This window comes from Roseateles sp. GW823-FHT07B05 (genome assembly GCF_058794515.1).
The window spans coordinates 334,734-442,593 of record NZ_JBXAGX010000004.1 but is presented as its reverse complement, the minus strand read 5'-3'; the positions used below and the strand labels follow the sequence as shown (position 1 = coordinate 442,593).

General features: G+C 69.6%; 114 protein-coding genes (1 of these 114 running past the window's edge). 54 read left to right on the top strand and 60 right to left on the bottom strand.

The window, feature by feature from the left end; translation table 11 throughout:
- Positions 1-10: 10 nt before the first annotated feature.
- The 10 genes from AC1Q7O_RS12345 to ybiA (AC1Q7O_RS12300) all read right to left on the bottom strand — a co-directional run bounded on the left by AC1Q7O_RS12345 (position 11) and on the right by ybiA (AC1Q7O_RS12300) (position 4,219).
- A complete protein-coding gene (locus AC1Q7O_RS12345) occupies positions 11-379 on the bottom strand; it encodes a hypothetical protein (RefSeq protein WP_492659861.1) in 369 nt (122 codons plus the stop codon).
- Positions 380-409: 30 nt separating this feature from the next.
- Positions 410-724, bottom strand: coding sequence for a hypothetical protein (locus AC1Q7O_RS12340; RefSeq protein WP_492659862.1), 315 nt, complete (start codon positions 722-724; stop codon positions 410-412).
- A gap of 22 nt (positions 725-746) precedes the next feature.
- Entirely contained in the window at positions 747-1,088 is a 342-nt protein-coding gene (locus AC1Q7O_RS12335) for a hypothetical protein (protein ID WP_492659863.1), read from the bottom strand.
- 45 nt (positions 1,089-1,133) lie between these two features.
- Positions 1,134-1,481: an immunity protein Imm33 domain-containing protein gene (locus AC1Q7O_RS12330; RefSeq protein ID WP_492659864.1), complete on the bottom strand. Its 348-nt coding sequence runs from the start codon at positions 1,479-1,481 to the stop codon at positions 1,134-1,136.
- 66 nt (positions 1,482-1,547) lie between these two features.
- Positions 1,548-1,856 carry a hypothetical protein gene (locus AC1Q7O_RS12325; RefSeq protein ID WP_492659865.1) on the bottom strand — a complete coding sequence of 103 codons (309 nt, stop codon included), beginning with the start codon at positions 1,854-1,856 and terminating at the stop codon, positions 1,548-1,550.
- A 59-nt stretch (positions 1,857-1,915) separates the two neighbouring features.
- The gene (gene ybiA, locus AC1Q7O_RS12320; RefSeq protein ID WP_492659866.1) at positions 1,916-2,362 is read right to left on the bottom strand and encodes a riboflavin biosynthesis intermediates N-glycosidase; all 447 of its coding nucleotides are present in this window, start codon (positions 2,360-2,362) and stop codon (positions 1,916-1,918) included.
- Between the two features lie 79 nt (positions 2,363-2,441).
- Positions 2,442-2,756: a hypothetical protein gene (locus tag AC1Q7O_RS12315; RefSeq protein ID WP_492659867.1), complete on the bottom strand. Its 315-nt coding sequence runs from the start codon at positions 2,754-2,756 to the stop codon at positions 2,442-2,444.
- Between the two features lie 66 nt (positions 2,757-2,822).
- Positions 2,823-3,194 (bottom strand): MafI2 family immunity protein, encoded by a 372-nt coding sequence (locus tag AC1Q7O_RS12310; protein ID WP_492659868.1) that lies wholly within the window; start codon positions 3,192-3,194, stop codon positions 2,823-2,825.
- Between the two features lie 83 nt (positions 3,195-3,277).
- The gene (locus AC1Q7O_RS12305; protein WP_492659869.1) at positions 3,278-3,718 is read right to left on the bottom strand and encodes a hypothetical protein; all 441 of its coding nucleotides are present in this window, start codon (positions 3,716-3,718) and stop codon (positions 3,278-3,280) included.
- A gap of 54 nt (positions 3,719-3,772) precedes the next feature.
- Positions 3,773-4,219, bottom strand: a complete 447-nt coding sequence (gene ybiA, locus AC1Q7O_RS12300) for a riboflavin biosynthesis intermediates N-glycosidase (RefSeq protein ID WP_492659866.1) — start codon at positions 4,217-4,219, stop codon at positions 3,773-3,775.
- Between the two features lie 252 nt (positions 4,220-4,471).
- Here ybiA (AC1Q7O_RS12300) and AC1Q7O_RS12295 point away from each other — a divergent pair, with 252 nt between their 5' ends.
- Positions 4,472-5,512, top strand: coding sequence for an integron integrase (locus AC1Q7O_RS12295; protein ID WP_492660034.1), 1,041 nt, complete (start codon positions 4,472-4,474; stop codon positions 5,510-5,512).
- A 241-nt stretch (positions 5,513-5,753) separates the two neighbouring features.
- Here the strand turns inward: AC1Q7O_RS12295 and AC1Q7O_RS12290 are convergent, their stop codons facing one another.
- On the bottom strand, positions 5,754-6,176 hold the full coding sequence (locus AC1Q7O_RS12290) for a hypothetical protein (protein ID WP_492659870.1): 423 nt from the start codon (positions 6,174-6,176) through the stop codon (positions 5,754-5,756).
- A 113-nt stretch (positions 6,177-6,289) separates the two neighbouring features.
- Here AC1Q7O_RS12290 and AC1Q7O_RS12285 point away from each other — a divergent pair, with 113 nt between their 5' ends.
- Entirely contained in the window at positions 6,290-7,660 is a 1,371-nt protein-coding gene (locus AC1Q7O_RS12285) for an AAA family ATPase (protein ID WP_492659871.1), read from the top strand.
- 82 nt (positions 7,661-7,742) lie between these two features.
- Here the strand turns inward: AC1Q7O_RS12285 and AC1Q7O_RS12280 are convergent, their stop codons facing one another.
- On the bottom strand, positions 7,743-8,474 hold the full coding sequence (locus tag AC1Q7O_RS12280; protein ID WP_492659872.1) for a type 1 glutamine amidotransferase: 732 nt from the start codon (positions 8,472-8,474) through the stop codon (positions 7,743-7,745).
- 124 nt (positions 8,475-8,598) lie between these two features.
- Positions 8,599-9,264 carry a hypothetical protein gene (locus AC1Q7O_RS12275; protein ID WP_492659873.1) on the bottom strand — a complete coding sequence of 222 codons (666 nt, stop codon included), beginning with the start codon at positions 9,262-9,264 and terminating at the stop codon, positions 8,599-8,601.
- Between the two features lie 124 nt (positions 9,265-9,388).
- Here AC1Q7O_RS12275 and AC1Q7O_RS12270 point away from each other — a divergent pair, with 124 nt between their 5' ends.
- The 5 genes from AC1Q7O_RS12270 to AC1Q7O_RS12250 all read left to right on the top strand — a co-directional run bounded on the left by AC1Q7O_RS12270 (position 9,389) and on the right by AC1Q7O_RS12250 (position 15,283).
- Positions 9,389-9,949: a DUF2242 domain-containing protein gene (locus AC1Q7O_RS12270; protein ID WP_492659874.1), complete on the top strand. Its 561-nt coding sequence runs from the start codon at positions 9,389-9,391 to the stop codon at positions 9,947-9,949.
- On the top strand, positions 9,949-11,682 hold the full coding sequence (locus AC1Q7O_RS12265) for a M14 family metallopeptidase (RefSeq protein ID WP_492659875.1): 1,734 nt from the start codon (positions 9,949-9,951) through the stop codon (positions 11,680-11,682). Before AC1Q7O_RS12270 ends, AC1Q7O_RS12265 begins: the two co-directional genes overlap by 1 nt.
- 243 nt (positions 11,683-11,925) lie before the next feature.
- A complete protein-coding gene (locus AC1Q7O_RS12260) occupies positions 11,926-13,902 on the top strand; it encodes a methyl-accepting chemotaxis protein (protein ID WP_492659876.1) in 1,977 nt (658 codons plus the stop codon).
- Positions 13,903-13,944: 42 nt separating this feature from the next.
- Positions 13,945-14,607 carry a hypothetical protein gene (locus AC1Q7O_RS12255; protein ID WP_492659877.1) on the top strand — a complete coding sequence of 221 codons (663 nt, stop codon included), beginning with the start codon at positions 13,945-13,947 and terminating at the stop codon, positions 14,605-14,607.
- A 7-nt stretch (positions 14,608-14,614) separates the two neighbouring features.
- Entirely contained in the window at positions 14,615-15,283 is a 669-nt protein-coding gene (locus AC1Q7O_RS12250) for a phosphatase PAP2 family protein (RefSeq protein ID WP_492659878.1), read from the top strand.
- A gap of 139 nt (positions 15,284-15,422) precedes the next feature.
- On the opposite strand, the gene AC1Q7O_RS12245 is transcribed toward AC1Q7O_RS12250, so the two are convergent.
- The 9 genes from AC1Q7O_RS12245 to AC1Q7O_RS12205 all read right to left on the bottom strand — a co-directional run bounded on the left by AC1Q7O_RS12245 (position 15,423) and on the right by AC1Q7O_RS12205 (position 20,497).
- Entirely contained in the window at positions 15,423-15,815 is a 393-nt protein-coding gene (locus AC1Q7O_RS12245; protein ID WP_492659879.1) for a YybH family protein, read from the bottom strand.
- Between the two features lie 16 nt (positions 15,816-15,831).
- Positions 15,832-17,100: an RNA polymerase sigma factor gene (locus AC1Q7O_RS12240; RefSeq protein ID WP_492660035.1), complete on the bottom strand. Its 1,269-nt coding sequence runs from the start codon at positions 17,098-17,100 to the stop codon at positions 15,832-15,834.
- Positions 17,097-17,582 carry a VOC family protein gene (locus AC1Q7O_RS12235; RefSeq protein WP_492659880.1) on the bottom strand — a complete coding sequence of 162 codons (486 nt, stop codon included), beginning with the start codon at positions 17,580-17,582 and terminating at the stop codon, positions 17,097-17,099. Before AC1Q7O_RS12235 ends, AC1Q7O_RS12240 begins: the two co-directional genes overlap by 4 nt.
- 6 nt (positions 17,583-17,588) lie before the next feature.
- Positions 17,589-17,996, bottom strand: coding sequence for a VOC family protein (locus tag AC1Q7O_RS12230; RefSeq protein ID WP_492659881.1), 408 nt, complete (start codon positions 17,994-17,996; stop codon positions 17,589-17,591).
- A 5-nt stretch (positions 17,997-18,001) separates the two neighbouring features.
- On the bottom strand, positions 18,002-18,403 hold the full coding sequence (locus AC1Q7O_RS12225; protein WP_492659882.1) for a VOC family protein: 402 nt from the start codon (positions 18,401-18,403) through the stop codon (positions 18,002-18,004).
- An 11-nt stretch (positions 18,404-18,414) separates the two neighbouring features.
- The gene (locus AC1Q7O_RS12220; RefSeq protein ID WP_492659883.1) at positions 18,415-18,858 is read right to left on the bottom strand and encodes an SRPBCC domain-containing protein; all 444 of its coding nucleotides are present in this window, start codon (positions 18,856-18,858) and stop codon (positions 18,415-18,417) included.
- A complete protein-coding gene (locus tag AC1Q7O_RS12215; RefSeq protein WP_492659884.1) occupies positions 18,855-19,394 on the bottom strand; it encodes an SRPBCC family protein in 540 nt (179 codons plus the stop codon). The genes AC1Q7O_RS12220 and AC1Q7O_RS12215 overlap by 4 nt, the downstream gene beginning before the upstream one ends.
- 11 nt (positions 19,395-19,405) lie before the next feature.
- Positions 19,406-19,810 carry a YciI family protein gene (locus tag AC1Q7O_RS12210; RefSeq protein WP_492659885.1) on the bottom strand — a complete coding sequence of 135 codons (405 nt, stop codon included), beginning with the start codon at positions 19,808-19,810 and terminating at the stop codon, positions 19,406-19,408.
- Between the two features lie 339 nt (positions 19,811-20,149).
- The gene (locus AC1Q7O_RS12205) at positions 20,150-20,497 is read right to left on the bottom strand and encodes a YciI family protein (RefSeq protein WP_492659886.1); all 348 of its coding nucleotides are present in this window, start codon (positions 20,495-20,497) and stop codon (positions 20,150-20,152) included.
- 154 nt (positions 20,498-20,651) lie between these two features.
- Here AC1Q7O_RS12205 and AC1Q7O_RS12200 point away from each other — a divergent pair, with 154 nt between their 5' ends.
- Positions 20,652-22,355: a sensor histidine kinase gene (locus AC1Q7O_RS12200; RefSeq protein ID WP_492659887.1), complete on the top strand. Its 1,704-nt coding sequence runs from the start codon at positions 20,652-20,654 to the stop codon at positions 22,353-22,355.
- 150 nt (positions 22,356-22,505) lie between these two features.
- Here AC1Q7O_RS12200 and AC1Q7O_RS12195 read toward each other — a convergent pair whose 3' ends face one another.
- Complete coding sequence (locus AC1Q7O_RS12195; protein ID WP_492659888.1) at positions 22,506-23,969, bottom strand: hypothetical protein; 1,464 nt, start codon at positions 23,967-23,969, stop codon at positions 22,506-22,508.
- Between the two features lie 6 nt (positions 23,970-23,975).
- Positions 23,976-25,226, bottom strand: a complete 1,251-nt coding sequence (locus AC1Q7O_RS12190; RefSeq protein ID WP_492660036.1) for an SPFH domain-containing protein — start codon at positions 25,224-25,226, stop codon at positions 23,976-23,978.
- A gap of 282 nt (positions 25,227-25,508) precedes the next feature.
- Between AC1Q7O_RS12190 and sodC the strand changes: the two genes are divergently transcribed.
- From sodC to AC1Q7O_RS12150, 8 genes are all read left to right on the top strand, one after another.
- Positions 25,509-26,030, top strand: a complete 522-nt coding sequence (sodC, locus tag AC1Q7O_RS12185; RefSeq protein ID WP_492659889.1) for a superoxide dismutase [Cu-Zn] SodC — start codon at positions 25,509-25,511, stop codon at positions 26,028-26,030.
- A 55-nt stretch (positions 26,031-26,085) separates the two neighbouring features.
- On the top strand, positions 26,086-26,496 hold the full coding sequence (locus tag AC1Q7O_RS12180) for a DUF1801 domain-containing protein (protein ID WP_492659890.1): 411 nt from the start codon (positions 26,086-26,088) through the stop codon (positions 26,494-26,496).
- Positions 26,489-27,220 carry a hypothetical protein gene (locus AC1Q7O_RS12175; protein WP_492659891.1) on the top strand — a complete coding sequence of 244 codons (732 nt, stop codon included), beginning with the start codon at positions 26,489-26,491 and terminating at the stop codon, positions 27,218-27,220. Before AC1Q7O_RS12180 ends, AC1Q7O_RS12175 begins: the two co-directional genes overlap by 8 nt.
- 90 nt (positions 27,221-27,310) lie before the next feature.
- Positions 27,311-28,012 carry a response regulator transcription factor gene (locus AC1Q7O_RS12170; protein WP_394512223.1) on the top strand — a complete coding sequence of 234 codons (702 nt, stop codon included), beginning with the start codon at positions 27,311-27,313 and terminating at the stop codon, positions 28,010-28,012.
- Positions 28,009-30,090 carry a sensor histidine kinase gene (locus tag AC1Q7O_RS12165; RefSeq protein WP_492659892.1) on the top strand — a complete coding sequence of 694 codons (2,082 nt, stop codon included), beginning with the start codon at positions 28,009-28,011 and terminating at the stop codon, positions 30,088-30,090. Before AC1Q7O_RS12170 ends, AC1Q7O_RS12165 begins: the two co-directional genes overlap by 4 nt.
- On the top strand, positions 30,087-30,569 hold the full coding sequence (locus AC1Q7O_RS12160; protein ID WP_492659893.1) for a YqhG/Tai3 family protein: 483 nt from the start codon (positions 30,087-30,089) through the stop codon (positions 30,567-30,569). The genes AC1Q7O_RS12165 and AC1Q7O_RS12160 overlap by 4 nt, the downstream gene beginning before the upstream one ends.
- A gap of 293 nt (positions 30,570-30,862) precedes the next feature.
- Positions 30,863-31,339, top strand: coding sequence for a hypothetical protein (locus AC1Q7O_RS12155; protein ID WP_492659894.1), 477 nt, complete (start codon positions 30,863-30,865; stop codon positions 31,337-31,339).
- A 73-nt stretch (positions 31,340-31,412) separates the two neighbouring features.
- The gene (locus tag AC1Q7O_RS12150; RefSeq protein ID WP_492659895.1) at positions 31,413-32,069 is read left to right on the top strand and encodes a pilus assembly protein PilP; all 657 of its coding nucleotides are present in this window, start codon (positions 31,413-31,415) and stop codon (positions 32,067-32,069) included.
- A 201-nt stretch (positions 32,070-32,270) separates the two neighbouring features.
- Here AC1Q7O_RS12150 and AC1Q7O_RS12145 read toward each other — a convergent pair whose 3' ends face one another.
- Complete coding sequence (locus AC1Q7O_RS12145; RefSeq protein WP_492659896.1) at positions 32,271-32,594, bottom strand: hypothetical protein; 324 nt, start codon at positions 32,592-32,594, stop codon at positions 32,271-32,273.
- A gap of 63 nt (positions 32,595-32,657) precedes the next feature.
- On the opposite strand from AC1Q7O_RS12145, the gene AC1Q7O_RS12140 reads away from it, so the two are divergent.
- The 3 genes from AC1Q7O_RS12140 to AC1Q7O_RS12130 are packed head-to-tail and all read left to right on the top strand — an operon-like array spanning position 32,658 to position 34,539.
- A complete protein-coding gene (locus AC1Q7O_RS12140) occupies positions 32,658-33,038 on the top strand; it encodes a cupin domain-containing protein (protein WP_492659897.1) in 381 nt (126 codons plus the stop codon).
- Positions 33,035-33,400, top strand: a complete 366-nt coding sequence (locus AC1Q7O_RS12135) for a YkgJ family cysteine cluster protein (RefSeq protein ID WP_492659898.1) — start codon at positions 33,035-33,037, stop codon at positions 33,398-33,400. The genes AC1Q7O_RS12140 and AC1Q7O_RS12135 overlap by 4 nt, the downstream gene beginning before the upstream one ends.
- Positions 33,397-34,539 carry an MBL fold metallo-hydrolase gene (locus AC1Q7O_RS12130; RefSeq protein WP_492659899.1) on the top strand — a complete coding sequence of 381 codons (1,143 nt, stop codon included), beginning with the start codon at positions 33,397-33,399 and terminating at the stop codon, positions 34,537-34,539. The genes AC1Q7O_RS12135 and AC1Q7O_RS12130 overlap by 4 nt, the downstream gene beginning before the upstream one ends.
- Before the next feature lie 13 nt (positions 34,540-34,552).
- On the opposite strand, the gene AC1Q7O_RS12125 is transcribed toward AC1Q7O_RS12130, so the two are convergent.
- Complete coding sequence (locus AC1Q7O_RS12125) at positions 34,553-35,497, bottom strand: LysR family transcriptional regulator (RefSeq protein WP_492659900.1); 945 nt, start codon at positions 35,495-35,497, stop codon at positions 34,553-34,555.
- Between the two features lie 115 nt (positions 35,498-35,612).
- On the opposite strand from AC1Q7O_RS12125, the gene AC1Q7O_RS12120 reads away from it, so the two are divergent.
- The gene (locus AC1Q7O_RS12120) at positions 35,613-36,479 is read left to right on the top strand and encodes an oxidoreductase (protein ID WP_492659901.1); all 867 of its coding nucleotides are present in this window, start codon (positions 35,613-35,615) and stop codon (positions 36,477-36,479) included.
- 3 nt (positions 36,480-36,482) lie between these two features.
- Here the strand turns inward: AC1Q7O_RS12120 and arsC are convergent, their stop codons facing one another.
- Genes arsC through AC1Q7O_RS12095 form a run of 5 tightly spaced genes read right to left on the bottom strand, consistent with a single transcriptional unit; the run spans position 36,483 to position 38,876 of the window.
- Positions 36,483-36,905: an arsenate reductase (glutaredoxin) gene (gene arsC / locus AC1Q7O_RS12115; protein ID WP_492659902.1), complete on the bottom strand. Its 423-nt coding sequence runs from the start codon at positions 36,903-36,905 to the stop codon at positions 36,483-36,485.
- Positions 36,898-37,551: an aquaporin gene (locus tag AC1Q7O_RS12110; RefSeq protein WP_492659903.1), complete on the bottom strand. Its 654-nt coding sequence runs from the start codon at positions 37,549-37,551 to the stop codon at positions 36,898-36,900. The genes arsC and AC1Q7O_RS12110 overlap by 8 nt, the downstream gene beginning before the upstream one ends.
- Position 37,552: 1 nt before the next feature.
- Positions 37,553-38,056, bottom strand: coding sequence for an arsenate reductase ArsC (locus AC1Q7O_RS12105; protein ID WP_492659904.1), 504 nt, complete (start codon positions 38,054-38,056; stop codon positions 37,553-37,555).
- 3 nt (positions 38,057-38,059) lie between these two features.
- Positions 38,060-38,536, bottom strand: coding sequence for an ArsI/CadI family heavy metal resistance metalloenzyme (locus AC1Q7O_RS12100; protein WP_492659905.1), 477 nt, complete (start codon positions 38,534-38,536; stop codon positions 38,060-38,062).
- A gap of 22 nt (positions 38,537-38,558) precedes the next feature.
- Entirely contained in the window at positions 38,559-38,876 is a 318-nt protein-coding gene (locus AC1Q7O_RS12095) for an ArsR/SmtB family transcription factor (RefSeq protein ID WP_492659906.1), read from the bottom strand.
- Positions 38,877-39,002: 126 nt separating this feature from the next.
- Between AC1Q7O_RS12095 and AC1Q7O_RS12090 the strand changes: the two genes are divergently transcribed.
- The 5 genes from AC1Q7O_RS12090 (at position 39,003) to AC1Q7O_RS12070 (ending at position 45,507) form a co-directional block, all read left to right on the top strand.
- Positions 39,003-41,768: a polysaccharide deacetylase family protein gene (locus AC1Q7O_RS12090; RefSeq protein ID WP_492659907.1), complete on the top strand. Its 2,766-nt coding sequence runs from the start codon at positions 39,003-39,005 to the stop codon at positions 41,766-41,768.
- Positions 41,769-41,779: 11 nt separating this feature from the next.
- Positions 41,780-42,358, top strand: coding sequence for an ankyrin repeat domain-containing protein (locus AC1Q7O_RS12085; protein WP_492659908.1), 579 nt, complete (start codon positions 41,780-41,782; stop codon positions 42,356-42,358).
- Positions 42,359-42,477: 119 nt separating this feature from the next.
- The gene (locus AC1Q7O_RS12080; RefSeq protein ID WP_492659909.1) at positions 42,478-42,726 is read left to right on the top strand and encodes a hypothetical protein; all 249 of its coding nucleotides are present in this window, start codon (positions 42,478-42,480) and stop codon (positions 42,724-42,726) included.
- 52 nt (positions 42,727-42,778) lie between these two features.
- Positions 42,779-45,019 carry a helicase-related protein gene (locus tag AC1Q7O_RS12075; RefSeq protein WP_492659910.1) on the top strand — a complete coding sequence of 747 codons (2,241 nt, stop codon included), beginning with the start codon at positions 42,779-42,781 and terminating at the stop codon, positions 45,017-45,019.
- 20 nt (positions 45,020-45,039) lie between these two features.
- On the top strand, positions 45,040-45,507 hold the full coding sequence (locus AC1Q7O_RS12070) for a hypothetical protein (RefSeq protein WP_492659911.1): 468 nt from the start codon (positions 45,040-45,042) through the stop codon (positions 45,505-45,507).
- 16 nt (positions 45,508-45,523) lie between these two features.
- Here the strand turns inward: AC1Q7O_RS12070 and AC1Q7O_RS12065 are convergent, their stop codons facing one another.
- Positions 45,524-46,558, bottom strand: coding sequence for an NAD-dependent epimerase/dehydratase family protein (locus tag AC1Q7O_RS12065; RefSeq protein WP_492659912.1), 1,035 nt, complete (start codon positions 46,556-46,558; stop codon positions 45,524-45,526).
- Positions 46,559-46,607: 49 nt separating this feature from the next.
- On the bottom strand, positions 46,608-47,699 hold the full coding sequence (locus tag AC1Q7O_RS12060; RefSeq protein WP_492659913.1) for a serine hydrolase domain-containing protein: 1,092 nt from the start codon (positions 47,697-47,699) through the stop codon (positions 46,608-46,610).
- A 150-nt stretch (positions 47,700-47,849) separates the two neighbouring features.
- Here AC1Q7O_RS12060 and AC1Q7O_RS12055 point away from each other — a divergent pair, with 150 nt between their 5' ends.
- From AC1Q7O_RS12055 to AC1Q7O_RS12045, 3 genes are read left to right on the top strand one after another with little or no spacing between them, the layout of a single operon-like run.
- Positions 47,850-49,277 (top strand): peptide MFS transporter, encoded by a 1,428-nt coding sequence (locus AC1Q7O_RS12055; RefSeq protein WP_492659914.1) that lies wholly within the window; start codon positions 47,850-47,852, stop codon positions 49,275-49,277.
- A gap of 9 nt (positions 49,278-49,286) precedes the next feature.
- Positions 49,287-49,955, top strand: a complete 669-nt coding sequence (locus tag AC1Q7O_RS12050; protein WP_492659915.1) for a glutathione S-transferase family protein — start codon at positions 49,287-49,289, stop codon at positions 49,953-49,955.
- Positions 49,956-50,003: 48 nt separating this feature from the next.
- Complete coding sequence (locus tag AC1Q7O_RS12045) at positions 50,004-50,375, top strand: hypothetical protein (protein WP_492659916.1); 372 nt, start codon at positions 50,004-50,006, stop codon at positions 50,373-50,375.
- A 15-nt stretch (positions 50,376-50,390) separates the two neighbouring features.
- Here the strand turns inward: AC1Q7O_RS12045 and AC1Q7O_RS12040 are convergent, their stop codons facing one another.
- The 9 genes from AC1Q7O_RS12040 to AC1Q7O_RS12000 all read right to left on the bottom strand — a co-directional run bounded on the left by AC1Q7O_RS12040 (position 50,391) and on the right by AC1Q7O_RS12000 (position 65,758).
- A complete protein-coding gene (locus AC1Q7O_RS12040) occupies positions 50,391-51,407 on the bottom strand; it encodes a hypothetical protein (protein WP_492659917.1) in 1,017 nt (338 codons plus the stop codon).
- The gene (locus tag AC1Q7O_RS12035; RefSeq protein ID WP_492659918.1) at positions 51,404-51,931 is read right to left on the bottom strand and encodes a (2Fe-2S)-binding protein; all 528 of its coding nucleotides are present in this window, start codon (positions 51,929-51,931) and stop codon (positions 51,404-51,406) included. Before AC1Q7O_RS12035 ends, AC1Q7O_RS12040 begins: the two co-directional genes overlap by 4 nt.
- Positions 51,928-54,762 carry a xanthine dehydrogenase family protein molybdopterin-binding subunit gene (locus AC1Q7O_RS12030; RefSeq protein ID WP_492659919.1) on the bottom strand — a complete coding sequence of 945 codons (2,835 nt, stop codon included), beginning with the start codon at positions 54,760-54,762 and terminating at the stop codon, positions 51,928-51,930. Before AC1Q7O_RS12030 ends, AC1Q7O_RS12035 begins: the two co-directional genes overlap by 4 nt.
- Positions 54,763-54,871: 109 nt before the next feature.
- Positions 54,872-55,453 carry a cold shock domain-containing protein gene (locus AC1Q7O_RS12025; protein WP_492659920.1) on the bottom strand — a complete coding sequence of 194 codons (582 nt, stop codon included), beginning with the start codon at positions 55,451-55,453 and terminating at the stop codon, positions 54,872-54,874.
- 57 nt (positions 55,454-55,510) lie between these two features.
- Positions 55,511-57,490 carry a peptidase U32 family protein gene (locus tag AC1Q7O_RS12020; protein WP_492659921.1) on the bottom strand — a complete coding sequence of 660 codons (1,980 nt, stop codon included), beginning with the start codon at positions 57,488-57,490 and terminating at the stop codon, positions 55,511-55,513.
- A gap of 38 nt (positions 57,491-57,528) precedes the next feature.
- Positions 57,529-60,594: a ligand-binding sensor domain-containing diguanylate cyclase gene (locus AC1Q7O_RS12015; protein WP_492659922.1), complete on the bottom strand. Its 3,066-nt coding sequence runs from the start codon at positions 60,592-60,594 to the stop codon at positions 57,529-57,531.
- Positions 60,595-61,329: 735 nt separating this feature from the next.
- Complete coding sequence (locus AC1Q7O_RS12010; RefSeq protein ID WP_492659923.1) at positions 61,330-62,013, bottom strand: ABC transporter ATP-binding protein; 684 nt, start codon at positions 62,011-62,013, stop codon at positions 61,330-61,332.
- A gap of 3 nt (positions 62,014-62,016) precedes the next feature.
- Positions 62,017-63,279, bottom strand: coding sequence for an efflux RND transporter periplasmic adaptor subunit (locus AC1Q7O_RS12005; protein WP_492659924.1), 1,263 nt, complete (start codon positions 63,277-63,279; stop codon positions 62,017-62,019).
- Between the two features lie 7 nt (positions 63,280-63,286).
- Entirely contained in the window at positions 63,287-65,758 is a 2,472-nt protein-coding gene (locus AC1Q7O_RS12000) for an FtsX-like permease family protein (RefSeq protein ID WP_492659925.1), read from the bottom strand.
- 155 nt (positions 65,759-65,913) lie between these two features.
- On the opposite strand from AC1Q7O_RS12000, the gene AC1Q7O_RS11995 reads away from it, so the two are divergent.
- Both AC1Q7O_RS11995 and AC1Q7O_RS11990 read left to right on the top strand, forming a co-directional pair.
- Positions 65,914-67,221 carry a sigma-54-dependent transcriptional regulator gene (locus AC1Q7O_RS11995; RefSeq protein ID WP_492659926.1) on the top strand — a complete coding sequence of 436 codons (1,308 nt, stop codon included), beginning with the start codon at positions 65,914-65,916 and terminating at the stop codon, positions 67,219-67,221.
- Complete coding sequence (locus AC1Q7O_RS11990; protein WP_492659927.1) at positions 67,211-68,371, top strand: sensor histidine kinase; 1,161 nt, start codon at positions 67,211-67,213, stop codon at positions 68,369-68,371. The genes AC1Q7O_RS11995 and AC1Q7O_RS11990 overlap by 11 nt, the downstream gene beginning before the upstream one ends.
- 58 nt (positions 68,372-68,429) lie before the next feature.
- Here the strand turns inward: AC1Q7O_RS11990 and AC1Q7O_RS11985 are convergent, their stop codons facing one another.
- From AC1Q7O_RS11985 to AC1Q7O_RS11970, 4 genes are all read right to left on the bottom strand, one after another.
- Positions 68,430-69,803, bottom strand: a complete 1,374-nt coding sequence (locus tag AC1Q7O_RS11985; protein ID WP_492659928.1) for an IS5 family transposase — start codon at positions 69,801-69,803, stop codon at positions 68,430-68,432.
- Positions 69,804-69,944: 141 nt separating this feature from the next.
- Entirely contained in the window at positions 69,945-70,373 is a 429-nt protein-coding gene (locus AC1Q7O_RS11980; RefSeq protein WP_492659929.1) for an STY0301 family protein, read from the bottom strand.
- Positions 70,374-70,517: 144 nt separating this feature from the next.
- Positions 70,518-71,492 (bottom strand): DUF4062 domain-containing protein, encoded by a 975-nt coding sequence (locus AC1Q7O_RS11975; RefSeq protein WP_492659930.1) that lies wholly within the window; start codon positions 71,490-71,492, stop codon positions 70,518-70,520.
- A 343-nt stretch (positions 71,493-71,835) separates the two neighbouring features.
- Positions 71,836-73,221 (bottom strand): TAXI family TRAP transporter solute-binding subunit, encoded by a 1,386-nt coding sequence (locus AC1Q7O_RS11970; RefSeq protein ID WP_492659931.1) that lies wholly within the window; start codon positions 73,219-73,221, stop codon positions 71,836-71,838.
- Between the two features lie 215 nt (positions 73,222-73,436).
- Here AC1Q7O_RS11970 and AC1Q7O_RS11965 point away from each other — a divergent pair, with 215 nt between their 5' ends.
- Together AC1Q7O_RS11965 and AC1Q7O_RS11960 are read left to right on the top strand one after the other, a co-directional pair.
- Positions 73,437-74,678 carry a glycerophosphodiester phosphodiesterase gene (locus tag AC1Q7O_RS11965; protein ID WP_492659932.1) on the top strand — a complete coding sequence of 414 codons (1,242 nt, stop codon included), beginning with the start codon at positions 73,437-73,439 and terminating at the stop codon, positions 74,676-74,678.
- Positions 74,679-74,794: 116 nt separating this feature from the next.
- The gene (locus tag AC1Q7O_RS11960) at positions 74,795-75,514 is read left to right on the top strand and encodes a response regulator (protein WP_492659933.1); all 720 of its coding nucleotides are present in this window, start codon (positions 74,795-74,797) and stop codon (positions 75,512-75,514) included.
- Positions 75,515-75,538: 24 nt separating this feature from the next.
- On the opposite strand, the gene AC1Q7O_RS11955 is transcribed toward AC1Q7O_RS11960, so the two are convergent.
- On the bottom strand, positions 75,539-76,897 hold the full coding sequence (locus AC1Q7O_RS11955) for an MFS transporter (protein ID WP_492659934.1): 1,359 nt from the start codon (positions 76,895-76,897) through the stop codon (positions 75,539-75,541).
- A 71-nt stretch (positions 76,898-76,968) separates the two neighbouring features.
- Between AC1Q7O_RS11955 and AC1Q7O_RS11950 the strand changes: the two genes are divergently transcribed.
- Entirely contained in the window at positions 76,969-78,069 is a 1,101-nt protein-coding gene (locus AC1Q7O_RS11950; RefSeq protein WP_492659935.1) for a 6-carboxytetrahydropterin synthase, read from the top strand.
- Entirely contained in the window at positions 78,066-78,695 is a 630-nt protein-coding gene (gene queE, locus AC1Q7O_RS11945; RefSeq protein WP_492659936.1) for a 7-carboxy-7-deazaguanine synthase, read from the top strand. The genes AC1Q7O_RS11950 and queE overlap by 4 nt, the downstream gene beginning before the upstream one ends.
- A gap of 64 nt (positions 78,696-78,759) precedes the next feature.
- Here queE and AC1Q7O_RS11940 read toward each other — a convergent pair whose 3' ends face one another.
- The 3 genes from AC1Q7O_RS11940 to AC1Q7O_RS11930 form a co-directional block, all read right to left on the bottom strand.
- Complete coding sequence (locus tag AC1Q7O_RS11940) at positions 78,760-79,341, bottom strand: PEP-CTERM sorting domain-containing protein (protein WP_492659937.1); 582 nt, start codon at positions 79,339-79,341, stop codon at positions 78,760-78,762.
- A gap of 163 nt (positions 79,342-79,504) precedes the next feature.
- Positions 79,505-80,173, bottom strand: coding sequence for an OmpW/AlkL family protein (locus AC1Q7O_RS11935; RefSeq protein WP_492659938.1), 669 nt, complete (start codon positions 80,171-80,173; stop codon positions 79,505-79,507).
- A 28-nt stretch (positions 80,174-80,201) separates the two neighbouring features.
- Positions 80,202-81,374, bottom strand: coding sequence for an SGNH/GDSL hydrolase family protein (locus AC1Q7O_RS11930; protein WP_492659939.1), 1,173 nt, complete (start codon positions 81,372-81,374; stop codon positions 80,202-80,204).
- A gap of 392 nt (positions 81,375-81,766) precedes the next feature.
- Between AC1Q7O_RS11930 and AC1Q7O_RS11925 the strand changes: the two genes are divergently transcribed.
- The 3 genes from AC1Q7O_RS11925 to AC1Q7O_RS11915 all read left to right on the top strand — a co-directional run bounded on the left by AC1Q7O_RS11925 (position 81,767) and on the right by AC1Q7O_RS11915 (position 83,342).
- Positions 81,767-82,084, top strand: a complete 318-nt coding sequence (locus AC1Q7O_RS11925) for a nucleotide pyrophosphohydrolase (RefSeq protein WP_492659940.1) — start codon at positions 81,767-81,769, stop codon at positions 82,082-82,084.
- Positions 82,084-82,728: a 3'-5' exonuclease gene (locus AC1Q7O_RS11920; protein ID WP_492659941.1), complete on the top strand. Its 645-nt coding sequence runs from the start codon at positions 82,084-82,086 to the stop codon at positions 82,726-82,728. Before AC1Q7O_RS11925 ends, AC1Q7O_RS11920 begins: the two co-directional genes overlap by 1 nt.
- Positions 82,729-82,823: 95 nt before the next feature.
- Positions 82,824-83,342, top strand: a complete 519-nt coding sequence (locus AC1Q7O_RS11915) for a GNAT family N-acetyltransferase (RefSeq protein WP_394512315.1) — start codon at positions 82,824-82,826, stop codon at positions 83,340-83,342.
- 75 nt (positions 83,343-83,417) lie between these two features.
- On the opposite strand, the gene AC1Q7O_RS11910 is transcribed toward AC1Q7O_RS11915, so the two are convergent.
- Together AC1Q7O_RS11910 and AC1Q7O_RS11905 are read right to left on the bottom strand one after the other, a co-directional pair.
- A complete protein-coding gene (locus AC1Q7O_RS11910; protein WP_492659942.1) occupies positions 83,418-84,176 on the bottom strand; it encodes a PEP-CTERM sorting domain-containing protein in 759 nt (252 codons plus the stop codon).
- A 108-nt stretch (positions 84,177-84,284) separates the two neighbouring features.
- The gene (locus tag AC1Q7O_RS11905; protein WP_492659943.1) at positions 84,285-85,328 is read right to left on the bottom strand and encodes a hypothetical protein; all 1,044 of its coding nucleotides are present in this window, start codon (positions 85,326-85,328) and stop codon (positions 84,285-84,287) included.
- A 202-nt stretch (positions 85,329-85,530) separates the two neighbouring features.
- Between AC1Q7O_RS11905 and AC1Q7O_RS11900 the strand changes: the two genes are divergently transcribed.
- From AC1Q7O_RS11900 to AC1Q7O_RS11885, 4 genes are all read left to right on the top strand, one after another.
- Positions 85,531-86,502, top strand: coding sequence for a helix-turn-helix transcriptional regulator (locus AC1Q7O_RS11900; protein ID WP_492659944.1), 972 nt, complete (start codon positions 85,531-85,533; stop codon positions 86,500-86,502).
- A gap of 91 nt (positions 86,503-86,593) precedes the next feature.
- Positions 86,594-86,902 carry an ElaB/YgaM/YqjD family protein gene (locus AC1Q7O_RS11895; RefSeq protein ID WP_492659945.1) on the top strand — a complete coding sequence of 103 codons (309 nt, stop codon included), beginning with the start codon at positions 86,594-86,596 and terminating at the stop codon, positions 86,900-86,902.
- A 13-nt stretch (positions 86,903-86,915) separates the two neighbouring features.
- On the top strand, positions 86,916-87,299 hold the full coding sequence (locus AC1Q7O_RS11890) for a phage holin family protein (protein ID WP_492659946.1): 384 nt from the start codon (positions 86,916-86,918) through the stop codon (positions 87,297-87,299).
- On the top strand, positions 87,296-87,610 hold the full coding sequence (locus tag AC1Q7O_RS11885; protein WP_492659947.1) for a hypothetical protein: 315 nt from the start codon (positions 87,296-87,298) through the stop codon (positions 87,608-87,610). Before AC1Q7O_RS11890 ends, AC1Q7O_RS11885 begins: the two co-directional genes overlap by 4 nt.
- On the opposite strand, the gene AC1Q7O_RS11880 is transcribed toward AC1Q7O_RS11885, so the two are convergent.
- From AC1Q7O_RS11880 to AC1Q7O_RS11870, 3 genes are all read right to left on the bottom strand, one after another.
- Positions 87,597-88,022 (bottom strand): GFA family protein, encoded by a 426-nt coding sequence (locus tag AC1Q7O_RS11880; RefSeq protein WP_492659948.1) that lies wholly within the window; start codon positions 88,020-88,022, stop codon positions 87,597-87,599. The genes AC1Q7O_RS11885 and AC1Q7O_RS11880 overlap by 14 nt on opposite strands.
- A gap of 163 nt (positions 88,023-88,185) precedes the next feature.
- Positions 88,186-88,770: a cob(I)yrinic acid a,c-diamide adenosyltransferase gene (locus tag AC1Q7O_RS11875; protein WP_492659949.1), complete on the bottom strand. Its 585-nt coding sequence runs from the start codon at positions 88,768-88,770 to the stop codon at positions 88,186-88,188.
- Positions 88,771-88,817: 47 nt separating this feature from the next.
- A complete protein-coding gene (locus AC1Q7O_RS11870; protein WP_492659950.1) occupies positions 88,818-89,045 on the bottom strand; it encodes a hypothetical protein in 228 nt (75 codons plus the stop codon).
- A gap of 90 nt (positions 89,046-89,135) precedes the next feature.
- Between AC1Q7O_RS11870 and AC1Q7O_RS11865 the strand changes: the two genes are divergently transcribed.
- The 3 genes from AC1Q7O_RS11865 (at position 89,136) to bla (ending at position 91,944) form a co-directional block, all read left to right on the top strand.
- Entirely contained in the window at positions 89,136-90,542 is a 1,407-nt protein-coding gene (locus AC1Q7O_RS11865) for an FAD-binding oxidoreductase (RefSeq protein ID WP_492659951.1), read from the top strand.
- A gap of 67 nt (positions 90,543-90,609) precedes the next feature.
- Positions 90,610-91,002, top strand: coding sequence for a VOC family protein (locus AC1Q7O_RS11860; RefSeq protein ID WP_492659952.1), 393 nt, complete (start codon positions 90,610-90,612; stop codon positions 91,000-91,002).
- A gap of 78 nt (positions 91,003-91,080) precedes the next feature.
- On the top strand, positions 91,081-91,944 hold the full coding sequence (gene bla, locus AC1Q7O_RS11855; protein WP_492659953.1) for a class A beta-lactamase: 864 nt from the start codon (positions 91,081-91,083) through the stop codon (positions 91,942-91,944).
- A gap of 50 nt (positions 91,945-91,994) precedes the next feature.
- Here the strand turns inward: bla and AC1Q7O_RS11850 are convergent, their stop codons facing one another.
- Complete coding sequence (locus AC1Q7O_RS11850) at positions 91,995-94,199, bottom strand: TonB-dependent receptor (protein ID WP_492659954.1); 2,205 nt, start codon at positions 94,197-94,199, stop codon at positions 91,995-91,997.
- 218 nt (positions 94,200-94,417) lie between these two features.
- Here AC1Q7O_RS11850 and AC1Q7O_RS11845 point away from each other — a divergent pair, with 218 nt between their 5' ends.
- The 9 genes from AC1Q7O_RS11845 (at position 94,418) to sugE (ending at position 99,758) form a co-directional block, all read left to right on the top strand.
- On the top strand, positions 94,418-95,314 hold the full coding sequence (locus tag AC1Q7O_RS11845) for an AraC family transcriptional regulator (RefSeq protein ID WP_492659955.1): 897 nt from the start codon (positions 94,418-94,420) through the stop codon (positions 95,312-95,314).
- Between the two features lie 74 nt (positions 95,315-95,388).
- Entirely contained in the window at positions 95,389-95,700 is a 312-nt protein-coding gene (locus tag AC1Q7O_RS11840) for an NIPSNAP family protein (protein ID WP_492659956.1), read from the top strand.
- Entirely contained in the window at positions 95,697-96,020 is a 324-nt protein-coding gene (locus AC1Q7O_RS11835) for an antibiotic biosynthesis monooxygenase family protein (RefSeq protein ID WP_492659957.1), read from the top strand. Before AC1Q7O_RS11840 ends, AC1Q7O_RS11835 begins: the two co-directional genes overlap by 4 nt.
- A 73-nt stretch (positions 96,021-96,093) precedes the next feature.
- A complete protein-coding gene (locus AC1Q7O_RS11830) occupies positions 96,094-96,795 on the top strand; it encodes an ArsR/SmtB family transcription factor (protein WP_492659958.1) in 702 nt (233 codons plus the stop codon).
- A gap of 65 nt (positions 96,796-96,860) precedes the next feature.
- Positions 96,861-98,171 carry an ammonium transporter gene (locus AC1Q7O_RS11825; protein WP_492659959.1) on the top strand — a complete coding sequence of 437 codons (1,311 nt, stop codon included), beginning with the start codon at positions 96,861-96,863 and terminating at the stop codon, positions 98,169-98,171.
- Positions 98,171-98,464 carry a hypothetical protein gene (locus tag AC1Q7O_RS11820; protein ID WP_492659960.1) on the top strand — a complete coding sequence of 98 codons (294 nt, stop codon included), beginning with the start codon at positions 98,171-98,173 and terminating at the stop codon, positions 98,462-98,464. Before AC1Q7O_RS11825 ends, AC1Q7O_RS11820 begins: the two co-directional genes overlap by 1 nt.
- Before the next feature lie 43 nt (positions 98,465-98,507).
- Entirely contained in the window at positions 98,508-98,966 is a 459-nt protein-coding gene (locus AC1Q7O_RS11815) for a GNAT family N-acetyltransferase (RefSeq protein ID WP_492659961.1), read from the top strand.
- A gap of 1 nt (position 98,967) precedes the next feature.
- Positions 98,968-99,348 (top strand): hypothetical protein, encoded by a 381-nt coding sequence (locus tag AC1Q7O_RS11810; protein ID WP_492659962.1) that lies wholly within the window; start codon positions 98,968-98,970, stop codon positions 99,346-99,348.
- Between the two features lie 95 nt (positions 99,349-99,443).
- Positions 99,444-99,758 carry a quaternary ammonium compound efflux SMR transporter SugE gene (gene sugE / locus AC1Q7O_RS11805; protein WP_492659963.1) on the top strand — a complete coding sequence of 105 codons (315 nt, stop codon included), beginning with the start codon at positions 99,444-99,446 and terminating at the stop codon, positions 99,756-99,758.
- Positions 99,759-99,877: 119 nt separating this feature from the next.
- Here sugE and AC1Q7O_RS11800 read toward each other — a convergent pair whose 3' ends face one another.
- The 3 genes from AC1Q7O_RS11800 to AC1Q7O_RS11790 all read right to left on the bottom strand — a co-directional run bounded on the left by AC1Q7O_RS11800 (position 99,878) and on the right by AC1Q7O_RS11790 (position 105,044).
- Entirely contained in the window at positions 99,878-101,386 is a 1,509-nt protein-coding gene (locus AC1Q7O_RS11800) for a SpoVR family protein (RefSeq protein ID WP_492660037.1), read from the bottom strand.
- A gap of 256 nt (positions 101,387-101,642) precedes the next feature.
- Positions 101,643-102,923 (bottom strand): YeaH/YhbH family protein, encoded by a 1,281-nt coding sequence (locus tag AC1Q7O_RS11795; RefSeq protein ID WP_492659964.1) that lies wholly within the window; start codon positions 102,921-102,923, stop codon positions 101,643-101,645.
- Between the two features lie 198 nt (positions 102,924-103,121).
- Positions 103,122-105,044: a PrkA family serine protein kinase gene (locus tag AC1Q7O_RS11790; RefSeq protein WP_492659965.1), complete on the bottom strand. Its 1,923-nt coding sequence runs from the start codon at positions 105,042-105,044 to the stop codon at positions 103,122-103,124.
- A gap of 423 nt (positions 105,045-105,467) precedes the next feature.
- On the opposite strand from AC1Q7O_RS11790, the gene AC1Q7O_RS11785 reads away from it, so the two are divergent.
- Entirely contained in the window at positions 105,468-107,693 is a 2,226-nt protein-coding gene (locus tag AC1Q7O_RS11785) for an SUMF1/EgtB/PvdO family nonheme iron enzyme (RefSeq protein ID WP_492659966.1), read from the top strand.
- A 13-nt stretch (positions 107,694-107,706) separates the two neighbouring features.
- On the opposite strand, the gene AC1Q7O_RS11780 is transcribed toward AC1Q7O_RS11785, so the two are convergent.
- Positions 107,707-107,860: the final stretch of a ParB/RepB/Spo0J family partition protein gene (locus AC1Q7O_RS11780; protein WP_492659967.1), read on the bottom strand. Its footprint extends 755 nt past the window's final position; the window shows 154 of its 909 coding nt (coding positions 756-909); the start codon falls outside the window, past its right edge; the stop codon is at positions 107,707-107,709.

Below are 107,860 nucleotides of genomic sequence, written 5' to 3'. Positions count from 1 at the left end.
AAGTTGTGCGTCACAGCCAGGACTCCACCTTGCGTGCATCGCGGAAGCTTGCACCGAATCGAGGCAGTTCCGGCAACGCCAGAACTTCCGCTTGAAGCTTTGCATTGGGTCTGGCGGCTGGTGATTCGCGCCTTTCGTAAGGCCCTCCTGGGAGCACCCAATCGAACACATAGAGGCCGGCATCTGCGTAGTCTTGCCACACCTGGGGCGTTCCAACCCGTGGGGCAGGCAGCGAGTCCGAAAGTGCTGAGTGATCCACGTGGTGCTCGGCGGCAGATTCAGGAACGAACCCTTCTCCAGCGGTGGCGAAAAGCGCGAGATTGCCGTCTGTATCAACAGCAAACCAGTCGAACTCGAATCCTGTCAGGTCGGGATGCATGGCGCAGCAAGTGATGCACAACGTCAAAGGTCAGCGGGCGGCGAAGCCGTCCGCTGCAGCGAGAGGTTGGGCATCAGGCTGGTACCAAACCTCAGTGCCCACGGGAACATCCGCTTTTGAAAGCCCATGGAAGACACAACCCCACCGCAGTTCCTTGGGCGGCGGGGTTTGCGAGATCCACTGCACCGTAAGCATTGCTTGCACAGCAGAACCGTTGGGCGTTCGCAGTTGGACTTGGAGTTTTGATGGGCCGCCGTAGTCCCGCGCGAGCGGGCCAGGCACCACGACGAGCCCACCGAAAGCCGGGATGTCGAAGGTGTCCTCGACTTTCAAGAGTAGCTTCATGCCTGCTGCTCAACGTGCGAGGTCAGCGGGCGGCGAAGCCGTCCGCTGGAGTGACCAGTTGGACGTCAACCGGATACCAACCAATATCGAGCGTTCGGATGTTTGCCCGCGTGCTTGAAACGACTTCTAAGTCGTAGCACTCTTCCCCGTGAATTGCAGGCCGCGGCCAGTCCTCGGACTCTTCCTGCATCAGGCAGGGATAGAGCTTCTTCGCCTCAGCGATCACAAGCTTGATTGCGGCGTCTAGGCTCTCGGCTTCGACGATTGCAAAGATGTCGCAGTTCTGGGTGACGCCATCCTTAAGGAAAGCAATCCCAGCTAGTCCGATCTGATAGGACATCATGACCATGCGCTTGACGTTCAACGTCTGCGCTCAGCGGGCGGCGAAGCCGTCCGCTGGAGCAATGGGTTATCCACGCACATCACTGATTCCCTCGTCGAACCAAACATCCTCATGCCCGGGCGCCAACTGCACACGCCACCCTCGCGGAAGCGCTAGGTAGGGCATGAACTCAGGCACGTGCGCATGCAGGTGCGCAACGTGAAGAGGAGAGAAGAACTCAGGGTCGCTGGAGAACTCCCCAGCCCAGATGTACCAGCCGCAAGTTCCGTCGCCAGGTGCATGTCGTAACGCATTCAGCGGCCGCAAATGGAGCGACTCAAGCGCGATGCCGACCTTGTCGCCGCCGGCAGGCACGTTCGGCGCAACTCCAAACCGGTTGCAGACATCGACTGGCATCAGGCGGGTGGTCGTCATGCTGGATAACGTTGGAGTTCAGCCGACCAGCCAGCGAAGCTGGCGCAGGTCGGCTGCAATGACCAGTTAGAGATTTTTCCGCACCGCACCTTTGCGCGCGGGCTCCCAATACCCACCACTGCCGTGATAGGTTTCAGCGTGAAGAGAGAACTCCTCTCCACATTGTTGGCACCTAAATTTCCACGCGACGATGTCATCCCAGGATTGGTTTGCTGCCATTTCGGTGAAGCTAGCTGAATGCGTTCCCGGCTCTGTAATGTCGACCAGCGTGCCGTCACTGATGTTGTCCATGGCGATAGACATTGCTTTACGCAACTCATTCGGCAAGCGAACTTTGTAGCGCACGCACAGCTCATCGCACTTCTCGCAAGACATTCGGTGCTCTCTAACGTTCGCGCTCAGCGGGCGGCGAAGCCGTCCGCTGGAGCAAAGGGTTAAACAGCATGTTGCATCAACTCCGCTCGAACCTGCATGAGCAAATGACCGAGCCGGTTCTGGCCGGTCCCATCTTGGCCTGCGGCCCAGTAGTAGTCGTACGGCGAGTTCTCTACAAGCGGACGATCATTGGTTGAAATGAGCAAGTCCCTTGCGGCTGGAGCCTTGAACTTAAGGCGCAGCGCATACAGCATCACAGACTCACGCGCGTCGTCCCAGTCTGGTCGAATTGGGAAGCTCCGACTCTGGCCCAGAGCGCGGGCCTCCTTAGGGGTTAGTGCTCGCCGGATGCGATCGCGAATCTCAAGAGACTCGAACTTCTGAGCCTGGAAAAAATGCTCCACAGTCGGCCAGAAGACTCCGTCGCTCTCGAATCCAGGGGGCGCGAAATTGGAGAGCCCCCAGAAAGGCATGGTCTTTGTATAGAAATAGAGGGTCTCAGCCATAGCACTGCTGGTGCTGTTTAACGTGAAGGTGAGCGGACGCCGCAGGCGGTCCGCTCCAATGGCAGGTTATCCATCATTTTCAGCACTCGATATGTGAACCTGTTTCCGTCGCGCATGTCGGTCGAGGAAGAAGCAAAACGACACCCGCGAGCAAGGCCATGCCGACAACTGCCCGCAGCCGCCATGACAACTTAACCAGCGCGACGACCAAAGTAACCGCGACCGCCAGTCCGATGGCTGCGAAGACAGCGACCGCCGTTCCTCCACCGGCTGGGCCGCCGCACATCACCGCGGCGTACATACCGCTCAACAGAGCCGCCCCCAAGGCAGCCAGCCCACTCACTGCGACCACGGCGGTTTTGCCGATGACTGCGACAGGGCGAATCAAATTCATGATGGATAACGTTGAAATTCAGCGGGCCAGCCAGCGTAGCTGGCGCAGGTCCGCTGCAATGCCAGGTTAGCCAACTGCCGCATTCTCGTAGCGCCGATAGACACAACGCCCTTCAATCTGCGCCCAAACCATCCGCTCGCCAACGACGTTGACGTGCGTGTGAATTGGCACGTTGGCAAGCTGTAACGCCTCAAGGTCTGTCGCCACATCTTCAATTTCCTCCCGGTCAACCGAAGAGTCGGCCTCCAAGTAGAAGTGCAGATGGACTTCGGGCCCAACGCATTTCAGCGATATAGCGACCATGTTGGGACGAATGGCCCCCCACAGGGCTTGAACGGCAGAGACGACTTGGTAGTTCTCGTAGTGCAACAGCCGATCTGGACGAATGCCGCGAAGGGTAATTTCGATTGGATCGTCCGACATAGGCAGGTTGTCCATGCTGCTGGCTAACGTTTGAAATCAACGGACCAGCCAGCGCAGCTGGCGCAGGTCCGCTGCAGTGAAGGGTTGGGCGTCATTCGCTAAAGCCACCAGCGATATCGACGTTTGTTCTCCTTGTGCAGTGCCACATCGTCACGCCAGTCGTATCGATTGGCGCCTTGCCCAACGATCCCGAAGTAGATGAGGAAGATGCCCAGGAGGATTAAAAGGCCACTGCCAATCCATTGACTCGAAAGCTCGCGGGAGCCGGCGTCGGAAAGCGCGGAATAGACGCCGCCGAGAATGAGAATCGCGCCCACTGAAACTCCGAGGATGCGGCGAAACCAGACCCACGCTGTAGCGAACACTCGTTCCGCCTGGGAGGGTTCAGCAGATCGGTCGCGAGTACCGAAGTACCACGGGATTGCCGCGAGTGCGAGGGCGGCGAACAGTATGCCGATGCCCGTACCACTAAGCCCACTCTTGACGAGAAAGAGAACTGATAGAAGCAGAGCGAAGGCAACAAAGCCAGCTGTTGTCATGACGCCCAACGTTCGCGCTCAGCGGGCGGCGAAGCCGTCCGCTGGAGCAAAGGGTTAAACAGCATGTTGCATCAACTCCGCTCGAACCTGCATGAGCAAATGACCGAGCCGGTTCTGGCCGGTCCCATCTTGGCCTGCGGCCCAGTAGTAGTCGTACGGCGAGTTCTCTACAAGCGGACGATCATTGGTTGAAATGAGCAAGTCCCTTGCGGCTGGAGCCTTGAACTTAAGGCGCAGCGCATACAGCATCACAGACTCACGCGCGTCGTCCCAGTCTGGTCGAATTGGGAAGCTCCGACTCTGGCCCAGAGCGCGGGCCTCCTTAGGGGTTAGTGCTCGCCGGATGCGATCGCGAATCTCAAGAGACTCGAACTTCTGAGCCTGGAAAAAATGCTCCACAGTCGGCCAGAAGACTCCGTCGCTCTCGAATCCAGGGGGCGCGAAATTGGAGAGCCCCCAGAAAGGCATGGTCTTTGTATAGAAATAGAGGGTCTCAGCCATAGCACTGCTGGTGCTGTTTAACGTGTTGTAGACCGCAGGGCGACGCGGTCTATCACCGCAACCCGCGCAGTAACGGGGCGCACTGCATGCGATCCAAGTGCTTGTCGATGCTGGACTTTCAGTCTAGTTGACTGTTCATTCATACAGTACTAAATTTCCCGTCAAAAGCCGCGCCCGTTACAAAGTTGCTTGACCGGTTCGCGGCGCCGGCAAGCGGAGGCTGCCATGCTGCCCGCCGTCGTTCGCCCCGCCATGCCTCGCGCAGCTTTGCGCCCGGCTCTCCCGGCCAATTTGCCGCCCTTGCGAGCAGTGAAGCTGCTCGATCAGTTGCGTGAGCGCGTCCGGATGTTGCACTACAGCCGGCGGACGGAGCAGGCGTACTTGTACTGGTCTCGGGCGTTCATCCGGTTCCATGGCTTGCGCCATCCTGCGGAGATGGGCGGCCCCGAAGTCGAAGCCTTCCTGACCTATCTGGCGTCCGACCGTGGGCTGTCGCCGTCCAGCCATCGCCAAGCCTTGTCGGCGCTCTTGTTTCTCTACGGCAAGGTGTTGGGCCTGCAGTTGCCATGGATGCAGGAGATCGGCCGGCCGGTACCCAAACGCCGCCTGCCCGTGGTACTGAGTGTCGATGAAGTGTTGTCGGTGCTCGCCAGATTGCAGGGCGAGCATCAATTGCTGGCTCGGCTGCTGTACGGCACGGGCTTGCGCATCACCGAGGCCTTGTGCCTGCGGGTCAAGGACCTCGACTTTGCGCAACGTGCGATCTATGTGCGCCAAGGTAAAGGGGGCAAGGATCGGGTGGTGATGCTGCCGCAGTCTTTGGTCTTGCCGCTGCGAGATCAGTTGGGGCGGGTTCGCCAGGTTTGGGCGGCTGATGTGGAGTCGGGCTGCGCCGGGGTGGAAATGCCCTATGCGCTGGAGCGCAAATACCCGCGGGCCGGTGAGAGCTGGGGATGGTTCTGGGTCTTTCCTCAAGACCATCATTCCACCGATCCGCGCAGCGGCGTCGTGCGTCGACACCATCTCTACGACGAGACTTTCCAGCGCGCTTTCAAGCGGGCGGTTCGGGCCGCCGGCATCGACAAGCCCGCGACGCCGCACACGCTGCGGCACTGTTTTGCGACCCATCTGCTTCAAGCGGGTAGCGACATCCGCACCGTGCAGGAGTTGCTCGGGCACGCTGATGTGGCGACGACCATGATCTATACCCATGTGCTCAGGATGGGCGGCGGTGCCGTGCGCAGCCCTCTGGACGCTTTGCCTGACGGGGAGCAGCAAAGCAGCCCTTGGTGAACAGCCGCAACCAGCCTTGAGCTGCCATTGCGTGCTTCAGCGGCTGTGTGGCCGGCAACGCACTAACGGTTCAAAACAATGACATCAGCTTCAGAGCGGACGGCCTCCCTAGTCCCCTGAAAGTTCGAAACTTTGCGTTCTGCTTGTCGGGTCCGCAGGCAACCTACTCCCCTACGGACGAATTCGAAGCTTTGTTATCAGCTGCCTAGAGGTAGCTGATAACAAAGTGTCGAACTGGAGGTCAGGGTCCGGCCTTGGAGGGGTCCATCATCGTTCCGGCATTCTCGCGTTCTGCCTCGCTGGCCGCAGAGCCCACGAGGGCGCCGAAAACGTATAGACCCGCCACGACGGGCAAGCCGAGCAGCAAGTACGCAAGCGGCCACGACACGCCTTCCAGCATTCGCAATACCGGCTCAGGCAACAGTGCCGATTGCAAGACGATCGGCGCCTGCAGCAACACGAAGCGCCCTTTGAAGTCGTTGGTGCTGAACGCCATCCCTGCACAGGTCGCGCTCGCGATGACATAGAGGCCGGCAAAGCACATGCCGGTGATGCTGAGCGTGGGTGATGTTGATCTCATCCGGGCAAGGCTAGCGGCCCGGCCTCCCGGATCAAGAAATTGCGCCCCGGGGCGCAGTTCAAGCTGCCGGCGGTGCCGTGTCACGCCTCTTTCTCGATTCGAAGCAGGGGGCTCGAAGGGGCTTGGCGAGGGGACGGGTTCCGCGTTGGTAGCCGTCCGTGGCGGCGGCCTGAGACGGTGTCGCGGCTTCGGTAAAATTGGACTTTGAAATTAATGCCGGGATAGCAGTGAAATTAGTTAAGGCGCAGATCAAGAATTTTCGGTCGGTGGAGGATAGCGGCGAGTTCGACATTACTCAGATTGTTTGCCTCATTGGCAAGAATGAGGCCGGCAAAAGCGCGTTGCTGCAGGCTCTCGCGGCATTGAATCCGCATCCGTCGACCCTCCTGGAACTGGACAAGGAGCGCGACTATCCGCGGCGCCATCTGGCGTCCTATGCCGAATTGCATCCCAAGGAGCCCGCAGCCGTCGTTTTGACGGAGTGGGAATTCGACGACGGCGAGCTCGCCACGCTCGAAGAGATGCTGGGCAAGGCGTCCGTCGACCGGCGGCTGCGCGTGCAGCGCCGATACGGTGAAGACTTGACGATCGATGCCACCATCGATACCAAGAAGATCATCAAGCACCTGTTCGCGAAGTTTGGGGTCACTGGCGAGGAAGCGAAGGCCCTGGCCGGGGCCGCCACCACGGCTCAGCTGATCGAAGAGCTGAATGCGCTGCCAAACCCCAGTGAATCGCAGATCAACCTGCGCGCTCATCTGCTGAACGAAGGCACCGCGATCGTCCAGGTGCACAAGTTTGTTGCGCAGCAACTGCCACGCTTCATGTACGTTTCGTCGTATGACCGCATGGAAGGGACGGTGCAGTTCCAGCAGCTTCAGGAACTGCAGGATCAAGGCTCCCTGGATCGCGACGAGCACCGGGGCAAGAAATTGTTTGTGGAGTTCCTTCGATACGCAGGAATTTCGCCCGCGGACCTGCTGCGCCAAACGAACTTTGAAACTCACAACGCGCTGCTCCAGGCCGCCTCGAACAAGATCACTGATCAGATCCTTGAGTATTGGACGCAAAGCAGTGATTTGAGCGTCGAGGTCAGGGTATCTGCCGGCATGGCCGGTGATCCCCCGCCCTTGCAGGCAGGCAATATCGCTCGAGCGAGAATTTATAATGCTCTGCACCGGGTAGATACTCCGTTCTCGGAGCGGAGTTCAGGTTTTGTGTGGTTCTTTTCCTTCCTGGTGAGATTTGCCCAGGTGCGGAACGAATCGGCGCCGGTCATCCTGTTGCTCGACGAGCCCGGGCTCACTTTGCACGGCAAGGCGCAGCTGGACCTTCTGAGGTTCTTCCGAGAGAAGCTGGCTCCGCATCACCAGATCATCTTCTCCACGCATTCGTCCTTCATGGTGCCTGCTGGCGACCTTGCCAGCGTGCGTGTGGTTCAGGACGCCATCGAGCAGCGGGGTGCACGGCGGATTCCCCTGGGAACCAAGGTGGTGGGACACGACCAGACACAGGACGCCGACGCACTGCTGCCCTTGAAGGTAGCGATCAGCCATCCCCTGGGCTGAAACCTTGCGGTCTGGCGACTGAGGCGGTGTCGCGCAAACAGCCCGGGCCCGGGTGGGGCGGCCGACGCCTTCCCCACCCACCTCAGCGCCAGTTCATCATCCACGTCCGCCCCGCAGCCGGCCCGGGCAGCCGGGCGGTCCACTGGCTGTACACGCGTCGGGCGACGCGGTGCAGCTCGGCCACGTGCTGCGGCAGGTCCTGCAGGATGGCGGCGGGCGCCTGCACGGCCGGGCCGCGGGCGCGTGTCAGCTCGTCGGCGCCTTGTTCACACCAGTCGCGGACGATGCCTTCATCGACCTCGAAGTGGCACTGGAAAGCCAGGTGCGGCCCAATCTCGAACCCCTTGTTCAGGCAGTGCTGGCCGTACAGCAGCCGGCGCGCCCGCGCCGGGATCTGGAAGGTCTCATAGTGCCAGTTGAAGGCCATCACCTCGCGGGCCTGCAGCAGCGGCCGCCCGGCCGGGGTCACGTGCAGGCGGCTCCAGCCGATGTTGGCAAAGCCGTTGCGGCCGACGCGGGCGTCCAGCGCGCGGGCGAGCATCTGGCCACCGAAGCAGTGGCCCAGCAGGGGCACGTCGGCAGCCAGCGCGAGGCGCACCAGCGCCAACTCGTCGTCGATCCAGCCCAGCGGCTCGTTGACGCTGCGGTTGCTGCCCAGCAGCACGATGCCGCTGAAGTCCTTCGCATCGCGCGGCACCGCATCGCCGTGGTCGGGCATCACGATGCGCGTGTCCAGGCCCACCTCGGTCAGGTGAGCCAGCAGCTGGCCGGGGCGCTGGGTGTGGTCGTGCTGGAGGATGAGGACCGGTCTCATGAACCCGGCGCACGCCGGGTGCGCCATCTGTGGAGGAGCGGCCAATCTAGGCCGCGCCGCATCAAGATCTCATCAGGATTCGCGACGGGCGCGGCAAGAACCGCTCAAGGCGCAAGGCAGGTGCTCAGCGCAGGTCGCCCGTCTCGAAATACAGCTCTGTCACCCGCCGCGCGCGGAAAGCCTGCAGCAGCTCGACGCTGGGCCTGTCCCGCCTCAGCCCCTGCAGCGGCACGGTGACGTCGCGCATCTCGCCCGGCGACTCCACCCGCACGATGTGGTCGAAGTCCGGCCGCCGGTCGATCACCTTGAACGCGAACCACTCGCTGCCCTTGCCAACGAGCCGGTAGCGCCCGGCCGACCCGGTGCGCGGTGCGGGGTCAAGCCGGCGGAACAGCAGCACCTCGTCCACGACGACCCGTCGCTCGCCGGCCTGCGGCTGGCCGCCGCGCTCGAAGTGGCCGCGGAAGAAGCGCGCGGTGAACTCGCGCAGCGGCTGGGGATGCGCGGGGTTCAGGCGCAGCAGGTCGAAGGTCTCGGGGTCCAGCGTCCACAGCCGCGGCTGGGCGGCGAGGTCCTCGCGCAACGCGCGGTCGGCGGCGGCGTCGGCCAGGTGCAAGCGCAGCACGATCTGGCTGTCGTGCGGCGCGTGGAACATCGGCAGGTGCGATGCATACAGCCCCTCGCGCCCGCCGAACACGGCCATGCCGTGGCCGCCGACGGCGGTCTCGGCGCCGGCCAGCGCGGGCAGGCCGGCGGCCAGCGCGAGAAGGGGGCGTCTGCGAAGGGTCATGCCGGCATTCTGGAACGAGCCCCGTCGCCATGCGAGGCCGGGGTTGCCCCTGTCATCGGCCGGTGCGCCTGGCGCGTTGGCGCTGCCACCGGCCGCTGCGCGTCGACGACGGAATAATCCCCCCATGCATCGTGTTCGCTCCCTGCTCCTGCCCCTGCTGCTCGGCGCCCTGCTGACCGGCTGCGGCGGCCTGCCTTCGTCGTCGTCCGAGAAGGTCGGCAAGGTCTACCAGCGCGAAAGCTTCGCCGCCGAGGAGACCTTCTCCCGGCTGTTCGACGCCAACGTGGACGCCACCTGCGAGGCCGCCCGCCGCGCGCTGCTGAGCCAGGGCTATGTCATCAGCAAGGCCGACAGCGGCCTGGTGCGCGGCGCCAAGCACTTCCAGCCCGAGGGCGAGGTGCATGTGGAGATCGCCTTCAACGTCGTCTGCGTGGGCGACGGCCCCAGGCAGCAGATCGCCACCGCCTACGTCAGCGCGCAGCAGGACCGCTACGCGCTCAAGCGCAACCCGCAGGCCGCCAGCCTGGGCGTCAGTGCGCTGGGCTCCATCTCGGTGCCGCTGTCGTCCACGCAGGACTCGCTGATCAAGGTCGCCTCCGAGACCATCCCCGCCGGCGAGTTCTACGACCGCTTCTTCACACTGATGCAGCGCATGCTGCGCGAGAACACCAGCGAGCCCCGTTGATGCGGCGCCTGCTCGCCACGCTGGCGCTGGCCACCGCGGCCGCCAGCCCTGCCGCGCCGTTGACGACGCATGCCGAACGCAGCGGCTTCACGCAGACCGGCCGCTACGACGAGGTCACGCAGCTGTGCCGTGACTTTGCCCGCGCCCATCCGCGCCACGTGCGCTGCACCCGCTTCGGCACGACGCCGCAGGGTCGGCCGATGTGGGCGCTGGTGGCCAGCCAGACTGGCATGCTGACGCCCGAGGCGGCACGGCGCGCGGGGCTGCCGGTCACGCTGATCCAGGGCGGCATCCACGCCGGCGAGATCGAGGGGAAGGACGCCGGCTTCCTCGCGCTGCGCGAGCAGCTCGCGAAGCCCGGTGCGCTGCAGAAACAGGTGCTGGTCTTCGTGCCCGTCTTCAACGTCGACGGCCACGAGCGCTTCGGCCCGTGGAGCCGGCCCAACCAGCGCGGCCCCGAGCAGATGGGCTGGCGCGTGACGGCGCAGAACCTCAACCTGAACCGTGACTACCTGAAGGCCGACGCGCCCGAGATGCAGGCCATGCTGGGCCTGCTGCGCGCGTGGGACCCGCTGGTGCTGGTGGACCTGCACACCACCGACGGCGCGCAGTTCGAGCACGACATCGCCGTCATGGTGGAGCCGTTGCACGCCGGCGACGCGCCGCTGCGCGCGGCCGGCCGCGCGTGGCGCGACGGCGTCATCGCCGCGCTGGCCGCCCAGGGCGCGCTGCCGCTGCCGTTCTACCCGTCCTTCGTCGAGGAAGACAACCCGGCCAGCGGCTTCAAGGACAGCGTGTCCTCGCCGCGCTTCTCGCTGGGCTACTACCCGCTGCGCAACCGCTTCGGCATGCTGGTGGAGACGCACAGCTGGCGCCCCTACCCGCACCGCGTGCGCGTCACGCGCCAGACCGTGGACGCCGTGCTGGCCGAGGTGGCCACCCACGGCCGCGCCTGGCTGCAGGTCGCCCAGGCCGCTGACGCCCACCCGCTGGCCGAGCTGGCGCTGACCTGGCGCGCCACCGACGAGGTGCGCGAGATCGACTTCCGCGGCTACGCCTACACGCGCACGCCCAGCGACATCTCCGGCGCACTGATGACGCGCTACGACGAGACCCGGCCCGAGGTCTGGCGCGTGCCGCTGCGCGACCGGCTCGTGCCCGACCTGCTGCGCCCCGCTCCCGGCGCCGGCTACCTGGTGCCGGCCGAGCACGCCGGCTGGGTGGCCGACAAACTGGCCCAGCACGGCGTGCGCTTCGAGCGGCTGGCGCAGGGCCGCAACGCGCTGCCGGCCGAGGCGTGGCGCGCCGGGCGCGTCACGCGCGACGCCACGACCACCGAGGGCCACCAGCGCATGACGCTCACCGGCCGCTGGACCGCCGAGGCGCGCGACGTGCCGGCCGGCAGCCTGTTCGTGCCCATCGCGCAGCCGCTGGCGGCGCTGGCCATGCACCTGCTGGAGCCCGAAGCGCCCGACTCGCTGGCCGCCTGGGGCCGCTTCGCTGCGGCCTTCGAGCCCAAGGAATACATGGAGGCCTACGTGGCCGAGCAGGTCGCCCGCGAGCAGCTGGCCGCCAGCCCGGCGCTACGCGACGAGTTCGCGGCCAAGCTGCGCGACGACCCGGCGTTCGCCGCCGACGCGAAGGCGCGGCTGGACTTCTTCTACCGCCGCACCCCCAGCTGGGACGAGCGCCTCAACCTCTACCCGGTGCTGCGCGTCGACCGCCGCCCCTGACCCCCCGGCCGCGGGACCGGCGCCCGCCGTGGCGCGGCGGCTGCAATCGAAAAGCAACCGGGTGCGTACAAACGCACGACCCGGCCACGGCACGCACCAGCGGCCTTGCCAGCAACCTTTCTTCACCGGACAGTCAACGCCCGCGGGCGACAGCCCGCTTTTCCCCGGTGCGGGCCGGGCCGACGCCGCCAAGGCGTCGGCCCGGCCGGTGCTGCCCCCCGCCCACAGCGTTCGTCCATCACCATGTCCGACACGTACTCCCGCTCCCGCGCCGGCCAGGCCACCAGCACCCCCGGCTGGGCCCGTCCCGGCGTCGCCTGGTTCCGCAACATGCGCTTCCCGGCCAAGGCCGCGGTGATCCTGGCCTTCCTGCTGGTGCCCATCCTCGTCACGTCGGCCATGCTGGTGTCGGACCGGCAGGCCGCGATCGCCACCGCGCAGATGGAGCGCCTGGGCCTGCGCGGCGTGCAGCTGGTGATGCCGGCCATGGACGCGACGCAGCTGCTGCGCCGTGCGCTGGTGGACCAGGCCAACGGCGTGGACCGGCCCGACCTGGCCGACCTGCGCCGCCGCTTCAAGGACGCGACCGCGGCGCTGACCCGGGACGGCAAGCCGCTGCTTGGCCAGTTGCCCAACCCGGGCAAGGAACACTGGGACGCGCTGACCGCGGCGCTCAAGGCCGCCGAGGCACAGCCCGCCGGCCTGCCCGCCGCCGAGGTGCGCAAGCCCTATGTCGAGATCAGCGGCCAGCTCGGCGAGCTGGTGCAGCACCTGGTGGATGAAAGCGGCCTGGCGCTCGACCCCGATGGCGACTCCTACTACCTGATGGCCGCCGGCACCGTCGCCCTGCCCGATCTGATGGAGACGGCCGGCCTCACGCGCGCGGCGCTGGCCAGTCTGGCGGCCGAGCCGCAGAACGCCAAACGCACCGCGCAGGCGGCCGCCAGCCTGGCGGTGGACAAGAAGCTGCTGGCCCAGTTGGAGGGCGACCTGCAGCGCGCCGCCGAGTTCAACCCCGCGCTGCCAGCGCAGAAGTACCTGGCACAGCTCGACCCGGCCAAGGCCTTGGTCGCGAAGATGGAGCCGCTGGTGATGCAGCAGGCCGCCGAGCTGCCCGCGCCCGCGGACATCGTGCGCCAGAGCAGCGCCGCCATCGAGTCGCTGGGCGGGCTGCAGCGCGCCGTGGCCGCCGACCTGGACGGCCTGCTGGCCGCGCGTGAGGCGCGGCTGTTCAGCCGGATGGTGGCCGGCCTGGGCATCGTTGCCGTGATGACGCTGGGCGGCCTGTACTTCTTCTACTGCTTCTACCTGTCCATGCGCTCCGGCATGCGCACGCTCAGCAAGCGCATGCACGCGATGGCCACCGGCGACCTGACCGACACGCTGGTGCCCAAGGGCCGCGACGAGACATCGGACCTGCTGCAGTCGCTGGCCGAGATGCAGACCTCGCTGCGCGGCACGGTGCGCGACGTCCGCGAGGCGGCCGACGCCATCATCCTGTCGTCGCAGGAGGTGGCCGCCGGCAGCATGGACCTGTCGCAGCGCACCGAGCAGGCGGCCGCCAACCTGGAGGAGACGGCCTCGGCCATGGAGCAGATCAGCGCCACGGTGGCCAGCACCAGCGACGGCGCCGGCCAGGCCACGCAGGCGGCCCACAGCAACGTGCAGCTGGCCCAGCGCGGCGGCGAGGTGATCGGCCAGGTGGTGGACACCATGTCCGGCATCGAGGCCTCCAGCCGCCGCATCGGCGAGATCATCGGCGTCATCGACAGCATCGCCTTCCAGACCAACATCCTTGCGCTGAATGCCGCCGTCGAGGCCGCCCGGGCCGGCGAGCAGGGCCGGGGATTTGCGGTGGTCGCCAGCGAGGTGCGGGCGCTGGCCCAGCGCAGCGCCGAGGCCGCGCGCGAGATCAAGCAGCTCATCCTGGAGAGTGGCGAACGCGTCGATGGCGGCCAGAAGATCGTCGCCGAGGCCGGCACCACCATCCGCGCCATCGTCGACAGCACCCGCCAGGTGGGCGATCTGCTGGGCGCGATCGCCAACGGCGCGCGGGAGCAGTCGCAGGGCATCTCGCAGGTCGGCTCGTCCATCCAGGAGCTGGACCAGATGACGCAGCAGAACGCCGCCTTGGTGGAGCAGACGGCAGCGGCCTCCACGGCCATGCGCCAGCATGCCGAACAGCTGGCGGCGGCCGTGGGCGTGTTCCGGCTGCCCTGACGCCACCCCGGCGGCGGCGCGCGGTGTAGATTCACGCGCGCCATGAACCGCCTGCTGTCCGAACTCCACCGCCTGTACCCGCCGGCCCCAGCCGGCCACGCCCACTCCCTGCTGCTGGCGCTGGGCCGACCGGCGGACTGGGAGGCGCTGGGCAGCGTCTGGCGCGGCGTGCAGGCCGACCTCGGCTTGCCCGCGCCCGGCATCGCCGTATCGGGCACGGACGCCATGCAGCTGTGGCTGTCCCTGCAGCAGCCGGTGAGCACCGCGCGCGCCGCCGACTTCCTGGCCCGGCTGGCGGCGCGCTACCTGCCGGGTATTGCGCCCGCGCGGCTGCACCTGCTGGCAAGCGACCAGCCGCCGCCCGTGCCGGCGCAGGACGCGGCATCGGGCAACTGGTCGGCCTTTGTCGCGCCCGACCTCGCGCCGGTGTTCGTCGACACGCCGTGGCTGGACATCCCGCCCGGTGCCGACGGCCAGGCCGACCTGCTGGCCCGGCTGCAGCCCATCCCACCCGCGGCCTTCGAGGCCGCGCTGCAGGCACTGAAGCCTGCCAGCGTTCCGCCAGCCCCTACGGCCACCACGACGGCGCTCGCCCCTGCCGGCGATGTGGACCCGCGGCAGTTCCTGCAGCGCGTGCTGAACGACGAGTCCGTGCCGCTGGCGCTGCGCGTCGAGGCCGCCAAGGCCCTGCTGCCGCGTGGATGACCGCGCCATGACAGCGCACACGGCCTCTCCCACCCGGCTGCAACGCCGCCTGACCCTGGCCGTTGTGCTGCTGGCGCTGAGCGTCTTCATCGCACTGGCCGGCCAGATGCGCGACGCCGCCACCGAGCACTGGGACGAGGCAGCGCTGCAGCTGGCGCAGCAATGGCGCGCGACACACCCGCTCGTAGAAATGGTGATGCGCGAGTTCAGCGCGCTGGGCAGCACGCCGGTGCTGACGCTGTTCACGGTGCTCGCAGCGGGCTATCTGTGCTGCGTAGGCCGGCCGGCGCGGGCGGCGGCGGTCAGCGTGGCGATGATCACCGGGGCGCTGGCCGTCACAGCGCTGAAGTCCGCCTTCGGCCGCGCGCGGCCCGATCCCGAGTTCGCCGCGCTGATGCAGGAGGGCCTGAGCTTCCCCAGCGGCCACGCCAGCATGTCCGCGGTGTTCTACCTGACCGTGGGCGTGCTGGTCGCACAGCGGCACGGGCGCCTGCGCGAGCGCACCTTCCTGATGGCGGCGGCCGTGTTCATGGCCGGGCTGATCGGCGTCACCCGCGTGATGCTGGGCGTGCACTGGGCCAGCGACGTGCTGGCCGGCTGGGCCTTCGGCGCCGGCTGGGCAGCGCTGTGGTTCGGCATCGCCGCGCAGCTGCGCGACGCACGCCAGCCCTCATGACAAAGCAAGGCCCGACGCGCCGGCGTCAGGCCTTTCATCGGCCTGCCCATCGAGCAGCAGGTCAGTTCTGGCTTGTCCAGCTTGCTGGTTGGGGGCAGCTCGCGAACCCCACATCCCGCAATGGCGCGGTTGACGAGTATCAGGCCGGCACCGGCATCAGCGTGTGCACATCCCGCGCCAAGCGCCACGCGCCGTCGGGCTGGCGGCGGTAGACGGTCATGCGGTGGCCGGCCAGCTGCGTGGGGGCGCCACCGGCGCGGGGGGTCAGCGTCAGCGTGTCGCGGGCGCGGGTGTAGGCCACGTCGCCGGCCACGACGACCTCCTCCAGGTCGCTGATGCAGCGCAGCTGGAAGTCCCGGTGCCCGGCCTCGAAGCCGGCCGGAAAACCCTCGCGCCCGAACGGGGCCTGGCCCGGGCTGAAGAACACCACGTCGTCGGTCATCATGCCCAGCAGCGGCTGCAGCCGGCCGGCGTTGACGGCGTCGATGAACGTGGTGTGCACGGCTCGAATGGCGTCTTCTTCGGTGAGCATTTCCGATTCCTCCGGTTCAGTTGGCCAGGCGCGTCGCACGCTCCAGCAACAGCGCGCGCTGCACCTCGTTGTCCTGCAGTTCCGCCGCGCGCAGGTAGGCCTCGCGGGCCTCGCCCACGCGGCCCAGGCGCTCCAGCACGTCGGCCTGGGCGCCGGCCAGGTAGGGGTAGCGCTTGAGCTGCGGCTCGGCCGCCAATGCATCCAGCAGCGGCAGCGCGGCCGCCGGGCCGTCGGCGAAGCTGACGGCCAGCGCGCGGTTCAGCGCGACGACGGGCGAGGGGTTCAGGGCCAGCAGCCGGTCGTAGCCGGCGACGATTGAGCCCCAGTCGGTGTCCTCGGCGCGCGCCGCGCGGGCGTGGCAGGCGGCGATCGACGCCTGCAGCGTGTACGGCCCCGGCGCGCCCAGGGCCAGGGCTTGCGCCAGCGCGGCCAGGCCACGCTGGATGAGCAGGCGGTCCCACCGGCGGCGGTCCTGGTCGGGCAGCAGCACGGGGCGGCCTTCGGCGTCCAGCCGCGCGGGCAGCCGCGAAGCCTGGATCTCCAGCAGCGCAGCCAGGCCGTGCACCTCGGCGTCCTGCGGCAGCAGGTGCTGCAGCTGGCGGGCCAGGCGCAGCGCCTCGTCGCACAGCGCCGGGCGCAGCAGCGTGGCGCCGCTGCCGGCGCTGTGGCCCTCGTTGAAGATCAGGTAGACCACGGCCAGCACGGCGCCCAGGCGCTGCTCGCGCTCGGCCGCGTCGGGCAGCTCGTAGGCCTGGCCATTGAGCGCCTTCTTCGCGCGCACGATGCGCTGGGCCACGGTGGCCTCGGGCTGCAGGAAGGCGCGGGCGATCTCGGCCGTCTCCAGCCCGCCCAGCAGCCGCAGCGTCAGCGCCACCTGCGCCTCGCGCGGCAGCACCGGATGGCAGGCGATGAAGATGAGCCGCAGCTGCTCGTCGCCGATCTCGGCCTGATCGCGCGCGGCGTCCAGCTGCTCGGTGAAGTCGGGCACGACGTGGGTGCCGTAGGCCTCGTCGTCGGCGGCCAGGTGCTCGTGCTCGCGCTCCAGCATCGCGCGGCGGCGCAGCCGGTCCAGCGCCTTGTTGCGGGTGGCGGCCATCAGCCACGCGGCCGGGTTGGCGGGCTGGCCGTCGCGCGGCCAGGTGTCCATCGCGGCGATGAGGGCGTCCTGCGCGCAGTCCTCGGCTTCGTCCAGGTCCCGCAGCAGCTTGGCCGCCGCGCCCACGAGGCGGCTGCGCTCGATGCGCCAGACGCCGGCGGCAATGTCCGCATGGCTCACGGTGCTCAGGCGCCTTCGTAGGCCTTCTTCAAGGCCGGGAGGTCAATCTTTTCCATCTGCCAGATGGCCTGGAACACGCGCTGCACGCGGGCCGCATCGGGGTCGCGGATCATGTCGAACCAGGCCGCGGGAATGATCTGCCACGACAGGCCCCAGGCGTCCTCCACCCAGCCGCAGGCCTTGGGCTTGCCACCGCCGTCGGGGAGTTCGGTCCACAGGTGGTCGATCTCCGCCTGGTCTTCGCAGGCCACCATCAGCGAGAACGCCTCGGTCAGCTTGAAGTGCGGGCCGCCGTTGAAGGCCGTCATCAGCTGGCCCAGCAGCTCGAACTGCACCACCATGACCGAGCCGGCCGCGCCGGGCGAGTTCTCGCCCCAGCGCTGCGTGTGCGTGACCTGGCCGCTGCCGAACACCTTCAGGTAGTGCGCAACGGCGTCTTCGGCGCCCTTCTCGTACCAGATGAAGGGAGTGATCTTTTGCTGGATCTTCATCGCGGTCTACTCCTGGGGTGGCGTGCCGGTCATGTAGGCGAGTTCCCAGATGTGACCATCCAGGTCCTCAAAGCCGTGGCCGTACATGAAGTCGCCATGGATCTGCGGCTCGCGCGGCACGGCGGCGCCGGCGGCGCGGGCCTTGGTGACGAGGCTGTCCACCTCCTCACGGCTCTCGCAGCTCAGGCACACCAGCACCTCGGTGGCGGCGGTGGCATCCACCAGCGGCTTGGACGTGAAGCCGCGGGCGAAGTCTTCGGTCAGCAGCATCGCGTAGAGGTTGGGGCCCAGCTCCAGGCAGGCGCCGATGTCGTTGGTGAACTGCGGGTTGAAGGTGTAGCCCAGCGCCTCGAAGAAGGCCTTGCTGCGCGCCAGGTCCTTGACGGGCAGGTTGACGAAGATCTGCTTGTGCATGTCGGTCACTCCGGCGTGATGAGGGGTTGGACGAGGTGGATCAGGTTGCCGCAGCCGTCCTCGAACATGACGGCCTTGATGGGACCCATGTCCACCGGCTCGCCGCGCACGACGACACCGCGCTCGCGCAGCTTCTGCGCCTCGGCCTCCACGTCGGTCGTCACGAAGGCGTTGATGGGCACGCCGGCGTCGTACAGCGCCTTCTGGTAGACCTTGGACGCGTCCATCATCATCGGGTCCAGCGACAGCTCCACGCCATGGATGCCTTCGGGCGAGACGACCGTCAGCCAGCGGTACGTGGGCCCCATCTGGATGTCGGCCATCTTCGTGAAGCCCAGCTTCTGCGTGTAGAACGCCAGCGCCTTCTCCTGGTCGTCGACCATGACGCTGGTCACCTTGATCTGCATGATGTGTCCTTTCAGTGGGTGGACTCGGCCAGTGCCTTCAGGCGCTGCAGCGCACGGGGCCAGCTGTCGGTGAGGAAGTCGGTGAAGCCGTCGTTCCAGCTCTGCAGGTGGATGTCGAGGTGCGTGCCGCCGGCGGGGGTGGCGCTGAACTCGTAGCGCTCGTGCGCTGGCGCGTGGATCAGCGGGCTGTCGGCGTTGGGGCGGCCGGCGGTGAAGTCGCCCACCAGCCGCAGCGACACGCGTTCATGCCGCACGTTCTCGTCGACGATGGCGTCCATGCCGTTGCCATCCGGGTCGCGGAACGCGATGCGCGCGCCCTGCGCCCACGAGCCCTCGTAGTACGACCCCTCGCAGAAGGCGCAGGTCCAGTCGCGGTAGGCGATGGCGTCGAACATGCAGTCCCACACGCGCGCCACGGGCGCCGCGATGTCGATGCCGTAGTGCAGGTCCTTCATGCCTTCACCTCGGCGAGCCGGCGCAGGTTCTGCAGGCCGTCCTCGAAATCGCGGCCCACCATCTTGTCCATGTTGATGAACACGCCCATGAGCTTGCTGATGAAGTTGGCCGGGCCGTGCATCGTCCAGCGCACCTCGGTCGCGCCGTCGGCGGTGGGCTGCAGCGCGAACTCGGCCTGGTTGTGCGCCTCGAAGGGCTTCACGAAGTCCAGCTTCATCTGCACCGCGCGGCCCGGCTGCTGGCCGGTGATCTCCAGGCTGCCGCTGCCCACTTCCTGGCTATCCCAGTCGTAGCGCGAGCCCACGCCGCTGGCGGCGCCGCTGTACGCGCCCTTGATCAGCGGGTCCTTGCGCTCGTAGGGGTTCCAGCGGTTGAAGGCGCGCAGCTCGCTGACCAGGGGCCAGACCTTGTCTGCCGGCGCCGCGACGCGCAGGCGGCGCTCGACGCGGAATTCGTCGGGCCGCGTGGCGGCGTAGGCCAGCAGCAGCACCAGCGCGGCGCCCAAGCCGATGAGGAAGAGGGAGACATTGCTCATGGCGGTCTCCTTCAGGCGCTGGGGATGGCCATGTCGCCGCCGGGCGCGAAGTCGGCATCCTCGTACAGCCGGCGCACCTCGATCTCGCAGGGGATGCCGACAAACGGCTTGGGGAAGCGGCTGGCCCAGGCGCGGGCCTCGTCCTCGTCGCGCACCTGGATGAGCGTGTAGCCGGCGATCAGCTCCTTGGCCTCGGCGAACGGGCCGTCGACGAGCTCGACACGGCCGTCGGCGCCGTAGCGCTGGCGCCAGCCGTCGCGGCTGGGGCGCAGCCCGGCGCCGTCCAGCAGCACGCCGGCACGGGCCATCTCACCGTGGAAGGCGCCCATGGCCTCGAACAGCGGCGCGTACTCGGGCCCGGGCGGGTCACCGCGCTCGCTGACGACGGTGGCGCGGACTTGGATCATGAATCGCATTGGGGGGCTCTCCTGAAGTTGGCAGGCAAGCTGTTCTCGCTGCCTTCATGACCACGACGATCCACGCGACGCCGTTTCGACAGGTTCCGGGAAACTACCGAGCCCGCTCAACGTAGGGGGTTCCGGGCCGAGCGCCGGGCCGCCCCAAGCCGGCCCGCCGGGCGATGTGCGGGCGGCTCAATGCCGCACGCATCGCCGTCCCCTCGGGGGCTGAGCCCGGACACATCGCACCCAGTGGGGGCGATGTGCCTGGCGAAGGGCTGCGTCACAAGACGCAGCGCGGTCTGCAAGACCGACCGGCCTTGCCCGCGTTCAGCGAGGCAAGGCCGGGCGAGGGGCTCACAGATAGCAGGGGCCCACCCCCCGTATCTCCACCGTCGCCCACTCCGCCGCCGGGCAGCGCTCGGCCCAGGCCAGCGCGACGGCTTCGTCGTCGGTGTCCAGCAGGAAATAGCCGCCCACCATCTCCTTGGCCTCGGCGAACGGGCCATCCCAGACCTGCGCGGCGCCGTCACGTTTGGCGAGCCGCTTGGCGGCCGAGCCCAGCGAGTTCACACCCAGCAGCAGCCCCTCGGCCTGCAGCGCCGCGGCGAAGTCCAGCATGCGCTGGTAAGCCACCTCGCCGCCGGCGCGGCCGCGTTCGGCGCGCTGGCCCAGGGGTTCGACGATGAGCAGCATCTGCGGCACGGCGGTCTCCGTATCGTTGGGAATGGCGCGCGATTCTGACGCGGTGCACCGCCCCGGGCGTCAGCAGGATGGGTGTAAATTGCCACCGGCCTGCTAACGCCGTGTCATGGGGCCCGTCAGGGCCCCGGCGGCAGGCCATTCAGCGGAGGCCGAGATGAACGACATGACCCATGTCGCGATACTGCTCGTGAAGACCCGGCCCGGGTTGCCCATCATCGGTGTGGCCTCGGGGCATGCCAAGGTGCTGGGCTACGACCCGCAGGCGCTGGCCGGCATGCCGCTGTCGCTGCTGTGCCCGCTGCGCCAGCCCGACGGCCGCCCCTCGGCCGAGACGCTGGACGCGCTGCTGGCCCAGGTGCAGCAGGCCGGCGCGCTGAGCGTGCCGTGGACCTTCCAGACCCGCGCGGGCGAGACCCGCCCCCACGAGCTGCACCTGACGTTCAGCGAGCGCGACGGCGAGCCGCAGCTGGCCGTGTGCATGGTGGACGTCAGCCGCATGCAGTTCGCCGAGGTGCTGAACCACGCCAAGAACGAGCTGCTGGAGATGGTGGCCACCGGCCAGCCGCTCAAGCCCGTGCTGGAGCGGCTGACGGCGCTCATCGAGTCGCAGTTCACCGGCCTGTACTGCACCGTACTGCTGCTGGACCTGGACGGCGTGCATGTACACGCGGCCGCCGGCCCGCGCATGCCGGCCGAGTACATGCAGGCACTGGAGGGCGCCGAGATCGGCCCCACCGCCGGCTCCTGCGGCACGGCCATGTTCGACGACCGGCTGGTGGTGGTGGACAACATCGCCACCCACCCGCTGTGGGCGCAGTACCGCGACCTGGCGCTGCCCTACGGCTTCCGGGCCTGCTGGTCGGCGCCCATCCACGGGCCGGACCGCCGCGTCATCGGCAGCTTCGCGATGTACTACCGCGAGGTGCGCCGCCCCACGCCGGAGGAGCTGGAAGCGCTGCACACGGCCAGCCACCTGGCCGGCATTGCCATCGACCAGGAACGCCGCGCCGAGGAGCGGCGCCGCGCCGCGCAATGGCTGGAAGAGCAGGTGCAGGCACGCACGCGCGAGCTGCTGGCCGCGCAGGACGAGCTCGTCAACAGCCGCAAGCTCGCCGCCTTGGGCCAGCTGCTGGCCGGCATCGCGCACGAGATGAACACGCCGCTGGGCAACGCACTGCTCAGCGCCAGCGCGCTGCGCGCCGGCAGCGCGGGCTTTGCCGAGCGTCTGGCGGGCGGCCAGCCGCTCAAGCGCCAGGAGCTGGCCGACTGGATCGCGCAGACGCGCGACGGCGCCACGCTGGTGGAGCAGAACGTCGAGCGCGCGCTGCGGCTGGTCAACCGCTTCAAGCAGCTCACCGACGGCACGGGTCGCGCACAGCGGGAGCGCTTCGACCTGCGCGACGCCGTGCTGCGCGCCTGGGCGCGCGTGCAGACCCGCCTCAGCGTGGAGCGGGTGCGGCTGGCCTGCGAGCTGCCCGAGGGCCTCGTGCTCGACGGCTACCCCGAGGTGCTGCAGCAGGTGCTGGAACAGCTGCTGGAGAACGCCTGCATCCACGGCTTCCGCGAGGGCCGCGAGGGCCGCATCCGCGTCAGCGCCAGCCGCCCCGACGAGACGCGGCTGACGCTGGAGGTGCGCGACAACGGCGTGGGCATGCCGGCGGCCGACGTGGCGCGCGCCTTCGAGCCCTTCTTCACCACCACCTTCGGCCAGGGCGGCAGCGGGCTGGGCCTGTTCGTCGCGCACAGCCTCGTCAGCGGCATGCTGGGGGGCAGCCTGCAGATGCAGAGCTGGCCGGGCGAGGGCACGCTGGCGCGGCTGGAGCTGCCGCTGCACGAGACGATGCGGCTGGCGGCTTGAAAGGGTGCCCCTCGCCTGGTCTCGCCTGCTGAACGCGGCGAACCCAGTCGATCCCCCGAGGGGATGGCGATGCAAGCGGCATCGAGCCGCTTGCACATCGCTTGCGCGGGCCGGCTTGGGGCGGCCCGGCGCCGGTCCGCCTGAACACCGTCAGCGGCGGATCGGCGAGCCGCCGCGCCAGGCCGGGTCGCTCCAGCGCTGGAAGGCGCCCAGCAGCGCCGGCTCGGGGGACTGCTTCTCGGTCACCAGCCCGGCCAGCGTGACGACCTCGAAGCTGCGGCGGTAGCGGCCCTCGGCGCGGAACTCGCGCGCCACCAGCAGTTGCTGGCCGCCCGGCACCCAGCCGGCGAACTCGGCCACGCCCAGGCCCGGCTGCGCCGGCGCTGGCGGCATCACGTCGACATGCCAGCCGTCACGGTCTTTCGTGAACAGCCACAGCTCGCGCCAGCCGTCCAGCGGCTGCACCGCCAGCGCCAGCGCACGGCCCTCGCGGTTCAGTGACGCCGATGCGAGCGCCACCTGGCCGAAGGTGCAGCGCCGCGCGGCGGGCTTGCCGCCTTCCTTCAGCGCCACGCAGCGCTGGCCATCGGCGCCGGGCTCCAGCGCCAGTTGCACCGCGCCGAAGTCACGCGGCGTGGCCGCGGTGCCCAGCCAGCGCGCCGCGTTCACGCGCATCGCGGCGTCGGCGTAGGCGGCCTGGTCGTCCTCGGTCAGCTCGGTGGGCACGATGCCGGCAAACTCGGCCAGCGCCTGCGGCTGCACGGCGTCGCCACGGCGAGCCTGCGCAAAGGCGAGGCTCGCGGCCACGGACGCCCTGCGCATCTGCAGCCGGTTCTTCCAGTGCACCGGCAGCGTGGCGGCGTCCACCTGGGCCAGCACCTGCTGGCGCCACTGGTCGCGCGCCTCCTGCTCGCGCACCGTGGCGCGGGGGTTCAGGCAGTCGGGCCGCGTCAGCGCCAGCGCGGCGCGCACACGCTGCTCGGGCGAGGCGGCGGTGGCCAGCACGCGGCGGAAGGCGTCGCCCTCAAAGCAGACCTGCACGCGGCCGTCCTCGGCGTCGAGCTGCTCGAACTTCAGGCCGTAGCGCGCAGCCACGTCCATCTGCGCGGCGAGCTGGCCTTCGCCGAGCTTGGCGTTGGGCAGCGACGCACGGTCGGCGATGCGCTCGGCAAACGTGCCCAGCGCGTCCAGCGCCTCGGCGCCGCCGGGGCCGGCCAGCTCCGCCGGCGTCGCGGCCTGCACGTAGGCGGCCGCCAGGCCCAGGCCCAGGCCTTCGGTGCCCCATTGCTGGCGCGCCAGGCGCAGCTGGGCCAGCAGCTCGGCGGTGGCCCCATCGCCGCGAGGCAACGGCAACACCTGGCTCTTGCGCAGCCAGCCGCCGCGCTCGCGGCGGTAGTCCCACACCTGCCAGTGGTCACCGCGCTCGCCGCGGATCTCCAGCGCCTCGCCGCGGCCCAGCTGGGCCTGCAACGACGCGGTGTCGCGCGGCGCCCCGCGCAGCGGCGAGTCCTGCGACACGAGGCCGGCGCGCGGGAAGTCCGCCGCCTCGGCATGGGTGGTCAGCACGGCAGCGGCTAGCGCGGCGGCCACGACGATCAGCACAAAGCGACGCATGGCGGCTTACTCCTGCTCCGGCTGGGCCTTGGGCGGCACAGGCTGCACGCCGGCCAGCAGCGCGCTGCCGATGAAGCCGCCCGAGCCGGGGGGCGCGATGATGACCTGCACCTTGTCCGACAGCTTGTCGGCCATGGCCTTCTGCACCAGCAGCGGGTGGCGCGTCAGCAGCTCGCCCTCGGTGGCCATCTGGCCGGCGTTGGCCTTGCCCACCTGGGCCACGCGGTAGGCCTCGGCGTCGGCCAGCTTCTGGCGCGCGGCGGCCTCGGCCGCCACCTCGATGCGGCGCGCCTCGGCCTGGCCCTCCGCCTGCTTCACGCGCGCGGCGCTGTCGGCCTGCGCTTCCAGCGCGCGCTGCTCGATCTGCTTCTGCTTGAAGGGCAGCACATGCTTCATCGCCTCTTCCTGCGCCTTGGCCGCGATGATCTGCTCGCGCCCGGCGGCCTCGGCGGCCGTCTCGCGGCGCACCTTGTCGGCGGCCGCCTCGAACTCGGTCTCCTTGACCTTCTTCTCGCTGATCTCCAGCGTGTAGCGCATGCGCTCGCTGGCCAGGCTGTCGGCCAGCAGGCGGTCCATGCCGCGGCGGTAGTCGGCCGGCAGGTCCACCGAGCCGATCTGCACGCCCTTGAGCTGGATGCCGTCGGCCGCCAGCCTGGCACGCAGCTCCGCCTCCAACGCGGCGGCGATCTCGGCGCGCTGGCTGGAGAAGATCTCGCGCACCGTGTGGCGGGCGATCTGCTTGTAGACAACCGCCTGCACGGCCGGCGCGATGACGTCGGCCTCGATGTCATCCGGCAGCTTGGCGCTCAGCTCGGCCAGGCGGGTGCTGTCCACCGTCCAGCGCAGGTTCATGTCCAGGCCCAGCGACAGGCCTTCCACCGACTGCAGCGGTGCCGGGCCGTTGGCGCGGGCGATGCCGGCGGGGCGGTAGCTCTGGTCGCGCAGCGGGAACAGGCGCACCTCGTGCAGGCCGGGGATGCGCAGGAAGCTGCCGTCACGGAACTCGCTGGTGCCGCCGCTGAACTGGTTGGTGCGCACCGCCGCCTGGCCGTGCGGCACGGCCTGCACCGGCGGGTGCATGACGACGGCATAGCCCGCAGCCGTCACGGCCGTGACGAGCAGCAGCGGCGGCAGTGCACGGCGCAGCGAGCGCGCGGCGACGGGCGCGGCGGCGGTGGCCGCGCCCAGGGTGCGCCCGGCCCCACGGCCGAAGGCGTTGCGCAGCGAGGCAGCGAGGGACTTGAGGCGGTGCAGCATGGTGACGGACTCCTTGGCCGTGTTGCGCATCGGCGTTGTGCGATGCATGGCAGCCATGGTTCCCGGTCCCGCGGGAAGGGACGAGCGCGGCGCGGGGTGAAGCTCTTCCGCGCGGGCGGAAAGAATCTTCCGCAGCCCCCACTGGTCGCCCGCCGCCCGGTCGCTCATCAGTTCTGGGGACGAGCGGCCGGGTGTACCCCCAACGCGGTACGCCGCCGTCACCCTCGCCGGCAGGTACGACGACTACGCTAGCCCGCCATGTCCGCTGCCGGAGAGTTACCCATGAAAACCACCCTGATCGCCGCCGCCTGCCTGGCGGCCAGTTCCCTGGCGCTGGCCGCCGAGCTCACCGTGCCCGTCAGCATGGCCGACAAGCAGGGCACCGGCCCCGCGCTGGGCAGCGTGCGCATCGTCGAGACCGCCTACGGCCTGGCCTTCTACCCCGACCTGAAGGGCCTGCCGCCCGGCCTGCACGGTTTCCACATCCACGAGAAGCCGTCCTGCGCGCCGGCCGACAACAACGGCACGCCGACCCCCGCCTTCGCCGCCGGCGGCCACCTGGACCCGGCCGGCAGCAAGAAGCACGGCGAACCCTGGGGCGACGGCCACCTGGGCGACCTGCCGCCGCTGTTCGTCAACGCCGACGGCGCCGCCACGTCCCCCGTGCTGGGCCCGCGCCTGAAGCTGGCCGACGTGAAGAACCGCTCGCTGATGGTCCACGCCGGCGGCGACAACCATGCCGACCATCCCGCGCCGCTGGGCGGTGGCGGGGCGCGCGTGGCGTGCGGTGTGATCGGCGGCTGAAAGGTCACCGGTCTCAGCGCCGCGACCGGCGGCGCTTTGTCGACAGAATGCGGCCATGCCCAAGCTGACCGCCGCCGACACCACGAGCGCCGTCGACCAGTTCATGGCGAGGCTCGACCATCCGTGCAAGGTGGAGATCGAGGCTCTGCGCGCAGCGCTGCGGGCCGTCGACCCCGCCATCGCCGAAGGCATCAAGTGGAACGCGCCGAGCTGGCGCACGAGCGAGTACTTCGCCACCACGCATCTGCGCGCCCAGACCGGTTTCAGCCTCATCCTGCATCGGGGCGCCAAGACCCGCGAGCTGCCCGACGACAGCCTTGCGATTGCCGACCCCACCGGCCTGCTGAAATGGCTGGGCCGCGACCGCGCACAGGTCGAGTTCGCCTCCCCCGCCGACTTCGCCGCCAAGCTGCCGGCACTGCAGGCGGTCATCCAACAATGGATTCGACACCTGGACCATGCCTGAGAGCCCCACCGCCCCGCTGACCGTCCTGTGCATTCCCGGCCCCTGGCTGTCCCGCTCGGAGCTCGTCGAGAAGATCGTCCGCGGCGCCAGCGGCTACCTGTTCGCGGGCCAGGTGCTCATGCACATGCAGACCCGGCAGACCTGCGCGCTGGAGTTCCATGCCGCGGACCCGCGCATGGGTGCCGCCTTCCGCGCAGCCGGGCCGCACTGGGCGGACACGGCCGACATGCGGCGCATCGACAGCCACGCGGCGGTCGTCTACCTGGTGGCCGACGGCGGCACGGCCCTCCAGGCCGAGGCGCTCATGCAGGCCGCCGCCGCACTGCTGGACGCGGGCGGCCTGGGCGTCAAGGTGGAGAGCAGCGGCGTCGCGCACGCGCCGGACGCCTGGCGCGAACTGTGCAGCGATCTCCACCTGTTCAGCGCCCACCGAGCCTACGTGCTCTACATCACCGGGCCGCAGGTCCATTCCTGCGGCATGCACAACCTCGGCCTGCGTGATGCCATCGTCGAGAACGACGGCGACACCGCCGGTGCCGTCGAACTGCTGCGCGTCTTCACGCGGTATCTGTTCACCGAGTCCCCCACCATCCGCGCGGGCCAGACCTTTTCGGCCGCGCAGGACGAGCCTGCCTATCGCCTGCTCGACGACGCCGGCCCCGCCTATGACGCCGACTCGCTGTTCGCCAACCCCTTCGGCTTTTGGCGGCTGGTGCCGGCCTGACCGCGGCGAGGACGTGGCTGCTGCAACCAGGCGCTTGAGCGGAAGAATCCTTCCGCCGCCGCCCCGGCGGGGCTCCACATAATCCCCGCCATGCCCCGCATCGCCGTCATCGAGGACGACCCCACCACCAGCGAGCAGCTGGCCGGCTGGATACGCGCCGCCCGCCCCGAACTGGTCGTCGACCAGCACTTCGACCGCGACGCCGCCGAGGCCGCGCTCTCGCGCGAGCGCTACGACCTCGTCGTGCTGGACATCGAGCTGGGCCGCGAGCGCAACGCCGGCGTGGCGCTCATCAACGAGATCAACAAGCAGGGCCTGGGCACGCCGGTACTGGTGGTGTCGGCGATGCCGGCGGCCATCTACCGCAGCATCATGAAGGCGCTGGACGCCTGGGACTACCTGCAGAAGACGACCTTCGACGAGGCCGAGTTCGTCGAGACCTTCCTGGACATCCTGCGCACCGCGCGGCTCAAGGAACCCGCGGCGAAGCCGGCAACGGCCAAGGCCGATGCCAGCCTGCAGCTGGACCCGCTGAAACAGCGCACACCGATGTGGCGCGGCCAGCGCGTCAACCTGCCGCTGACGGCGCAGCGCATCCTCGCCACGCTGCATGCGCGCACCGGCGAGGTGGTCAGCTATGAAGAGCTGTTCGACGTGGTGAAGAGCGGACGCAACCGCGACAACGTGCGCAAGCACGTGGCCACCATCCGCGACGCCTTCCGCGACGTGGACCCGGCGTTCGACGGCATCGAGAACATCCCGATGCGCGGCTTCCGCTGGACCGGCGGATGAGGCTGGGGCCGGTCGATGTGACGCTGGCGGACATGCCGCGGCTGGGGCTGGCGGCCTTCCGCAACCGCATCGTCTTCCACCTCGTCTTCATCGCGCTGGCGCTGGCCACGCTGGCCCTCGCGCTGGCGCTGCTGAACGAGGAGCGCCAGCGCAACGCGCAGCGCTACGAGCAGACGTTTGCCAAGTCGCTGGCCGAGGTGGTGGCCCAGCTGCGCCACCCGTCGGGCCAGCTGGCGCTGTTGAACCCCGAGCCGGCGCAGGTCGATGCCGGCTGGGTGGCGCCGCTGGTGCTGCCGTTCGGCGCCATCGATTTCGACGACGCGACGAAGGCGCAGCGCGCCATCGAGATGGCCGGCTGCTCGCTGCAATACCCCGGCGGCGCCAGCCTGTGCGCGGCCGTGGGCAGCAACGCCTACGCGGGCGGCTTCGTCTACCTGGTGGCCAGCCTGGACGCGCCGCCGCTGGTGAGCCGCGAACGCGGCGCGCTGGACATTGGCGACGTGCACCGCGTGCGCGTGAGCCTGCAGCGCGCTGGCACGACACAGCACTGGCTGGCGCCGGTCGAGATGCTGGACGCGCAGCGCGGCCAGCTGCCCGGGTTCACCGTCGAGGCGGCCGACGACACCGCCACGCTGCCGCGCAAGGCCCGGCCGCAGCGCGACTTCCGCGGCTGGGTCTGGCGCGAGGGGCCCTGCCTGGCCGCCGGCGAGACCGGCGAGCCCTGCCCGCGCCGCACCACGGTGTCGCTGCGCGTGCCGGTGGAGGCCTTTCGCGAGGCACTGTTCCGCCCCGGCGGACCGCAATGGCCGCCGGCCGACCTGCCGCGCACGGGCCTGCGCCTGGCGCTGCTGGGGCCGGGTGGCGCCACGCTGTTCGACAGCGCGGCCCCCGGCTCGCAGCCACCGCTGACGCTGGCGCGGCTGTCCGGCACGTTGTCGCCCGGCGAGACGCTGAAGATCACGCGAGGCAACAACACCGTCGTCGCGCTGCTGCAGGGGGCCGACGACACCGCCACGCCGCCCTCGCCGTGGCTGACCGCGCTCATCCAGCACCTGCCCGCGCCGGCCACGCCGCGCACGCTGACCGCACGCGACACCGTGACGACGCCGGCCGGCCGCTTCGAGGTGACACTGACCGGCGACCTGCAGGGGCTGGACCGGTCCTTGAGCGCCAGCGCCGCCCGGCTGGCCTGGCCGGTGGGCGCCATGCTGGCGGCCCTGGCACTGGCCTGGCTCATCATCGAGATGGGGCTGATCCGCCGCGTGGCGACGCTGACGAAGCGCGCCGCGGCGCTGTCGCACCAGCTGCAGCAACCGGGGCACTCCGAGCTGGGCACGCTGGACGTGGCCGGCCTGCGCGGCCGCGACGAGCTGGGCATCCTGGCCGGCACGCTGGCCGACCTGCTGCAGCACGCCCGCGACAGCCTGCGCCGCGAGCAACTGCGCGCCGAGCGCGAGCACGACCAGTGGCACGCCGTGGGCCACGAGATCATGTCGCCGCTGCAGTCGCTGATGCTGCTGCACGCCGGCGACGACGACCCCAGCCGTCGCTACGTGCAGCGCATGCAGCAGGCCGTGAAGGTGCTGTACGGCCAGGCCTCGCCCAGCGAGGCGCTCGCCGCCGCGACGCTGGCCGTGGGCCGGCTGGACCTGGACGCCTTCCTGCGCCAGGTGGCCGAGAACGCGGCCTATGCGGGCATCGCCGATGTCGTCTACACGCCGTCGCCCGAGCCGGTCTGGGTGCAGGCCGACGAATACCCGCTGGAAGACGCCCTCACCCACGTGCTGACCAACGCCGACCGCTACCGCGTGCCCGGCACGCCCGTCGCGCTGGCGCTGCGCGTGGACGGCGAGCTGGCGACGGTGGACCTCCACAACCAGGGCCCGCAGATCCCGGACGACCAGCTCGCGCGCATCTTCGACTACGGCGTCAGCGACGCGCCCCCCGAGGACGGCCAGCGGCGGGGCCAGGGCCTGTTCGTCGCCAAGACCTACCTGGCCAAGATGGGCGGCAGCATCGCGGCGCGCAATGTGGCTGACGGGGTGGTGTTCGAGATCGGGTTGAGGCGCCAGCCGTGAAGCGGGCGGCACTGCTGCTGACCCTGCTACCCGGCTTGGCCGGCGCCGCGCCGCATGACGCCGAGGTGGCCGCCGTACGAGCGCTCTACGCCCGCTACGCGGAAGAGGCCGCCATCGACGACACCCTGTCACCCACGCTGGCCAGCGCGGCACCCGCGGTGCTTCGTCGCCATCTCACCGAGCCGCTGACCCGGCTGCTGCTGCGCGACCGGGCCTGTCAACAGCGCACGCGGGAGATCTGCCGGCTCGACTTCGCGCCACTGTGGGACAGCCAGGACCCGGCAGGCACAAGCGTCCGCCTGCACTGGGATGCCGGGCAGAAGCGGGTGGTGGCTGAATTGCGCCGGGGCGATGGATCGGCAAGGGCGCTGGCCTACTCGCTGGTGAAGCAGAAAGACGGCTGGCGCATCGATGACATCAACTTCGGCGTTGGGCGGCCGAGTCTGCGGCAATTGCTGTGCGCGCCGGAGGTGCCGTAGTGCGCAGGCTTGGTGAGCATCGCAACGTCAGACGGATGCCCACAATGTCGCCCGCGAGCGCTGGTAATTCCCCACCTTTGCGCAGGGCGGAGCGGCTGGCACAGTGGCGCCGCTATCAGCCGCTTTTCGCACGCGTTTAATGGCACTGGCCGGGCGCAGCTGACGAAAATAGTCTTTCCTATTCAGCAACTTACGACAGCTGTCGCCAGTTTGGTTAAGCGGCAGACGGTCGAGTTAAGCAGCAGTGGCTGCTGGATAAACCAATAGTTGTGCAGACAGTACGTGAGGCCTTGATGCGTTCATACGACGGCGTTGATTACCGATACGCGAGCGACGGCGCTGACAAGGAGAAAGCTGCCAGCATCATTGGAAACATCCTTGGCTTCCGGCCGGACCTGGACGGGCTCGAGTACAACTTGAACTTCTATTCTGGCGGCACCGGAATCGATGATCGCCTTGCTATTCGGTGTTCGTTCCAGGAATCTGATTGGCCAATCGTTGCGCAGCAACTCCGCCTGAAGTCTCTGCGTGAGGTGGCCGACGACCCTGACTTGGAAGAGGCAGTTCGGTGGCTTGTTAGCTCAGAAGAAGTTGGAGACCCGCTTGAAGATTGCTGCCATCGATTCATCAACACTTCAAAACGTGACTTCCAGGACGTCGTTGACGACCGTTGGGAAGTCTTCTTTGAGAACGAGAGCGATGTGAATTCGTGGTGTGTTGTTTGGCGGGCCCGCGGCCAGCTCAACTATCTGAGCTTCGATCAAGGCTAGCGAAGATGCTGCCCAACCCTTCGCTCCAGCGGACGGCTTCGCCGTCCGCTGAGCTTTCACGTTAGATCTCACCATGCGATTTGTCGTTCTTGCCGCGGCCGTTCTCTCTCAAATACCTTGTGCCTTTGCTGAAGAAGCGGGCAAGTCCGCACAGATCTACGTTCACGCAAGCAATGTCGAAGCGGCGAATCTCCTAAGGCTTTCGGTAGACCTGCTAGACAGAAAGGTACTGCTTGCTTCAAAGCTCGGCAGGCTTCCAGTCTCTATCAAAGGCGACTACCAGAACGAAGACGATTTCCTTGCTGCCATCGCTTCCCTCCTCGGTGCAAACGCAACGCGAGACAAGGAATTGATTCGTATTGGTGAGGCGGCGACCGAGACGCAGATTCCAGTCACACCACCTCGCGAAAACAACTGCCCCTACAGATACCCCGATATTCAGGCCGCCATCAAAGCCGCGCTTCCTGCTCGGCTACGTGTGTGTCAGCCGCTGGAATTCTTTGAGCTTGCGACTTTGCGTGTTGCCGGCATCCTCGGTAAGGGCGAAGATCTTCGAGCAATAGTGGTGTCGCCAGACGGCGCTGCATGGAGCATCAAAGAAGGCAGCTACATGGGAAAAGACTTCGGGAAAGTGTTTCGAGTCTCGCGTTCGAACGTTGATCTACGTGAAATCGTTCAAGATAAAAATGACGAGTGGCAAGAACGTCGATCACTCCTTCACGTCCAGTGAGACCTAACCCTTCCTATATGGACTCCCCCACAAGGTCAAAGGCTTGATCGATGTAGGCTGGCTGAGAGAGGCACCTGCAGTCGTATATCCGGCATCTGGAGTGGGATCGGTGATGTCCCGTGCCGACATGGAATCTGCGTCACCTCGGCGCCACACGCTGCAAACGGCAGCCCCCTTACGCCGAACGTTGATCTCGCTAACTCACCCCCGCCGCGCCCGCTCCAGCACCCCACGCACCGCCAACTCCGACGCCAGCGACATCTCCAGAGGCGCGCGCACCAGCCCGGCGTGGCCGTATTGCAGGTTCTCGTAGACCTCGGCGGCGGCGGGCAGGTGGTCCAGCAGGCCGGGCAGCGCCTCGTGGCCCTGGTGCTCTTGCAGTTCGGCGGACAGCTTGCGCACCAGCAGCTGGTACTGGTGCGGGTCGGCCGCGCGGCCCTGGCCTTCCAGGGCCTGCAGCAGCTGCGCCAGGCGGGCAAGCGACAGCAATTCGTTGGGGACGGTGAGTCGGACGACGGAAGCCATGGCTGGGAGATGATGGCGCGGCCCGGCATTTCAAGCGGCGCCGGGCGAACGAGGAGCCCTGTCATGCCATTCCAGCCCGAACACGTCTACGCGCTGCTCGACGCCGCCGGCGGCATCCGCCAGTTGCCCGGTGGCGGCGAGTTCTGGGGCCAGCCGCCCGCCACGCTGGACGCGCTGGGCCGCGACTGGCTGGTGTCCGAGTTCAGTTGCGACGCCGACTGGGGCAGCTGGGAGATGCACCCGAACGGCGACGAGTTCGTCTACCTGCTGGACGGCGACATCGAGTTCCACCTGGAACTGCCCACCGGCCTGCAGGTGCAGCGCATCGAGGGCCGCGGCGCCGTCGTCGTGCCGCGCGGCGTGTGGCACACGGCCAAGGTGGCCCGGCCCAGCCGCATGTTCTTCGTCACGATGGGCGCCGGCACCGAGCACCGCCCGGCATGACCGCCGCGCCCCTGGACTGCCAGCGCTGCGGCGCCTGCTGCGCGCAGTTCCGCGTGTCGTTCTACTGGGCCGAGGCCGACGACGCGCCCGGCGGCACGGTGCCGGTGGCGCTGACGCGGCCGGTGGGCTCGCTGCACCGCTGCATGGCCGGCACCGAGGCGCGGCCGGTGCGTTGCATCGCGCTGCAGGGCGAGGTGGGGCGGGCGGTGGGCTGCGGCATCTACGAACAGCGCTCCAGCACCTGCCGCAGCGTGCAGCCGGGCGACGAGCAATGCCTGAAGGCGCGCGCGGCACATGGGCTTGAAAGCGCACCGCACGGCGCCATGTCACCGGGTCCCGCTTCTGCTCCGGCCCCTCGATGAAATCTCTCGGCAAACGCGCCACCGGCCTCCGTCTCGAACGCATGCGGGCCTCGCCGCGCTACCGGGTGACGGACCAGGGCGAGGGCTTCCACAACGTCCACCCCATCGCGCCGGGGCTGCGCGACCGCACGGAGCGGCCGTCGCTGTCGGATTTCCTCTGCTCGGAGGGCCGGCGCACGCCCGGCGCGCCGCTGCCGTCGGCCAACCCGCTGGACGCCTGGCTCAAGCCCGCCGCCAGCGGCCTGCGCGCGACATGGCTGGGCCACTCCACCGTCATGATTGAGATAGCCGGCCTGCGCGTGCTGACCGACCCGGTCTGGGGCAAGCGCGCGTCGCCGTCGCAGCTGGCCGGCCCGAAGCGCTTCCAGCCGGTGCCGTTGGCGCTGAACGCCCTGCCCCCGCTGGACGCCGTCGTCATCTCGCACGACCACTACGACCACCTGGACATGGCCACCGTCAAGGAGCTGGTGGCGCTGCAATCGGTGCCCTTCATCACGTCGCTGGGCGTGGGCGCGCACCTGCAGGCCTGGGGCGTGCCGCCGGAGCGCATCGTGGAGCTGGACTGGTGGGAGCACTGGCAGCACCCGGCGGCCGAGCTGCGCATCCACGCCGCGCCGTCGCAGCATTTCTCGGGCCGCTCGCTGAATGACCGCAACGCGACGCTGTGGTCGTCGCTGGTCATCGAGACGCCGGAGCACCGCGTGTTCTTCAGCGGCGACACGGGGCTGACGAGCGAGTACGCGGCCATCCGCGAGCGCTTCGGGCCGTTCGACCTCGTGATGCTGGAGGTGGGCGCCTTCCACCCGTCGTGGGGCGACATCCACCTCGGCCCGGAGAACGCGCTGAAGGCGCTGGATCACCTCGGTGGCGGCGCCTTCCTGCCGGTGCACTGGGGCACGTTCAGCCTGGCGCTGCACGACTGGGACCAGCCGGCCGAGACGCTGCTGCAGCTGGCGCCCAGGCACGGCGCGCAGCTGCTGATGCCGCGCCTGGGCGAGGCCGTGGAGCCGGCGCACGGCGAGCGCGCCGCACCCTGGTGGCGGGCGGCGGACGTGCCCGCCAAGGGCCGACGCGCCAAACCGGCCGAGCCGCAAGACCCGGCACCGATGCCTAAGGGCGTGCCCTGGCCGCTGGACTGAGCGCTTCGGCGCGTCAGCGCGCGGCGGCCGCCAACTCCTGTGCGCTCAGCACCCATCCGGCATGGCCCGCCACACGTTCCACGGCGAGGTCGATGAACGCCCGAACGCGCGCCGGCTGGGCCACGCGGCTGCCGTAGTACAGGTACAGCGCGCGGTGCGTGGCCACGTGCGCCGTCAGCAGCGGCACCAGGCGGCCAGCGCGGATCAGCGGCGCGGCGGTCACGCCGTCCAGCTGGCCGATGCAGTGGCCGGCGACCACCGCGTCGGCCTCCAGTTCCACGTCGTTGGCCATGAAGACGGTGGCGATATCGCGCGTGACGATCTCGCCGTCGATGTCGAACTCCCAGGCCATGGGCTTGCCGGTACCGGCGTTGCGAAAGCCGCTGCAGCGGTGGCGCGCCAGGTCGTCCAGCGTGCGCGGCACGCCGTGCCGCTGCAGGTAGGCCGGCGCCGCGCAGACGATGAGCTGCAACGGCAGCAGGTGGCGGGCGATGACGCCGTCGCCCGGCGGCGAGCCGGCGCGAAAACCCACGTCCATGCGTTCCTGCACCCAGTTGGCAATGCGGTCGTCCAGCTGCACGTCGGGCGCCACGTCCGGGTGGCGGGCGCAGAACTCGTCCAGCACGGGCCACAGCACCGGCAGCATGACGGAGCGCGGCGCGACGATGCGCAGCGGGCCGGCAATCGCATCGGTACCCTGGCGGGCGACGTGCAGCGCGCGCTGCAGCGCCTGCAGCCCCGGCGCCGCCGCGGCCAGGAAGCGCTGGCCCTCCTCGGTCAGGCTGAGCCGGCGCGTCGTGCGGTGGAACAGCCGCACGCCCAGGTGCGCCTCCAGCTGCGCCAGCGCCTGGCTGGCGGCCTGCGGCGTGATGCCCTGCGCTACCGCCGCCTGGCGCAGGCTGCCCAGCTCGGCGGCCTGGGTGAAGGTGGCGATGGCACGCAGCTCGTTGAACGCCATTGTCACGATCTCCTTGCGAATCAATGAAGAGATTCTGGGCTAGTTCGATGTCAATGCAATTCCTACATTGACCCCATCGGCCGAGCTTTCATCCCTTCAACGACAGGACTTCCCCATGAACACCCCCTCCTCCGCCTTCCCCCGCGTCTGGTTCATCACCGGCGCCTCGCGCGGCCTTGGTGCGCGCATCGCCGAAGCCGCGCTGAGCCGCGGCGACGCCGTCGTCGCCACCGCCCGCCAGGCCGGCACCGTCACGCAGCGCCTGGGCGACCGGCCCGGGCTGCTGGCGCTGGACCTGGACGTCACCGACGAAGCCCAGGCCGCCCGCGCCGTGGCCGCCGCGCTGGCCCGCTTCGGCCGCATCGACATCCTCGTCAACAACGCCGGCTACGGCCTGATGGGCGCCGTGGAGGAAGCCAGCGCCGACGAGGTGCGTCGTGTGTACGAGACCAACGTGTTCGGCCTGCTGAACGTGACGCGCGCCGTGCTGCCGGCCATGCGGGCGCGCCGCCGCGGGCACGTCATCAACATCTCGTCGCTGGGCGGCTACCGGTCGGTGGCCGGGTTCGGCGTGTACTGCTCGACCAAGTTCGCCGTCGAGGGGCTGACCGAGGCGCTGCACGCGGAGCTGGCGCCGCTGGGCATCCACGCGACGACGGTGGAGCCGGGCTACTTCCGCACCGATTTCCTGGAGAGCCAGTCGCTCGTCACGTCGCCGCGCGTGCTGGACGACTACGCGGGCACCGCCGGCCGCATCCGCGAGCTGGCCGGCCAGATCAGTCTGAACCAGCCCGGCGACCCCGAGCGCCTGGCCCATGCCGTGCTGCAGCTGGTGGACGCGCCCGCGCCGCCGCTGCGCCTGCCGCTGGGCACCGACACGCTGCAGGCCATCGCCGACAAGCACGCCTTCGTCGAGCGGGAAACGGCCGCGTGGCGGGACGTGGCCGCGTCAACGGACTTCCCGGCCTTGCAGGCCGCCTGAGCGTCAGCCGCGGCGGCGGCCGTCGTCGTGCACCAGCTCGCCGTCTTCCTTCGTGAACGGCGCCAGCGGCCCCACCGGCAGCAGCGCCAGCACCGCCTCCGACGGCCGGCACAACGCCGTGCCCAGCGGCGTGACGACGATGGGGCGGTTCAGCAGCACGGGGTGCTGGGCGATGGCGTCCAGCAGCGCGTCGTCGCCCAGCGCCGGGTCGGCCAGGCCCAGCGCGGTGAACGCGGCCTCCTTCTCGCGCAGCAGCGCGCGCAGCGGCTGGCCGGTGGCGGCGGCCAACACGCGGATCTCGTCGCGCGTGGGCGGCGTCTGCAGGTACTCGACGACGCGCGGCTCGAAGCCGGCATGGCGGATCAGCGCCAGCACGTTGCGCGACGTGCCGCACCTGGGGTTGTGGAAGATAGTGATGTCAGTCATGTCTTGAAGCGCCCAGGGCGCGGTGCGCGAGCAGGGCCAGCAGCGCGCCGATGAACTCGGCGGCCACGAAGCCCGGCGCGCTGGCCGGCGCGATGCCGGCAAAGCTGTCGCTGAACATGCGGCCGAACACGGCGGCCGGGTTCGCGAACGACGTGGACGCGGTGAACCAGTACGCCGCACCGATGTAGGCGGCCACCAGGGCCGACACCCGGCCGGCCGGCGCGCGCAGGATGACCAGCAGCAGCCCGAAGGTGGCGACGGCCTCGGCAATCCACTGCCCGGTGCCGCTGCGCGGCTTGGTTGAGACCTGCAGCAGGCTCAGGTCGAACATTGCATGCGCCAGCCAGGCGCCCAGCAACGCGCCGGCCAGCTGCGCGGCGACATACGGCAGCAGCGCCGTGGCGGGCAACGCACCGCGCCAGGCCATGACGGCGCTGACGACCGGGTTGAAGTGCGCGCCGCTGACCGGCCCGAACACCTCGATCAACACCACGAGGCCGCCCACGGTGGCCAGCGTGTTGGCCAGCAGCGCGAGCGCGACATTGCCGCCGGCGAGCCTCTCGGCCATGACCCCGGAGCCGATGACGATCGCCAGCAGCAGCGCCGTGCCGAGCAGTTCGGCGAACCATTGGCGGGGCAGGGTCATGTCAGGTGCGGGCAATCTCGGCCACGGCCTGCTGCAGCTCGGCGCGGCTCATCGCGCCCAGGGGCAGCTGCAGCAGCTGCAGCATCCGGTAGCCGATGGCCTGGCGCGTCAGCTCGAAGGCGCGGCGCTTGCCCTCGTCGCCGCCCTCGGCATGGGAGGGGTCCGGGTAGCCCCAATGCACCTTGACGGGCTCGCCCGCGCCGCCGAAGAAGACCGGGCACGTCTCGGCGGCGGCGCTGTCGCAAACCGTGATGACGAGCGTCAGCGGCGGCGCGTCGGGCGTCGTGAACTCGTCCCAGCTCTTGCTGCGATAGCCGGCGGTGTCGACACCGGCGTTCTGCAGCGCCTCCAGCGCGAACGGGTTGAGCCGGCCGCTGGGCGCGCTGCCGGCGCTGTGCGCCCGCACGTCCAGGCCGAGCCGGCGGGCCCAGTGGTTGAGCATGCCCTCGCTGAGGACGCTGCGGGCCGAGTTGTGGGTGCAGAGGATAAGGACGTGGGCAGTCATGGCTCAGCAACAGGACGAGTCGGACTTGACGGGAATCCCCAGCGGCTTGCCCCGCGACGGCGTGGGGCAGCAGGCCGGTGCCGCCTGCGGCGCGGCCGCCTGGCTGGCACTGAAGGTGGGAATGTCGGCCAGCGTCTGGAAGTGCTCCCAGGCGATGCCTTGCGGGTCGGTCACCCAGTGCTTCTCGCTCTGCGCATAGCAGCAGGTGGTGGCACCTTCGTCCAGCACGGGCGCGTCCGCCGCCTGGGCACGGGCCTTCAGCTCGGCCAGCTCCTCGGGCGTGTCGGCCTGGATGCCGAGGTGGTCCACCCCCGGCTTGCCGCCGCGCGAGGAGATGGCGAAGTTGATGCGCGGGTCGTCCAGCATCCACTTGGCGTAGTCCGCCTCCAGCCGCGTCGGCGCGGCGCCGAACAGCTTCTCGTAGAAGGCCACGCTGGCCTGCAGGTCCTCGACATGGGCATGCACATGAAAGCGCTTCATCACGACTCCTTCAGCAACGGGTTCAGCAACAGGATTTGGCGGGCACGGCGCAGCCGGCGCCCTGACAGCAGTTCTCGGTGAGGTAGCCCAGCAGCGCGTTCATGCGCCCGTAGGCCGCCCGGTAGATGAGGTTGCGGCTGGCACGCTCCTGCGTCACCAGGCCGGCGTTCACCAGCTCCTTCAGGTGGAAGGACAGCGTGTTGGCGGGCATGTCCAGGCCCTCGGCCATCGTGCCGGGCGTGAGGCCCGCATCGCCGGTGACGACCAGCGCGCGGAACACCTTCAGCCGCACCGGCTGGGCCAGCGCGGCCAGCGCTTTGACGACGTCTTGTTCATCCATATTTCCAGAATACTCGAATTATTTGAGGTGCACAAGCCGCGCACGGCCAGCCGGATTGGGTGTCGCGGTGCTGTGGTCCACTTCTGCCAGCCCATATTTCAACGGTGCCCCGCACCCGTTCGTGCCGTGTTCTTGTCCACCCCGCTCAGACTGCTTCCCCTGCCCCTCGCCCTGGCGCTGTCGCTCGCCCTGGGCGGCTGCCAGCGCCCCGCGGACGTGCCGGCCGCGCTGCCCGCCGCATCCGCCGCGCAAGATGCAAACGCGACCACCCAGCTGCGCACCGAGGCCGACGGCCTGCTGGCGCTGCACCGCCAGATCGTCGTGCTGATGGACGGCGAGGCCGCGCTGCCTGCCGCGCAGCGCCGCGAGGTGCAGGCGCTGGGCCAGCAGCTGTTCCACGAGCTGCTGCAGCGCCAGCAGCGTCTCGCCGACGCGGCGCTGCAGCCCGGCGCGCTGGAGGCCACCGCCGCGCTGCTGACCCGCATCGAGAGCGAGCCCGGCTGGTTCGACGCCGACCGGCTGGCGTTCAAGGAGGTGCTGGAGCAGCTGGCGACGGGGCTCAAGGCGTCGCAGACGCTGGACGGCATCAAGCTGGCGCGCCGCGCGCAGGAAGACCTCGACACGCTGGCCGAGGTGCAGAAGGCCTACGAGCAGGAGCTCAAGGAGGTGTTCGGCGGCTTCGCCAAGCGCGGCATCGAGTTGAAGCGCGAGAAGTGGAGCGACTACCTCGCGAAGCTGAAGGCGCTGCACAGCCGCGAGGCCATCATGAAGCAGCACGGCGCGCAGTTGCCGGCCGCGACCGACCTGGCCCCCGAGGTGCCGGCGTCGGCGGCATCAGGCGCGTCCGGCGCGATGCGCGGCGTGGCCGCCAAGGACCGCGAGGTCTTCGGCGACAAGCTGCCGCCCAAGACCGTGCTGCTGACCTTCGACGACGGCCCGCACGCGCGCTACACCGACGAGATCCTGGACATCCTCAAGCGCTACAACGCACCGGCCGTGTTCTTCCAGCTGGGCCAGAACCTCGGCAAGGTGGGCGCCGACGGCAAGCCGCTGCCCGGCAAGGGCAGCGACGTCGCCCGCCGCGTGCTGGCCGCCGGCCACCAGCTGGCCAACCACAGCTTCACGCACGGGCTGATGAGCAAGTTCGAGCTCGTCAAGGTGAAGGAAGAAGCCGCCAACACGGAGGCGCTGCTGGATGCGGCGGGTCGCAATGGCGACGCCTTGTTTCGCTTCCCCTACGGCGCTCGCAACGATGGCGCTCTGACCACCATCGAGGCGCTGAAGCTGCGCTCGATGATGTGGAACGTGGACTCGCTGGACTGGGGCGACCCCATCCCCAAGAGCATCGCCGCGCGCGTGCTGGCCGAGCTGGACAAGCAGCAGCGCGGCATCGTGCTGTTCCACGACATCCACGCCCGCACCGTGCAGGCGCTGCCGCTGGTGCTGGACCAGCTGGCCGCCGAGGGCTGGCGTTTCGCGAGCTGGCAGAACGGGCAGTTCGTCGTGTCGTCCGAGCGCAGCGCCGCGCCGCCGCCCGCCCCTGGCGAGCTGTACCGCGACAGCCACGCGCTGGTCATCGGCATCAACGGCTACACCGCCTGGCCCAAGCTCTCGCACGCGGTGCGCGACGCGCAGGCGGTGCGTGAATCGCTGGTCACCCGCTTCGGCTTTCGCGCCGACAACGTGACGCTGCTGACCGACGCCGACGCCACGCGCGCCAACATCCTGAAGGCGCTCAACGAGCGCTTCGGTGACGCCAGGCGCGTGAAGCGCGACGACCGCGTGTTCGTCTTCTTCGCCGGCCACGGCAGCACGCGCCGCCTGCCCAGCGGCCGCGAGGTGGGCTACATCGTGCCGGTGGACGCCGGCCTGAACGACCTGCAGGCCGACGCCATCGCGATGCCGCAGCTGCAGGAGGTGGCCGAGGCCATCACCGCCAAGCATGCGCTGTTCGTCATCGACGCCTGCTACTCGGGCCTGGGCCTGACCCGCGGCGGTAGCGCGGCGGCGGACAGCAACTTCGCCCGCACCAACGCCCGCCGCATCGGCCGCCAGATGATGACCGCCGGCGGCGCCGACCAGCAGGTGGCCGACGACGGCCCCGGCGGCCATTCCGTCTTCACGTGGACGCTGCTGCAGGCCCTCAACGGCAAGGCCGACCTGAACGGCGACGGCCTCATCACCGCGACCGAACTCGCCGCCTACGTCGCCCCCGCCGTGTCGGCCATCGCGCACCAGACGCCCGCCTTCGGCAGCCTGCCGGGCAGCGAGGGCGGCGAGTTCGTGTTCGAACTGCCGACCGCGCAGGAGGCCGCGCTCAGCGGCGCCGTCGCGCAGCTGGACGACAAGGCCAGCCAGCTCGCCGCCAAGCTGGACGAAGCCAGCACCGCCAGCCGCCAGGCCGCCCCGGCCGTCGGCGGCGCCAGCGGCGTGCAGGTGACCATCAAGGGCCTGGACGGCAAGGACCAGGCGCTGGCCGCGACCACTGCCCGAGCGGACCCCGGCGCCCGCGTCGCCGCCCAGCGCGCCAACGACCGCGGCCTGCAGCTCTACCGCGAACGCCGCTACGACGACGCGGAGGCTGCCTTCAAGGAAGCGCTGCAACTGCAGCCGAAGTTCGCGCTGGCCGCCAACAACCTGGGCTTCGTGCTCTACCGCCGCGCCAAGTTCGCCGAGGCCGCCGGCTGGTTCGAGAAGGCTGTCGAGATGGATGCGAGCCGGGCGCTGGCCTGGCTGAACCTGGGTGACGCCCGCCTGCAGGCCGGCGACGACGCCAAGGCGATGGCGGCCTACAAGACCTTCCTGGGGCTCGCGCCTCGGCATGCGCGGGCGGCTGAGGTGCAGGCATGGGTGGCGAATCCGTCGGACGGGGCGCGCCCGAAGCCGTTGTGACGGAGAGTCCGGTGAACGATGACCGCATAGTTCAGCTGGTAAAGGCTTTCGACCTCTCGCTGGATGCGGGCCGCGCCCAACTTGCCGCCGATCCGACATCCATCAATCTAAGAAGCAGCCTCGGAGAGACCCCGCTGCATTTGGCTTGCTTCGAGACGCCGACGGAGGCCCTGCGTGAGCTGATTGAGGCGGGCGCCGAGGTGGACACGCTGAGCGACTGCGGGTCATCGCCGTTGTCTGATTCCGCTTTGGTGGGCCGGGCTGACGTCGTGAACCTGCTCATTGAGCGAGGGGCGTCACTCTTGCTGGACGGGCAGCTTGACCTCACGCTACACCAGGCGGTCAGGGGCAGGAATGTTGAGGTTGTCCGGGCGATCCTGGAGGCAGGGGCCGACGTCAATGAGCGGCAGACTGACTTCTCGGAAACCGCCCTGCACATTGCGGCGGAACTGGACTTGGTCGAGATTGCCGAGTTCCTCGTCGCCAACGGGGCCGAATCAACAACCAGATGCTTCAACGAAACCGCGTTGGAGATCGCCATCCGGATGGGCAACGAACGCTGCGTGGCTCTCCTATCGAGCAAGCACTGACAACGAATCGCTCTTAGCTCTGCTTCCGGCACGCCCCGCCGTCGACATTGACCCGTCTTTCAACTGTGTTCCACTCAAGCCCAAGCCCCCGTCTGCGCTGATCCTTTCCGGAGATCTCGATGACCCTGACCGCCTCGTTCCCGGCCGCCACGCGGCAAGACATGCTGCGCGACCGGTTGCTCGCCACGGTGGACCTGCTCAAGCAGCGCCGCGCGGCCGACATTGCCGAGGGCTTCATCGACGACTACGTGGCCCTGCACTGGATGGAATGGCGCGGCGGCTCGCTGAAGCTGACGACCACCGGCGAGAACGTCTGCCGGCACCTCACGGCGTTGCTGAACCGCAGCGACAAGCGCTCCACACGCTGAGCCCACCGGGGCGGGTGAGCAGCCCCGGCGCGGGCTGTGTTCCACTTCCGGCGTGAATTCCGAAGTCCCCGCCTCCAAGCCGGCCAGACCGGCCAAGCCGCCCGCACCGGCGTTTCCGCTCCCCCAACCCCGCCACGCCTCGCGCCTGCCTGCCACGCTGGCGCCCGAGGACTGGGCCCGCATCCGCCAGGCCGCGCATGCGCTGCCGCAGGTGCTGACGCCGGCCGACCTGGACGACGGCAGCGAGGACGCGCTGGACCGCCTGGGCGCCATCCAGATCTCCAAGGCCGCCGGCGGCGCCCGGCCCAGCCGCTGGATCATCCCGGCGCACATCCCCGTGGCGCTGGCCCAGCTGGACGCCACGCCGCTGACCAACACGCTGCGCCCGCTGCTGCAGCAGCGCCTGCACCAGCTCGAAAGCCTGGGCCTGCGCCGCGAGGGGCTGGTGTTCACGCGGCTGTGCGTGCACCCGATCACGCTGGCGCACGAGGGCTGGCGCATCGACCTGTCGCACCGCGTGCCGGTGCCCGAGGCACCGGTGTGGGCCTTCTTCAGCGACGGCGACGCCGCCGCGCTGCGCCACGCGCTGGGCCAGGCGCCGGAGTACTCGTTCAAGGCCGAGCTGGCGCTGCACCTGAACCACCTGATTGCCCGCAGCGAGGCGATGGGCGACTCGGCCCAACTCGCGTCGCTGCTGCCGCGGTTGCAGGCCGAGTGCGGCGTGCCCATGCCGTTCGACGAGCTCAAGGCTGCGCTCACGCGCGCGCAGGACCGCTGGGAGCAGACGGTCGAGGAGCAGAGCACGCTGGCCAGCCTGGGCCGCGAGCTGGCCTTCCAGGGCTACCCGGACAGCTTCGACGCCGCCCGCAAGCTGGGCCGCAGGGTCACGCTGTACCTGGGCCCGCCCAACAGCGGCAAGACGTACTCGGCCTTCGAGCGGCTGGCGCAGGCGCTGGACGGTGCCTACCTGGCGCCGCTGCGGCTGCTGGCGCTGGAGGGGCGCGACCGCCTCGTGGGCCGCGGCGTGCCCTGCTCGCTGCTGACCGGCGAGGAGAACGTGCCGGCAGCCAACGCCCGCGTCGTCAGCAGCACCATCGAGATGGTCAACACGCGCGACGTCATCGACGTGGCCGTCATCGACGAAGCGCAGATGATCTTCGACGACTCGCGCGGCTGGGCCTGGACGCAGGCCATCGTCGGCGTGCCGGCGCGCGAGGTCATCATCATCGCGTCGGCCTACGCGGCGCCCGCCATCGAGCGGCTGTTGCTGCTGTGCGGCGAGAAGCCCGAGAAGCGCCTGTTCGAGCGCAAGCAGCAGGTGCAGCTGATGCCCGCACCGGTGCCCATGACGCACCTGCAGGCCGGCGACGCCGTGGTGGCCTTCAGCCGCCGCGACGTGCTGATGCTGCGCGACCAGATCTCGCAGAACGGCCACGCCGTCAGCGTCATCTACGGCGCGCTGCCGCCCGAGGTGCGCCGCCGCGAGGCCGAGCGCTTCGCGGTGGGCGCGAGCGACATCCTGGTGGCCACCGACGCCATCGGCATGGGCCTGAACCTGCCCATCCGCCGCGTGCTGTTCTCCACGCTGACCAAGTTCGACGGCGTGGGCGACCGGGAGCTGAGCGTCAGCGAGGTGCACCAGATCGCCGGCCGCGCGGGCCGCTACGGCATGCATGACGAAGGCTTCGTCAGCGTGCTGAAGGAGGCCGAAGCCGAGGCGATGAAGATCCTGCGCCAGCAACTGCCCAAGGAGCCGCGCGCGCCGCGCGACTTCAAGTGCCCGGTGGCCCCCAACTGGCGCCACGTGCAGACCATCTCGCAGCGCATGGGCGTGAACAAGCTCTACGCGGTGCTGAGCATCTTCATGCAGCAGCTGCGCCTGGACGACGCCCACTTCGCCGTGGCCGAGCTGGAGCAGATGCTGGAGCTGGCCGACATGCTGGACCGCAACGCCATCGCGCTGCCGCTGAACGAACGCTTCAAGTACGCCCAGGCGCCGGTGGACGCGCGCCTGCCCATGCTGCTGGACCAGTTCCAGAGCTGGGCCACCAACCACGCCCGCACCGGCAAGGCTGGCGAGCCGCACTTCCTGGACGAGTACGACCAGCACGGCCGCCTGGACCGCATGGAGCAGGCGCTGCGCATCTGCACGCTGTGGCTGTGGCTGGACCTGCGCTTCCCGGGCGTCTACGGCCACCTGGAAGCCGTGGTGGACCTGCGTGCGCGGCTCAATGACGGCATCGAGCGGCAGTTGAAGGGCAAGCGGCCGTTGTGGCAGCGGAGGGGGCGTTAGTCCCAGATAGCATTGGCAGCATGAAGTTGCTGTCGATGTTCGCCGTTGCCTTGCTCGGCACAGCTGCTGCAGCGCAGACGCTGCCGCCCCCCAGTCGAACGGTCTACCGCTGTGAGGAAAGCGGCAAGGTGCGCTACTCCGACGCGCCTTGCCTTGGGGCCAAACTGGTGGACGTGGAGCCAACCCGCGGGTTAAACAAGTCCACGGGCCGCGAGTTGCAAGGCGAAGACGTACGCAATGAACATTTCCGCGAGGCGTTTGCTGAGATGGCAAAACCTGTGACCGGGATGGATGCGAAACAGCGGGACCAAGCTGCGCGGCGACTTCGCTTGAGCCCGGAAGTACAACGACAGTGCCGGGTCATCGATCAACAGCTTCCAGTGGCTGAGTCAGCTGAGCGGACCACCAAGGAACGAAGCGAGCTCATCGCTGTACAGAAGCGGCTGTTTGAGTTGCGCGAGACATATCGAAAGCTGCGCTGCGAGTGATGGGACATCCAGCCTTCTACCTTGCCAGCTTTGCCAGCGCGATCAAGTCCCGCGCCGACGCGAGGATCGCCTCCCGCGGCGCCCGCGGCACCCAGCCCAGCACCTCACGCGCATGGCTGGCATCCTGGTGCCGCGCGGTGCCCAGCTCGCTGGCCGCATTGCGCACCAGCGGGCTGACCTTGGCCATAAGCCGCACGCTCCAGTCGGGCAGCTCCAGGCGGGGCACGCGGCGGGCGTCGTCGCCCAGTTCGTCGCGCAGCACGGCGGCGATGTCGCGCAGCCACGTGAAGGCGGCGCAGGCGATGAAGCGTTCGCCCGCCATGCCGGGCGCGGTCAGCGCGAGCCGGTGCAACTCGGCCACGTCGCGCACGTCGACGATGCCGAAGCCGATGCGCGGCATCGCCGGGATTCGCCCTTGCAGCAGGCTCTGCACGATGACGACGCTGGCCGAGTAGTCAGCGCTGGCGACGGGCCCCAGCACGACCGACGGGTTCACGGTGCAGAACTCCAGGCCGCCGCCCTCGCGCGCCACCCAGTCGCGCGCGGCGCGCTCGGCCACGGTCTTGGACTGCACATAGGGCGGCACGCCAGGCGCGGCGAGGTTGGTCCAGTCGCGCTCGGTGAAGTGGTGATCGCCCGGGCCGTGGCCGTAGGCGATGGCGGCGACGGAGGACGTCATCACCACGCGCTGCACGCCGGCGTCGCGAGCCGCCTTCAGCGCGCGCAGCGCGCCGTCACGGGCCGGCACGATGAGCTCGTTGGCATCGCGCGGCACGCCGGTGGGCAGCGGGGACGCCACGTGCGCCACATGCGTGCAGCCGGCCGCGGCCTCGGCCCAGCCCGCGTCGGCCATCAGGTCGGCGGCGAAGCAGCGCAGCTGGTCCTTCTTTACGCCGCGGCTGGCGCCGAGTGCCTTGCGCAGCGCCGGTTCGCGGGCCAGGTCGCGCACGGTGGTGTGCACCTGCCAGCCGTCGGCCAGCAGCTGGCGGATCAGCACACCGGCGATGTAGCCGGTGCCGCCGGTGACGAGGATGCGCGGGTCGTGGGTCATGGGGTCGGGTCGGCGCCGGAGTGCGCGCCGCATTGCACCAGAAGTTGCCTCACGGCGCGCTGGCGCCCGCCGCCGGGGCGGGTGGCAGCTCCAGCAGCGCCTCGATCAGCGCCCGTCCGCGTACGCCGTTGGTCAGGATGACGATGCCGTCGCGGCTGTCGCGCACGAAGCCGGCGAACGCGCGGTACTCGCCGTTGCTGCCGTTGTGGCTGACCAGCGTCTTGCCGTCGCCCAGGCGCGTGATCGCCCAGCCCAGGCCGCGGGACATGGGGCCCGGTGGCTCGTCGCCCGGCACCGGGGCCTGCGGCCGCAGCAGGTCGTCGTAGGCCGCGCGGGACAGGCCCTCTCGCCTGCACACCAGCGACAGGAAGCGCACGTAGTCCTGCGCCGTGGTCACCAGCGACGCGGCGGACAGCGCATGGTCGGTCAGCGTCGTCATGTCGCGCCCGCCGCTGGCCTGGGCGGCGCTGGCATAGCCGCGCGACGCGACGGTGCCGGGCCGCAGCGGCCGCACGAACGTGGACTGCGGCATGACGTGGCCCAGCCGCGCCTGGAACAGCGCCTGCAGCGAGCGGCCGGTGGTGTGCTCGACGAACGCCTGCAGCAGCTGGAAGGCCTCGCCGGAGTAGCTGTTGGCGGTGCCCGGCGGGTGCTTGAACGGGATGGGCGCGGTGCGCTGCGGGAACTCGATGTCGCCGCCCACCCAGTTGGGCAGGCCGGTGCGGTGGGTCAGCACCAGGCGCGGCGTGAGCTTGGCGTAGGCGGCCTTGTCGGGGATACGGGCGTAGTCGAAGGTCTCGGCCAGCGGCCGGTCCAGGTCGATGAGCTTCTCGTCCGCCAGCTGCATGACCAGCCACGCGAACACCGGCTTGGACAGCGACGCCGCCTCGAACACCGTGGCCGGCGTGACAGGCCGGTCCGGCGCCAGCGTTGCGCGGCCCGCCACGACGGGCTCGGCCGCCGGCTCGCAGTCCTTGAGCGTCGCCACCGCCACGCCGGGCACGTCGAAGCGGGCCAGCAGGCCGGCCAGTTCGGCCGGCGCGGGCGCCGTGGCCGGCGGGGCGCCAGGCGCCGCCAGGGCCAGGGACAGGCCGCCGCTGGCCGCTGCCAGCGCCAGCGCCAGCGCCAGCCACCTCGTCATCCGCTTCCTCACACGTCTCTCCTCCAAGCCGGGAGCGGTCATCATTCCACGCCCCGCGCCATGACCGCCGTCATGCCCGGGCCACTGCCCATTGCCAGCGCCCCGCGGGGCAGGGACAGTGCGCGCTTTCGCCTTTCACCGGACCTTCCCTTGACCACCGTCACCTCCACCGCGAGCGCCCGCGACGCCAACAGCGACCTGCGCGCCCGCCACGACCGCGCCTTCCTGGGCCACCCTGCCGGCCTGGGCTGGCTGGCCTTCTGCGAACTGTGGGAGCGCTTCAGCTACTACGGCATGCAGGCGCTGCTGGTGCTGTACCTCAGCAACTACCTGTTCATGCCCGGCAACATCGGCGCCGTCGCCGGCATGGACGCGCTGCGTGCGGCGATCGAGAACGTCACCGGCCCGCGCTCGCCGCAACAGCTGGCATCGGCGGTGTTCGGCCTGTACGTGGGCCTCGTCTACCTGACGCCGATCTTCGGCGGGCTCATCGCCGACCGCTGGCTGGGCCGCACGCGCACGGTCGTCATCGGCTCGCTGCTGATGGCCGCAGGCCACTTCCTGATGGCGTTCGAGACGGCGCTGCTGCCGGCGCTGGGCTGCCTGCTGCTGGGCGTGGGCTGCTTCAAGGGCAACATCGCCGCGCAGGTGGGCGACCTCTACGCGCCGGGCGACAAGCGCCGCGCCAGTGCGTTCCAGATCTTCATGCTGGCGGTGCAGATCGCGGTGATTGCCGCGCCCATCGTCTGCGGCACGCTGGGCGAGCGGGTGGGCTGGCACTGGGGCTTCGGCTCGGCCGGCGTGGGCATGCTGATCGGGCTGGTGGTCTACCTGGCCGGCCGGCGCTGGCTGCCGCCGGAAGCCCCGCGCGGCGGCGCCAGGTCGGATGCGCGCCCGCCGATGGGCAAGCGCGCGGCGCTGCAGGTGGCGCTGCTGGTGGCCATGCTGCCGCTGCTGATGCTGTCCATCGTCGGCAACCAGCAATACAACAACGGCTTCCCGCTGTGGTCGCAGCAGCACATGGACATGGTGGTGGCCGGCTTCGCGGTGCCGGTGAGCTGGCTGCAGGCGGTGGACGCGCTGACCAGCACCGGCACGATGCTGGCATCGCTGGCCTTCTGGCGCTGGTGGGCTGCCCGCCGGCGTGAGCCCGACGAGGTCACGAAGATGGCGATGGGCTGCTTCGTCGCGGCCTGCGCGCCGCTGCTGCTGCTGATCCCGGCGCTGTCCATCGAGAGCGGCGGCACGCGCATCAGCATCCTGTGGTCGTTCGCCTACTCCACGGTCAACAACATCGGCTTCGCCAACATCATGCCGGTGGGCCTGGCGCTGTACTCGCGCGCCGCGCCGCGCGGGCTGCAGGGCGTCATGATCGGCATCTACTACCTGCACCTGTTCTTCGGCAACAGCTTCGTCGGCTGGCTGGCCGGGCTGCTGGAGACGATGCCGGGCTCCAAGTTCTGGCTGCTGCATGCCGTGCTGGTGGCGGCGGCCGGCGTGGGGCTGCTGATGGTGAAGCTGGTGTTCGGGCGGCTGCTTGCGCCCGAGGAGACAGACGCCCCACCGGTGCGTGCCTAAACTGCCGCGATGATCACCGTCCACCACCTCAACAACTCCCGTTCGCAGCGCGTGCTGTGGCTGCTCGAAGAGCTGGGCCTGCCCTACGAAATCCAGCACTACCAGCGAGACGCCAAGACCTCGCTGGCGCCGCCGGAGCTGCGAAAAGTCCATCCGCTGGGCAAGAGCCCCGTCATCACCGACGGCGGGCTGACGGTGGCCGAGAGCGGCGCCATCATCGAGTACCTGGTGGACAAGTACGGCGGTGGCCGCCTCAAGCCCACCAGTGAGCAGGACCTGCTGCACTACCGCTACTTCCTGCACTTCGCCGAGGGCTCGGCGATGCCGCCGCTGGTGATGAAGCTGGTCTTCAACAAGATCAAGCGCGCGCCGATGCCGTTCTTCGTGAAGCCCATCGCCAAGGGCATCGCCGACAAGGTGCTCTCCAGCTTCGTGCAGCCCAACATCGACGCGCAGCTGGCGTTCGTCGAGGGCGAGCTGACCGCGCGGCCGTGGTTTGCCGGCGCGGAGTTCTCGGCGGCAGACGTGCAGATGAGCTTCGCCGCCGAAGCCTGGGCCGCCCGCTCGGGCGACATGGCCCGCTACCCCAAGCTGCGCGAGTTCCTGGCGCGCATCCATGCGCGGCCGGCATACAAGAAGGCGCTGGAGCGGGGTGGGCCGTATGACTTGATGAGTTGACGTCGCCCCGCCGCGAGCTGTCCCTCATCAACAACGCCGGCGTCACGCATGACCCAGGAACAAGACTCCCAATGGTCCTACAGGCTGGGCGCGGCGACTTTGGCCGCGATGGCGGGGCTGGTACTGGGCCTGCTGTTCGGCGGCCTGGCGGTCGTTGCAGGCATCGCGACCTCTTTGGCTTCTTTCGCAGGCGCAGGATCGCTGGCGGGTGCGGCATCCGGCTTGTTGGCGCCTGCCGGGGCCATGGACTTTTTCTTTGGCACGCTGCACTTCTTCATCGGCTTCTTCGCGACCGTTCTGGATCGAGTCGACGAAGACACGCCATCCCGCCTCTATGGACGCGCGACCGAACAGTCCCGATGGCCGCGGTGGGCCTTCATCTTCGGCGTCGCTTTCGCTCTGTTCCTGTTGATGTTGTGAGCGTCAATCGAAGCATCAGCGTTTGGGCAGAGCCCCCTTGGGCCCGTACTCCACCACCTGACACCCCGCCCCCTTCGGGTCCGCGCAACACGCCGCCAGCTTCTTGAGGCTCTCGCTGAACTGCTCGTCCCACTGGGCCTTGCTGTGCAGGTTGCCCGGGCTCATCCAGTGCGACTGCGGGAACTTCTTGGACCAGGCGTTGCCGCCCTCCTGCGGCGCGTTGCCGGTGGACTGCTGCATCGCCACCTGGCAGGAGTTCATGTTGCCCATGCGGTGGCAGGCCGTGCAGGTGTTGCCGCGCGTCGTGATGCCGAAGGCATGCAGCTTGGCCCAGGCTCGTCTGAAATCCTCGCCGATGGCCTTGGGCTCGTAGTAGCCGAACGGGTCGCCCGGCAGCTGCGTCGTTTGCGCGATGTAGGGCGAGTACATGAACGGCCCGCTGTCGTGGCAGCTGATGCAGGCGGGCTGGCTCCAGGCGACCTGGTGCGGCGTCTGCCAGACCTTGTCGGCGGGCTGCGCCTTCACGCCGTCGGGGCTGGCAGGCGGCGGCTTGGCAGTGAGCGTGCTGGGCGAGGGCACCCAGCGGCCGTCGATGCCGCTGGCGGGCGTGGACGGGGGCGGCGGAGTGACCTTGGCCGTGAACCAGCAGGTCTTGCCGTTCTTCAGGCTGTGGGAGATGACGTTGATCTCGTCGAACCACGGGCTGCCCGCGGGCCGCGCGACCTGCTTGCGGCAGATGGCGCTGACCTGCGCGGTCTTGTCGTCGCGCAGCACCAGCGCGCGGCTGCCGGGCACGCATTGGCTCTGCGCGGTGGGCTGGGGCAGCAGCGACGGGCGGTCGCAGGTGGGCGGCGCCTGGTCGGCGGGCACGGGCTTGCCGTCCACGGTGATGGGGATCTCCTGGCCGGCCATGCAGCTGAAGGCGGGGATCTCGGCGATCTGCTCGGCGCACTGGCGGCCGTACTCGGCCAGCGTCTCGGCGTGGGTGCTGCCGGCAAGCAGCGCAAGCAGCAGGGCGGTCGTCTTCTTCATGCCGTCACCAGCCCTTTCTCCGCCAGCACGACGGCGCGGATGGCCTGGTGGTAGCGGGCGTAGCCGGTGCAGCGGCAGATGTGCTGGCCCACGGCGTCTTCAATCGCCGCATCGAGCTGGCTGCGCGGCACGGGCTGGGCGCGCAGGCGTTCGATCAGCATCTCGGTGGCCATGACGAAGCCGGGCGTGCAGTAGCCGCACTGGAAGGCGAAGTGGTCAAGGAAGGCCTGCTGCACGGCGCTGGGCTTTTCCATGCTGCCGGTGCCTTCGACCGTCGTGATGGCCTGGCCTTGCAGCAGCGCGACGGGCGTGGAGCAGGCGAGCATGGGTTGCGCCTGGCTGCCGGGCACGCGGCGCGCGGCGACTGTGCAGGCCTTGCAGACGCCGATGCCGCAGCACAGGCGGGTGCCGGAGAGGCGCAGCTCTTCCTGCAGGAAGTCGATGAGGGGGAGGTCGGTGGGGACCCGGGTGTCGACGGGGCGGCCGTTCACATGGAACTGCACGGGGACGAGGGGATCGCTCATGACAGTGCCTTCTCGATAGCGGCGGCGGTGATGGGCAGGCTGCGGAAGCGCCGGGCTGTCGCATGCGCGATGGCGTTGCCGATGGCGGGCGCGATGGGGCACAGCACCGCTTCGGCAATGCCCTTGGCCGTTGGCTCGTCCGAAGGCAGCGTCGTGATGTTCAGCCGCGCCAGCGGCACGTCGCCGCTCAACGCCACGTGATACCGGTCCAGGTTCCAGCGCCCGTCGCCGGCCCCGCCCGCCTCCAGCGGCAGGTTCTCCAGCAGCGCGTAGCCGATGCCCATGGCCACGCCGCCCTGGGCCTGGCCCAGCAGCAGGTCCGGCTGCAGCACCTTGCCCGCGTCCACCCACAGCTCGACGGCGACGACGCGCGGTGCGAAGTCCTGCGGCCCGATTTCCACCGCCACCAATGCACCCGATGGCGCGTACAGGCTGCGGCCGTACAGGCCGGCCTCGGGCTTGGGCGGCACGACGTTCTGGCGCAGCACGGACGTCCAGCTCGTTTGGCCGCCAGCGCGCAGCGACAGCCCGTCGACGGGCAGCGTCAACGCCGGCCCGGCCGGCACCGCATACGTGGCCGACACCCAGGCCGCCTCGTACAGCCCGTGCACCATGGCCGCCGTTGTCAGCCCGGCCTGATGCACCCGGGCGGCCAGCGCCGCCAGCGGCAGCGGCGACAGCCCCGGCGCCACCAGTCGGCCGGCATCCCAGCGCGTCTTGCCCTGCACCTGCGCCAGCGGCACACCCCACAGTGCCGCGGCCGCCGGCAGCAGGCCGGCCTCGAACAGCACGCGGCTTGCCTGCTCGGTCACGTGGACCTGGTGGAAGGCCGTCAGGCAGGCACTGCTGGACATCGCAAAGCTGGCCGTCCAGCGCGGGTCGGCCCAGCTGCCCTTGGCGTCGCTGTGCAGGTCCAGCGCGTTGAACGAGCCGACGTCGCCCATGACCACGTCCTGCGCGTTGCGGCCCAGCCAGCCAGCCGTGGAAATGGCCAGCGTCGTCGCCGAACCGTTGCCCATGTCCACGCAGTTGGTGCGCACGGTCAGCCGCCCGGCGGCATCCATCGCCACCTCGGCCATCACGCCGTCCTTGCCGGTGCCATAGGCCTGGTTGGCCAGCGCGAAGCCCACGCCATAGCGCACGCCCTCGCGCGCCTTGCGCGCCTTCACCGCCTCGCGGTCCCGCCACAGGGCATGGCCGCGGGCCAGCCGACAGATCTCGCGCAGCCGCATGGGCTGCGCGAGTGGCGCACCGGTGATGGTGCGGTCGCCCTCGCGCAAGGCATTGGCCTCGCGCAGCACGATGGCGTCGCGCTTGAGCGCCACGGCCACCTCGTCCACCAGCGTCTCGACGGCCCAGCTCGCCTGCGGCCCGCCGAAGCCACGCATGGAGCCGGCCACGACGCCGCTGCTGGGCTGCGCGATGGCATCCACGTAGGCCTGGCCGATGTTGTAGCCGCTGAGGCCGCAATAGGCGGCCAGCATCGCGACGAACTGGCTGTAGTTGTTCTGCCCGCCGGAGGGCAGCACCTGCTGGCTGCCGAAGGCGAGGAACTGCCCGGTCTTGGCGTCCACCGCGATGCGCTGCGTGATGCGGCTGGCCAGTTGCTTCAACCCGCCCTGGAACTGCTCGTAGCGGTCCTGCGCGATGCGCACCGGCCCGTCGGCCAGCGCGGCCGTCACGGCCAGCAGCGGCGGGAAGGTGGACACATCCCGCCCGCCGAAGCCGCCGCCGGGGTAGCAGGAGTTCAGCACGATGGTCTTGACCTGGATGGGGCAATTGGTGCCGAACAGCGCCAGGCTGTCGCCCGCGTCGCCGTTGGTCGCCTGCGTGCCCAGCACCAGGTTCAGCGTGCCGCTTCCCGAGCGGTCCAGCCAGGCCAGGCCGGCCTCGGGCTCCATGAACATCGGGTCCAGCACCTGCGTGCTGTAGGTGCCGCCCAGCTGCACCAGGCCGGCGCTCTGCGTCTGCAGCGTCGCGTCGATGCGCTGGCGCAGCGCGCGGGCCGTGCTGTTGTAGGGCTGGCTGGTGGAGTCGGGCTGGTAGGGGTTGGATTCAAAGCCCACCTGCACCTGCGAGAACGGCTTGACGCCGTCGCCGTCATAACGCGTCAGGTAGTTGACCGGGCTGTAGGCCTGCGCCCAGGGCTGCTTGGGCGGCGGCGGCAGGCCGCCGGTCTGCACCACGCCGGGCTGGAACTGCAGCGCCCGTCTGGCACGGCGGTAGACGTTGGCGTCGGCAAAGATCAGGATGGCCACCGGCTGGCCGAAGAACTGCGGCGCGGTGCCTGCCGGCACCAGCAGCTGGCTGACGCCATCGGCGCCCGCGCTGGAGAAGGGCAGCGTCAGGTTCAGCGAGGCCAGGTCGCGCTGCGGGCCGGTGTAGTTGCCCAGCGGCGTCTGCGTGATGACGGTCAGCGGCTGTGCGTCCACGCCGGCCAGGGCCGACAGGTCCAGCCCCGTGAAGACGCGACCCGGGTCGGTCGCGCGCAGGATCATCGCCATGCGCTCGGTGGCCGGCCAGCCGGGCATGTCGGCGGCGCGGAAGTCGCGCGCATAGATCTTCTGGCCCGTCACCTTGGCCAGGCCGTCGATGCGAAAGCGCGCCTTGCCGGGGCCGCCGGACCAGTCCGGCGCGCCGGGCGGTGCATGGCCGCCGATGTGGGGCTGCGTCGGCACGCCATCAGGCTGCGGGCGGGCGCCGGGCAGCCGCGGCGTGGGCGGCTTGAAGGCCAGCGCCAGGTCGTGCACCAGCAGCGTCACGGCGGCGGCACCGCTGCCGAGGATACGGCGCCGGGTCAGCTGGAAAAGCCCGTTCGGGGTTGGCGACACGCTCGTCTCCCTCTTTCTCGAATGGGAAGCGAGTGTGTCACCGCGAGCGCGCAGCGATCAGAGGATCAGTCCGGATTTGACGGGGCGACTTGCGACCAACACACCGCCGTCAGCGACGGCCCAGCGCATCGCACCACTGCTGCTCGCACGGCACCCCATCGTGGTTGCCGTCCATTTGCGTGCCTGGGCAATGGTTGATGAACCAGGTGGCTTCCGCGCAAGACGTCATCTGCGAACACTGCGTGCGGCCGTCACAGCGGTAGTTCGTGGCCGGCTCGGCAGGTGCCGCCATCGGCTGCGGCGTGACCGCCGGCATGCTCTCCAACTGCCGGCGATGGCTGGCCTGCTGGAAATGGCGGTAGCCCCAGGCACCGCCGGCGATCAGCACGACGATCAGCAGGACGCTGCCCAACAGGCTGGAACCAGCCCGCTCGGCGGGTACCGAGACCGGGGGGCTCTTCCGCAGCGACGGCGAATTCCCCATAGCCGAGCGGGTCACCTGCACCGCCCGAGGCCGGCCGTCAGGGCCGTGCCCACGCTCGAAGTAGACGGTCTCGCCAACCACCGGCTTTGACCCATCGCGCGGGAACGCGCTGACGTGCACGAACAGCTCCGGACCGCCCTGCGCAGGCGCGATGAACCCAAAGCCGCGCGCATCGTTCCACGAACGCAAGGTGCCAGACGATCTCATGAGGCCTCCCTGACCAGGTGCTGTCTGCGCATGATGCCGTCAGCACGGCGAGCCGTGTCAGCCGGCGTGAGCCGCCGGCCGCGTCTTGTAAAACGTCATCGGCTCCGCCTTCAGCTGCTTCAGCACGTTCCTGCGCATCGCGCCCACCACGTGCATCTCGCAGGGCTTGCAGTCGAAGCGCAGCGTCAGCGTGTCGTCGCCATGCCTGAGCGTCAGCGGTTCGGCGCGCACGGTGCCCTGCACGCCGGTGACGCCCTTGGCCTGCTTGGGGCACAGGCTGAGGCTCCAGCGCACGCAGTGCTTGGTGATCATCAGCGGCACCTCACCCAGCTCCTCGTGGCTCTCGTAGGCCGCGCCGATGACCTTGACGCCGTGGCGTGCGTAGAACGCGGCGGCGCGGGTGTTGTAGACGTTGGCGAGGTAGGTCAGCGTGTCGTCGGGGTAGGGCGCGGGCGGGTCCACCGGGGCGTGCCGGGGCAGCCGCTGGAAGGCCGCGTCGCGGGCCGCCTCCAGCGCGGCCACGGCATCGCGGCGCAGCGCGTTGAGCTTGCTGGCGGGCAGGAACAGCGGCTCGCCGCGCATCGCCAGCCGCACGCGGCGGGCCTCGAAGAGGGTGTCGCCCAGCTTGGCCAGCGCGTCCTTCATCTGCGCGTCGGCCTGTTTGCCGTCGCGGGCGGGCTCGTGCGCGGCCGGCAGCCGCACGGACGCGCGCGCACCGGTCTCGTCCTTCAGCGTCAGCTCGAAGCCGTCATTCACCTGCGCCAGCGTCACGTCCACCGCGATGCGGCGCTCGGCGCTGGGCTTGGCCAGCAGCCGCTCCCAGGCCATGTCGCGGTTGCGGCTGATGGCCGTGCCGGGGAACAGGTCCTTCAGGTCGGCCAGGGCCTGATCTTTCGACAGGTTCAGCTCGATGCGCCACGCCGTACCGCCCAGTGGCGTCGCGACGTTGACCGGCACGCCCTGCAGCTCGCCCTGGCGGTCCCACCAGGTCAGCGCGTCACCGTTGTTGACGATGCGCGTGGCGTCGCCCGTGTCGATGTCGAAGTCGTCGGGCCCGACGCGCCTGACCTCGCCCAGCGGCATGCCGGCGTGCTTGGGACTGTCAAAGGCGCCGATGTCGATCTTGCGGCCGTTGACGAAGTAGTCGGTGCCGCCGCGGTTGAAGGCCTGCTCGGGCTCGGGCGTGAAGGTGAACGTGCAGCGGCCGTGGCCGGTGCGGCCCAGCTCGGGGCGGCGGTCGATGATCGCGTCCAGCAGCGTGCGGTAGTGGGCCGTCACGTTCTTGACGGTGGCCATGTCCTTGTAGCGGCCCTCGATCTTGAAGCTGCGGATGCCGGCATCGATGAGTGCCTCCAGGTTGGCGCTCTGGTCGTTGTCCTTCAGGCTCAGCACATGCTTGTCGTGCGCGACGACACGGCCGGCCGCGTCGGTCACCGTGTAGGGCAGGCGGCACTCCTGGCTGCAGCTGCCGCGGTTGGCGCTGCGGCCGGTGTGCGCATGGCTGATGAAGCACTGGCCGCTGTAGGCCACGCACAGCGCGCCGTGCACGAAGAACTCCAGATGAGCCTGCTGCACCTCGGCCTTGATCGCGTGGATCTGCTTCAGGTCCAGCTCGCGGGCCAGCACCATCTGCGAGAAGCCCGCGTCCTGCAGGAAGCGCGCCTTCTCGGGCGTGCGGATGTCGGTCTGCGTGCTGGCGTGCAGCTGGATGGGCGGCAGGTCCAGCTCCAGCAGGCCCATGTCCTGCACGATGAGCGCGTCCACGCCAGCATCAAACAGCTGCCAGGCCTGCTGCCGCGCGCCTTCCAGCTCGTCGTCACGCAGGATGGTGTTCATCGTCACGAAGATGCGCGCGTTGAAGCGGTGCGCGTGCCTGGCCAGCCGCGCGATGTCTTCGATGCTGTTGGGCGCCTTGTCGCGCGCGCCGAAACCGGGGCCGCCGATGTAGACGGCGTCGGCGCCATGGTTGACGGCCTCGATGCCGATGTCGGCATCGCGGGCGGGGGCGAGCAGTTCGAGCAGGGTGCGGGCAGCCATCCTCGAATTCTAGGAACGGCGCCGGCCGCCGCCGGCACTCAGGCCGGGCTGAGCGCGTCGTCGTCGACGCTGGTGGCCACCTCCAGCCGCTTCTCGGCCCGCCACGCGGCCAGGCCGTCGGGCGCGTCGCGCGGGCTCAGGCCATTGGCGCGGACGGCGCCCACGTAGCCGTCGCGGCCCTGGGTCTTGGCGGCGTACAGCGCCGAGTCCGCCAGGCCCAGGCAGGCGCGCCAGTCCCACAGCCGCGGGTGGCGCGGGTCCAGCGGGAAGGCGCAGAAGCCGATGGACACGCTGACATGCACGGTCTCGCCGGGGCCGATGTCGAACGGCCGCTCGCGCACGGCGGCGCACACGCGCGCGGCCAGCTCGGCGGCGTCGCGCCGCTCGGTCTCGCGGGCCAGCACCAGCACCTCCTCACCGCCCCAGCGCACCAGCGAATCGGTCTCGCGGAACACGCCACGCAGCCGCTGCGCCAGCTGCACCAGCACCGCGTCGCCGGCCGCGTGGCCATGCGTGTCGTTGATGCGCTTGAAGTGGTCCAGGTCCAGCAGCATCAGCAGCAGGTCGGCGTCCGGGCCGGGGCCGGCGTCGTCGGGCGTCTCGAAGCGGCGCAGGCACAGCGCCAGGTCGTCGTCGCGGCGCAGCTCCAGGTAACGGCGGTTGCGCAGGCCGGTCAGCGCGTCGGTGAGGCTCAGCTCGCGCAGCTCGGCGGTGCGCTCGTCCACCAGCGCCTTCAGCACGGCCTCCTTGTGTCGCAGCTGGCGGGTGCGCCAGCGCACCCAGGCCCAGATGCCCATCAGCACGGCCAGCAAGCCGGCGGCGCGGGCCGTGCCGGTCTCCCACCAGGCCGGCTGCAGCGCCACGGGCAGCTGCAGCATCTCGCCGCCCCACAGCGCGTGGTGCGCCGTCGCGCGCACCTGCAGCGTGTAGCGGCCGGGCCGCAGCGGCCCGAAGCTGGGGTTGCGGCCGGCGGCGTCGACGCGGGTCCAGTCGTCGTCCAGGCCCTGCAGCCGGTATTCGTAGCGCAGCCGTGCGGGGTCGGCGTAGTCCAGCGCGGCGAACTCGACGGACAGCGTGCGCTTGCCCGGCGGCAGCACCAGCTCGCCGGCGGGCGGCGCCCACGGCTGGCCGTTCACGCGCAACCCGCTGACGACCAGCGGCGGGCTCAGCCGCTCGGGCTGCCAGGCCTGGGGCAGCACGCGCAACAGGCCGCGGCTGCCGCCGAACAGCAGGCCGCCACCGGGCAGCTCGGCGCTTGCGAAGAACCAGAAGCTGCCGAAGTTGGCGCCCTCGGCGCCGCCGAAGCCGTCGAGCCGGTCGGTGGCGGGGTCGTAGACGTACTGCTGGCTCCAGATGCGGCCCTGCGCGTCCTCGTGCAGGTGGCCGCCGAACACGCCCTCCACGCCCAGCCGCTCGCTGATGCGCTCGAAGCGCGCGCGGCCCTGGGCGTCCCAGCCGCGCAGCCGGTGCAGGCCGGCGGCGGTGGTGTCCACCCACAACCGGCCGTCGCGTGTCCACAGCAGCGCCATGACGGCGGGGCTGCCCAGCGTCTCGCCCGGCGCCTGCGGCACGGGCTGCAGTGCGCCGTCACCGGCCTCGCGTTCACGCATCAGCCCGCCCTGCCCGCCCACCCACAGCCGGCCGTCGGGTGCCTCGCGCAGCACGTAGACGCCGCCATGCAGCCGCGCGTCGCCGACGGGGTGCACCCGCGCCAGACCCGCGGCCTCCGCGCCGGCCAGCCGGTACAGGCCTTCCTGCATGCCCAGCCAGACGCTGCCGTCGCGGCGCAGCAGCAGCTGCTGGGCGCGACCGCCGTCCAGCGCCCAGTCGCGCAGCAGCCGGCCGTCGGCGGCGCGGTGCTCCAGCCGGCCGGCCGCGGCCATCCACAGGCTGCCGTCGCCGGCCTCGGCCATGATCTCGACCACCGTGTGCCGCTCGCGCGGCCAGGTGCCCAGCGTGGCCAGATCACCGCCGCTGCGGCCGTCCAGCCGCACCACCTGGCCCAGCTGCGTGGCGCCCAGCACCTCGCCGCTCTTCAGCGCCAGCACGGCGCGCACGTCGGCCTCGGCCAGCGGGCCGGCGGGATCGGCATCCGGCCCACGCACGGCCAGCGCCGGGTGGTGCAGGTGGCGCTGCACGCCCAGCCCGTAGCCGCTGACCCACATCGCGCCGCTGGCGTCGCGCAGCAGGCCGCTGATGTCGTTGCCGCCCAGGCCCATCACGCGCCGCGGGTCCTGGCGCAGCCGCGCCTGGATGGCGCCGCTGGCGGCGTCCACCCAGTACACGCCGTTCTTGCTGCCCACCCACAGCCGGCCGTCGGCGCCTTCCGCAAGCGCCTGCACGGGCAGGCCCAGCGCCTGCACCCAGCGCACGCCGCCGGGCCCGACGACGCCCAGGTGGCCGTCCTGCGTGCCCAGCCACAGACGCCCGTCGCGGCCTTCCAGCAGCGCCTGCACCGGGTTGCCGTCGTCCAGGCCCGGCAAGGGCTGGTTGTACCAGCGGCCGTCCGCGCCGCGGCGGGCAAGGCCGCGCCAGTGGCCGGCCCACACGGTGCCGTCGCGTGCCGCGCACAGTGCCAGCACGCGGGTCTCGGCCTCGTCTCGCCACGGCAATGTCTGCGGCTCGACGCGCCGGCTGCGCGGGTCGTAGCGGTACAGGCCCTGGCCCACGGTGCCCACCCAGACGGCGCCGTCGCGGCCCTCGGTCACGGCGCGGATGGGCGCCTGCGGCGCGCCCGGCGCGTGGCGTTCCACGCGGTCCTGCGCGGGGTCGTAGGCCACCAGGCCGAGGAACTCGGTGCCTATCCACATGCGGCCATCGGCCGCAGGTGCCATCGCGCGCACCCAGCCCAGGCCGCGCCGCGTGCTGCCGTCGGCGGGCAGCTCGATGGGGCGCAGCCGGTAGCCGTCATAGCGGGTCAGGCCCTTCGCGGTGGCGATCCACATCAGCCCCGCGCGGTCCTGCGCGATGGCGGGCACCGAGCTTTGCGGCACCGTGACGCTGCGGAACTGCACCTCCAGCGGCCCGGCGCCGGCATCGGCCCGGGCAACGCCCACGGCCAACGCCGCCAGCAGGCCGGCAAGACTACGAACTAGGGGGTGCATGGGCGCGCATCGTAAATGCGCCCGCCCCTGGGACGCTGCCGCGCAGGCGTCAGGGGCCTAGCAGCGGGCGCATCGGGCGTTGCGGGAGCGTTGCAAATTCCCGCAGAACGGGGAAATGCGTGTTGGCTGGACTGCTATTGCGGCTGCGCGTTTCAGGCCAGGGTGGTGCCGGGATTTCGCCCCGGCGGGCGACCTACTTTCTGGGCCGCCAGAAAGTAGGCAAAGAGCTCCCCCCGACCGCACCGCCCTCGCTTCGCTCGGGTGCCCGAGCAACACAAGCCCCGAAGCCCCACGCCGAACTCGCGCCGCTACGCTCTGCTCGAACAGTCGTCGTGAGTCAGTGCTTGAGGCGAGCTGCGCTCGCGGGCTTCGGGGCTGGCGTTCCTCGGCGGTGCTCAAGGGGGCAGACAAACAGCCGGCACCAGCCGACTGGCGGGTTTGGCTGTTGGCTGTTCCCTCACCCACCTTTTAGCGACGCCGAGGAGCGGAGCGGCTTGCAACCGCGCGCGCAGCGCGCCTCAAGCACTGACTCCGCGCAGCTGTCTGACCGGAGCGTAGCGAAGGGACTTCTGCGCGGGGTTGCAAGCTGCGAGCACCGCAGGGGACCCGCAGCGCAGCGGAGGGCGTCGCGGTCAGGGGCGACTTTTTGCCTTCTTTTTGGTCGCTCAAAAAGAAGGTCGCCCGCCGGGGCGACGTCCCGGCATGGGCCGTGGCGCCAAGCCAAACTCGCTCAACTCACACCACCGCTGCCACCGCATCCACCACCACCCGCCCATCCAGCAACCGCAACGTCCGCGACGCCTGCGCCGCGTGCTCCAGTGAGTGCGTCACCATGACCAGCGTCGTGCCCTCCGCATTCAGCTCACGCAGGATCCGCATGACCTCCGCGCCGTGGGCGCTGTCCAGGTTGCCGGTCGGCTCGTCGGCGAGCAACAAAGCCGGCCGAGCCGCAATGGCCCGCGCAATGGCGACGCGCTGCTGCTGACCACCGCTCAGCTGGCTGGGCCGGTGCCCGGCGCGGTGGGCGATGCCCAGCCGCTCCATCACCTCTGCCACGCGCGCGCGGCGCTCGCGGGCCGGCAGCTCGCCGTACTCCAACGCCAGCGCGATGTTCTCGGCCACCGTCAGGTCGTCGATGAGGTTGAAGCTCTGGAACACGAAGCCGATGCGGCCCCGGCGCAGCGTGTTGAGCCGCTTCTCGTTCCACCCGGCCACGTTGTGGCCGTCGAACCAGTACTCGCCGCCGCTCGGCGCGTCCAGCAGCCCGAGGATGCCCAGCAGCGTGGACTTGCCGCAGCCCGAGGGCCCCGTGATGGCGAGGTACTCCCCAGCCTCGATGTCGAGGTCGATGCGGTCCAGCGCCGTGGTCTCGATGTCGCCGGTGTGGAAGGTCTTGGTGAGGTGCTTGAGTTGGAACATGGCTCAATCGATCTGGAGGGAAGAGGCCGCGGCGAACGCGCGGTACGGGGAGACGACGACTTGCTCGCCGGGCTGCAGGCCGCCCAGCACTTCAATGACGCCGTCGGCGCGCCGGCCCAGCTGCAGCGCGCGGCGCTGGGCGTGGCGGCCGTCGGCGTCCAGCACAAAGGCCCAGGCGCCGCCGGTGTCGGCGAAGAAGCCGCTGTCGGGCAGCAGCAGCGCCTGGGTGGGCTCGCCCAGCGTCAGCCGCACGTCCAGGCCCTGGCCCACCTGCAGCGCGGGCGGGTCGGCGTCGAACACCAGCTCGACGCTGAAGCGCCCGTCCTTGACCTGCGGGTCGATGCGGGCCACGTGCAGCGCGTGCTCGCGGCCGCCGTGGGCCAGCGTGCCGGGCAGGCCTTCGCGCACGCGGGCGAGATGGAATTCGTCCAGCCTCACGCTGAGCTTGAAGCGGCCCAGGCTGTCCAGCCGCGCGATGCGCAGGCCGCTGCGCACGCTCTCGCCCACCTGCAGCGTGAGGCCGGTCAGACGGCCCGCCACCGGCGCGCGCACGGCCAGGCCTTCGCTGGCGGTGCGCATGGCGGCCAGTCGCCTGTCGATGTCGGTGACCGCGCGCTGCATGGCCTGCACGGACTGCTCGCGCGTGGCCAGTTCCTCGCGGCTGTCCACGCGGGCCTGTGTGACCAGGCGCTGGGCAAGCGCCAGCTTGTCGGCCGAGTCCTCCAGCGCCGACGGCGACAGGAAGCCCATGGCCGCCAGCTCGCGGTTGCGCTCGTGCAGGCGGCGCACGCGCTCCAGCTCGAACTCCGCCTGCGTCAGTTCGCGGCGCAACTGGGCTTGGGCCTGCATGAAGCCGGCGCGAAAGGTGGCGAGGTTGGCCATCTGCTGCGCCGCATCGGCGGAGCGCGCCATCAGCTCCTGCGCCCGCTGCGTACTGCTCAGCACCACCAGCAGCTGCCCGGCCTCGACGCGCTCGCCGTCTTTCACCAGCACCTGCTCCACGCGGCCGTCCTCGGTCGCGTCCAGCAGCACGGACTGCAGCGGCTGCGCGGTGGCGCGGCCGACGATGACGTCGCGGAAGGCGCCCGGCTTCGCTGCAGCAATCTCCACGCTGCTGCGCGCCACCACCACGCCACGCGGCCAGTGGTGCGCCAGCAGCGCGGCCACGGCCAGCACCGCCAGCGTGGCCAGCACGGTCAGGCCCCAGCGGCGCGGCACCGCCACACGGCGGTCCATCGCGGCGCCGGAGGTCAGGACCGCGCTCATCCGCCCGTCATCCACGAAGAGCCTGCAGCGGCCGCAACGCCAGCGCTGCGTGCAGGTGCCGGGCCACAGCCAACGCGGTCACCAACGCCAGCAGCGCCACCGATGCCAGCAGCACCCACAGCGAGCCCGGCCCCACCGGCGCCCGCTCGACGAAGTCCGCGAGATACCGCTGGCTCAGCCACGCCGCCACCGGCAGCGCCAGCGCGCAGGCCACCGCCAGCACGCCGGCAAACTCACGCAGCAGCAGGCCCGCCACCGCGCCGGCACCCGCGCCGTGCAGCTTGCGCAGCACGATCTCGCGCTCGCGCCGGCGCAGCGTGTAGGCCGCCAGCGCGTAGATGCCTACGGCCGCCAGGCCCAGGGCCAGCAGGCCGGCCAGGCCGATGAGCCGGCCCAGCCGCGCGTCGTCGGCCACCTTCTGCAGCAGCATGTCGCGCACGGGCAGCGCCTCGTTCAGCGTGTCGGGGAAGCGCTCGCGCACCAGCGCCGCGAGCTTGGACGCGGTGGCGCGCGGGTCGCGCGTGTGCACACTGATGGCACCGTCGCCGCGCTCCACCACGGGCCGGATGGCGTGCGGCTGCGGCGGGCTGCGCGGGCCTTCCAGCCGGATGTCGTCGATGACCGCGACGATGGTGGCCGGCTGGCCGTCGTCGATGTTGGCCGGCGTGCCCAGCGTGCGGCCCACCGCGGCCTCGGGGCTGGCGAAGCCCAGCGCGCGCACCGCGCTGCGGTCCAGCACGAGGCCTCGCTGCGCCTTCTCGGCCACATGGTCGGCCGACAGCCGGCCGGCGATGACGCGCATGCCGTACACCTGCAGGTAGCCCGGCGTGAAGTCCACGCCGGTGCGCAGGCTCACCGAGCGGCCGTCGGGGCCGCGGAACTCGCCGTACCAGCTGGAGAAGTCGCGCCCCGGCACGTCGTCGGCCACCGCGGCGGCAATGACCTCGGGCCAGCGCCGCACCTGCTCGATCAGCGAGGCCGTCTGCGCCGGCTGCGACCACCACGGCAGGTCCACGGCCACGCGGCCGTCGATGTCGAAGCCGCGCGGGATGCTGCCGGCGTACCGGGCCTGCCACAGCACCGTCAGCGCCAGTGCGGCGAACAGCGCGGCGGCAGCGAACTGCAGCGTCGTCATGAACCGGCGCAGCCAGCGGCTGGCCGCGCCCTCGCTGTGGCTGCGCCCGGCCAGCGACTCGGCCGGCCGCACGCGCAGCGCGATGCTCGTCAGTGGCAGCGCGCTGAGGGCCGCGATGGCCGCGCACAGCCCCGCCGTCAGCGCCACCATCGCGGCGCTCACCACCGGCGCGTGGAAGCGGCGCCGCAGCAGTGCCTCGGCCCACGGCGTACCCCACCAGGCCAAAAGGAGGCCAAGCGCGCCGGCCAGCACGGCCACGACGGCGGCCTCGGCGAAGAACTGCGCGGCCAGCTGCCGCCCGCCCGCGCCCAGCGACTTGCGCAGCCCGATCTCGCGCTGGCGGCGCAGCGTCCGCACGCTCCACAGGTTGACGAAGTTGATGATGGCCAGCGCCAGCACGGCGGCGGCGGCCGCTGCGAGGCCGCCCAGCTGCAGCCGGCGCTGCGGGCTGCCGGCGCCGTGCAGGCCGATGTCGGCCACTGGCAACGCGCGCAGGTAGGCGGCCGGGCCGCCGCCCTTCAGGAAGTCCATCGGGAAGCCCGGCGGCAGCGGCTGCTGCTCGGCCAGGCGCTGCGCCAGCGCCGTCAGCTGCGCGGGCGCGGCACCGGGCTGCAGACGGGCGAACAGCCGGCCGCTGGTCTGGTACCAGTTGTCCGACAGCTTCAGGTAGACCTTGGCGGCCGGCGCGTTGAAGCCGGCCAACGCGTCGAACACCAGCGTGCCGTTCGGGTTGGGGTTGGGCAGCACGGCCTTCACGGTCAGCGGGAACTGGCCGCCCGGCGTGCCGTCGGGCAACGGCGGCAGCGAGACCGTGAACGTGCGGCCCAGCGCCTGCGCCGTGCCGAAGAGTTTCTCGGCTGCCTGCGCCGTCAGCGCGATGCCCTCGGGCGTGGACAGCGCGGCGGTCAGGTCGCCCGCGAGCGAGCGCAGGCCGAACAGCGCCTGCAGGTCGGCGTCGGCCAGCGCGATGGACAGGCGCGCGCCGCGCGGCTGCTTCGCATCAACGGCCTGGGCCGGCAGCTGCGTGAACAGCAGCCGGCTCATCTCGGCCACCGGTGCGCCCGCGTCGCGCAGACCGGCGTACAGCGGCACGGTGGGCACGTTGTCGAACCACTCGGTCGTGATGCCGCCGGGCCCGCGCGCGCGGAACTCGAAGCTGACGAGCCGGTCGCCCTCGGGCAGCTCGCCGTCGGGCCGCAGCACGTCCTGCAGGAAGCTGGCCGTCAGCAGCGCCAGCGCCAGGCCCAGCGCGAGGCCGACGATGACGAGGGCGGCGGGGCCGGGTTCGGCGCGCAGCTGGCGCCAGGCGCTGCGCCAGGTGAGGGAGGGGGAGAAGGCGGTCATGGCCTGCCTTTTTGCAAGAGCCGGGCCAGCGCGCCCGCCCTGGGGAGCGGGGCCGGGGCGGGCCGTGAAACGTCCGCTTGCGGACACCCGCACTGTCCGCTTCCGAACACCGCCTTGCCGGGGCAGGCACGCGCCGCCTACAGTCGCGCGCTCTCATGCCCGGCATCCTCATCCTCGACGACGACCCCGACGTGGCGCTGGCCGCCCGGCTGGCGCTGCGCAAGCTGGGGCCGGTGGCCGTGCGCCATGCGCCGGCCGAGCTGCCGGCCGCGCTGGACGACATCGCCCCCGACGTGCTGCTGCTGGACATGAACTTCACGCCCGGTGCCAGCGACGGTGCGGCCGGCCTGGCGCTGCTGCGCGACGTGATGGCCCGGCAAGGCCAGGCTGCGGCGCCCGCGGTCATCGTGATGACCGCCTACGCCGAGGTGGAGCTGGCCGTGCAGGCGCTCAAGGGCGGCGCGGTGGACTTCCTCACCAAGCCCTGGGCCAACGAGCGGCTCGTCGCCTGCGTGCAGGCGGCGCTGGCCCGCCGGGGTCCCGCGCCGGGCGGTGCGGGGGAGCTTCTGGGCGAGTCAGCCGCCATGCAGTCGCTGCGTGCGCAGATCGCGCAGGTGGGCGCCAGCGAGGCCAGCGTGCTGATCCTGGGCGAGAACGGCGTGGGCAAGGAGCTGGTGGCACGCGCGCTGCATGCCGCCTCACCGCGCGCCGCCGGCCCGCTGCTGGCCGTGGACATGGGCGCGCTGCCCGAGGCGCTGGTGGAGAGCGAGCTGTTCGGCCACCGGCGCGGCAGCTTCACCGACGCGCGCGAGTCGCGCCCCGGGCGCTTCGTCGCCGCCGCGGGCGGCACGCTGTTCCTGGACGAGATCGGCAACCTGCCGCTGCCGCAGCAGGCCAAGCTGCTGGCCGCGCTGGAGCGCCGCGAGGTGACGCCGCTGGGCAGCGACCGACCCGTGCCGGTGGACGTGCGCGTGCTGGCCGCCACCAACGTGGCCGAGGCCGAGCTGTTTGACGCGCGGCGCTTCCGGCCCGACCTGCTGTACCGGCTGAACACCGTCGTGCTACGCGTGCCGCCGCTGCGCGAGCGCGGCGCGGCCGACGTCGCCTTGCTGCTGCGCCACTACCTCGCGCAGTTCGCGCAGCGGCCCGTGGAGGTGACGCCCGACGCGCTGGCGCAGCTGACGGCCTACGGCTGGCCCGGCAACGTGCGGCAGCTGCGCCAGGCCTGCGAACGCGCCGCGCTGCTGGTCCGCGGGCCGGTGTTCACCTGGGCCGACTTCGGGCTCGCCCACATCGCACCGCCCGCGCCCGAGACCGCGCCGGGCCTGGACCTGCAGCAACGCGAGCGCGAGGCCGTGCAGGCCGCGCTGGCCCAGGCCGACGGCAACATCAGCCAGGCCGCCAAGCTGCTGGGCGTGAGCCGCGCGGCGCTGTACCGCAAGCTGGACAAGCATGGCCTTTGAACGCGCCCGCGTCGCCGGCGCCGCCGTCGTGCTGGCGGCGAGTTCGGCCGGTGCCGCCACCGCGCTGGACTCGCCGCGCGTGCTCGTCGCCTGCGCGCTGGCCGGCCTCATCGCGGCAGCGACCGGCTGGGCGGCGCTGGCGCGGCTGGCCCATCAGCCGCGGCCACTGCCGCCCGAGCCGCCACCCGCACCCCGGCCCGACCTGGACGCCGCGCTGGAGCACGCGCCGCTGGCGCTGTGGCGGCTGACCGCCGGCCACGCACCGCTGGCGCTGAACGCCGCCGCGCGCCGCCTCATCGCACCCGGCCGGGCCGTAGAACCCGCCGCGCTGCTGGCGCTGCTGGATGCCGACCCGGGCCGGCGCGTCGTCACGCTGCCGACCGAGCACGGCCAGGAGCGCGCGGTGCTGGCCGTGTCGGCGCTGACCGTGCAGGGCGAGGCGTGGCGGCTGGCGGCGCTGGCGCCCATCGAGTCCGAGCTGGAAACCGAAGCCCTGGGCGCCTGGCGGCAGCTGGTGCAGGTGCTGACGCACGAGATCATGAACTCGCTGACGCCCATCGCGTCACTGGCCGGCAGCGCCCCTGCGCTGCTGGATGCCGGCGAGGTGGACGAGCTGCAGGCAGCCCTCGCGGCGCTGGCCCGGCGCGCGGCGCACCTGCAGGGCTTCGTGGAGCGCTACCGCAGCGTCAGCCAGCCGCCCGCGCCCACGCTGGCCGACACGCCGCTGGCGCCGCTGTTGCGGGCCGTGCAGCGGCTGGTGGCCCCCGCGTGGGAGGCCGCCGGCGGTTCAGTGGCGCTGAGCGTGGCGCCCGAGACGCTGGCGCTGCGCACCGACGCCGCGCAGCTGGAACAGGTGCTCATCAACCTGGCGCAGAACGCGCTGCAGGCCTGCGCCGGCCGCCCGTCACCTCAGCTGCTCATCGAAGCCCGGCTGAGCCGTGGCGCCCGGCTGCGACTGACCGTGGCCGACAACGGCCCGGGCGTGCCGCCGGGGCTGGAGCAGCGCATCTTCACGCCCTTCTTCACGACCCGCGACGGCGGCAGCGGCGTCGGCCTGGCCGTCGTGCGGCAACTGGTGCATGGCCTGGGCGGCACGGTGCGCCACGCCAAAAGGCCGGGGGGTGGGGCGTGTTTTGTGGTGACGTTTTGAGGGAGTCGTCCCTGCTGGCGGACGCCGACCTCAAGAGTCGGCCCTGAACAACTCGTTTTCAGCCCTGATTCGGCACGACGCGCCGTGCGGTCAAGGTGTTGAGCAGTGATGTCGGGGCGGTCATACGCAAGGCCAGCGTGGCCGCCATCGCGATCAGCACCAACAGGGCGCAATAAAGCACCCGCAGGTGCCGCAGGATCATGCGCAGGTTGTGCCCCGCTCCGCACAGCAGCGCATGCAACGCGTCGCCATCCGTGCCTCTGAGCCAGTTCCTGCCCAGCAGCCCGTCGGCCTTCATATGCCCGATCATGGGCTCGACCACCTGACGCCGCTTGAGCAGCTTCTTCAGCCGCTTGGTCAGTCGCCGCGTGTGACTGATCAGCAGCCGCGCGCCGCTCGTGGGCTCGACGCCGCGGTAGCCGCGGTCGGCCAGTGCGATCTTGGGTGCCTCGCCGGTCAGGATCTCGACCTGTTCGAGCTGGCTGTCCACTGTGTGGCCGTCGTACGGGTTGCCGGGCATGGAGCGCATGCCCACCACCAACCCCTCTTTGGCCGTGACGGCCACCGACACCTTCACGCCGAACTCGTAGGGCGTCCTGGCCTTGCCCTTGGCCAGGCACTCCACTTCCGGCGCGTGCAGGGCGTAGAGCTTGTTCTTGCTGTCGCGCTGCTGGACGTGCAGCCGCTGGGCGATGTCGAGCTTGTCCTTGAGTGGCCCCGTCGCCTCACCGCCCTTGCGCTGCACGTCCCGGATGACCCGGCCCAGCCAGGTGCGCAGCTTCCTGATCTCGCGACGCATGCGGTTGAACTGCTTGGCGTGCGCGTAGCGGCCGGCCTGTGTCTCGGCGGCTTTGCCGACCCGCGCATAGCTCTGGCGCAGCGCGATGCCCGCCTTCTGCGCGGCGCTCACCAACTGCTCGCGGGCACGGTTGAGCAAGCGGCTGTCAGTCGGGTGCGCGATCGCCTTGGGTTGCACCGTCGTGTCCAGCACCACCGTCTGCAGGCTGCTGCGCTTGATCACGCCGGCACGGCGGGCCGCCTCGATGCTGTGGGCCAGCAGCCATTCGCAGCCGGCCTCGCCGATGCGCTTGCGCCAGCGCACGAGGCTGGACGGATCGCACGGCAGTTCGTGGCGGAAGTAGCGCTCGCCGCTGAAGTGCTGCCAGTAGGGGTTCTCGACCCAGCGCTCGACGACGTCCTCGTCGCTGAGCGCGTACAGGTGCTTGAGGTAGAGGAGCGCCGCCATCAGCCGGGTTGGCAATGCCGGGCGGCCGGTCGTGGACTCGAACTGCGCCCCCCACTGCTGCGCAAAGGCGGGCCAGTCGATCAGGTCGGCCAGCTTGGCCAACTCGTGGCGCTGGTCGATCAGGTTGACCAACTCCGTGCGGAACAGGTCATGGTCGCTGCGCTCATCCACCGGCTTCGGGCCCATTCCAACCTCGATTCAGTTTGCAAGGAATCGATATCCATTGGGCCGCAATCTTGCAATCTCTACCATCGGCAATCGCCCGCAAAGCCAGTGTTCATGCGGGTTGTAGAGGTTCTTCAGGGCCGACTCAAGAGCATCCGCTGATCAGCGGCATTCGCCCGTCATCTGGACGGCGCCGCTGGCGAGTTTTTCCTCGTGTACCTCACAGCGACTGACCGTACCCGCCACCGGACGTGACAGACGGGCCAGCGTTCCCGAGTAGACACATATCTGCTCAAGCCCCTTCAAACCCTCCACGTGCCAGGTCAGCACCTTCTTTCCGGACTTGGTTCTCTCCCCGTCGGGGCGAAGTTCACCCGGGTCGGCGCGTAGCTTGAAGGTGATGCGCGAGAGTCTTTGCGCGCCTGAATAGGGCACGGGCTCCCAGCCATCAGGCGCTGCCTGCGCCGCCTGCGATATCGCGAGGGTTGGCGGGCATTCTGGCAGCGGCGCGGCCTGACAAATTTCAAACATGCACCCCGAAAGGGTCAGCAGAGCCTGTCTGAAAAGATGGGATTTGTTGAGTTTTCTCAAGCATTGCATTTCGCAGCCTGCCGTCAGGTCAATTGCTTGAAACCCCGGATTTTAAATTTGAGACCTGACCCTGTCTTGTTCTGTCTTGTGCAGATTCCATGTCGACACGGGACATTGACGATCCCACTTTAGAACTTTCTTGCTTTATTCATTGTTGGTGCGCTTGAGATGCTCCAAACGGTCAACATGTGCCAAGTATGCTTGCCCCTTTGGGGTTATGGAGAATCGCCGCCACCGCACTCCCGCAACTTTTTCGTTTTTAACCAAGTCGTGCACTTGAAGTTTGGGACAAATGTTCTCGTAGACAAAATATATTTGCTGCCCTTGACCTGTTTGGTTAGTTACGCCTGTGACGATAAGCTCTTGTAGCACGACAAAAAGGCTCTCTAGGGTTCGTGTTACGCCTTCTTCCCCGTTGACCAATTCGGGTGGTATTGCGATTTCGATGCCTGAAAGAACTTTTGCCAACTCATCGAATTCTAGCCCGTTGGATGATTTCTCCAATTTTGCGAGCTTTTTAAGTAATTCGGAAGACTCCCGCTTTGATTCGGCCAACTCGTTTTTTAGCGCTGTTATTTCGTCAACCAATGCTTTTGTGTCGGGGACCTCTGCGCCAGATATCCATCCGGTTAGCTCTCTTGTTGCAGCTATGTCAGGTAGGCTTTCCATTACACACAGCCTGATGTCTTTTTCGTCCTCATAGAAAGAGGAAACGTTGCTCAAAACTTTTTCTCTGAAGAGCTTGAGTTCGGCTGGGCGATCCGTCTCAATGACGGCTGTTCCATGCGCTTTCACCTTGCTTTCGAGGGCCGTGTCCTTGACCACGACAGCAAACAAGGGTTTGCCGGACTCCAAGGCATAGTTGTACTCGATTTCTGTGTAACTTACACCTGATTCCGGCTCAAGGCTGCCGTATCGGCCGCCCAGAATAAGCATGTAAACATCTGACTCGTCAATCCAGCGTTTAATAATCTGAAGTTGACTTTTGTCTCCGGCGGTAAAGAGTTCCATGCCCGCTGGGATGTTTCCTGACTTAAGTATTGCGCCAACAGCTGCTTGTCGCTCACTGATTAAGTCTTTGTACGTTGACGACACGAATACCTGAAGTCGTTTTTTCATGATTGACTGTGCGAATAATAAGTTATAAATATTGGCTTATCCAGCAACGAGCGCCGCAGAACTCTGCCGGCCGCTGCTCAACCAAGCCTACGCGGTTTTCTGCAAGACCTTGTCTGCCATGAGAAATTCGACCGGCCTGCAGGTGCGAGGCGTCATTGAATTAACGCGAAAGGCAGTATTCATCGGTGCGACTCTGCCAGCCGTTCAAGCCCCGCGCAATGGTGCAAGCCTCCCCACGACGATGAATTAGGAATCGAGCTATCTGATCGGCAGAAGTGATGGGCGTTCTCTTCGGTCACCCGATCAACCCACGAACGAAATCCAATCGACGCGCCGGACCCGCTCACGGCGAGTCGCCCGCCCCGCCCGCCGACCGCCCCCGCTGCGCCAGCAGCCGCTTGCGCACCGCATGGATGTTGTTGCGCAGCGCGTACAGCTCCTCGGCATAGGACAGCGGCACCGCGATGCGGTGGGTGACGCGGTCCAGCTCGTCCAGTTCATCGAGCAGGTCGTCGCGCTCGGCCGCGCCGGCCTCCAGCCTGGCTTCCACCTCGCGCAGCCGGGCATACCAGCGGAACACGCGCGAGCGCACGCGGAAGGTGTAGAGCGGCGGCACCACGCGTGACAGCGGCAGCATCAGCACCAGCAGGCCGCCCACCACCAGCCACATGCGTTCCAGCAGGTTGCCGGCCCAGAAGGGCAGGTAGCGCGCCCAGGCCGGCGGCGTGCCGTTGATGGCGCGGTCGCCCTCGGCGCTGACGGGCAGCTCGCTGGTACGGGTGTTCGGGAAGTCGCGCGCGCCGTTGAACCACCCGGCGCCGCCGTGCTGGCCCAGCGCCGCCTGCGCGAACAGCTGGCGCAGCGCGGGGTGCGTCTGCTCGCGCGCGAGCAGGGCGGTGGTGGTGGCCAGCAGCGGCACGTCCTGCGGCGGCACGTCGGCCGCCAGGTCCACCACGCCGCGGGGCAGCCGCACGGTGGACAGGAAGGGCAGGTGGCGCGAGTAGGCCTCGTTCTGCTCGAAGGCCATCAGCGCCAGCGCCGGGTCGCTCAGCAGCGTGCGGATGAGGCCGGCCTGCGGCGCGGAGATCAGCACGGCGGCGTCCAGCCGGCCTTGCCGCAGCGCCGCGCCAGCGGCATCCGGCGCCAGGTTGGACAGCTGCAGGTCCGCCGGTGTCAGCCCATTCAGCGCCAGCAGCTTCTCGGCGATCTGCGGCACGCCGCTGCCGTCCTGGTCCACGTTGACGCGCAGGCCACGCAGCTGGGTCAGGTGCTGCAGCTCGCCACCGGGCTGGCGGCGCGCGATGGCGAGGTCGCGGCGGTAGAAGATCCAGACCGGCTCGTAGAACAGGCTGCCCAGCGAGACGATGCCGGCCTCGGTGTCGGCCGCCGGGTCGGCCATGCCGCCGCGCACGAAGCCGACGTCGGCCTCACCCGCGCGCAGCAGCGCGAGGTCGTCCTGCGCGCCTTCGGTGGCGATCAACTGCACCTGGATGCGCTCGCGCGCCAGCGCCTTGGCGTAGCCCTCGCCGAAGCCGGCGTAGGCACTGCCGGCCGGGCCGGTGGCCAGCCGCACCTGGCGCGGCGGCTGCGGGTCCAGCCACCAGTAGGCCGCCACCAGCAGGCCGCCGCCAAGCAGCAGCAGCGGCCCCATCGACACCATCAGGTCGCGCAGCGTCTGCAGCAGCAGGCGCAGGCTGCGGGTGGCTTGCCAGTGCTGGATCGGGGTCATGGCTTGGCGTGGCGAAGGGCAGGGCCAGAGGAAGTGGGGGGCGTGGTGCCGAAGCATCGTAAGTGAGGCCTGCCGGCCTGTTGGCCGGGTGGCTGTGCCCGCCTGCACCGCCAGGCCGCCAGCCCGCGCAAGAGCAAGTTAGGGGGTGGCGGTTCACGGGGCTGTCACCGCCCCTGCCTAGCCTGCGCCGCATGTTTCCTCACCGGCCCCCCGCCATGTCCAAAACCCTCCGCCTCGCCGGCATCTGCGTGCTGGCCGCCGTCTCGCTGGCCACGTCCCAGCACGCCTCCGCCCATGACCATGGCCGCGCCCGCGGCGACAACGCGCCGCTGGTCATCGGCCACCGCGGCGCGGCCGGCTACCTGCCCGACCACACGCTGGAAGGCTATGCGCTGGCCATCGCGATGGGCGCCGACTACGTGGAGCCCGACCTTGTCGCCACGAAGGACGGCCACCTCATCGCCCGCCACGAGCCCAACCTGATCGCGACGACCAACGTCGCGTCGCTGCCGCAGTTCGCGTCGCGCAAGCGCACGGCCATCGTCGACGGCGCGGCCGAGGTGGGCTTCTTCGCCAGTGACTTCACGCTGGCCGAGATCAAGACGCTGCGCGCCATCCAGCCGCTGGCCGACCGCAACGCGGCTTTCAACGGCAAGTTCGAGATCCCGACGCTGGAGGAAGTCATCCAGCTCGTGAAGCGCAAGTCGGCCGAGGAAGGCCGCCGCATCGGCATCTATCCCGAGACCAAGCACCCCACCTACCACCAGCAGCTGGGCCTGGCGCTGGAAGACCGGCTGCTGCGCGTGCTGGAGCGCGCCGGCTGGAACCACCGCCACGCGCCGGTCATCGTGCAGTCGTTCGAGACGGCCAACCTGAAGTACCTGCGCAGCAAATCCAGCCTGCGCCTGGTGCAGCTGGTGGATGCCGACGACGTCAACGCCGACGGCTCGCTGGCCTTCAACAAGCCCTATGACAAGCCGTACGACTGGGTCGTGTCCGGCCGCGCCGGGCTGTTCAAGGACCTGCTGACGCCCGCCGGCCTGGCCGAGGTGCGCACCTACGCCGACGGCGTGGGCCCTTGGAAGCTGTACCTGCTGTCCAGCGCCTGCAAGGTGGTGGCGGCCGGTGGCGGCTGCGCCGACACCAACGGCGACGGCCTCGTCGACGAGCGCGACCGCAAGCTGCTGCCGGCCAGCGACATCGTCGCCAACGCGCACAAGCTGGGCCTGATGGTGCACCCCTACACCTTCCGCAGCGAGCAGAAGCGCCTGGCCAGCGACCACCAGGGCAACCCGCTCAACGAGTACCTGGCCTTCTACGAGCTGGGCGTGGACGGCGTGTTCTCGGACTTCGCCGACACCGCCGTCGCGGCCCGCGCGCAGTTCCTGCTGAAGAACGACCCGGACTACGCCCGCTGCCTCGTCCGGGGCCGCGGTTGCGTCGCGAATCGCGACTGAACTTGTAAGCGCTCGAAAAACGCCGGCCTCCCGTGCAGGGATGCCGGCTTTCCTCGGTGGTGGACCCCGGTGGCGGGTGATAGGCTGCCTGCTGTTACACACCGGGGATGGAGTCGATGTTTCACGAGTTGCAGGAGTTGTTGGGCGCCTACCTGATGCCGGTGCTGATCGCGGTGCCGTTGGCCATCATCGTGCTCATCGCCGCCTTCAAGCGTGACGACTACCGTCCGCCGCGCGAGTACACGCCGCCGCCGCGCCCGCCCGAGGGCCACCGCCCGCGCGCCGCGCAGCCGCCCGTGGTGTTGCCGCCACTGCCCGGTATGCCGGGTGGCAGCAACCCGATGGCCAGCGCCTTCGTCACGGCGCCCACGCCCATGCTGCCGCCAGCCGCCGTGCCGGTGGTGCCGGAAGGCCCGCCCACCGTGCTCATCGCCGACGACTCGGCCGTGGTGCGCACCAAGCTCAAGCGGCTGCTGGAAGGCGCCGGCTTCACGGTCGTGCAGGTCAACGACGGCAACGAGGCACTGGCCGAGCTGGACGCCCAGCCCCACATCGCCGTCCTCATCACCGACCTGGAGATGCCCAACAAGGACGGCTTCGAGCTGATCGCCGACGTGCACGGCAGCCTCGCCACCGAGGACTTGCCCGTCATCGCCATCACCGGCCACGACGAGCTGCATGGCCGCGTGGGCCAGATCGAAGGCGTCTACGGCATCTTCAAGAAGCCCTGGAACGATCGCGAGCTGCTCAAGCGCGTGCAGTCGCTGGTGCACCTGCGCGCCGCCGCGTCGCGCCGCAGCCGCCGCGCGACGGACGCGCGCCCGCCCAGCCCCTGAGCCGGCCGCTGACGGGCCGTCCCCTCAGCGCCACACCCGCGGGCTGAGCGCCGACGCCGCCGCTGCCAGCGCGCAGGCCATTGCCAGCACGGGCAACACCTGGCGCGTGGCGGGGTCGAACAGCAGGCCCGCCAGCGCCAGCGCGGCGCTACTGACCAGCGCATCGCTGAGCTGCAGCGCCGAGGTGTTGCTGCCCTGCTCATCGGGCGGCGAGCGCTTCAGCAGCAGCACCGACAGCATCGGGAACGACAGGCCGATGCCCAGTCCCACGCCCACCCAGCCCAGCAACACCAGCGCCGACGGCAGCCCCGCCACGGCGACCGGCAGCATGACCGTCGCCAGCCCGGCAGCCGCGAGGCCGAAGCCCACGGGCAGCAAGCGGCGCCGTGCCGCGTCGCCCGACACGCGAGCCTGCACGGCGCTGCCGATGCTCCACGTGACGGCGCCGGCGCTCAGCGCGATGCCGGCCTGCGTGAGGCTCCAGCCGAAATGCTGCGTCAGCAGCAGTGGCAGGAAGGCCTCGGCGCTGGCAAATGCCGCCGCGATGAAGCCGCGCAGCAGGATGACCGTGGGCAGCCCCGGCGCCGCCCGCAACGTGCCCGCCGGCAGCAGCCGATGCGCGGCAAGCAACGCCCCCAGCAGCCCCAGCCCGAACAACAGGCCAGCCCGCAGGCCGCCCTGCTGGCTGGCGCCGTGCAGCAGCAGCGCGCCCGCGCTGGCCAGCAGCGCCCAGCGCAGGGCGCCCCACTGCAGCGCCTCGCCCGTGCCCTGGCCGGCCCGGCGCAGCGCCGGCAGCATCAGCGCGGCGGCCACCGGCACGGCGGCGGCCACGGTCAGGAACACCGAGCGCCAGCCCAGGCCCTGCACAAGGAAGGACGCCAGCGCCGGCCCCACCAGACCGGGCACCACCCAGGCGCCGGCGAACATCGCGAACAGCTTGGGGTGCAGCACGGCCGGCACGACCTGGCCCACGCCCACGTACAGCGCCACGCCCAGCACGCCCGAACCCAGCCCCTGCAGCGCACGGCCCAGCACCAACGCCGCCATCGACGGCGCAAAGCCCGCCAGCAGCAGCCCCGCCAGGAACACCGCCAACCCCAGCAGCGCCGCGCGATAGGGGCCGCGCTTGTCGCACAGCTGGCCAGCCACCGTCATGCCGATGACCGAGGTGGCCAGCGTCGCGCCGAAGGCCAGCGCGTACAGCGGCAGCCCGTCCAGCGCCTCGGCGACGGCCGGCATTGCGGTGGCGACGGCGATGGCCTCGAAGGCCAGCATGGAGATCAGCGCGACGGCGCCCACGCAGGCGGCGCGGCGGCCGGGGGCGAAGAGCTGGGTGTCGGCAGCGGCGAGGGCAGGGGCGGTCAAGGGGTCGGACAAGTTCATGGCCAGCAGCCTAAAAGTTCAAGCCCGCTTCAAGTCAAGCGGGCTGCGAAGCCCCGGGGGACAATCGGGGCATGTCAGTTTCGGTCCTTCACTGCGCGTCCGCCGGCTTCGAGTCGGCCTGCCGCATTCCTGCGCTGCCGGCCTCGCACCGCAGCCACGGCCTGCACGGCCACAGCTATTTCGCCACCGTGCGCAGCGCGCTGCCGGCCGGCTGGGCCGCCTTCCCGGGCGGCGAGGTGGAGGGCTTGCGCGCGCGCATGGCCGGCACCGTCGCGCCGCTTGACCATGCGCTGCTGAACGACCACCTCGACGAACCCACCGACGAAAACCTGGCCCGCTGGGTGCGCAGCCGGCTGAACGTGGACGTGCCCGGCATCGTGCAGGTGGGCGTGCAGAGCACCACGCACAGCGGCGTGGACCTGGACAACGCGGGCCACGCGCACGTATGGCGGCGCTACCGCTTCCAGGCCGCGCACCAGCTGCCCAACGTGCCGGCGGGCCACCAGTGCGGCCGCATGCACGGCCATGGCTTCGAGGTCATCCTGCATGCCAATGCCGACCTCGGCGAGCGTGACTTGGCCATCGACTACGACCACCTCGACGAGGTCTGGGCGCCGCTGCACTTCGAGCTGAACTACCGCTGCCTGAACGACATCCCCGGCCTGCACAACCCCACCAGCGAGAACATCTCGGCCTGGCTGTGGGCGCGGCTGAAGCCCGCGCTGCCGGAGCTGAGCTGGGTGACCGTCTACGAGACCGGCTCCAGCGGCGCCAACTTCAACGGCCAGAGCTACCGCATCTGGAAGGAGATGACGCTGGACAGCGCCGTTCGCATGAAGCATGCGCCATCGGGTCACCCGCTGGCCGGCACGCACGGCCACACGTTCACCTTGCGCCTGCACCTGGCCGCGCCGCTGGACCAGGTGATGGGCTGGACGGTGGACTTCGGCGACGTGAAGAGCCTGTTCAACCCGATCTTCAAGCGGCTGGACCACCACCCGCTGTTCGAGATCGCCAACCTGCCGGATGGCGACGCCGCCAGCATCGCGACCTGGGTGCTGAACGAGGGCGGCTCGGTGCTGCCGCAGATCGACCGCGTGGACCTCTACGAGACGCGCGGCTCCGGCGCCATCGTCAGCCGCGCTGACTCGGAAGAGCTGATTCCCGTATGACGTACAGCGTTAAAGAACTGTTCTACACGCTGCAGGGCGAGGGTGCTCAGGCTGGCCGCGCCGCCGTGTTCTGCCGTTTTGCCGGCTGCAACCTGTGGACCGGCCGCGAGCAGGACCGCGCGACGGCCGTCTGCACCTTCTGCGACACGGACTTCATCGGCACCGACGGCGAGGGCGGCGGCAAGTTCGCAACGGCGGACGACCTGGCCGACACCATCGCCAAGGCCTGGCCGGGTGGTGGACGACCTTACGTGGTGTGCACCGGCGGTGAGCCGCTGCTGCAACTGGACACGCCGCTGATCGAGGCCTTGCATGCCCGCGGCTTCGAGATCGCCGTCGAGACCAACGGCACGCAGCCGGCGCCACCGGGGCTGGACTGGATCTGCGTCAGCCCCAAGGCCGACGCGCCGCTGGTGCTGACGTCGGGCCACGAGCTGAAGCTGGTCTACCCGCAGCCGCTGGCGCAGCCCGAGCGCTTCGCCGGGCTGGATTTCCAGCACTTCTTCCTGCAGCCGATGGACTCGGTGCTGCAGCGCGACCACACCAAGGCCGCGGTGGCCTACTGCATGGCCCACCCGCAGTGGCGGCTGTCGGTGCAGATGCACAAGGTGGTGGGCATCGCCTGACGCCTGAAAACGGCAAAGGGCTGGTTGCCCAGCCCTTTGTGGTTCCGGCGAGAAGCGCGGCTGTTCAGCGACGGCTGCGGCGGCGCGCCACGAAACCCACCAGGCCCATGCCGCCCAGCATCAGCGCGACCGAGCTCGGTTCCGGCACCGGGGCCAGCGTGCCGCTGAAGCCGACTTCACCCACCGAATAGAACCCGTCGCCGTAGATGGCCTGCACGCGCACGTACTGGTAGGCCAGTGCGGTGGGCGCAAAGCTGGTGGACATCGTGACCTGGCCGCTATTCACGACTGACTGGTCCGTCACACCGGACAGCGTGAACAGCGGCGTGAAGTTGACGCCGTCCTTCGAGGCAGAGAAGCGGTAGAAATCGTTCCAGTCCAGCGTGACGGTGGCCGACGACAGGAAGTAGGCCTTGTCCAGCTTGAAGGTGATGGTGTCCGCCGCGTTGATGAAGGAACCGCTCCACGAGGCGGAGTCGGTCGTCCACAGCGTGAAGTCGGGCGGCGTGTAGCCGTCGGCGGCCTCGCCCGGCGTGGCGACGCCGCCGGTGCTGCTGTGGACCGTGACGCCTGCCGTGGTGGCCTGCGAAACGCCGGCCAGGGCCAGCAGGCCGATGGCCAGTGTGGACTTGAGCTGAACAGACATGACGGCGCCCCTCTTCAAAATGGCTTATTTATGAGCAGCGGATCATCGCGACGTGCGCCCGCGGCGGCGTCCCCCTGGCTGAGGGGACATCCCTAGACCTAGGGACCGGGCGGCCAAAAAAAGGGAGCCCGCAGGCTCCCTTGGATCAGCGGCCAGGGCTCGCTCAGAAGCGGTAGCCCACGCCGAACTTGATGGACACCGGGTCCAGCGTCGTCTCGATGGTCTGGCCGGTGGACAGGCTGCCGGTCGTCTTGATGAAGGTCTTGGTGACCGACAGGCTGGCGGACCAGTCCTTCGTGATGTTGTAGGCCGTGCCCAGCTCCAGGGTCGCGCCCAGGCGGCTCTTCATCGACAGCGTGGTGGGGTTGCTGGGGGTGCCGCCGGTGATGCCGGACAGCGTGGCCGTGGCCTTGGGCTTGAAGAAGTAGCCGTAGGTGGGACCGACACCGACGAAGGGGCGGAAGGTGCTGCCGGCGTCGCCGAAGCGGTACTGGGCCAGCAACGTCATGGGCAGCGACTTGACCGTGCCCAGCTTGCCGACGCCGTCGATGGCGCCGGCACCGACCACGTCATGCTTGAACGGCAGCGCGATGGGCAGGTCGATGCTGATGTTGTCGGTCCAGTAGTAGGTGATGCCGCCAACGAAGGAGGTGGCCTTCTTCACATCGACCTTGGTGCCGGCCAGGCTGGGCGCGGTGAGGTCGCCGCTTTCGACCTGCGGGCTGATCTGGGCCGCACCGCCGTAGACGACGAAGCTGCCGGCCGACTGCGCCAATGCGCTGCCGGTGGCCAGCAGGGTGGCCAGCGCACCGAGGAGGAACTTGGTTTTCATGGGTTGTCTCCGAGAACGGGTGCGGGGCTTACAGCCAGCCCTTGGTGGTGATCGACTTGGCGATGAGCTGTTGCAGCAGCTGGTGCGTGTAGAGCGTCGGGTGGAAGCTGTCGGAGAAGCCGTAGCTCTTCCACCAGTCGGCGCCGGTCACCCCCGCCGGCGGCGTGGCGGACAGCGCGGTGGCCGTGCAGGTGGCAAAGGTATAGCTCGGCAGACCCTGCGCGTCGGTACCCGTCGCCGGGCAGGCGGGCGTCTTGACGTTGGTGATGCCGAACTGGGCCGGCGTGTTGAACTGGTCCTGGAACGATTGGTAGAAGTTGATCAGCGCGACCCGCTCGTCAGCCGCCACCTTGCTGCTCAGCTGGGTGTTGAACGCCATCAGCCAGCCCTGGAACAGGGCCTGCGCCTGCGCGCGGGCGGCAGCGCCGGTGGTGCCGCCGCCGCTGGCCAGCGCCACGTTGTCCAACACCATCTGGAAGCGCGGCGTCAGCGTGATGTCGGGCATGTTCATGAGCACGACGCGCATCGCGCCCTTGTCCAGCACGCTCGTCTTGATCTGGCCGTAGAACTTGTCGGCCAGCGCCTGCATGTAGACGCCACCGATCTGGGCGATCGTCGTGGCACCACCCGCCATGGCAGTGCTGACCTGCGTGGGCGTCAGCAGCGTGCCCAGCAGCGTGGTGTACGCCGTGGTCGTGGCGGGGGCACCCGGGCGAATGGCCAGGTAGGCTCCCACCAGGTCCGCCGCATCGTTGCCACCGCCGTCGATGATGACCAGGTCGTTGGCGCCATAGCTGCCGGCCGACGCGAAGGTGGCCATCTGCGTGCCGATGGTTTGCGGATTGGCTGCGCCACCCGTGCCCGTGAAATTGATCTTGCCGCCGCCGATGGCGAAGTTGGTGCAGCCGGCCTTGGCGGTGTTGGCCACGAACGTGGTGCCATTGAACGCGAAGGCGTTGCACAACGTCACGCCGTAGGCGGCAGCGATTCGCTCCGCGTAGATCTGACCGTCCGGGCTCTGGACGGTGAACTTGAAGCCGAACGTGCCGCTGTCCTGCAGGCTGTCGCCGAAGACCTTCACCGAGCTGATCGCGACCTTGGGGGTCGTGTCGGCCGTCGCGCCGCCACCGCAGCCCGCCATCATCGCGCTGCCAATCACAACCGCCGAGGCTGCGGCGATCCGGGTGAGGAAGGGTTTCATCGTTGTCTCCTGGGCGACACCGCACATGCGATGCGCTGCAAATCTAGGGAGCGCAACTCTAGCCGCAGCTTTTTAGAACGGTCGTTCGTTTTTCCCCTCAGTCGCGTAAAGAAAGGCGGCTGAAGGCTAGGGCGCGCCGCCTAGAACGCACGGGGCAAGTCTGTGGATGGCGCCAGGACAACCGGCCAGATATCCACAGCCCGGCGCCCTTCGGCCAAGTTGTTCCCAATTGCGGGACAAGTCGTCCGGGGGGTGGCACACAGGCTTTTGAGGAATCCAAGCAATTGATGCAATTGGACTTTTTGCGGTTGTCCACAGCGCGACCCGCCCTCTACTACCACGACCAATTTGAATTCTTCAATACAGTCTTGAATACAGAGGACATCTTTTCCATGGACATTTCCGCCCTTCAGGGCCGGCTGCGCCGCTTCGCGGACGAGCGCGACTGGCAGCCCTACCAGACCCCCAAGAACCTCGCGATGGCCATGACGGTCGAAGCGGCCGAGCTGCTGGAGATCTTTCAGTGGCTGACGCCGGAGCAGTCGCAAAACCTCAGCGACGACCAGCGTCGCCACCTCGGCGAGGAGTTGTCGGACGTGCTGCTGTACCTGCTGCAGATCGCCGACCACGGCGGCGTGGACCTGGAAGCCGCCGTCGAACGCAAGCTGGCGATGAACGCCATCAAGCACCCGCCGTTGAAGAAGTCTTGATGCAAACCATTGCCGTCGTCGACTTCGAGACCACCGGTCTCGGCCCCACCAGCGGCGGCCGAGCCACTGAAATCGCTGCCGTGCTGGTGCGCGGCAGCGAGGTGGTGGACAGCTGGAGCAGCCTGATGAACAGCGGCACATGGGTGCCGCCACACATCCAGGCCTTGACCGGCATCACCAACGAGATGCTGGCGGGCGCACCGGACTCGGCCACCGTCATGCGCGAGCTGGCCCGTTTCACCGAGGGCTGCCCGCTGGTGGCGCATAACGCGGCTTTCGACCGGGGCTTCTGGCAGGCGGAGATGCAGCGCGCCGGTATCGCCCCCGACCCGGCGCATGAATTCGCCTGCACCGTGCTGCTGTCACGCCGGCTGTGGCCCGAGGCGAAGAGCCATACGCTGGGGGCGATGACGAGTTTTCACGGCATCCGCTTCGATGGCCGTGCGCACCGCGCAATGGCCGATGCCCGCGTGACGGCCCAGCTGCTGCTGAAGGTGCGCGAGGAAATCGCACGCCGCTTCGCACTCGACCTGGGCGATGCCGACGTGGACCATGCGCTGCTGGCCACGCTGCAGAGGACGCCGCTGCGCTGGCTCAGGCGCGGCCTGGTGGAGCATGTGAAGGCACAAAGACAGACTGCCTGAGCGCAGGAAAAATTTCTGTCAAGAGCCGGTGTTGCGGACTTGGGCAAGGACAATCCCGCCCTTTCGTGCCCCGCGTATTGCTCAAGAAGAATTCCATGTCCGTGATCCAGGTTCGCCCCGCCACCCTGCGCGATGCCAAGGCCATCGCCGAGATCCACGTCGCTGCCAGCCAGGACGCCTACAAGGCGCTGCTGCCCGCCGCCGCGCTGGATGCGATGTCGGTGCAGAAGCGCCAGGCCTTCTGGCGTGAAGCCATCGACCTCTGCGAGCCGCAGGTCATCGTGGCCCATCTGGACAACAAGATCATGGGCTTCGTCGGCTTCGACCGCTCGCGCGACAAGGGCACGCCGGCCACCACCGGCGAGATCTGGGCCATGTTTGCCGACCCCGTCCACTGGGACAAGGGCGTGGGCCTGGCGCTGTGGGATGCCGCGCGCGACGGCCTGCAGGAAGAAGGCTGCACCAAGGCCACGCTGTGGTGCTACCTGCGCAACGAGCGCGCGCTGCGCTTCTTCGAACTGGCCGGCTTCAAGCGCGAGCTGGGCAGCGCCCGCACCACGGAAGTGGGCGGTTCGCGCGTCGAAGAGATCCGCCTGTTCCGCTCGCTGGTCTGAACCCGCGCTGCCGGCTGGCAGCGACGCAAAAAAGCGCCCCTCGGGGCGCTTGCTTTTTTGCCGGCTTGAAGCCGATCAGCCGCGACGGCGGCGCGCCACGGCGCCCACGGCCAACAGGCCGGTCAGCATCAGCGCATAGCTCTCCGGCTCCGGCACGGCGGTCACGCTGAAGGCGGTCGTGTTGGGCAGCTGCGAGGCGTAGCTGCCGTTGTTCGGGTTGTTGGTCCAGTTGGCGATGTTGCCGACCAGCGGCTTGTACGCCGCCAGGTTGGCCTGGCCCGAGCGGTCGCCGATGTACTGCTCCCACTCGGCGCCGCCACCCAGCGCGATGGCGCCGTTGCCGATGCTCAGGCCGGTGTTGGTCAGCGTGCCGGCGGCGGCGGTGCCGAACGCCGTCGTCGTGATGGCGGCCAGGAAGGTGGGCGTGCCGGTCGCCGAGCTGGCGGTGTAGGCGTAGATCGAGTCCTCGTCCTGGTTGAGGCCGTAGTTGGTGCTGCCGCTGACGGCGGCGCGGCTCAGCGTGCCGACGCTGGAGGCCAGCGACGTGGTGTCGATCTTCGAGAAGCGGATGACGGTGCCGGCGACGATGGTGGCGCTGCCGCTGACCCACTGGTGGTAGCTCTCGCCGGTATTGAACGCGGAGCCGTTCCACTCGTTGTCGGTGAAATAGATCTTGGTGTTGGCGGCGATGTCGACGAAGGTCACCAGCGCCCAGCCGTCTTCGTCGGCATTGAGGGCGGTGAAGGAGACGTCGCCGGCAGCCAGCGCGGCGACAGCGCTTTGCGAGACGAGGGCGGCGGCGGCAGCGGCGATCAGGGCGAGGTGCTTGGTCATGGTGTCGTGGCGGTTCAGGAGGGAGACGGGCGCACTGTCCCGCCCGGCAATGAAGACGCCATGACACCGCCCGTCGCCCGCCCCCCGCGGCTGCGGGGGGCTTGTCGCTCAGGCCGCGTAGCCGCCGGTGGCCAGCGCCCAGCCGTCGGTGCCGTCGTCGTGGCGCTGCACATGCACGGGGCAGAGCTTGCGGGCCGCGGCGCGTTCCACCAGCGCCTCGGCCTGCTCAGGCGTCAGCTGCAGCGCGAAGCGCGTCCAGCGCTTTTGCACCAGCGGCAGCGTCCAGGCGTCTTCCAGCGCCCAGCGGATCTCGTGCGGCTGCTGCAGTTCTGCGGCGGCCAGCACGCGCGGCGCCAGCGCGAGCAGGAAGCGGTTGAAGTCGCTGCGCAACGCGTCGGTGGGCAGCAGCGCCTCGAGCCGGCTCAGGCGGGCGCTCCAGCCCGGCGTGGCGAGCTGGCGCGTGACCAGCGCCTGCAGCGCCTGGATGGGGTTGAACAGCCGCAGCCGGTTGGGCGGCAGCACGCGCAGCGGGATCTGCGCGGCTTCTTCATGGCTCAGCGGCGTGACGAAGCTGCTCAACACGGCCAGGCGCTGCCACTGGGCTTCGTCCAGGCCGCCGATGCGGGTGATGGGGCCGGCAGCGCAGCTGGCGGCCATGTCCAGCAGCGCCTGGTGGCCACGGCTGCCCTTGGCGCGGTTGGCTCGCTGGCTCATGACGGCCAGGTTGCCGGCGGCATAGCCGGCGTCGTCGCGGACGCGGTCGACGCTGCGGTTGTCGTCGCCCAGCAGGTCGCGGGTGATGGGGCAGTGCGTGGTGTCCAGTTGCGCGAGGTGATGGGGCGTGAGCTGCACGTCCTCGTAGCTGCGGCCGCGTGCCCAGGCGTGCGTGCGCAGCGCCAGCCACAGCTCGACCTGGGGCGTGGTGGGCGTGCGCACGGCGCGGCCGCGGGCGGCCATCCAGCCGCGCTGCAGCGGCGACTGCGGGTACAGGTGGGCGATCGGCGGCGTGATGCCATGCAGCGCGTAGTCGCGGCCCAGCGCGAGGCCCACGCGCTCGTGGGCGCTGACGACGGCGGGCGTGTCGTCCATGTCCAGCGCAAACTGGGCCAGGGCGGGGTGGGCGTGGATCTGGGCGGTGTGAACGGCTTGCATGGCGGGCTCCGAGGTTGAAGAGGCCTGGGCTGTGGATTCGCGGGCCTTGCAAGCAGTCTGTGAGCTGGCTGGCTCATGAGATGATCCACCGCGAAAACACTGTGAATATTTTCAGCAAAGGACGGAGACCCCACGCTCGCTCCGCTCGCTGCCCCCCGAGGGGGCGCGCCAGCGGTTTCGGGCGGCCGGGCACCGCTGGCCCATGGATCGCACCGAACGCTTCTACAAGATCGAGCACCTGATTCGCTCCCGCGGCTGCGTGTCCTTCGCGGCGCTGCTGGAGGCGCTGGAGGTGTCGCCGGCCACGCTCAAGCGCGACCTGGCCTATCTGCGCGAGCGGCTGGACGCGCCCATCGAGTACGACGCTGGCGAGAACGGCTACCGCTTCGGCCAGCAGTGGCGCGGCGGCAAGCACGAGCTGCCGGGCGTGTGGTTCAACGAGGCCGAGCTGCACGCGCTGCTGACCATGCAGCAGATGCTGGCTGGGCTGGACGAGCAGGGCGTCGTGGGCCGGCACCTGCAGCCGATGTTCGACAAGATCACCGGCATGCTGGGCGTGGATGCTGCCGAGGCGGACGAGCTGCGCCGGCGTGTCAAGCTCATCGGCACGGCGCGGCGGCGCATGGCCAGCCACAGCTTCGAGACCGTCGGCAGCGCCGTCGTCAAGCGCAAGCGTCTGGCCATCCGCTACCGCAAGAAGACCGGCAGCGGCGGCGTCAGCGAGCGCGAGGTGTCGCCGCAGCGGCTGGTGCACCACCGCCATGCCTGGTACCTGGACGCCTTCTGCCACCGCAGCCAGGGCCTGCGGCGCTTTGCGCTGGACGGCATCGAGGCGGCCACGCTGCTGGAGGCCGACGCGCAAGCCCTGGCCCTGGACGAGCTGGAAGCCGAGCTGGACCGCGGCTACGGCATCTTTGCCGGCGGCACGCCGCGCGAGGCCGAGCTGCTGTTCAGCGCCGAGGCGGCGGCCTGGGTGTCGCGCGAGGAATGGCACCCGGCGCAGCAGAGCGAGTTCCTGCCCGACGGCCGCTGGCGGCTGCGCCTGCCCTACGTCGACGACACCGAACTGCTGATGGACCTGCTGCGCCATGCCGGCCAGGTGCAGGTGGTGGCACCGACCGAACTGCGCGAGGCTCACGCCGCACGTGTCCGGCAGGCGGCGGCGGCGCTGTAGGACAAGCCCCATTCGTTTGAGCGGGGTCATGTTCACCGCACGCAATCACGTTAGGCTTGACCCGTGTCTGATTCCCAACCAGGAGCCTGTGATGAGTGATACCGCCCAAGCCAAGGAGAAGCTGGCCGCCGATTTCCGTGCCGTGATGGACGACATCGATGCGCTGATGACGACCACCGGCAAGGACGTCACCGTCGAAGCCAAGGCGCTGCGCGAGCGCATCCAGGAGCGCCTGTCCGGCGCCAAGGAAAAGCTGATCGATGCCCAGCACGAGGCCGTGCAGCGCGCCAAGGACGCCGCCGTCGCCACCGATGACTACGTGCACGCCAAGCCCTGGCAGGCCATCGGCGTGGCTGCTGCGGTGGGCCTCGCGCTGGGCGTGCTGATCGGCCGCCGCTGATCAAGAGACGCTCTTGAGCGACAACCAGGAACCCGTCTCCGGGCCGCTGCGGCGGCTCGGCACCTCGCTGCTGACGCTGGGCCGCATCCGGCTCGAGTTGCTGGCCATCGAGGTGCAGGAGGAGAAGGAACGCATCGCCGGCCTGGTGCTGTGGGCGGTGCTGGCCGCGCTGCTGGCGGGTTTTGCGGTGCTGATGCTGCTGGTGCTGGCCGTCGTTGCACTGTGGGACAGCCACCCGCTGCTGGCGCTGGGCGCGGCCTCGGTCGTGCTGGTGGTGGCCGCCGGGCTGGCGCTGCGTCAGCTGAAGATGCTGACGGCCCAGCCGGCCACACTGTTCCAGGCCAGCCTGGCCGAATTGCGTGATGACGCCGACGCACTGCGGCGCCGACAGCCGTGATCCCGCGCCTCCCCCAGGACCCGGCCCAGCGTGCCGAGCGCAAGGCCAACCTGCTGTTGGCGTCGGCCGTGCTGCGCGGCCAGGTGCAGCGGGATGTGGACGACGTGGCCGGCCGCGCCGATGGCGTGGCACGGCGCGTGCTGGTGGTGCGGGCCTGGTTGTCCGATCCGCTGGTGCAGGCTGCCGTCGGCGGCGGGGCGGCGTTCTTCGCCGCATCGGGCCGCACTCGGCGCCGCCGGCTGTGGGGCCTGCTGCGCTGGGGCTGGGTGGCGTGGCGGGTTTGGCGCGGCCGGTCTTCTACGTCGCGTTGACTTGCGGGCTGTCCCGTCCCCGGCCGTGCGCCGGGATGCCGGCCAGCTCACCCAGCCAGGGCATGGCCGAGTCGTGCCAGACCTGCAGTCGCGGCGGGAGTTCTGCGCGCTCGTTGACGCAGCCTAGACGGATGTTCAGCGTGCGCGGCGTGTCCGCCTCGCTCGCGAACAGTTGCGTGCCGCAGTCGCCGCAGAACGCCTGCGCGCGCCGGTTGCCGCTGGCGGCCACCTTCACGTAGTGCCTGGGCGTGCCGGTCAGCTCGACCTGCTCGACCGGCACCGGCAGCACGGCCCGGAACGGCCCGCCGGAAATGATCTGGCAGTCCGCGCAATGGCAGGCGAAGACCTTGTCAGGGTCCGCCAGCGCGGTGAAGCGGATGACGCCGCAGTGGCATTGGCCGGTGATCTTCATGAGTTTCCTTCCAGCAGTTTGAGCAAGTGGGCCGAGCGCCGGGCCGCTCCCAAGCCGGCCCTTGGGCGATGTGCATGCGGCTCGATGCCGCATGCATCGCCGTCCCCGCGGGGGACCGCTCAGACTCGCTCGCGTTCAGCGACGCGAGCCTGGGCGAGGGGCGTCATCTTTCGGCCGCGTCCAGCCGCTTCATGCGCTCACTCTGCCAGTAGACATCGTCACCGCCCAGGCCATCGAGGTTGGCGCGGTTGAGCACGCGAGCCAGCACGAACAGCAGGTCGGACAGGCGGTTCAGGTACTGGCGCGGCGCGGCGTGCAGCGTCTCCTGCGCAGCCAGCGTGATGACGGCCCGCTCGGCGCGGCGCGCCACGGTGCGGCACACGTGCGCGAGCGCGGCGCTGCGCGTGCCGGCCGGCAGGATGAATTCCTTGAGCCGCGGCAGGTGCTCGTTGTAGTGCGCGAGCGCCTCGTCCAGCCGCAGCACGGCGGCGTCCTTGAGCAGCGAGCCGCCAGGCCAGGACAGTTCGCCGCCGAGGTTGAACAGCTCGTGCTGGATGGTGACGAGGAGGTCACGCACGTCGGCCGGCAGCGGCTCGGCCAGCAGCACGCCGAGCTGGGAGTTCAGCTCGTCAACGTCGCCCATGGCCTGCACGCGCAGGTGGTCCTTGGGCACGCGGCTGCCGTCCGAGAGGCCGGTGGTGCCGTCGTCGCCGGTGCGGGTGGCGATCTGGGAGAGGCGGTTGCCCATGTGGCGGTCTGCAGGGGTTGCGAGGCCGCCATTGTCCCCAGACGCGCTCAGTGCCGCCGGCCGCTGCGGTGGAAGGCCGGCTTGTGGACAGGGGTTGGGTGGGAGCGCAGGCCGGTGGCCGGGGTGACGCGTGGCCGTGGCGGGGCGTCGTGCGGCGGCGGCGGTGCGTTGAACAGGTCGCGCCAGCGCAGCGTCAGCAGGTCGAAGCGCACGGCGCCGAAGACGATGAGCGCGGCGGCGGCCAGCACCAGCAGCCAGGTCAGGGTGGGGTCCATGGCGGTCTCCCGGGTTTGACGTGCGGCCATGCTGGCACCGGCGCGCGCGGGCTGCAACACAATCGTTGACTGCCGTCCTCGGAGTTGGCCATGAACGCGCCCGAATCTCGTTTCTCCCCCGCCCCGCCGTTGCCCGCCGCGCTGCTGGAGCGCCTGCGCGCCGAGTTCGGCGAGCGCTGCTCGACCGCGACGGCGGTGCGCGAGCAGCATGGCCGCGACGAGTCGGTGTTCGACGTGCCACCGCCGCAGGCCGTCGTTTTCGCGCAGAGCGAGGCCGAGGTGGCGCACGTGGTGGCCCTGTGCGCGCAGCACCGCGTGCCGGTCATTCCCTACGGCGCGGGGTCGTCGCTGGAAGGCCATCTGCTGGCGGTGCAGGGCGGTGTGAGCCTGGATGTGTGCCGCATGGACCGCATCCTGCGCGTGGATGCCGAGGACCTGACGGTCACCGTGCAGCCCGGCGTCACGCGCAAGGCGCTGAACGAGGCGCTGCGGCACGAGGGCCTGTTCTTCCCCATCGACCCCGGTGCCGATGCAAGCCTGGGCGGCATGGCCGCCACGCGGGCCAGCGGCACGAACGCGGTGCGCTACGGCACGATGCGCGAGAACGTGCTGGGGCTGCGCTTCGTGGCGGCCAGCGGCGAGGTCGTGCGCACCGGTTCGCGCGCGAAGAAGAGCAGCGCCGGCTACGACCTGACGCGTCTGCTGGTCGGCAGCGAGGGCACGCTGGGCGTCATCACCGAGCTGACGGTCAAGGTGCACCCGCTGCCCGAAGCGGTGTCGGCGGCCATCTGCTTCTTCCCCGGCATCGACGCGGCGGTGCGCACGGCCATGCAGGTCATCCAGATCGGCGTGCCCATCGCCCGCTGCGAGCTGCTGGACGCGAACGCGATCCGGGCCGTCAACGCGCATGACAAGCTGGGCCTGAAGGAGCAGCCCATGCTGCTGATGGAGTTCCACGGCAGCGAGGCCGGCGTGGCCGAGCAGGCGGCCACCGTGCAGGCCGTGGCTGACGAGCATGGCGGCGAGGCCTTCGAGTGGGCAACGACGCCCGAGGCCCGCACGCGGCTGTGGACGGCGCGGCACCACGCCTACCTGTCGGGCCTGCAGATGCGCCCCGGCTGCCGCGCCGTGACGACGGACACCTGCGTGCCCATCTCGCGGCTGGCCGAGAACATCGACGCGTCCATCGCCGAGGTGCAGGCCGCCGGCCTGCCGTATTTCATCGTCGGCCATGTGGGCGACGGCAACTTCCACATGGCCTATCTGCTGGACCCGGCGCAGCCCGACGAACTCGCCACGGCCGAGCGGCTCAGCGCGCAGATGGTGGCGCGGGCCCTTGCGCTGGAAGGCACGTGCACGGGCGAGCATGGCATCGGCCTGCACAAACAGCGCTTCCTCGTCGACGAGACCGGCGAGGCGGCGGTGGCGATGATGCGTGCGGTGAAGGCGGCGCTGGACCCGCTGGGCATCATGAACCCGGGCAAGATCTTCTCGTGACGCGGCAGCACCAGCCCGCCGGCGTGCCGACAATCGGCGTCAACCCACCCCTCACAGGAGATAGCCCGTGTTCAACCACATCATGGTCGGCAGCAACGACATCGAGCGCAGCAAGCGCTTCTACGACGCGGTGCTCGCCGTGCTGGGCGCACCCGCCGGCGCGGCCAACACGGCGGCGTCTGGCCATCAGCGCGTGTTCTACCGCCATGGCGGCAACAGCTTCGGCATCAGCCAGCCGATCAACGGCGAGCCGGCCTGCCATGCCAACGGCGGCACCATCGGCTTCAAGTGCGACTCCGCCGAGCAGGTGAAGCAGTTTCACGACGTGGCGGTGGCTCACGGCGGCCAGTCCATCGAAGAGCCGCCGGGCCTGCGCGACGGCGCGATGGGCCCCATGCACCTGGCCTATGTGCGTGACCCGGACGGCAACAAGCTGTGCGCGGTCTACCGCGTCAAGTAACGCCACGCGACCCGGCGCCGGCTTGTCGATGAAGTCGGCTTCATGCCGCCGGCCGGTTGCGGCGCCAGAATCCGCGGCATGCAACGCCGCCCCCTCATCGCCGGCCTGACCCTGGCCGCCTTCGCCCGCCCCAGCCTGGCCGCCCCTGCGGCACCCGACCTTGCCGCGCTGGAGCGCAGCGTGCAGGGCCGGCTTGGGTTCTTTGCCCTCGACACCGGCAGCGGCCGCACCGTGGCCCACCGGGCCGACGAGCGCTTCTCCACCGCGTCCACGTTCAAGATCCTGCTGGCCGCGCGCGTGGCGCAGGGCGTGGAGGGCGGGCGCTGGCGCTGGGAGGACGAGGTCACGCTGCACAAGAGCGAGCGCGTGGCGCATTCGCCGGCGTTCGACCGCCTGCTGCCGCGCGGCCGCGCGACGCTGGCCGAGCTGTGCGCCGGCATCGTCATCGAGAGCGACAACCCCTGCGCCAATGTGCTGCTGCGCCACTGCTGCGACTCGCCGGCCGGGCTGACGATGTGGCTGCGCCAGCAGGGCGATGACGTGACCCGGCTGGACCGCTGGGAGACCGAGCTCAACGAGAACCTGCCCGGCGACCCGCGCGACACCAGCACGCCGCGGGCGTTCGCGAAGACGCTGCGTCACCTGCTGCTGGGCGAGGGGCTGTCGCGCACGAACCAGGCGCGACTGTGGGCCGACCTGCAGGCGTCGCAGACGGGGATCAAGCGCCTGCGCGCCGGCGTGCAGGATGCCAGCTGGCGCGTCATCGACAAGACCGGCACGGGCTACCGCGGCGCCGTCAACGACGTGGCGCTGGTGTTCCCGCCGGACGGCCGCTCGCCGTGGGTGGTCGTCGCGCTGCAGTCTGACTCGAAGGCGTCGAACGACGAGTTGTCGGCCAACCTGGCCGCGGCCATGCGCCTGCTCGTGAAGGCCTGGGGCTGACGCATAAAAACGCCGCCCGCAGGCGGCGTTGCCGAGGTGGCGCGAGCGGCTTAGAACAGCGCCTTGAACTGCAGCCCGTAGCTGCGCGGTTCGTTGATGAAGCCGGTCAGGTTGTTGAAGTCGATGGCACCGGTCACGCGGACCTGGTTGGTGATGTTGCGGGCGAAGCCGGCCACTTCGTACTTGCCGTTGTCCCACGCATAGCCGACGCGCAGGCCGCCTTCCGTGAGGGCCTTGCCGGTGAACTCGGTGGCCTCGTACAGGAAGAAGTTGACCTTGGAGCGGTAGGCCCAGTCGGTGTAGACGTAGACCTCGTCGCCGCTGGCCAGCGGGATGCTCCAGCGGGCGGTCAGGTTGGCCGTCCACTTGGGCGCGTTGGGCAGCGGGTTGCCGTCCACCATCGCGTTGCCGTTGGCGATGGGGTCCTGCACCGTCGGGAAGGCGCCCGCCACCTTCAGCGAGCCGCCCGGCGGCACGCCCAGGCCGGCGTCCTTGATCTTGGTGTTGTTCAGCGAGCCGCCGACCGTGACGAGGAAGTCCGGCGTGATCAGCGCCTCCAGGTTCAGCTCTGCGCCGTTGCCGGTGGCCTTCTTCGCGTTGAGCAGGCGCGTGGCGTTGGTGCTGCCGCCCACGGCCGTGAGCTGCAGGTCCTTGACGGTGTAGGTGAACAGCGAGCCGGAGATGCGCAGCGTGCGCTTGAGCAGCTCACTCTTGAAGCCCACCTCGTAGGAGTTGACGCTTTCCGGGCCGGCCTGCGACTGGCCGGCGAAGGCTGACGCGTTCTGCATGGACGACGCGCGGAAGCCGTTGGCGAAGCGAGCGTAGAGGTTGGTCGTGGCGTCCAGCTTGTAGGTGGCCGACAGGTCGCCGCTCCACTTGCCGTCATCCGTGCTGGCCGAGGTGCCGGTGGACGTGTTGAACAGGCCCGTGCCAGCGTGGGTGGTGGACAGGTCCTTCTTGTCCTTGGTGTAGCGCAGGCCGCCGCGCAGCTTCAGCTCGGGGCTGACGGCGTAGTTGAGCGAACCGAACACGGCCGCGGCCTTGTTGGTCTGCGCCGTGTAGATGTGGTCGACGTCGGCGTGCGTCGTCGTGTTGTAGGTGATGTTGTCGATCGTGTACTTCTCGTCGAAGAGGTACACGCCGGCCTGCCAGCTCAGCGGGCCGGCGGTGTTGGACTCCAGGCGCACTTCCTGCGTCAGCTGGCGGTGGCCGTTCATGCCGCTGCCGGTCTCCGACTGGAAGGGGATGCCGGCGCCGCCGGCGGGGCCGCCGTCGATGTCGCCGCGGGACAGCGGCTTCACGTGCTCGTAGCCGCTGATCGCGTAGATGTTCAGCTCGGGCAGCGACCACTTCAGGCGCAGGCTGGCACCGGTCTGCTTCAGCGTCTGGTCGTTGACGCCGTTGAAGGCGACCTTGTCGGTGCTGAAGCCGTCGGCCAGGTCGTTGGTGCCGCGCTTGATGGCGTTGGCACGGAACAGGCGCGGGCTGCCGTTGAGGTCGCGCAGATGCACGTTGGCCAGCGCGCTGAACTGCTTGTGCGGCTCGTACAGCACCTGGGCGCGCACGGCGGTGTCGCGGTAGCCCTCGGTCTTGGGCGTCACGGCGCCGGGGTCGGTGTTGTCCACCCAGTCCGCGCGGCGCTGGCTTTGTGCGGAGATGCGTGCAGACCAGTCGCCCGACAGCGGCAGGTTGGCCGCACCCTCGAGGTTCAGCGTGCCTTCGCTGCCGGCGGTCACGCTGGCGTAGCCGTCCTGGCGGTGGCTGGGCTTCACGGAGTCGAACTTGACGACGCCGGCCGGCGTGTTGCGGCCGAACAGCGTGCCCTGCGGGCCGGCCACCACTTCCACCGCGGCGGTGTCGAAGATGGGGAAGCCCTTCAGGATGGGGTTCTCCTGGATCACGTCGTCGACGATGACGCTGACCGGCTGCGAGGCGTTGAGGCGGAAGTCGGTGTTGCCGTAGCCGCGGATGTAGAAGCGCGGGAAGGCGCGGCCGAAGCTGGACTCGATGTTCAGGCTGGGCACGCGGCCGGACAGGAAGCGCAGGTCCTGGCCGCCAGAGGCCAGCACGTCCAGCTTCTCGCCGCTGATCTTGCTGACGGCATTGGGCACGTCCTGGATGTTCTCGGCACGGCGCTCGGCCGTGATGACGACGGTTTCGAGCTGGCTGCGGTCCTTGGCCGGGGCTTCCTGGGCCAGGACGGGAAGGGCGGTGCTGAGGGCGAGGGCCAGCAGGCTCAGGCGCGGAACGTTCATCGGGCAACAACTCCAAAAAATAGAGCCCCAACTGCAGGGCCGCGGCGATTGTTGGGGGCGGCCGAGGGGGCGCCGGTCACCCGCGGCACAGGTGTTGCAAAAGTCTGACGGGATAGTCAGTTTCGAGACGGGCGACGCTGGTGCGCCCGCACCGGTGCGGCGCCTGGCCGCACGAGAATGCGGCGCATGACCCCTCCACAGGCCTCCGGCCCGATGCGATGACCAACGCCAGCCGGCGCCAGTACGAGGCGCGCATGCACCGCGTGCAGGCCCACATCGACCGCCACCTGGACCGCCCGCTGGACCTGGAGGCGCTGGCCGGCGTGGCGCATTTCTCGCCGTACCACTTCCACCGCCTGTTCCTGGCGTGGACCGGCCAGACGCTGGGCGACTACCTGGCGCGCCGCCGGCTGGAGAAGGCGGCGCAGCGGCTGCGTGGCCAGCCGGACTCGACGGTGCTGAGCATCGCGCTGGGCGTGGGCTACGGCTCGGCCGAGGCGTTCTCGCGGGCGTTCAAGGCGCGCTTCGGGCATTCGCCGTCGCAGTGGCGCAATCTCGATCAGGCCGACAGCAATCTGTATCAGGTCAGCGCGTGGCTGGACAGCGAGCATGGCTTCTCTTCCAACTCCGACGAAAGAGATCCCGTGAACGTCCGCCTCATCGACCGCCCGCCCGTGCGCATGGGCTATCTGCGCTACCAGGGGGTGTATGGCCCCGCATTGGGTCGCTTCTGGGCCGAGACCTTCAACCCCTGGCTGGCGACGCAGAACCTGGGCGCCGTGGCGCGCTTCGGCATCGGCCATGACGACATCAGCCTGGTCCCGCCCGAGCAGTGCCGCTACGACGCCGGCGTGGCGGTGCCCGACGACTGGGTGCCCAACGGCGGCGCGCTGGTCACCGAGCTGCCGGGCGGCCGCTACGCCACGCTGGACTTCGTCGGCACGGCCGTCGAGATCGTCGGGGCCTGGCAAGACCTGATGGGCCGCTGGCTGCCGTCCAGCGGCCTGCAGCTGGATGCGCGGCCCTGCTTCGAACACTACGGGCCGAACTCGACGTTCGACTGCAGGACCGGCGTGTTCGACTGCGAGCTGTGCATCCCGGTGGCGCCGTTGTGATGCTTCGCTGCGCGCCTAAGCGTCAACAGTGACCGGCGGCGCACAGTGGCGGCTCATCGACACGAGGAGCCGCCATGCCCGCCATCACCTGCTTCATCCGCTACGAGCTGGACCCCTTCCAGCGCGAGGCCTTCCGCACCTATGCCGAGAACTGGGGCAGCATCATTCCGCGCCTGGGCGGCCGGCTGCTGGGCTACTGGCTGCCGTGGGAAGGCACGAACGACGAGGCCTGGGGCCTGGTGGGCTTTGACTCGCTGGCCGACTACGAGGCCTACCGCGCGCGGCTGAAGGCCGACCCCGAGGCGCGGGCGAACCTCGAGTTCGCTCAACAGCAGCGCTTCATTGCCCGGGAGGCGCGGACTTTCTGTGAGGATGTGCGGCCATGATGGCCGTCATCTTCGAAGTCCAGCCCACGCCCGAAGGCCGCGCCGCCTACCTGGACCACGCCGCCGCGCTGAAGCCGCTGCTGGAGCGCATGGACGGCTTCATCTCGGTGGAGCGCTTCCAGAGCCTCGCGCAGCCGGACAAGCTGCTGAGCCTGTCGTTCTGGCGCGATGAGGATGCCGTGCGCGGCTGGCGCGAGATGGAATGCCACCGCGCCGACCAGGCCGCTGGCCGTGGCGGGCTGTTCGCTGACTACCGGCTACGCGTGGCGCACGTGGTGCGCGACTACGGCCTGCATGACCGCGAGCAGGTGCCCCGGTGAGCGCTGTGCCGGGCCGCCCCAAGCAAGCTCGCTCCCGCTTGGCGGGACAGGCCGCAGGCCGAAGGGTGCTCCATTGAACGCCGAGCCGCGCCTGGCCCGCGTCGCCGCGGCTATCGCCGACCCGACGCGGGCGCGCGTGCTCGCGCGGCTGCTGGACGGCCGCCTGCACACGGCCGGCGAACTGGCCACGCATGCCGGCGTGAGCGCGGCGACGATGTCGGCGCACCTGAAGCTGCTCGTCGACGAAGGCCTGGCCAAGGTCAGGCCGCAGGGCCGGCACCGCTACTTCGGCCTGGCGGATGGTGATGTGGCGCATGCGCTTGAAGCGTTGCTGCGCGTGGCCGATGGCCGCGATGCCGGACCGGCCGCCGACCTGAAGCGCTGGCAGAAGCCGGCCATGCGCGGGCTGCGGCATGCACGCAGCTGCTACGGGCACCTGGCGGGCGAGCTGGGCGTTAGGCTGCATGACCTGCTGCGCTCGCGCGGCTGGGTGGAGCGCGCCGGCAGCGAAGAGCGGCTCACGCAGGCGGCACGCGATGCGCTGCAGGAGCAAGGCCTGGCACTCACCGCGCCGGCGGCCTCAGCGTCGGGGCGTGCGCTCTATCCGTGCGTGGACTGGTCCGAGCGGCGCGAGCACTTTGCGGGCGCCGAGGCCGTGGCGCTGCTGGAGGCCCTGGTGGCCCGCGGCTGGCTGCGCCGCCGCGAGGCGTCGCGTGAGCTGGCCTTGACGCCCACCGGCCAGCGCGAGTTCGTCGACGGGCTGCTGGCCGGCTGAATGCGGCCCGGCGCCACTGGCGCAGAGCTTGCTATTGATGTGGCGGTACGACTTGCTGCATCGCCATGCCAATTCAACCCCGTCTCCTCGCCGCGCTGCCGGCCAGTCTGATCGCCGCACCCGCGTGGGCCGAGCAGGTGCCCGCCGCGCAGATCAGTGCCGGTGACACCGCCTGGCTGCTCAGCGCCACGGCGCTGGTGCTGCTGATGACCTTGCCAGGTCTTGCCTTGTTCTATGCCGGCATGGTGCGAAAGAAGAACATCCTGGCCGTGATGGCCCAGGTGCTGGCCTGTTCGGCACTGGTGTCGCTGCTGTGGTTCGTCTGCGGCTACAGCCTGGCGTTCGAGCCGGGGCCGGCAGGCTGGGAGCACTGGATCGGCGGCCTCGACGGGGCTGGCCTTGGCCACGTGCTGCACGACAAGGCGGCCGGCCTGGTCAGCGTGCATCCGCTGGCGGCCAGTGTGCCGGCGGCGGTGTTCGCACTGTTCCAGCTGAGCTTCGCCATCATCACGCCAGCCCTCATCGTCGGTGCGGTGGCTGAATGCATGCGCTTCGCGAGCCTGCTGGCCTTCCTGGGGCTGTGGTCGCTGTGCGTCTACGTGCCGTTGGCGCACTGGGTTTGGGCGCCGCAGGGCTGGCTGGCCCAGTTGGGTGCGCTGGACTTCGCAGGCGGCACCGTCGTCCACATCAATGCCGGGGTGGCGGGGCTGGTGGCCGCCTGGATGCTAGGCCCGCGCCAGGGCTTCGGCCGCGCGCCGCTGACGCCCGCCAACCTCGCCTACACGATGACGGGCGCAGGCCTGCTGTGGGTGGGCTGGATGGGCTTCAACGGCGGCTCGGCTGGCGCGGCGGATGGGCGTGCCGGTATCGCAGTGCTCAACACGCAGTTGGGTGCCGCGGCGGCCGCGCTGTCGTGGATGACGGCCGAGTGGGCGACGCGGCGCACGCCGACGCTGCTGGGCCTGTGCAGCGGCGCCGTGGCGGGGCTGGTGGCCATCACGCCGGCCTGCGGCTTCGTCACTCCGGCGTCCGGCGTGGCCATCGGGCTCGTGGCGGGTGCGGCCTGCTTCTGGGGCGCCACCGGGCTCAAGCGCTGGCTGCGCGCTGATGACTCGCTGGACGTGTTTGGCGTGCACGGCGTGGGCGGCATCATCGGCGCGCTGATGACGGGGCTGCTGGCCGACCCGCGCGTGGGCGGCGTGGCGGGGTCGGTGGGCACGCAGGCCATCGCCGTGCTGGCGACGCTGGCTTTCAGCGCGGTCATGACGGCGGGCATCCTGCTGCTGGTCTACCTGCTGCTGGGCGGGTTGCGCGTGGATGCCGCGCGCGAGCAGCAGGGGCTGGACCTGAGCCAGCACGGCGAGCAGGTGGCGTGATGGCAGCGTCCATGCACAGCGACAGCGACAAGCTTGCCGTGGCAGCCCACCTGCACGTGCTGATGCGGCGCAAGATGGGCCGCGTGACGGACGTGGAATGGCTAGTGCGCAACGCCGACTACGCGCAGGAGATCATCCGCCTGGCCTGCCAGCAGGCCGAGCATCCCGAGGTGGCCGACTGGGGCGCGCGGCTGCGCGCAATGCTGTTCCCCAAGCCAGCGCCAGCGCAGGCGCCGGTGGCCAAGAGCGTGGGCGCCGCACCGGTGGCGCGTTACGTCGGCGGGCTGCGCTGACGAGGTGGTCCGCGCGCGGCGCGTTGCGTGTACAACGCGCGCCATGAACACCCTTCGCACCCGCATCGCCACGCTGGCCGACCTTGATGTCGTCGCTCCGCTGTTCGACGCCTATCGCCAGTTCTACGAGCAGGCACCCGACGCGGCCGCCGCGCGCCATTTCATCCGCGACCGGCTGCAGCGCGACGAGTCCGTCGTTCTGCTGGCGCTTAACGAGGCGCAGCAGGCGCTCGGCTTCTGCCAGCTCTACCCGCTGTTCTGCTCCATCGACGCCAAGCCCATCTACCAGTTGTCTGACCTGTTCGTCGCGCCCGAGGCACGGCGCTCGGGCGCCGGGCGCGCGCTGCTGCTGGCGGCCGAGCGCCATGCGAAGAACACCGGCCGCACGCGGCTGGAGCTGACGACGGCGCGCACCAACAAGACGGCGCAGTCGCTGTACGAGTCGCTGGGCTGGCAGCGCGACGAGGTGTACTTCGCCTATGCCCGGCGCGTGGAGGCCTGACATGAGCGCCGCTGCCTATACGCCGCTGGGCCGGATCTGCATCCAGGTCCATCCGGCGCGGGCGCCGGGGCTGGACGTCACGCGGCTGGCCGAGGCCTGCGAGGCTGTCGCGCGGCGCACCCCGGGTGTCCGCGGCTTTGGCGTCAACGAAGGCGAGGACGAGGGCGCCTACGTGAACCTCATCTTCGCCGCCGAGGACCCGCTGCAGGCGTGGCCGCCGCTGTGGGCCGCGCTGCTCGCGTTGGCCGAGTTCGGCGCGCTGCTGCCGGATTGCTGCCTGGGCATGTGCACGGGCGAGCTGGGCTGGGACGACTACCGGCTGCTGCACCACTTCGACCCTGACGTGGCGCTCGACGGGCCCGGCGACGGCTGTGGCGTCTGAACCACCCACGGGGTGACGGGGCATGGCGCCGTCGATCGGCGGCGCGACGCCCGGTCGGCAGAATCACTCGCCTTGTCACTCTGGGCGTTCACATCATGGCTTGGCTGTTGCTCGTCGTTGCGGGCCTGCTGGAGGTGGGCTGGGCCATCGGCCTGAAGTACACCGAGGGCTTCACGCGCCCGCTGCCGACCGTGGCCACCATCACCGCGATGGTGCTCAGCGTGGCCCTGCTGGGCGTGGCGATGAAGACGCTTCCCGTGGGCACCGCCTACGCGGTTTGGGTGGGCGTGGGCGCCGTGGGCACGGCGGCGCTGGGCATGGTGCTGTTCGGCGAGGCGGCGACCGTGGGCAGGCTCGTCAGCCTGGGGCTGATCGTCGCGGGCATCGTGGGACTCAAGCTCGCGAGCTGAGCCGCCGTATCTCGGGCCGAGCGCCGTGCCGCTCCAAGCCGGCCTCGACCCCTCGGGGGGACCGACCAGACGGGCCCGCGTTCAGCGGCGTCAGGCCGGGCGAGGGGCGTGCCAATCCATCAGCCGTGCTGGGGCGGCACGCTCCAGCGCTTGGTCACGTCGCCCCGTGTGTTGACGCTTTCCAGCTGTACGCCGAAGCCCCACAGACGGCCGACGTGCTTGAGCACCTCCTGCGCGCTGTCGTGCAGCGGGCGGTTGAGGTGCTGTTGGTGGCGCAGCGTCAGCGAGCGGTCGCCGCGCAGGTTGACGTTCCAGACCTGGATGTTGGGCTCGCGCGTGGACAGGTCGTACTGACGTGACAGTGCCTGGCGCAGGTGACGGTAGCCGCCTTCGTCGTGGATGGCGGAGATCTCGTACTCGGTCTTGGCCTCGTCGTCGAGGATGGCGAAGAGCCGGAAGTCGCGCATCACCTTCGGGCTCAGGTACTGGCCGATGAAGCTCTCGTCCTTGAAGTTGCGCATCGCGTGGTCCAGCGTGGGCAGCCAGTCGCTGCCGGCGATGTCGGGGAACCAGTCGCGGTCTTCGGCGGTCGGGTTCTCGCAGATGCGCTTGATGTCGGTGTACATCGCGAAGCCCAGCGCATATGGGTTCAGGTTGGCGCCGGGGTGCTGGTAGACGACGTTGGTGTGGGACTTCAGCCACTCGATCATCATGCCGTCCGACAGGTAGCCGTCGTCGTACATCTGGTTGAGCAGCTTGTGATGCCAGAACGTCGCCCAGCCTTCGTTCATGACCTGGGTCTGCCGCTGCGGGTAGAAGTACTGCGCGATCTTGCGCACGATGCGCACGATCTCGCGCTGCCAGGGCTCCAGCAGCGGCGCGTTCTTCTCGATGAAGTACAGCAGGTTCTCCTGCGGTTCCTCGGGGAAGCGGCGGCTCTCGGCCGCTTCGTCGGGGCGATCGGGCTTCTTGGGCAGCGTGCGCCACAGGTCGTTGACCTGCGACTGGGCGTGCTGTTCGCGGTCCTTCAGCCGTGCGCGCTCCTCGGCCAGCGACAGCTTGGCCGGGCGGCGGTAGCGGTCCACGCCGTGGTTCATCAGCGCGTGGCAGCTGTCCAGCAAGGACTCGACGGCGTCCAGCCCGTGACGCTCCTCGCAGTCGGCCACGTAGTTCTTCGCGTAGACGAGGTAGTCGATGATGGACGAGGCATCCGTCCACATGCGGAAAAGGTAGTTGCCCTTGAAAAAGGAGTTATGACCGTAGCAGGCGTGAGCGATGACGAGCGCCTGCATCGCCAGCGTGTTCTCCTCCATCAGGTAGGCGATGCAGGGGTCGGAGTTGATGACGATCTCGTAGGCCAGTCCCATCTGGCCGCGCTTGTAGCTGCGCTCGGTCGCGATGAACTCCTTGCCGTAGCTCCAGTGCCGGTAGTTCACCGGCATGCCCACCGACGCGTAGGCATCCATCATCTGCTCGGCGGTGATGACCTCCAGCTGGTTGGCATAGGTGTCCAGGCCGAAGCGCTCGGCGGTCTGGCGGATGACCTCGTGGTACTCGTCGATGAGCTGGAAGCTCCAGTCGTTGGGCGAGGGCAGCGGCTGGCCGGGACGCTGCAGCAGCGGCTTCATGCGCTGCAGCGGCTGGTGCTGGCGGCGGTCGGCGATGCCGCGCGGCGGCGTGGCGGCGCGCTCGGGATGGCGGCGGTCCTCTTTACAGCTCATGTGTGCCCCTCGTCCAGCGAATACGCCGGCCAGCCTTGCAGGCCGCGCCGCAGCAGGTGCTGCGTCTCTTCGGCAGGCACGGCGAGTCCACAGGACTCACCGTGTCCGGCCTCAGCCCCCGAGGGGATGCGGTCCGGCTTGGGAGCGGCCCTGCGCTCGGACTTCATGCCGAGGCCCCTTCCTTCTTGAACAGATCACGGAAGACCGGATAGATCTGCGAGGCCTCGACGGCCTTGCGCATCGCGAAGTGGCCGACGTCCTCCTGCAGCTTCTGGTATTCCTCCCAGAGGTTCTGCTCGGGTTCGGCGACCTGTACGTAGGCGAAGTAGCGGCACAGCGGCAGGATCTTGTCGGCCAGCAGCTCGCGGCAGCGGCCGCTGTCGTGGTGCCAGTTGTCGCCGTCGCTGGCCTGGGCGCCGTAGATGTTCCACTCGGTCGGCGAGTAGCGCTCGCGGATGATCTGCTCCATCAGCACGAGCGCCGACGACACGACGGTGCCGCCGGTCTCGGTGGCGTGGAAGAAGTTCTGCTCGTCCACCTCCTGCGCCTGTGTGTGGTGGCGGATGAAGACGACGTCGATCTTCTCGTAGTGCCGCGTGAGGAAGAGGTACAGCAGGATGAAGAAGCGCTTGGCGAGGTCCTTGCGGCTCTCGTCCATGGAGCCCGACACGTCCATCAGGCAGAACATGACGGCGCGCGTCGTCGGCACCGGCACGCGCACGCGGGAGCGGAAGCGCAGGTCGATGGGATCCAGGAAAGGGATGGCGTCCAGCCGGGCCTTCAGGTGGGCGATGCGCTCGCGCGTCTCGGCCAGTAGCCGCGGCGTCTCCGGGCGGTCTTCCTTCAGCAACTCCTGCTCGCGGGCCTCGAGCTCGTGCAGCTCGCGGCGCTTGTCCATGCCCAGCGCGATGCGCCGGCCCAAAGCGCCGCGCATGGAGCGCACGACGTGCAGGTTGGTGGGCGTGCCATCGGACGAGAAGCCGGCGCGGTGGCTCTTCCACTCGGGCGTGTCTGCCAGCGTCGTGCGGGCGAGGTTGGGCAGGGCCAGGTCGTCGAAGAAGACCTGCATGAACTCTTCCTTGCTGAGGTGGAAGACGAAATCGTCCTCCCCCTCGCCCTGGTCGCTGGCTTCGCCACCGCCCCCGCCGCCGCCTTGCCCGCCCTTGGGCTTGGCGATGCGGTCGCCCTTCACGTACTCCTGGTTGCCCGGCCGCACGACCTCGCGCACGCCGCCGTCGCCATGGCCGAAGACGGGTTCGCTGAGGTCCTTCTTCGGGATCTTCACGTCCTCGCCGCGCTCCATGTCGCGGATGCCGCGGCCGTCCACCGCGCGCTTCACCGCCTCGCGGATCTGGTCCTTGTGGCGGCGCAGGAAGCGCTCGCGGTTGCCAATCGACTTGTTCTTGCCGGAGAGGCGTCGGTCGATGATCTGCTGCAGAAACATTAGAAGCCTCCCTGCGGGCCGAGCGCCGGGCCGCCCCAAGCCGGCCCGCATCCCCTGGGGGGATCGTCCGGCGTACCCGCCGGACGAGGGGCTCCGTGACTGCGGCGCAGGAAGCTCTCGCGGTTGCCGATGGACTTGTTCTTGCCCGACAGCCGTCTATCGATGATTTGCTGAAGCGACATCAGGCGACTCGCTTTCTCAGCTGCTCTTGCGCACCCTCAAGTACCACTCGCACAACAGCCGCACCTGCTTGGCGGTGTAGCCCTTGTCCACCATGCGCTGCACGAAGTTCTCGTGCTTCTTGGCGTCCTCGGCGCTGGCCTTTGCGTTGAAGCTGATGACGGGCAGCAGCTCCTCGGTGTTGGAGAACATCTTCTTCTCGATGACGGTGCGCAGCTTCTCGTAGCTGGTCCACAGCGGGTTCTTGCCCGCGTTGTTGGCGCGCGCCCGCAGCACGAAGTTGACGATCTCGTTGCGGAAGTCCTTGGGGTTGGAGATGCCCGCGGGCTTCTCGATCTTCTCCAGCTCGGCGTTCAGCGCCGCGCGGTCGAAGACCTCGCCGGTGTCGGTGTCGCGGTACTCCTGGTCCTGGATCCAGTAGTCGGCGTAGGTCACGTAGCGATCGAAGATGTTCTGGCCGTACTCGCTGTAGCTCTCCAGGTAGGCGGTCTGGATCTCCTTGCCGATGAACTCGGCATAGCGCGGCGACAGCTGCTCCTTGATGAAGCCGACGTACTTTTCTTCGAGCTCCTTGGGGAACTGCTCGCGCTCGATCTGCTGCTCCAGCACGTACATCAGGTGCACGGGGTTGGCCGCCACCTCGGCGCTGTCGAAGTTGAAGACCTTGGACAGGATCTTGTAGGCGAAGCGCGTGCTGATACCGCTCATGCCTTCATCGACGCCGGCGTAGTCGCGGTACTCCTGGTAGCTCTTGGCGCGCGGGTCGGTGTCCTTGAGGTTGTCACCGTCGTAGATCTGCATCTTGGAATACAGCGACGAGTTCTCGGGCTCCTTCAACCGTGTCAGCACGGCGAACTGGCTCATCATCTTCAGCGTGCCGGGCGCGCACTTGGCCTCGGCCAGCGACGAGCCGCGGATCAGCTTCTCGTAGATCTTCACTTCCTCGCTGACGCGCAGGCAGTACGGCACCTTGACGATGTAGACGCGGTCCAGGAATGCCTCGTTGTTCTTGTTGTTGCGGAAGGTCTTCCACTCGCTCTCGTTGCTGTGCGCCAGCACGATGCCGTCGAAGGGGATGGCGCCGAAGCCTTCGGTGCCCTTGTAGTTGCCTTCCTGCGTGGCGGTCAGCAGCGGGTGCAGCACCTTGATGGGCGCCTTGAACATTTCGACGAACTCCAGCAGCCCCTGGTTGGCCAGGCACAGGCCGCCGGAGTAGCTGTAGGCATCGGGGTCGTCCTGCGCATACGTCTCGAGCTTGCGGATGTCGACCTTGCCGACCAGCGAGCTGATGTCCTGGTTGTTCTCGTCACCCGGCTCGGTCTTGGCCACGCCGAGCTGCTTGAGCACGCTGGGGTAGCGCTTGACGACCTTGAACTTGCGGATGTCGCCGCCGAATTCGTCCAGCCGCTTGACGGCCCAGGGCGACAGGATGCGGTTGAGGTAGCGGCGCGGAATGCCGTAGTCGCGCTCCAGCAGCGGGCCGTCTTCAGTCGGATCGAACAGGCCCAACGGGCTCTCGTTCACCGGCGAGCCGGCGATGGCGTAGAAGGGCACCTGCTCCATCAGCGTCTTCAACCGCTCCGCGATGGAACTCTTGCCGCCGCCCACCGGGCCCAGCAGGTAGAGGATCTGCTTCTTTTCCTCCAGCCCTTGTGCAGCGTGCCTGAAATAGGACACCACCTGCTCGATGGCTTCTTCGAGCCCGTAGAACTCGGCGAAGGCCGGGTAGATCTTGATCGTCTTGTTGGCAAACAGGCGCGACAGCCGCGGGTCGTTGCGCGTGTCCAGCATCTGCGGCTCGCCGATGGCTTTGAGCATGCGCTCGGCGGCCGTGGCGAAGGCCAGCGGGTTTCTCTTGCATTCGGCGAGGTACTCCTCCAGCGTGAGTTCCTCGACCTTCGTGCGCTCGTAGCGCGCGGCGAAGTGGCTGATGACGTCCATGTCGATCTCCTGCGGTATGAACTCCACAGGGCCACAGGCACGATCCGTGCCCGAGGGGCTGGGGGGTTCTGATCGCGCCTCAACTGCAAGGCGTCATCAGAACTCTCCAATCGATGTTCTGGCCGTCAGCTTGGGGCCGACGCGACGGGACCATCTCAAGAATAAGCCGATGCCAACCCACCAACAATTCCGCTCGCGTTCTCGTTGACAGGTGCGACCCAGCATACGCCCGGCCGGGGGGCAAGACCTGCCACTTACATGGCAAACCACACATTCAAGTTGGGTTTGACGCCGCCATGAAAACACGTGTGCCAGCATGGCCTCGGGTTCTTCCGCGCGCGGCTCGCAGGCAGCCTTGGCTAGGATGATGAAAGCGGTTTCACATTTCATGCAAACCGGCTTTGCTTCTTCATCCCGCGCGCCATGCCCGATCGACACCTGCTCACCGCTCTCGCCCTGTCTCTCGTCGTCGGGTTTGCCGCCGCTGGTCCCGAGGGTCAGGCCCCGGCAGCCGCCGCGGGCATCACCGTGCGCGGCACGCAGATCGCCGGCCCTGACCAGGACGACCGCGGCGAGCCCGACTGGCTGGCCCGCATGAACAACTGGCGGCGTGACCCCACGGCCACGCATGCGGCCTGGCTGCAGGCGATGCAGCAGTGGCGCCGCGAGCAGCACCAGCGCCTGGGCTACGACGACGCGCAGTACCGCCGCCCCGAACTGCAGTGGACGCAGCGCAGCTTCGTGCAGCCGCAGGTGATGGTGGAAGACCGGCTGCTGTACGACCCGGTCAAGCGCGTCTACACCGTGAAGCGGCTGCTGGACGACCTGCGCCAGCGCTACGGTGGCATCGACAGCGTGCTGCTGTGGCCGGTGTACCCCAACAGCGGCGTGGACGACCGCAACCAGTGGGACTTGCTGCGCGACATGCCCGGTGGCGTGGCGGGCGTGAAGGCCATGGTGCAAGACTTCCAGCGCCAGGGCGTGCGCGTGTTCTTCCCCACCATGCCGTGGGACGTGGGCACGCGGGACGAACGCCGCAGCCAGGCCGAGGCCACATTGGAACTGCTGGCGTCCGTCGGTGCCGATGGCGTCAACGGCGACACCATGGCCGGCCTGCCGATCGACTTCCTGCGCGCCGCGCAGGCCCGCGGCGTGCCGATGGCGCTGGAGCCCGAGCTGCCGCTGCAGGACGACGCGATGCTCGCCTTCAACACGCTGAGCTGGGGCTACTGGGAGACACCCTTCGTGCCCCTGGTGAGCAAGTGGAAGTGGCTGGAGCCGCGGCACCTGGTGCATGTGTGCGACCGCTGGGCGACCGACCGCCATGAGATCCTGCAGGCGGCCTTCTTCAACGGCGCGGGCATCCAGAGCTGGGAGAACGTGTGGGGTTGGTGGAACGGCATCACGCCGCGCGATGCGGCGGCGCTCAAGCGCATTGCGGGTGTGTACCGCGGCTGGCCGGCGCTGCTGTCCAGCGCGGGCTGGGAGCCGCATGTGCCCACGCGCCAGTACGGCGTGTACGCCAGCCGCTTTCCCGGCGACACGGCCACGCTGTGGACCATCGTCAACCGCAACGATTTCGCCGTGGGCGAGCTGCCGCTGACCGTGGCGCACGAGCCCGGCGCGCGCTACGTGGATGCGTGGAACGGCCGCGAGTTGAAGGCCGAGATCGGCGCTGACGGCCGCGCCACCGTCACGCTGGTGCTGGAGCCGCGCGGCTTTGGCGCGCTGGTGCAGCTGCGCAGCGCCGACGCCGTGGCCGCGGCCCAGCCGGTGCTGCAGGCGCAGCGGGAGCTGGCCGAGAAGCCGCTGGCGTCGTACTCGCGCGAGTGGAAGCCGCTGCCGCAGCGGCTGGTGCCCCAGGCGCCCACGCCGCGCGTGAAGGCCGCGCCCGCCGGCATGGTGACCGTGCCGGCCGCTGCGGCCTACGACTTCCGCGTGACCGGTCTGCAGATCGAAGGCGAGAACCGCCCCGGGCTGGACGTGCAGTACCCCTGGGAGAAGGTGGCGCGGCGCGAGCATGTGCACCGCATGGCCATCGCGCGTTTTCACATCGACGTCCACCCGGTCACCAACGAGGCCTTCGCGCGCTTCGTGCAGGCCACGGGTTATCGGCCGGCGGACGACCATCACTTCCTGGCCCACTGGCAAGGCGGGCAGCCCATGCCGCAAGACCTGAAACGCCCGGTGGTGTGGGTGGGCCTGGAAGACGCCCGCGCCTACTGCCGCTGGGCCGGCAAGCGCCTGCCGCACGAGTGGGAATGGCAGTACGCCGCGCAGGGCACCGACGGCCGGCGCTACCCGTGGGGATCAGACTGGCGCGACGACCTCGTGCCGCCCGCGCACACCGCGCGCAGCCTGCCCACGCTGGCCGAGGTGGGCCGCTACCCGCAGGCGGCCAGCCCCTTCGGCGTGCAGGAGCTGGTGGGCCCACCTGTGGCAGTGGACGGACGAGTTCGAGGACGACCGCACGCGCGCCGCCATCGTGCGGGGCGGCAGCCCGTACCAGCCGCAGGGCGCGTCCTGGTACTTCCCCAACACACGCCGGCTCGACCAGCACGGCAAGCTGCTGCTGATGGCCCCGTCGAAAGACCGCTCGGGCCTGATCGGCTTCCGCTGCGTGGCGGACGCCACGTGAGGCCCGCCTAACGAACACGGGGGCTCAGCCCTCGCGGCGCAGCTTGTCGAGGATGCCCGAGAGCGCGTCCAGCGAGTCGAAGTGGATGGCCAGCTCGCCGCTCTGGCCGCCCTTCTTGGTGCGCTTCTTCACGCGCACTTCCACGGTGGCGCCCAGCGCGTCGGCCAGCTCTTCCTCC

Excerpts from the sequence above, each read along its gene's own strand:
- AC1Q7O_RS12345 (WP_492659861.1), bottom strand. The coding sequence starts at position 379 with ATGCATCCCGACCTGACAGGATTCGAGTTCGACTGGTTTGCTGTTGAT.
- AC1Q7O_RS12340 (WP_492659862.1), bottom strand. The coding sequence starts at position 724 with ATGAAGCTACTCTTGAAAGTCGAGGACACCTTCGACATCCCGGCTTTC.
- AC1Q7O_RS12330 (WP_492659864.1), bottom strand. The coding sequence starts at position 1,481 with ATGACGACCACCCGCCTGATGCCAGTCGATGTCTGCAACCGGTTTGGA.
- AC1Q7O_RS12325 (WP_492659865.1), bottom strand. The coding sequence starts at position 1,856 with ATGTCTTGCGAGAAGTGCGATGAGCTGTGCGTGCGCTACAAAGTTCGC.
- ybiA (WP_492659866.1), bottom strand. The coding sequence starts at position 2,362 with ATGGCTGAGACCCTCTATTTCTATACAAAGACCATGCCTTTCTGGGGG.
- AC1Q7O_RS12315 (WP_492659867.1), bottom strand. The coding sequence starts at position 2,756 with ATGAATTTGATTCGCCCTGTCGCAGTCATCGGCAAAACCGCCGTGGTC.
- AC1Q7O_RS12310 (WP_492659868.1), bottom strand. The coding sequence starts at position 3,194 with ATGGACAACCTGCCTATGTCGGACGATCCAATCGAAATTACCCTTCGC.
- AC1Q7O_RS12305 (WP_492659869.1), bottom strand. The coding sequence starts at position 3,718 with ATGACAACAGCTGGCTTTGTTGCCTTCGCTCTGCTTCTATCAGTTCTC.
- ybiA (WP_492659866.1), bottom strand. The coding sequence starts at position 4,219 with ATGGCTGAGACCCTCTATTTCTATACAAAGACCATGCCTTTCTGGGGG.
- AC1Q7O_RS12295 (WP_492660034.1), top strand. The coding sequence starts at position 4,472 with ATGCCTCGCGCAGCTTTGCGCCCGGCTCTCCCGGCCAATTTGCCGCCC.
- AC1Q7O_RS12280 (WP_492659872.1), bottom strand. The coding sequence starts at position 8,474 with ATGAGACCGGTCCTCATCCTCCAGCACGACCACACCCAGCGCCCCGGC.
- AC1Q7O_RS12275 (WP_492659873.1), bottom strand. The coding sequence starts at position 9,264 with ATGACCCTTCGCAGACGCCCCCTTCTCGCGCTGGCCGCCGGCCTGCCC.
- AC1Q7O_RS12270 (WP_492659874.1), top strand. The coding sequence starts at position 9,389 with ATGCATCGTGTTCGCTCCCTGCTCCTGCCCCTGCTGCTCGGCGCCCTG.
- AC1Q7O_RS12265 (WP_492659875.1), top strand. The coding sequence starts at position 9,949 with ATGCGGCGCCTGCTCGCCACGCTGGCGCTGGCCACCGCGGCCGCCAGC.
- AC1Q7O_RS12260 (WP_492659876.1), top strand. The coding sequence starts at position 11,926 with ATGTCCGACACGTACTCCCGCTCCCGCGCCGGCCAGGCCACCAGCACC.
- AC1Q7O_RS12255 (WP_492659877.1), top strand. The coding sequence starts at position 13,945 with ATGAACCGCCTGCTGTCCGAACTCCACCGCCTGTACCCGCCGGCCCCA.
- AC1Q7O_RS12250 (WP_492659878.1), top strand. The coding sequence starts at position 14,615 with ATGACAGCGCACACGGCCTCTCCCACCCGGCTGCAACGCCGCCTGACC.
- AC1Q7O_RS12245 (WP_492659879.1), bottom strand. The coding sequence starts at position 15,815 with ATGCTCACCGAAGAAGACGCCATTCGAGCCGTGCACACCACGTTCATC.
- AC1Q7O_RS12235 (WP_492659880.1), bottom strand. The coding sequence starts at position 17,582 with ATGAAGATCCAGCAAAAGATCACTCCCTTCATCTGGTACGAGAAGGGC.
- AC1Q7O_RS12230 (WP_492659881.1), bottom strand. The coding sequence starts at position 17,996 with ATGCACAAGCAGATCTTCGTCAACCTGCCCGTCAAGGACCTGGCGCGC.
- AC1Q7O_RS12225 (WP_492659882.1), bottom strand. The coding sequence starts at position 18,403 with ATGCAGATCAAGGTGACCAGCGTCATGGTCGACGACCAGGAGAAGGCG.
- AC1Q7O_RS12220 (WP_492659883.1), bottom strand. The coding sequence starts at position 18,858 with ATGAAGGACCTGCACTACGGCATCGACATCGCGGCGCCCGTGGCGCGC.
- AC1Q7O_RS12215 (WP_492659884.1), bottom strand. The coding sequence starts at position 19,394 with ATGAGCAATGTCTCCCTCTTCCTCATCGGCTTGGGCGCCGCGCTGGTG.
- AC1Q7O_RS12210 (WP_492659885.1), bottom strand. The coding sequence starts at position 19,810 with ATGCGATTCATGATCCAAGTCCGCGCCACCGTCGTCAGCGAGCGCGGT.
- AC1Q7O_RS12200 (WP_492659887.1), top strand. The coding sequence starts at position 20,652 with ATGAACGACATGACCCATGTCGCGATACTGCTCGTGAAGACCCGGCCC.
- AC1Q7O_RS12195 (WP_492659888.1), bottom strand. The coding sequence starts at position 23,969 with ATGCGTCGCTTTGTGCTGATCGTCGTGGCCGCCGCGCTAGCCGCTGCC.
- AC1Q7O_RS12190 (WP_492660036.1), bottom strand. The coding sequence starts at position 25,226 with ATGCTGCACCGCCTCAAGTCCCTCGCTGCCTCGCTGCGCAACGCCTTC.
- sodC (WP_492659889.1), top strand. The coding sequence starts at position 25,509 with ATGAAAACCACCCTGATCGCCGCCGCCTGCCTGGCGGCCAGTTCCCTG.
- AC1Q7O_RS12180 (WP_492659890.1), top strand. The coding sequence starts at position 26,086 with ATGCCCAAGCTGACCGCCGCCGACACCACGAGCGCCGTCGACCAGTTC.
- AC1Q7O_RS12175 (WP_492659891.1), top strand. The coding sequence starts at position 26,489 with ATGCCTGAGAGCCCCACCGCCCCGCTGACCGTCCTGTGCATTCCCGGC.
- AC1Q7O_RS12170 (WP_394512223.1), top strand. The coding sequence starts at position 27,311 with ATGCCCCGCATCGCCGTCATCGAGGACGACCCCACCACCAGCGAGCAG.
- AC1Q7O_RS12165 (WP_492659892.1), top strand. The coding sequence starts at position 28,009 with ATGAGGCTGGGGCCGGTCGATGTGACGCTGGCGGACATGCCGCGGCTG.
- AC1Q7O_RS12155 (WP_492659894.1), top strand. The coding sequence starts at position 30,863 with ATGCGTTCATACGACGGCGTTGATTACCGATACGCGAGCGACGGCGCT.
- AC1Q7O_RS12150 (WP_492659895.1), top strand. The coding sequence starts at position 31,413 with ATGCGATTTGTCGTTCTTGCCGCGGCCGTTCTCTCTCAAATACCTTGT.
- AC1Q7O_RS12145 (WP_492659896.1), bottom strand. The coding sequence starts at position 32,594 with ATGGCTTCCGTCGTCCGACTCACCGTCCCCAACGAATTGCTGTCGCTT.
- AC1Q7O_RS12140 (WP_492659897.1), top strand. The coding sequence starts at position 32,658 with ATGCCATTCCAGCCCGAACACGTCTACGCGCTGCTCGACGCCGCCGGC.
- AC1Q7O_RS12135 (WP_492659898.1), top strand. The coding sequence starts at position 33,035 with ATGACCGCCGCGCCCCTGGACTGCCAGCGCTGCGGCGCCTGCTGCGCG.
- AC1Q7O_RS12130 (WP_492659899.1), top strand. The coding sequence starts at position 33,397 with ATGAAATCTCTCGGCAAACGCGCCACCGGCCTCCGTCTCGAACGCATG.
- AC1Q7O_RS12125 (WP_492659900.1), bottom strand. The coding sequence starts at position 35,497 with ATGGCGTTCAACGAGCTGCGTGCCATCGCCACCTTCACCCAGGCCGCC.
- AC1Q7O_RS12120 (WP_492659901.1), top strand. The coding sequence starts at position 35,613 with ATGAACACCCCCTCCTCCGCCTTCCCCCGCGTCTGGTTCATCACCGGC.
- arsC (WP_492659902.1), bottom strand. The coding sequence starts at position 36,905 with ATGACTGACATCACTATCTTCCACAACCCCAGGTGCGGCACGTCGCGC.
- AC1Q7O_RS12110 (WP_492659903.1), bottom strand. The coding sequence starts at position 37,551 with ATGACCCTGCCCCGCCAATGGTTCGCCGAACTGCTCGGCACGGCGCTG.
- AC1Q7O_RS12105 (WP_492659904.1), bottom strand. The coding sequence starts at position 38,056 with ATGACTGCCCACGTCCTTATCCTCTGCACCCACAACTCGGCCCGCAGC.
- AC1Q7O_RS12100 (WP_492659905.1), bottom strand. The coding sequence starts at position 38,536 with ATGAAGCGCTTTCATGTGCATGCCCATGTCGAGGACCTGCAGGCCAGC.
- AC1Q7O_RS12095 (WP_492659906.1), bottom strand. The coding sequence starts at position 38,876 with ATGGATGAACAAGACGTCGTCAAAGCGCTGGCCGCGCTGGCCCAGCCG.
- AC1Q7O_RS12080 (WP_492659909.1), top strand. The coding sequence starts at position 42,478 with ATGACCCTGACCGCCTCGTTCCCGGCCGCCACGCGGCAAGACATGCTG.
- AC1Q7O_RS12070 (WP_492659911.1), top strand. The coding sequence starts at position 45,040 with ATGAAGTTGCTGTCGATGTTCGCCGTTGCCTTGCTCGGCACAGCTGCT.
- AC1Q7O_RS12065 (WP_492659912.1), bottom strand. The coding sequence starts at position 46,558 with ATGACCCACGACCCGCGCATCCTCGTCACCGGCGGCACCGGCTACATC.
- AC1Q7O_RS12060 (WP_492659913.1), bottom strand. The coding sequence starts at position 47,699 with ATGACGAGGTGGCTGGCGCTGGCGCTGGCGCTGGCAGCGGCCAGCGGC.
- AC1Q7O_RS12050 (WP_492659915.1), top strand. The coding sequence starts at position 49,287 with ATGATCACCGTCCACCACCTCAACAACTCCCGTTCGCAGCGCGTGCTG.
- AC1Q7O_RS12045 (WP_492659916.1), top strand. The coding sequence starts at position 50,004 with ATGACCCAGGAACAAGACTCCCAATGGTCCTACAGGCTGGGCGCGGCG.
- AC1Q7O_RS12040 (WP_492659917.1), bottom strand. The coding sequence starts at position 51,407 with ATGAAGAAGACGACCGCCCTGCTGCTTGCGCTGCTTGCCGGCAGCACC.
- AC1Q7O_RS12035 (WP_492659918.1), bottom strand. The coding sequence starts at position 51,931 with ATGAGCGATCCCCTCGTCCCCGTGCAGTTCCATGTGAACGGCCGCCCC.
- AC1Q7O_RS12025 (WP_492659920.1), bottom strand. The coding sequence starts at position 55,453 with ATGAGATCGTCTGGCACCTTGCGTTCGTGGAACGATGCGCGCGGCTTT.
- AC1Q7O_RS12020 (WP_492659921.1), bottom strand. The coding sequence starts at position 57,490 with ATGGCTGCCCGCACCCTGCTCGAACTGCTCGCCCCCGCCCGCGATGCC.
- AC1Q7O_RS12015 (WP_492659922.1), bottom strand. The coding sequence starts at position 60,594 with ATGCACCCCCTAGTTCGTAGTCTTGCCGGCCTGCTGGCGGCGTTGGCC.
- AC1Q7O_RS12010 (WP_492659923.1), bottom strand. The coding sequence starts at position 62,013 with ATGTTCCAACTCAAGCACCTCACCAAGACCTTCCACACCGGCGACATC.
- AC1Q7O_RS12005 (WP_492659924.1), bottom strand. The coding sequence starts at position 63,279 with ATGAGCGCGGTCCTGACCTCCGGCGCCGCGATGGACCGCCGTGTGGCG.
- AC1Q7O_RS12000 (WP_492659925.1), bottom strand. The coding sequence starts at position 65,758 with ATGACCGCCTTCTCCCCCTCCCTCACCTGGCGCAGCGCCTGGCGCCAG.
- AC1Q7O_RS11995 (WP_492659926.1), top strand. The coding sequence starts at position 65,914 with ATGCCCGGCATCCTCATCCTCGACGACGACCCCGACGTGGCGCTGGCC.
- AC1Q7O_RS11990 (WP_492659927.1), top strand. The coding sequence starts at position 67,211 with ATGGCCTTTGAACGCGCCCGCGTCGCCGGCGCCGCCGTCGTGCTGGCG.
- AC1Q7O_RS11985 (WP_492659928.1), bottom strand. The coding sequence starts at position 69,803 with ATGGGCCCGAAGCCGGTGGATGAGCGCAGCGACCATGACCTGTTCCGC.
- AC1Q7O_RS11975 (WP_492659930.1), bottom strand. The coding sequence starts at position 71,492 with ATGAAAAAACGACTTCAGGTATTCGTGTCGTCAACGTACAAAGACTTA.
- AC1Q7O_RS11970 (WP_492659931.1), bottom strand. The coding sequence starts at position 73,221 with ATGACCCCGATCCAGCACTGGCAAGCCACCCGCAGCCTGCGCCTGCTG.
- AC1Q7O_RS11965 (WP_492659932.1), top strand. The coding sequence starts at position 73,437 with ATGTCCAAAACCCTCCGCCTCGCCGGCATCTGCGTGCTGGCCGCCGTC.
- AC1Q7O_RS11960 (WP_492659933.1), top strand. The coding sequence starts at position 74,795 with ATGTTTCACGAGTTGCAGGAGTTGTTGGGCGCCTACCTGATGCCGGTG.
- AC1Q7O_RS11955 (WP_492659934.1), bottom strand. The coding sequence starts at position 76,897 with ATGAACTTGTCCGACCCCTTGACCGCCCCTGCCCTCGCCGCTGCCGAC.
- AC1Q7O_RS11950 (WP_492659935.1), top strand. The coding sequence starts at position 76,969 with ATGTCAGTTTCGGTCCTTCACTGCGCGTCCGCCGGCTTCGAGTCGGCC.
- queE (WP_492659936.1), top strand. The coding sequence starts at position 78,066 with ATGACGTACAGCGTTAAAGAACTGTTCTACACGCTGCAGGGCGAGGGT.
- AC1Q7O_RS11940 (WP_492659937.1), bottom strand. The coding sequence starts at position 79,341 with ATGTCTGTTCAGCTCAAGTCCACACTGGCCATCGGCCTGCTGGCCCTG.
- AC1Q7O_RS11935 (WP_492659938.1), bottom strand. The coding sequence starts at position 80,173 with ATGAAAACCAAGTTCCTCCTCGGTGCGCTGGCCACCCTGCTGGCCACC.
- AC1Q7O_RS11930 (WP_492659939.1), bottom strand. The coding sequence starts at position 81,374 with ATGAAACCCTTCCTCACCCGGATCGCCGCAGCCTCGGCGGTTGTGATT.
- AC1Q7O_RS11925 (WP_492659940.1), top strand. The coding sequence starts at position 81,767 with ATGGACATTTCCGCCCTTCAGGGCCGGCTGCGCCGCTTCGCGGACGAG.
- AC1Q7O_RS11920 (WP_492659941.1), top strand. The coding sequence starts at position 82,084 with ATGCAAACCATTGCCGTCGTCGACTTCGAGACCACCGGTCTCGGCCCC.
- AC1Q7O_RS11915 (WP_394512315.1), top strand. The coding sequence starts at position 82,824 with ATGTCCGTGATCCAGGTTCGCCCCGCCACCCTGCGCGATGCCAAGGCC.
- AC1Q7O_RS11910 (WP_492659942.1), bottom strand. The coding sequence starts at position 84,176 with ATGACCAAGCACCTCGCCCTGATCGCCGCTGCCGCCGCCGCCCTCGTC.
- AC1Q7O_RS11905 (WP_492659943.1), bottom strand. The coding sequence starts at position 85,328 with ATGCAAGCCGTTCACACCGCCCAGATCCACGCCCACCCCGCCCTGGCC.
- AC1Q7O_RS11900 (WP_492659944.1), top strand. The coding sequence starts at position 85,531 with ATGGATCGCACCGAACGCTTCTACAAGATCGAGCACCTGATTCGCTCC.
- AC1Q7O_RS11895 (WP_492659945.1), top strand. The coding sequence starts at position 86,594 with ATGAGTGATACCGCCCAAGCCAAGGAGAAGCTGGCCGCCGATTTCCGT.
- AC1Q7O_RS11880 (WP_492659948.1), bottom strand. The coding sequence starts at position 88,022 with ATGAAGATCACCGGCCAATGCCACTGCGGCGTCATCCGCTTCACCGCG.
- AC1Q7O_RS11875 (WP_492659949.1), bottom strand. The coding sequence starts at position 88,770 with ATGGGCAACCGCCTCTCCCAGATCGCCACCCGCACCGGCGACGACGGC.
- AC1Q7O_RS11870 (WP_492659950.1), bottom strand. The coding sequence starts at position 89,045 with ATGGACCCCACCCTGACCTGGCTGCTGGTGCTGGCCGCCGCCGCGCTC.
- AC1Q7O_RS11865 (WP_492659951.1), top strand. The coding sequence starts at position 89,136 with ATGAACGCGCCCGAATCTCGTTTCTCCCCCGCCCCGCCGTTGCCCGCC.
- bla (WP_492659953.1), top strand. The coding sequence starts at position 91,081 with ATGCAACGCCGCCCCCTCATCGCCGGCCTGACCCTGGCCGCCTTCGCC.
- AC1Q7O_RS11850 (WP_492659954.1), bottom strand. The coding sequence starts at position 94,199 with ATGAACGTTCCGCGCCTGAGCCTGCTGGCCCTCGCCCTCAGCACCGCC.
- AC1Q7O_RS11845 (WP_492659955.1), top strand. The coding sequence starts at position 94,418 with ATGACCAACGCCAGCCGGCGCCAGTACGAGGCGCGCATGCACCGCGTG.
- AC1Q7O_RS11840 (WP_492659956.1), top strand. The coding sequence starts at position 95,389 with ATGCCCGCCATCACCTGCTTCATCCGCTACGAGCTGGACCCCTTCCAG.
- AC1Q7O_RS11835 (WP_492659957.1), top strand. The coding sequence starts at position 95,697 with ATGATGGCCGTCATCTTCGAAGTCCAGCCCACGCCCGAAGGCCGCGCC.
- AC1Q7O_RS11825 (WP_492659959.1), top strand. The coding sequence starts at position 96,861 with ATGCCAATTCAACCCCGTCTCCTCGCCGCGCTGCCGGCCAGTCTGATC.
- AC1Q7O_RS11820 (WP_492659960.1), top strand. The coding sequence starts at position 98,171 with ATGGCAGCGTCCATGCACAGCGACAGCGACAAGCTTGCCGTGGCAGCC.
- AC1Q7O_RS11815 (WP_492659961.1), top strand. The coding sequence starts at position 98,508 with ATGAACACCCTTCGCACCCGCATCGCCACGCTGGCCGACCTTGATGTC.
- AC1Q7O_RS11810 (WP_492659962.1), top strand. The coding sequence starts at position 98,968 with ATGAGCGCCGCTGCCTATACGCCGCTGGGCCGGATCTGCATCCAGGTC.
- sugE (WP_492659963.1), top strand. The coding sequence starts at position 99,444 with ATGGCTTGGCTGTTGCTCGTCGTTGCGGGCCTGCTGGAGGTGGGCTGG.
- AC1Q7O_RS11800 (WP_492660037.1), bottom strand. The coding sequence starts at position 101,386 with ATGAAGCCGCTGCTGCAGCGTCCCGGCCAGCCGCTGCCCTCGCCCAAC.
- AC1Q7O_RS11795 (WP_492659964.1), bottom strand. The coding sequence starts at position 102,923 with ATGTTTCTGCAGCAGATCATCGACCGACGCCTCTCCGGCAAGAACAAG.
- AC1Q7O_RS11790 (WP_492659965.1), bottom strand. The coding sequence starts at position 105,044 with ATGGACGTCATCAGCCACTTCGCCGCGCGCTACGAGCGCACGAAGGTC.
- AC1Q7O_RS11785 (WP_492659966.1), top strand. The coding sequence starts at position 105,468 with ATGCCCGATCGACACCTGCTCACCGCTCTCGCCCTGTCTCTCGTCGTC.